The 100,881-nt window shown below is 63.8% G+C and carries 97 protein-coding genes (1 of these 97 running past the window's edge); 61 read left to right on the top strand and 36 right to left on the bottom strand.

The window, feature by feature from the left end; genetic code table 11:
* The 5 genes from CSQ95_RS19880 to CSQ95_RS19900 form a co-directional block, all read left to right on the top strand.
* Positions 1–1,025, top strand: partial view of a PepSY domain-containing protein gene (locus CSQ95_RS19880; protein WP_180279112.1) — the 3' portion only. Its footprint begins 679 nt before the window's first position; only the last 1,025 of its 1,704 coding nucleotides appear in the window; its start codon lies beyond the left edge, outside the window; its stop codon occupies positions 1,023–1,025.
* Positions 1,022–1,363: a DUF3325 domain-containing protein gene (locus tag CSQ95_RS19885; RefSeq protein ID WP_070218591.1), complete on the top strand. Its 342-nt coding sequence runs from the start codon at positions 1,022–1,024 to the stop codon at positions 1,361–1,363. Before CSQ95_RS19880 ends, CSQ95_RS19885 begins: the two co-directional genes overlap by 4 nt.
* Before the next feature lie 91 nt (positions 1,364–1,454).
* A complete protein-coding gene (locus CSQ95_RS19890) occupies positions 1,455–2,642 on the top strand; it encodes an efflux RND transporter periplasmic adaptor subunit (protein WP_099410762.1) in 1,188 nt (395 codons plus the stop codon).
* Between the two features lie 5 nt (positions 2,643–2,647).
* Positions 2,648–4,642, top strand: coding sequence for a MacB family efflux pump subunit (locus CSQ95_RS19895; protein WP_099410763.1), 1,995 nt, complete (start codon positions 2,648–2,650; stop codon positions 4,640–4,642).
* Positions 4,643–4,795: 153 nt separating this feature from the next.
* The gene (locus CSQ95_RS19900; protein ID WP_373632506.1) at positions 4,796–5,785 is read left to right on the top strand and encodes an ABC transporter substrate-binding protein; all 990 of its coding nucleotides are present in this window, start codon (positions 4,796–4,798) and stop codon (positions 5,783–5,785) included.
* A gap of 69 nt (positions 5,786–5,854) precedes the next feature.
* Here the strand turns inward: CSQ95_RS19900 and CSQ95_RS19905 are convergent, their stop codons facing one another.
* Complete coding sequence (locus CSQ95_RS19905) at positions 5,855–6,394, bottom strand: hypothetical protein (RefSeq protein WP_099410764.1); 540 nt, start codon at positions 6,392–6,394, stop codon at positions 5,855–5,857.
* A gap of 330 nt (positions 6,395–6,724) precedes the next feature.
* Between CSQ95_RS19905 and CSQ95_RS19910 the strand changes: the two genes are divergently transcribed.
* The 6 genes from CSQ95_RS19910 to CSQ95_RS19935 all read left to right on the top strand — a co-directional run bounded on the left by CSQ95_RS19910 (position 6,725) and on the right by CSQ95_RS19935 (position 14,180).
* Positions 6,725–7,528 carry an inner membrane protein YpjD gene (locus CSQ95_RS19910; RefSeq protein ID WP_070218587.1) on the top strand — a complete coding sequence of 268 codons (804 nt, stop codon included), beginning with the start codon at positions 6,725–6,727 and terminating at the stop codon, positions 7,526–7,528.
* The gene (locus tag CSQ95_RS19915) at positions 7,525–7,779 is read left to right on the top strand and encodes a PP0621 family protein (RefSeq protein ID WP_070310132.1); all 255 of its coding nucleotides are present in this window, start codon (positions 7,525–7,527) and stop codon (positions 7,777–7,779) included. The genes CSQ95_RS19910 and CSQ95_RS19915 overlap by 4 nt, the downstream gene beginning before the upstream one ends.
* Before the next feature lie 119 nt (positions 7,780–7,898).
* On the top strand, positions 7,899–8,978 hold the full coding sequence (locus CSQ95_RS19920) for a sigma 54-interacting transcriptional regulator (protein ID WP_099410765.1): 1,080 nt from the start codon (positions 7,899–7,901) through the stop codon (positions 8,976–8,978).
* Positions 8,956–9,567 carry a 1,6-anhydro-N-acetylmuramyl-L-alanine amidase AmpD gene (ampD, locus tag CSQ95_RS19925; protein ID WP_099410766.1) on the top strand — a complete coding sequence of 204 codons (612 nt, stop codon included), beginning with the start codon at positions 8,956–8,958 and terminating at the stop codon, positions 9,565–9,567. The genes CSQ95_RS19920 and ampD overlap by 23 nt, the downstream gene beginning before the upstream one ends.
* A 391-nt stretch (positions 9,568–9,958) precedes the next feature.
* A complete protein-coding gene (locus CSQ95_RS19930; RefSeq protein WP_070218583.1) occupies positions 9,959–12,910 on the top strand; it encodes a ribonucleoside-diphosphate reductase subunit alpha in 2,952 nt (983 codons plus the stop codon).
* A gap of 118 nt (positions 12,911–13,028) precedes the next feature.
* Positions 13,029–14,180: a ribonucleotide-diphosphate reductase subunit beta gene (locus CSQ95_RS19935; protein ID WP_070218582.1), complete on the top strand. Its 1,152-nt coding sequence runs from the start codon at positions 13,029–13,031 to the stop codon at positions 14,178–14,180.
* Between the two features lie 719 nt (positions 14,181–14,899).
* On the opposite strand, the gene CSQ95_RS29705 is transcribed toward CSQ95_RS19935, so the two are convergent.
* Both CSQ95_RS29705 and CSQ95_RS29710 read right to left on the bottom strand, forming a co-directional pair.
* Positions 14,900–15,610 (bottom strand): hypothetical protein, encoded by a 711-nt coding sequence (locus CSQ95_RS29705; RefSeq protein ID WP_180279113.1) that lies wholly within the window; start codon positions 15,608–15,610, stop codon positions 14,900–14,902.
* 44 nt (positions 15,611–15,654) lie between these two features.
* The gene (locus tag CSQ95_RS29710) at positions 15,655–16,023 is read right to left on the bottom strand and encodes a hypothetical protein (protein ID WP_180279114.1); all 369 of its coding nucleotides are present in this window, start codon (positions 16,021–16,023) and stop codon (positions 15,655–15,657) included.
* A gap of 254 nt (positions 16,024–16,277) precedes the next feature.
* Between CSQ95_RS29710 and CSQ95_RS19945 the strand changes: the two genes are divergently transcribed.
* Complete coding sequence (locus CSQ95_RS19945; RefSeq protein ID WP_227742044.1) at positions 16,278–16,811, top strand: YggT family protein; 534 nt, start codon at positions 16,278–16,280, stop codon at positions 16,809–16,811.
* A 114-nt stretch (positions 16,812–16,925) separates the two neighbouring features.
* On the opposite strand, the gene CSQ95_RS19950 is transcribed toward CSQ95_RS19945, so the two are convergent.
* From CSQ95_RS19950 to CSQ95_RS19985, 8 genes are all read right to left on the bottom strand, one after another.
* A complete protein-coding gene (locus tag CSQ95_RS19950; protein ID WP_034780255.1) occupies positions 16,926–17,864 on the bottom strand; it encodes a carbohydrate kinase family protein in 939 nt (312 codons plus the stop codon).
* Positions 17,865–17,875: 11 nt separating this feature from the next.
* Positions 17,876–19,135 (bottom strand): DUF3426 domain-containing protein, encoded by a 1,260-nt coding sequence (locus CSQ95_RS19955; RefSeq protein ID WP_099410768.1) that lies wholly within the window; start codon positions 19,133–19,135, stop codon positions 17,876–17,878.
* Between the two features lie 8 nt (positions 19,136–19,143).
* Positions 19,144–20,088, bottom strand: a complete 945-nt coding sequence (prmA, locus tag CSQ95_RS19960) for a 50S ribosomal protein L11 methyltransferase (protein WP_070310144.1) — start codon at positions 20,086–20,088, stop codon at positions 19,144–19,146.
* Positions 20,085–21,500 carry an acetyl-CoA carboxylase biotin carboxylase subunit gene (accC, locus tag CSQ95_RS19965; RefSeq protein WP_070222157.1) on the bottom strand — a complete coding sequence of 472 codons (1,416 nt, stop codon included), beginning with the start codon at positions 21,498–21,500 and terminating at the stop codon, positions 20,085–20,087. The genes prmA and accC overlap by 4 nt, the downstream gene beginning before the upstream one ends.
* A gap of 101 nt (positions 21,501–21,601) precedes the next feature.
* Positions 21,602–22,066 (bottom strand): acetyl-CoA carboxylase biotin carboxyl carrier protein, encoded by a 465-nt coding sequence (accB, locus tag CSQ95_RS19970; protein WP_070222155.1) that lies wholly within the window; start codon positions 22,064–22,066, stop codon positions 21,602–21,604.
* Positions 22,067–22,157: 91 nt separating this feature from the next.
* Positions 22,158–22,595: a type II 3-dehydroquinate dehydratase gene (aroQ, locus tag CSQ95_RS19975; RefSeq protein WP_099410769.1), complete on the bottom strand. Its 438-nt coding sequence runs from the start codon at positions 22,593–22,595 to the stop codon at positions 22,158–22,160.
* A gap of 82 nt (positions 22,596–22,677) precedes the next feature.
* On the bottom strand, positions 22,678–23,232 hold the full coding sequence (locus CSQ95_RS19980) for a TlpA disulfide reductase family protein (RefSeq protein WP_099410770.1): 555 nt from the start codon (positions 23,230–23,232) through the stop codon (positions 22,678–22,680).
* A 19-nt stretch (positions 23,233–23,251) separates the two neighbouring features.
* On the bottom strand, positions 23,252–23,890 hold the full coding sequence (locus CSQ95_RS19985) for a hypothetical protein (RefSeq protein WP_070222151.1): 639 nt from the start codon (positions 23,888–23,890) through the stop codon (positions 23,252–23,254).
* Between the two features lie 115 nt (positions 23,891–24,005).
* Here CSQ95_RS19985 and mpl point away from each other — a divergent pair, with 115 nt between their 5' ends.
* The 9 genes from mpl (at position 24,006) to CSQ95_RS20030 (ending at position 33,402) form a co-directional block, all read left to right on the top strand.
* Positions 24,006–25,382, top strand: coding sequence for a UDP-N-acetylmuramate:L-alanyl-gamma-D-glutamyl-meso-diaminopimelate ligase (gene mpl / locus CSQ95_RS19990; protein WP_099410771.1), 1,377 nt, complete (start codon positions 24,006–24,008; stop codon positions 25,380–25,382).
* The gene (locus CSQ95_RS19995; RefSeq protein WP_099410772.1) at positions 25,379–25,963 is read left to right on the top strand and encodes a YqiA/YcfP family alpha/beta fold hydrolase; all 585 of its coding nucleotides are present in this window, start codon (positions 25,379–25,381) and stop codon (positions 25,961–25,963) included. Before mpl ends, CSQ95_RS19995 begins: the two co-directional genes overlap by 4 nt.
* Complete coding sequence (locus CSQ95_RS20000) at positions 25,960–26,574, top strand: chorismate lyase (RefSeq protein WP_099410773.1); 615 nt, start codon at positions 25,960–25,962, stop codon at positions 26,572–26,574. Before CSQ95_RS19995 ends, CSQ95_RS20000 begins: the two co-directional genes overlap by 4 nt.
* Before the next feature lie 2 nt (positions 26,575–26,576).
* Positions 26,577–28,664, top strand: coding sequence for a ribonuclease catalytic domain-containing protein (locus CSQ95_RS20005; protein WP_099410774.1), 2,088 nt, complete (start codon positions 26,577–26,579; stop codon positions 28,662–28,664).
* 137 nt (positions 28,665–28,801) lie between these two features.
* Positions 28,802–29,659 (top strand): energy transducer TonB, encoded by an 858-nt coding sequence (locus tag CSQ95_RS20010; protein WP_099410775.1) that lies wholly within the window; start codon positions 28,802–28,804, stop codon positions 29,657–29,659.
* Between the two features lie 11 nt (positions 29,660–29,670).
* Complete coding sequence (gene aroE / locus CSQ95_RS20015) at positions 29,671–30,498, top strand: shikimate dehydrogenase (RefSeq protein WP_099410812.1); 828 nt, start codon at positions 29,671–29,673, stop codon at positions 30,496–30,498.
* Positions 30,480–31,220, top strand: a complete 741-nt coding sequence (gene mtgA, locus CSQ95_RS20020; protein ID WP_373632552.1) for a monofunctional biosynthetic peptidoglycan transglycosylase — start codon at positions 30,480–30,482, stop codon at positions 31,218–31,220. The genes aroE and mtgA overlap by 19 nt, the downstream gene beginning before the upstream one ends.
* Before the next feature lie 221 nt (positions 31,221–31,441).
* Positions 31,442–32,407 (top strand): magnesium/cobalt transporter CorA, encoded by a 966-nt coding sequence (gene corA / locus CSQ95_RS20025; protein ID WP_034746658.1) that lies wholly within the window; start codon positions 31,442–31,444, stop codon positions 32,405–32,407.
* Between the two features lie 278 nt (positions 32,408–32,685).
* Entirely contained in the window at positions 32,686–33,402 is a 717-nt protein-coding gene (locus tag CSQ95_RS20030) for an HAD family phosphatase (RefSeq protein WP_099410776.1), read from the top strand.
* 2 nt (positions 33,403–33,404) lie between these two features.
* On the opposite strand, the gene hemL is transcribed toward CSQ95_RS20030, so the two are convergent.
* Together hemL and CSQ95_RS20040 are read right to left on the bottom strand one after the other, a co-directional pair.
* Positions 33,405–34,694, bottom strand: coding sequence for a glutamate-1-semialdehyde 2,1-aminomutase (gene hemL / locus CSQ95_RS20035; RefSeq protein ID WP_070222138.1), 1,290 nt, complete (start codon positions 34,692–34,694; stop codon positions 33,405–33,407).
* Between the two features lie 59 nt (positions 34,695–34,753).
* Positions 34,754–35,611 (bottom strand): hydroxymethylpyrimidine/phosphomethylpyrimidine kinase, encoded by an 858-nt coding sequence (locus CSQ95_RS20040; protein ID WP_070290487.1) that lies wholly within the window; start codon positions 35,609–35,611, stop codon positions 34,754–34,756.
* Positions 35,612–35,707: 96 nt separating this feature from the next.
* Between CSQ95_RS20040 and CSQ95_RS20045 the strand changes: the two genes are divergently transcribed.
* The 6 genes from CSQ95_RS20045 to CSQ95_RS20070 all read left to right on the top strand — a co-directional run bounded on the left by CSQ95_RS20045 (position 35,708) and on the right by CSQ95_RS20070 (position 44,884).
* Positions 35,708–35,860 carry a rubredoxin gene (locus CSQ95_RS20045; protein WP_010401308.1) on the top strand — a complete coding sequence of 51 codons (153 nt, stop codon included), beginning with the start codon at positions 35,708–35,710 and terminating at the stop codon, positions 35,858–35,860.
* Positions 35,861–35,944: 84 nt separating this feature from the next.
* The gene (locus CSQ95_RS20050; protein ID WP_099410777.1) at positions 35,945–36,367 is read left to right on the top strand and encodes a response regulator; all 423 of its coding nucleotides are present in this window, start codon (positions 35,945–35,947) and stop codon (positions 36,365–36,367) included.
* Positions 36,368–36,403: 36 nt separating this feature from the next.
* Complete coding sequence (locus CSQ95_RS20055) at positions 36,404–36,769, top strand: response regulator transcription factor (protein ID WP_070222135.1); 366 nt, start codon at positions 36,404–36,406, stop codon at positions 36,767–36,769.
* A 26-nt stretch (positions 36,770–36,795) separates the two neighbouring features.
* Positions 36,796–37,401 (top strand): chemotaxis protein CheW, encoded by a 606-nt coding sequence (locus CSQ95_RS20060; protein WP_306532634.1) that lies wholly within the window; start codon positions 36,796–36,798, stop codon positions 37,399–37,401.
* Positions 37,401–39,638: a methyl-accepting chemotaxis protein gene (locus CSQ95_RS20065; RefSeq protein WP_099410778.1), complete on the top strand. Its 2,238-nt coding sequence runs from the start codon at positions 37,401–37,403 to the stop codon at positions 39,636–39,638. The genes CSQ95_RS20060 and CSQ95_RS20065 overlap by 1 nt, the downstream gene beginning before the upstream one ends.
* A gap of 41 nt (positions 39,639–39,679) precedes the next feature.
* The gene (locus CSQ95_RS20070; RefSeq protein ID WP_099410779.1) at positions 39,680–44,884 is read left to right on the top strand and encodes an Hpt domain-containing protein; all 5,205 of its coding nucleotides are present in this window, start codon (positions 39,680–39,682) and stop codon (positions 44,882–44,884) included.
* Positions 44,885–45,041: 157 nt separating this feature from the next.
* On the opposite strand, the gene CSQ95_RS20075 is transcribed toward CSQ95_RS20070, so the two are convergent.
* Positions 45,042–46,505 (bottom strand): deoxyribodipyrimidine photo-lyase, encoded by a 1,464-nt coding sequence (locus CSQ95_RS20075; RefSeq protein ID WP_099410780.1) that lies wholly within the window; start codon positions 46,503–46,505, stop codon positions 45,042–45,044.
* 386 nt (positions 46,506–46,891) lie between these two features.
* Here CSQ95_RS20075 and CSQ95_RS20080 point away from each other — a divergent pair, with 386 nt between their 5' ends.
* The 6 genes from CSQ95_RS20080 (at position 46,892) to CSQ95_RS20105 (ending at position 51,631) form a co-directional block, all read left to right on the top strand.
* Positions 46,892–47,494, top strand: coding sequence for a YqgE/AlgH family protein (locus CSQ95_RS20080; RefSeq protein WP_070222127.1), 603 nt, complete (start codon positions 46,892–46,894; stop codon positions 47,492–47,494).
* Positions 47,491–47,889 (top strand): Holliday junction resolvase RuvX, encoded by a 399-nt coding sequence (ruvX, locus tag CSQ95_RS20085; protein WP_257218116.1) that lies wholly within the window; start codon positions 47,491–47,493, stop codon positions 47,887–47,889. Before CSQ95_RS20080 ends, ruvX begins: the two co-directional genes overlap by 4 nt.
* Positions 47,890–47,928: 39 nt before the next feature.
* Positions 47,929–48,453: a bifunctional pyr operon transcriptional regulator/uracil phosphoribosyltransferase PyrR gene (gene pyrR / locus CSQ95_RS20090; RefSeq protein ID WP_070222125.1), complete on the top strand. Its 525-nt coding sequence runs from the start codon at positions 47,929–47,931 to the stop codon at positions 48,451–48,453.
* Positions 48,446–49,411 (top strand): aspartate carbamoyltransferase catalytic subunit, encoded by a 966-nt coding sequence (locus tag CSQ95_RS20095; RefSeq protein ID WP_034746695.1) that lies wholly within the window; start codon positions 48,446–48,448, stop codon positions 49,409–49,411. The genes pyrR and CSQ95_RS20095 overlap by 8 nt, the downstream gene beginning before the upstream one ends.
* Positions 49,412–49,435: 24 nt before the next feature.
* Positions 49,436–50,737 carry a dihydroorotase gene (locus tag CSQ95_RS20100; RefSeq protein WP_099410781.1) on the top strand — a complete coding sequence of 434 codons (1,302 nt, stop codon included), beginning with the start codon at positions 49,436–49,438 and terminating at the stop codon, positions 50,735–50,737.
* Between the two features lie 147 nt (positions 50,738–50,884).
* Positions 50,885–51,631: a 1-acyl-sn-glycerol-3-phosphate acyltransferase gene (locus CSQ95_RS20105; protein WP_099410782.1), complete on the top strand. Its 747-nt coding sequence runs from the start codon at positions 50,885–50,887 to the stop codon at positions 51,629–51,631.
* Here the strand turns inward: CSQ95_RS20105 and CSQ95_RS20110 are convergent.
* The 7 genes from CSQ95_RS20110 to CSQ95_RS20140 all read right to left on the bottom strand — a co-directional run bounded on the left by CSQ95_RS20110 (position 51,628) and on the right by CSQ95_RS20140 (position 58,063).
* Positions 51,628–52,392, bottom strand: a complete 765-nt coding sequence (locus CSQ95_RS20110) for an ABC transporter permease (protein WP_099410783.1) — start codon at positions 52,390–52,392, stop codon at positions 51,628–51,630. The genes CSQ95_RS20105 and CSQ95_RS20110 overlap by 4 nt on opposite strands.
* 2 nt (positions 52,393–52,394) lie before the next feature.
* On the bottom strand, positions 52,395–53,639 hold the full coding sequence (locus CSQ95_RS20115) for an ABC transporter substrate-binding protein (RefSeq protein WP_070290474.1): 1,245 nt from the start codon (positions 53,637–53,639) through the stop codon (positions 52,395–52,397).
* Between the two features lie 20 nt (positions 53,640–53,659).
* The gene (locus tag CSQ95_RS20120) at positions 53,660–54,448 is read right to left on the bottom strand and encodes an ABC transporter ATP-binding protein (RefSeq protein ID WP_070310174.1); all 789 of its coding nucleotides are present in this window, start codon (positions 54,446–54,448) and stop codon (positions 53,660–53,662) included.
* Positions 54,445–55,524, bottom strand: a complete 1,080-nt coding sequence (locus CSQ95_RS20125; RefSeq protein ID WP_070290472.1) for an acyl-CoA dehydrogenase family protein — start codon at positions 55,522–55,524, stop codon at positions 54,445–54,447. Before CSQ95_RS20125 ends, CSQ95_RS20120 begins: the two co-directional genes overlap by 4 nt.
* A gap of 1 nt (position 55,525) precedes the next feature.
* Positions 55,526–56,080 carry a carboxymuconolactone decarboxylase family protein gene (locus CSQ95_RS20130; protein ID WP_070222110.1) on the bottom strand — a complete coding sequence of 185 codons (555 nt, stop codon included), beginning with the start codon at positions 56,078–56,080 and terminating at the stop codon, positions 55,526–55,528.
* A gap of 129 nt (positions 56,081–56,209) precedes the next feature.
* A complete protein-coding gene (locus CSQ95_RS20135) occupies positions 56,210–57,130 on the bottom strand; it encodes an AraC family transcriptional regulator (protein WP_099410784.1) in 921 nt (306 codons plus the stop codon).
* 93 nt (positions 57,131–57,223) lie between these two features.
* Positions 57,224–58,063: a symmetrical bis(5'-nucleosyl)-tetraphosphatase gene (locus CSQ95_RS20140; RefSeq protein WP_099410785.1), complete on the bottom strand. Its 840-nt coding sequence runs from the start codon at positions 58,061–58,063 to the stop codon at positions 57,224–57,226.
* Between the two features lie 423 nt (positions 58,064–58,486).
* Between CSQ95_RS20140 and CSQ95_RS20145 the strand changes: the two genes are divergently transcribed.
* The 4 genes from CSQ95_RS20145 to waaA all read left to right on the top strand — a co-directional run bounded on the left by CSQ95_RS20145 (position 58,487) and on the right by waaA (position 62,602).
* Complete coding sequence (locus tag CSQ95_RS20145) at positions 58,487–58,795, top strand: H-NS family nucleoid-associated regulatory protein (protein ID WP_070221029.1); 309 nt, start codon at positions 58,487–58,489, stop codon at positions 58,793–58,795.
* A gap of 90 nt (positions 58,796–58,885) precedes the next feature.
* Positions 58,886–60,268, top strand: coding sequence for a phosphomannomutase/phosphoglucomutase (locus tag CSQ95_RS20150; RefSeq protein WP_070310179.1), 1,383 nt, complete (start codon positions 58,886–58,888; stop codon positions 60,266–60,268).
* Between the two features lie 4 nt (positions 60,269–60,272).
* The gene (waaC, locus tag CSQ95_RS20155) at positions 60,273–61,295 is read left to right on the top strand and encodes a lipopolysaccharide heptosyltransferase I (protein WP_070221024.1); all 1,023 of its coding nucleotides are present in this window, start codon (positions 60,273–60,275) and stop codon (positions 61,293–61,295) included.
* A gap of 32 nt (positions 61,296–61,327) precedes the next feature.
* Complete coding sequence (gene waaA, locus CSQ95_RS20160; RefSeq protein ID WP_099410786.1) at positions 61,328–62,602, top strand: lipid IV(A) 3-deoxy-D-manno-octulosonic acid transferase; 1,275 nt, start codon at positions 61,328–61,330, stop codon at positions 62,600–62,602.
* 131 nt (positions 62,603–62,733) lie between these two features.
* On the opposite strand, the gene CSQ95_RS20165 is transcribed toward waaA, so the two are convergent.
* From CSQ95_RS20165 to miaB, 11 genes are all read right to left on the bottom strand, one after another.
* Positions 62,734–63,384: a M48 family metallopeptidase gene (locus CSQ95_RS20165; RefSeq protein WP_373632528.1), complete on the bottom strand. Its 651-nt coding sequence runs from the start codon at positions 63,382–63,384 to the stop codon at positions 62,734–62,736.
* Between the two features lie 225 nt (positions 63,385–63,609).
* Positions 63,610–64,350 carry a 1-acyl-sn-glycerol-3-phosphate acyltransferase gene (locus CSQ95_RS20170; RefSeq protein WP_034746739.1) on the bottom strand — a complete coding sequence of 247 codons (741 nt, stop codon included), beginning with the start codon at positions 64,348–64,350 and terminating at the stop codon, positions 63,610–63,612.
* Positions 64,351–64,366: 16 nt separating this feature from the next.
* Positions 64,367–64,954, bottom strand: coding sequence for a D-glycero-beta-D-manno-heptose 1,7-bisphosphate 7-phosphatase (gene gmhB, locus CSQ95_RS20175; protein ID WP_083287342.1), 588 nt, complete (start codon positions 64,952–64,954; stop codon positions 64,367–64,369).
* Positions 64,954–67,056 (bottom strand): glycine--tRNA ligase subunit beta, encoded by a 2,103-nt coding sequence (glyS, locus tag CSQ95_RS20180; RefSeq protein ID WP_099410787.1) that lies wholly within the window; start codon positions 67,054–67,056, stop codon positions 64,954–64,956. Before glyS ends, gmhB begins: the two co-directional genes overlap by 1 nt.
* Before the next feature lie 37 nt (positions 67,057–67,093).
* Positions 67,094–68,008 (bottom strand): glycine--tRNA ligase subunit alpha, encoded by a 915-nt coding sequence (glyQ, locus tag CSQ95_RS20185; protein ID WP_070290459.1) that lies wholly within the window; start codon positions 68,006–68,008, stop codon positions 67,094–67,096.
* 146 nt (positions 68,009–68,154) lie between these two features.
* A complete protein-coding gene (lnt, locus tag CSQ95_RS20190; RefSeq protein WP_373632532.1) occupies positions 68,155–69,744 on the bottom strand; it encodes an apolipoprotein N-acyltransferase in 1,590 nt (529 codons plus the stop codon).
* 16 nt (positions 69,745–69,760) lie between these two features.
* The gene (locus CSQ95_RS20195; RefSeq protein WP_034746750.1) at positions 69,761–70,639 is read right to left on the bottom strand and encodes an HlyC/CorC family transporter; all 879 of its coding nucleotides are present in this window, start codon (positions 70,637–70,639) and stop codon (positions 69,761–69,763) included.
* Positions 70,640–70,756: 117 nt separating this feature from the next.
* Positions 70,757–71,182, bottom strand: coding sequence for a DUF4259 domain-containing protein (locus CSQ95_RS20200; protein WP_257218117.1), 426 nt, complete (start codon positions 71,180–71,182; stop codon positions 70,757–70,759).
* 171 nt (positions 71,183–71,353) lie between these two features.
* Positions 71,354–71,824, bottom strand: coding sequence for an rRNA maturation RNase YbeY (gene ybeY, locus CSQ95_RS20205; protein WP_099410789.1), 471 nt, complete (start codon positions 71,822–71,824; stop codon positions 71,354–71,356).
* Positions 71,808–72,872 (bottom strand): PhoH family protein, encoded by a 1,065-nt coding sequence (locus CSQ95_RS20210; protein WP_099410790.1) that lies wholly within the window; start codon positions 72,870–72,872, stop codon positions 71,808–71,810. Before CSQ95_RS20210 ends, ybeY begins: the two co-directional genes overlap by 17 nt.
* On the bottom strand, positions 72,869–74,236 hold the full coding sequence (gene miaB / locus CSQ95_RS20215; protein ID WP_099410791.1) for a tRNA (N6-isopentenyl adenosine(37)-C2)-methylthiotransferase MiaB: 1,368 nt from the start codon (positions 74,234–74,236) through the stop codon (positions 72,869–72,871). Before miaB ends, CSQ95_RS20210 begins: the two co-directional genes overlap by 4 nt.
* Positions 74,237–74,886: 650 nt before the next feature.
* Between miaB and CSQ95_RS20220 the strand changes: the two genes are divergently transcribed.
* Positions 74,887–75,213 carry a hypothetical protein gene (locus tag CSQ95_RS20220; protein WP_034746769.1) on the top strand — a complete coding sequence of 109 codons (327 nt, stop codon included), beginning with the start codon at positions 74,887–74,889 and terminating at the stop codon, positions 75,211–75,213.
* A 166-nt stretch (positions 75,214–75,379) separates the two neighbouring features.
* Here CSQ95_RS20220 and CSQ95_RS20225 read toward each other — a convergent pair whose 3' ends face one another.
* Positions 75,380–76,225: an HDOD domain-containing protein gene (locus tag CSQ95_RS20225; protein WP_070221006.1), complete on the bottom strand. Its 846-nt coding sequence runs from the start codon at positions 76,223–76,225 to the stop codon at positions 75,380–75,382.
* Complete coding sequence (locus CSQ95_RS20230; protein WP_070221004.1) at positions 76,222–76,560, bottom strand: hypothetical protein; 339 nt, start codon at positions 76,558–76,560, stop codon at positions 76,222–76,224. Before CSQ95_RS20230 ends, CSQ95_RS20225 begins: the two co-directional genes overlap by 4 nt.
* Positions 76,561–76,767: 207 nt before the next feature.
* Between CSQ95_RS20230 and CSQ95_RS20235 the strand changes: the two genes are divergently transcribed.
* The 4 genes from CSQ95_RS20235 to CSQ95_RS20250 are packed head-to-tail and all read left to right on the top strand — an operon-like array spanning position 76,768 to position 79,511.
* Complete coding sequence (locus CSQ95_RS20235) at positions 76,768–78,333, top strand: sensor histidine kinase (RefSeq protein WP_099410792.1); 1,566 nt, start codon at positions 76,768–76,770, stop codon at positions 78,331–78,333.
* A gap of 13 nt (positions 78,334–78,346) precedes the next feature.
* Positions 78,347–78,934, top strand: coding sequence for a DUF1697 domain-containing protein (locus CSQ95_RS20240; protein ID WP_070221000.1), 588 nt, complete (start codon positions 78,347–78,349; stop codon positions 78,932–78,934).
* Positions 78,934–79,335 (top strand): DUF3224 domain-containing protein, encoded by a 402-nt coding sequence (locus CSQ95_RS20245; RefSeq protein ID WP_099410793.1) that lies wholly within the window; start codon positions 78,934–78,936, stop codon positions 79,333–79,335. The genes CSQ95_RS20240 and CSQ95_RS20245 overlap by 1 nt, the downstream gene beginning before the upstream one ends.
* A complete protein-coding gene (locus tag CSQ95_RS20250; RefSeq protein ID WP_099410794.1) occupies positions 79,332–79,511 on the top strand; it encodes a hypothetical protein in 180 nt (59 codons plus the stop codon). The genes CSQ95_RS20245 and CSQ95_RS20250 overlap by 4 nt, the downstream gene beginning before the upstream one ends.
* A 71-nt stretch (positions 79,512–79,582) precedes the next feature.
* Here CSQ95_RS20250 and CSQ95_RS20255 read toward each other — a convergent pair whose 3' ends face one another.
* Positions 79,583–79,987, bottom strand: a complete 405-nt coding sequence (locus tag CSQ95_RS20255; RefSeq protein WP_139143763.1) for a PEP-CTERM sorting domain-containing protein — start codon at positions 79,985–79,987, stop codon at positions 79,583–79,585.
* A 333-nt stretch (positions 79,988–80,320) separates the two neighbouring features.
* Between CSQ95_RS20255 and CSQ95_RS20260 the strand changes: the two genes are divergently transcribed.
* Genes CSQ95_RS20260 through CSQ95_RS20275 form a run of 4 tightly spaced genes read left to right on the top strand, consistent with a single transcriptional unit; the run spans position 80,321 to position 82,435 of the window.
* Entirely contained in the window at positions 80,321–80,674 is a 354-nt protein-coding gene (locus tag CSQ95_RS20260; protein ID WP_034746789.1) for a helix-turn-helix transcriptional regulator, read from the top strand.
* A 7-nt stretch (positions 80,675–80,681) separates the two neighbouring features.
* Positions 80,682–81,107: a YeeE/YedE family protein gene (locus tag CSQ95_RS20265; RefSeq protein ID WP_070290436.1), complete on the top strand. Its 426-nt coding sequence runs from the start codon at positions 80,682–80,684 to the stop codon at positions 81,105–81,107.
* Entirely contained in the window at positions 81,104–81,535 is a 432-nt protein-coding gene (locus tag CSQ95_RS20270) for a YeeE/YedE family protein (RefSeq protein ID WP_099410795.1), read from the top strand. Before CSQ95_RS20265 ends, CSQ95_RS20270 begins: the two co-directional genes overlap by 4 nt.
* Before the next feature lie 42 nt (positions 81,536–81,577).
* Entirely contained in the window at positions 81,578–82,435 is an 858-nt protein-coding gene (locus CSQ95_RS20275) for a ChaN family lipoprotein (RefSeq protein ID WP_099410796.1), read from the top strand.
* On the opposite strand, the gene CSQ95_RS20280 is transcribed toward CSQ95_RS20275, so the two are convergent.
* Positions 82,436–83,263, bottom strand: coding sequence for an IclR family transcriptional regulator C-terminal domain-containing protein (locus tag CSQ95_RS20280; RefSeq protein ID WP_099410797.1), 828 nt, complete (start codon positions 83,261–83,263; stop codon positions 82,436–82,438). It abuts the gene before it with no gap.
* A 165-nt stretch (positions 83,264–83,428) separates the two neighbouring features.
* On the opposite strand from CSQ95_RS20280, the gene CSQ95_RS20285 reads away from it, so the two are divergent.
* From CSQ95_RS20285 to CSQ95_RS20355, 15 genes are all read left to right on the top strand, one after another.
* On the top strand, positions 83,429–84,127 hold the full coding sequence (locus tag CSQ95_RS20285) for a 3-oxoacid CoA-transferase subunit A (protein WP_099410798.1): 699 nt from the start codon (positions 83,429–83,431) through the stop codon (positions 84,125–84,127).
* Positions 84,128–84,138: 11 nt separating this feature from the next.
* Positions 84,139–84,780, top strand: a complete 642-nt coding sequence (locus CSQ95_RS20290; protein ID WP_099410799.1) for a 3-oxoacid CoA-transferase subunit B — start codon at positions 84,139–84,141, stop codon at positions 84,778–84,780.
* Positions 84,781–84,847: 67 nt separating this feature from the next.
* Positions 84,848–86,050, top strand: coding sequence for a 3-oxoadipyl-CoA thiolase (gene pcaF, locus CSQ95_RS20295; RefSeq protein ID WP_070220981.1), 1,203 nt, complete (start codon positions 84,848–84,850; stop codon positions 86,048–86,050).
* 153 nt (positions 86,051–86,203) lie between these two features.
* Complete coding sequence (locus tag CSQ95_RS20300) at positions 86,204–87,499, top strand: MFS family transporter (protein ID WP_070221044.1); 1,296 nt, start codon at positions 86,204–86,206, stop codon at positions 87,497–87,499.
* 75 nt (positions 87,500–87,574) lie between these two features.
* Positions 87,575–88,270 (top strand): fumarylacetoacetate hydrolase family protein, encoded by a 696-nt coding sequence (locus CSQ95_RS20305; RefSeq protein WP_099410800.1) that lies wholly within the window; start codon positions 87,575–87,577, stop codon positions 88,268–88,270.
* An 18-nt stretch (positions 88,271–88,288) separates the two neighbouring features.
* Positions 88,289–88,612, top strand: coding sequence for a thioredoxin family protein (locus tag CSQ95_RS20310; RefSeq protein ID WP_099410801.1), 324 nt, complete (start codon positions 88,289–88,291; stop codon positions 88,610–88,612).
* A gap of 588 nt (positions 88,613–89,200) precedes the next feature.
* Complete coding sequence (locus CSQ95_RS20315; RefSeq protein ID WP_070290424.1) at positions 89,201–90,487, top strand: MFS transporter; 1,287 nt, start codon at positions 89,201–89,203, stop codon at positions 90,485–90,487.
* A gap of 247 nt (positions 90,488–90,734) precedes the next feature.
* Positions 90,735–91,754, top strand: coding sequence for an ABC transporter substrate-binding protein (locus tag CSQ95_RS20320; RefSeq protein ID WP_099410802.1), 1,020 nt, complete (start codon positions 90,735–90,737; stop codon positions 91,752–91,754).
* A gap of 202 nt (positions 91,755–91,956) precedes the next feature.
* Positions 91,957–94,131, top strand: coding sequence for an iron ABC transporter permease (locus tag CSQ95_RS20325; protein ID WP_257218118.1), 2,175 nt, complete (start codon positions 91,957–91,959; stop codon positions 94,129–94,131).
* Complete coding sequence (locus tag CSQ95_RS20330) at positions 94,128–95,213, top strand: ABC transporter ATP-binding protein (protein ID WP_099410804.1); 1,086 nt, start codon at positions 94,128–94,130, stop codon at positions 95,211–95,213. The genes CSQ95_RS20325 and CSQ95_RS20330 overlap by 4 nt, the downstream gene beginning before the upstream one ends.
* A complete protein-coding gene (locus CSQ95_RS20335) occupies positions 95,210–96,043 on the top strand; it encodes an inositol monophosphatase family protein (RefSeq protein WP_076573113.1) in 834 nt (277 codons plus the stop codon). The genes CSQ95_RS20330 and CSQ95_RS20335 overlap by 4 nt, the downstream gene beginning before the upstream one ends.
* 111 nt (positions 96,044–96,154) lie before the next feature.
* On the top strand, positions 96,155–97,255 hold the full coding sequence (locus CSQ95_RS20340) for a porin (protein WP_083287339.1): 1,101 nt from the start codon (positions 96,155–96,157) through the stop codon (positions 97,253–97,255).
* Between the two features lie 70 nt (positions 97,256–97,325).
* The gene (iolG, locus tag CSQ95_RS20345; RefSeq protein WP_099410815.1) at positions 97,326–98,315 is read left to right on the top strand and encodes an inositol 2-dehydrogenase; all 990 of its coding nucleotides are present in this window, start codon (positions 97,326–97,328) and stop codon (positions 98,313–98,315) included.
* A 12-nt stretch (positions 98,316–98,327) separates the two neighbouring features.
* Entirely contained in the window at positions 98,328–100,274 is a 1,947-nt protein-coding gene (iolC, locus tag CSQ95_RS20350; protein ID WP_099410805.1) for a 5-dehydro-2-deoxygluconokinase, read from the top strand.
* Positions 100,271–100,881 (top strand): thiamine pyrophosphate-binding protein (locus CSQ95_RS20355; protein ID WP_257218119.1); only part of this gene is annotated, 611 nt, incomplete at its 3' end. The genes iolC and CSQ95_RS20355, both read left to right, overlap by 4 nt.

The raw sequence follows: 100,881 nt of genomic DNA on the forward strand, positions 1-100,881 counted from the left end.
CCTACACGGGCCTGGCATTTTTCAGCGATGACTATGTGCCGGCCCCCGTGGCCGCGCAATACGGCATGAACAATCCCAAGAAAGCCTTTTTGAGCGACTGGAACGACGCGGGAAAACCTGTGAAGACGGGCCAGCCGCTGGCCATTCCCGCGCTGGAATCGTTCGCGCAGCGCGCCGAACAGTCCATCGGCCAGGAAATCCGCGCCGTGGTACTGGACAATCCGAACGACGCCTCCATGCGCGTGTGCATGTACGGCTGGAATGAAGAGACGGATACGATGGAACGCATCAGCGCCAACACGGGCAGGGCTTGCTATGCGCTGGCCACGGGCGAGCAGACCGCCTTGCGCCTGCCCGGCGCGTCCGACACGGGCGGCGCGGGCCTGACGCGCTCCGTCATGTCGAATCTGCACATGGTGGGTTTTGGCGGCACGCCCATGCGCTGGCTGTACTTCTTCTGCGGCCTGGCCGGCACGGCCATGATGGGCACGGGTGCGATCATGTTCATGGTCAAGCGCCGCCAGAAGTCGGGCGGCGAGTTCGGCGCTTACACGCAGCGCGTCTACCGCGTCATCGAATGCCTGAACGTGGCGGCGATTGCCGGCCTGTCCATCGCCTGCGTGGGCTTCCTGTGGGCGAACCGTTTGATCCCCGTCGGCCTCGAGCACCGCGCCGGCTGGGAAGTGCGCGCCTTCTTCGGCGTGTGGTTTTTGATGCTCGTGCACGCCTGCGTGCGCGCGGAAAAGCGCGCGTGGATCGAGCAACTGGGCTTGCTGGCCGCCCTGTGCCTGCTGCTGCCTGTGCTCAATGTCCTGAGCACGGGCGACAACCTGGCGGCGCAAATCGCGCGCGGCGACTGGGAAAGCGCCGGCGTGGAGCTGGGCAGCATGGCCTTCGGCCTGCTGGCCGCCTGGGGCGCGTGGAAAGTCCACCAGCGCAAGGAAAAACCGGTAAAAAAGGCTGCTGCCAAGGAAAGCGCTACGCCCTCGGTCAGCCTGCACGTCACTACGGAAGGACAGTCATGATTAACACCATCCTGTGCGCGCTGGGCCTGTCGTATGCGGGCATGGCCAGCCTCTCCCTGGCGATGGACCGCCACCATGGCCAGGTCTGGGGCAGGGACGCGGCGCCGAACGTGCGGCGCGCGCTGCAGCTGGCGGGTGCCGTCCTGCTGGCGCTGGCCATCTGGCCTTGCGTGGCCGGCTGGAGCGCCACCGTCGGCGTCGTCGCCTGGCTGGGTTTCATTTCGGCCGGCGCGCTGCTGGTGGCCCTGCTGCTGCCGTATGCGCCCCGATTGCTGTTGCGTAGTTCCCTGCTGGCAGCCGTCGCCGCGCTGGCAGGTCTTGTGACGTTCCTGCGGTGATGTCCACCGCTATTTTCAAGGATAGACCGATGTATTTTTCACGTTTGGCGACACCGATTTACTGTATCTGCAACCGCAAGGCGGCTTCCTGATGGCGGCCCGCCTGCCTTCGCGCCGCGCCCGCATCCTCGGCGGCGTGGTCTTGCTGGCGCTGTTTGGCGCCGGCGCACTGTGGGCCACGCGCGGCCCGGCCACCGTGTTCGACACGGCACCCGTCAAGCGCGGCAATATCGAGGCCAGCGTCACGGCCATCGGCACCCTGCAGCCGCAAACCTATGTCGACGTGGGTGCGCAGGTGTCGGGCCAGATCACGCGCCTGCACGTGCAGCCCGGCAGCGCCGTGGAAAAAGGCCAGTTGCTGGCCGAGATCGACCCCAGCGTGCAGCAAGCCACGGTCGATGCGGGCCGCGCCGCCCTGGCGGGCTTGCGCGCGCAGCTGGCCGACCAGCAGGCGCAGCACCGCCTGGCGGGCCAGCAGCACGTGCGCCAGAAGCAGATGGCCAAGTTCGATTCGACGCCGCTGGCCGACCTGGAGACGGCCGAAGCCACCCTGGCGTCGGCCGGCGCCAAGATCGACCACCTGAAGGCGCAGATAGACCAGACCCAGGCCAGCCTGAAGGCGGACGAGGCGCGCCTCGGCTATACGCGCATCTACGCGCCCATGGCCGGCAAGGTGGTGGGCCTGGACGCGAAGGAAGGGCAAACCCTGAACGCCACCTACCAGACGCCGAACATCCTGCGCATCGCCGACCTGTCGGCCATGACCGTATGGACGGAAGTGTCGGAAGCGGACGTGCGCCGCGTGCGCCCGGACATGCCCGTGTACTTCACCACCCTGGGCGGCGACCAGCGGCGCTGGAGCGGCAAGGTGCGGCAAGTGCTGCCGGCGCCGCCGGTGCCCGGTGGTTCCGCCGCCGGCACGGCCCTGGCGCCGTCGACCAGCAAGGTGATCTTGTATACCGTGCTGTTCGACGTCGATAACGCCGATGGCGAATTGATGCCGCAGATGACGGCGCAAGTGGTGTTTGTCACGGCAGCGGCGAACAATGTGCTGGCCGTGCCCTTGCCGGCCCTGAAACCATCGACGGAAGAAGGCGCCAAGCCGGGGCAGTTCACGGCCCGCGTGATGGATGCGGACGGCAAGGTCGATACGCGCGCCGTCACCGTGGGCGTGCGCAACCGCCTCAGCGCGGAAGTGCTGCAAGGCTTGCGCGAAGGCGAATTGCTGGTCACGGGCGAGCAGCCGGCCGGCAGCGGCAGCAGCAGGTTCCAGCTGTGAGCGCGATGAGCGAGGCCGCTTCTCTGGGACAAAGCGGAGAAGGCGGCCAGGCGGCGCCCCTGATCGAGCTTGCCGGCATCCGCAAGCGCTACGGCGGCCACGATGGCGCGCCGGCCGTGGAAGTGTTGCGCGGCTTGACCCTGGCTATCGGCGCCGGCGAATTCGTCGCCATCGTCGGCGCGTCCGGTTCCGGCAAGTCGACCCTGATGCATTTGCTCGGGTGCCTGGACCGGCCCAGCGACGGCACTTACTGTTTCGCCGGCCAGGACGTGGCCAGCCTGAATCCCGATGAACTGGCGTGGCTGCGGCGCGAGGCGTTCGGCTTCGTCTTCCAGGGCTACCACCTGATCGCCACCGAATCGGCGCGCGAAAACGTGGAAGTGCCGGCCCTGTACGCGGGCATGCCGGCCGCGGCCCGCCACGCCCGCTCGGAAGCGCTGCTCAAGCGCCTGGGCCTGGGCGAGCGGCTCGACCACCGGCCGAATCAATTGTCGGGCGGGCAGCAGCAGCGCGTGTCGATCGCACGTGCCCTGATGAATGGGGGGCGCATCATCCTCGCCGATGAACCGACGGGGGCGTTAGATAGCAGCAGCGGCGCCGAAGTCATGGCCCTCTTGGGCGAACTGGCCGACGCGGGCCATACCATCATCCTCATCACGCATGACCGCAAGGTGGCGGCCCAGGCGCGCCGCGTGATCGAGATCAGCGACGGCGAAATCATCGCGGACTCGGGCGCCATCGCCATTCCCGCCACATCGACGGCCCTGCCGCCGCTGGACATGTCGCGCGCCGCGCACGACACGGGCGCGTCGCTGGGCACGGAATTGCTCGATGCGGCGCGCGCCGCCTGGCGCGTGCTGTGGATCAACCGCTTCCGCACGGGCTTGACCCTGCTCGGCATCGTCATCGGCGTCGCTTCCGTGATCGTCATGCTGGCCATCGGCCTGGGCACGCGCCAGCAAGTGATGGCGCAACTGGGCGCCTTCGGCTCGAACTTGCTGTACATGGCGTCGCGCGGCGAAAGCTCGCGCATCCCCGGGCGCAGCATCACCCTGGCCGACCTCGATGCGCTCAAGGACGTGCCGGGCATTTCCCACGTGCTGCCGAATGTCACGGGCAACAAGGTGATACGCCACGGTAACCTCGACGTGCAGACCTATGTGCGCGGCACGGGGCCGGCCCTGCCGCAGATCCAGACCTGGCCCGTGGCCAAGGGCGGTTTCTTTACCGAGGAAGACGAGCGCGAAATGGCCACCGTGGCCGTGCTGGGCGCGCACCTGGCCGAAAAGCTGATGCCCGACGTGCCCAATCCCGTGGGGCAGAGCATCCTGATCGGCAATGTGCCGTTCCAGGTGATCGGCGTGATGAGCGCGAAAGGCGCGCTGACGGGCGAGAAGGATGAAGACGACGTGCTGCTGCTGCCGTTTTCCACGGCCGGCATCCGCGTCTTCGGCCAGCGCGAGCCGACGTACACGGTGATGGCAGTGGACGACGTCAAGCGCGTGACGGAGGTCGAGGCAGCGGTCGACGCCACCATGTTCGAGCGCCACCGCATCCGCGACTATGGCATCAGCAACGCGGCCGCGTCGATCGCCGCCGAAGCCAAGACGCAGGACAACATGACCATGATGCTCAGCCTGATCGCCGCCGTCTCGCTGGTGGTGGGCGGCATCGGCGTCATGAACGTGATGCTGATGACGGTGCGCGAGCGCACGCGTGAAATCGGCATCCGCATGGCGACGGGCGCGCGCCGGCGCGACATCCTGCGCCAGTTCCTCACCGAAGCCGTGCTGGTGTCGGTGGTGGGCGGCGTGGCCGGCATCGTGGTCGGCGTGACGGTGGCCGGCCTGCTGCTGGTATGGGACGTGCCCGTGATCTTTTCGCTGAGCGCCATCGCCGGGGCATTTGCCTGCGCCGTGGTGACGGGGCTGGTGTTTGGCTTCATGCCGGCGCGCAAGGCATCGGGACTCGATCCGGTGGTGGCGCTGGCGGGACAGTAGTAACAAGCAGTAGCAACAACGCCGGCAGCGTGGCTGCCGGCAAAAAAATGTTGCCCTGGCTCTAACACGCGGTACTATCTCCCCATAATAAGAAGCCGTGTTTCGCATAGCTGTGCCCTGACGGGCACACGTCAACCACCACAGGAGAACCCGATGCAGAAAAAATCAACCTTGAAGACCGGTATTGCCGCCGCCCTCATGCTGGCGTTCGGCATGGGCGCCGTGCAGGCACAGGCGCAGGAAGTCGTGCGCCTGGGTAACTTGAAATTCGCCCACTACGGCGCCGTGTCGTACATCAAGGAAATCGCGCCCAAGTGCGGCATCAAGGTCGAAGAGCATGTCTTCGCCAAGGGCCTCGACGTGATGCAGGCAATTATCGCGGGCGAGCTGGACGTGGGCGCGACGGCGTCCGAAGCGGCCATTTCCGGCCGCGCCGGCGGCGCGCCGATCTATGTGGTGGCCGGTTTTGCCAAGGGCGGCGCGCGCCTGGTGGCGGGCGCCGGGCAAAAGATCGCCAGCGTCAAGGAACTCAAGGGCAAGCGCGTGGGCGTGACGCGCGGCGGCATCCAGGAAGTGCTGCTGCTGGCCGAGCTGTCGCAGGCGGGTCTGACGTATTCGGAAACCAAGGGCAAGGACGTGCAGCTGGTGTTCCTCGCCTACGCCGACTTGAACCAGGCGCTGATGGGCAAGAATATCGACGCCATGATGCAGTCGGAACCGCAATCGTCGCAGGCGATCAACAAGGGTTTTGGCACCGAAGTCATCAAACCGTACGACACGCCGATCGGCGAGCCTGTGCGGACCATGGTGATGACGGAAAAGTTCTACAAGGAACGCCGTCCTGTGGCGGAAAAATTCATGCGCTGCTTCGTCGAAGCGACGAAAACCTTTATCGACAACAAGGCGACGGCGGAAAAGTATGTGCGCGAAGTCGTGTTCCGCGGCCAGATCACGAAGGATGACTTCGACGACGCGATCAGCAATTCGCCGTATTCGTACGACATCTCGCCCGAGCATATCCAGGTCACCACGGACGTGATGGTGAAAACGGGCGTGGGCCGCATGACGAAGCCGCCTGTGGCCAAGGACTGGGTCAAGACGGACTTGCTGGAGCAGGCGAAAAAGAGCCTGAACGTGAAGTAAATCAGGCAACCATTAAAAAAACCTCCGTGCCAGCGATGGCGCGGAGGTTTTTTTTGTGGAGGCGTGGCCTTAGCGGGCGTTAAAACCCATCCAGCCTTTTTCCGTTTGCCGGAAGCTCAAGGTGTAGATGCGCGTCAGTTCATCGCCTTTCTTCAACTGGCGGCTGATGATGGCGCCGTAATTGTCTTGCACGAGCTGGTCCGACCATTGCAGCAGGTTCTCGAAACGCTCGGCCGTCATCGCCGCCTGGCGCGCCAGCAGCGGTGCGGGAATCGCCTTCTTTTCCTGCTGCTGCGTCCAGAATTCGCGGAACACCTTGTTTTCGCCGCCCATGCCGCGCGCCATCAGGCCCAAACCCATGGTCATGCCCACGGAGCCGTCCGTCTTGGCCTGCGCTTCGAGCTTGTCGGCCACGTCGGCCAGCAATTCCAGGTAGCCCACCTTGGCGCGCAGCACGGCCGAGCCCTTGATTTCATATTGCTCGTTCTCTTTCCAGCCATTGAGCTTTTCCAGCTTCGCGATGTCGAAGTAATCCTTGTACAGGTCATAGTCCTGGATCGAGGTACGGAAATACTCTTCGTACGTGGATTGTGACGGCGCATCTTTCATGCAGCCGCTTAATATAGTGCAGGCGGCCAGCAGCAGACAGGTCCAGGAAATTTTTTTGAAAGAAAACATGGCGATGGGGGCAGGTGGCGAAAGGTCGATGATTATTGCTCTGTGGACATAATTATAGGACTGGCTAATCAGGATGGCAACGTGGCCGCGACGCGGCGACCGTACATGGAAGGAAAGATTGCCGAAATCTTGAGGGTGCGCCACCCCGTCGCGCCCGAGGCACGATATCATGGCAGGCTTGCGGTATCGGCTGGCGCCAATTGCCTACAGCCCATACTGTCGCTTGAATCGCGCTTGCCGGCTATGGTGTAAACTTAAACTATGCAGATCTATTTCTTTTTCATCGCCGCCCTGTTGTACGCGGCGTGCGCGGTGCTTCCCTCGTCCCGTGCCCGGCTCATTGCCGGCCTGACCGGCGTCGCCTGGCTGGCGCACGCCGCCACCCTGTGGTTCGACCTGATGGCGCCGGGCACCTTGCGCTTCGGTTTTTCCGCCATGCTGTCGGCCGCGCTATGGGTCTCGGTGGGCGCCTACTGGATAGAGAACCGCAATTTCAGCCTGGATGGACTGCGCCGCATGGTCATGCCCAGCGCCGTCATCGCCATCGGCCTGGCCTGGGCCTTTCCCGGCAGCCAGGTCAGCATGGAAGGCAAGTCGGCCGTCTTCGGCTGGCATATCGCCGTGGCCGTGCTCGCCTACAGCACCTTGACGATTGCCGCCTTTCACGCCGTGCTGATGGCGCTGCAGGAATCGCGGCTGCATACGCGCAGCGAAAGCCGCGGCTTCATCGGCAGCGCGCTGGACCAGCTGCCAGCCCTGCTGACGATGGAAAAGCTGCTGTTCCGCATGATCGGCCTCGGTTTTATTTTGCTCAGCTTGACCGTGCTGTCGGGCATCGTGTTTTCCGAGCAATTATTTGGCAAGGCGCTCAACTGGGATCACAAATCGGTGTTTACCATGCTGTCGTGGCTATTGTTTGCCGCCCTGCTGGCGGGGCGCCGCTTTCGCGGCTGGCGCGGCAAGACGGCGCTGAGCTTCACCCTGGCCGGTTTCGCCACCTTGTTGCTGGCCTATGTCGGCAGCCGTTTTGTACTGGAAGTGGTTTTACACCGAGGATTCGCATGACACGTGTTTTATTCTGGCTGGCGCTGGTGTTCCTGGTGCTGTTTGCTATCCGCAGCAAGATCCGGGGCATGCAGCAGCGCGCCCGCGCGCAGCAGCAGCCGAATCCGTTTGCGCCGCCGGGCCGGCCGCAGGAGTTGCCCGATGCCGAGCTGATGCTGTGCTGCGCCCATTGCGGCGTGTACTATCCGGCCTCGGAAAACGTGCAGGCCAAGGGTCACGATTACTGCAGCCACGCGCACGCCACCGTGTAAGGGCAAGCGCGCAGCTTCGCGCGCGTTGCTCATCCGTATCGTAACGACCTCCGGCATTCGTCCGGCGTAGCATCTGCAGCAGGCGGTTCGTCACCGCCATTGCAGAAAGGCGCGCTCCCATGTCCAGTCCCCGCACCAGCCAGCAGACCGTGACCACCGTCGGCATGGCGCCGGCGCCGCAACTGAGCGGTAATTCCTTGCCCATGCAGGCGCTGCGCGCGCAGATAAGCCGCATCGCCCGCTGCGGCGCGCCGGTGGCCATCCGCGGCGAATCAGGCACGGGCAAGGAACTGGCGGCGCGCGCCATCCATGCGCAGGGCGCGCGCGCCGGCTTCCCGTTTATCGCCGTCAACTGCGGCGCCATACCCGAAGCGCTGATGGAAGCGGAATTCTTCGGCTGCCGCCCGGGCGCCTACACGGGCGCGCTGCACGAGCGCCAGGGCTTGTTCCAGGCGGCCCATGGCGGCAGCCTGCTGCTCGACGAAGTCGACGACCTGCCGCTGGCCATGCAGGTGAAACTGTTGCGCGTGCTGCAGGAGCGCCGCGTGCGCAAGCTGGGCGGCAGTGCCGACGAAGCCGTCGACGTGCGCATCCTGTGCGCCAGCCAGCATGGCCTGGCGCGCGGCGTGGCCGCCGGCACCTTTCGCCAGGATCTGTTTTACCGCCTCAATGTGATCGAACTGGCGCTGCCGCCGCTGCGCGAACGGCGCGGCGATCTGCAGGTATTATGTGAGGTGATCCTGGCGCGCCTGTCGCCACGCCGGGCCGTGAGCCTGGCGCCGCCCGTGCTGGCGGCCCTGGCCGCGTACGCGTTTCCCGGCAATGTGCGCGAACTGGAAAACGTGCTGGAGCGGGCACTGGCCTTTGCCGACGGCGGCGTGATCGCGCTCGAGGGGCTGGCCTTGCCATTCGCGCCGGACAGCATGCCGTTGCGGGCGGCGCCGGCATTGCCGGACTTGCCGGAGCGGCAACTGTGCCTGCCCGGCATGGCGGCATATGGCGTGAGCCCGGCCCTGCCGCTGGACGTGTATTTGCGTCAGGCCGAGCGCGACATGATCATGCAGGCGCTGGTCCAGGCGCGTTATCACCGCGCGCGGGCGGCGCGTCAGCTGGGCCTGAGCGTGCGCCAGTTGCGTTACCGCATGCAGAAATTGACGATACAGGAAGCATTACTTGATGAGCGGATGGACGATAGATGAAGATGGCTGGTGCGACGGCGCGCTGCGCTATGACTCGCCGTACTGCGATGCGCGCCCGTACGGTGCGCAAGTCGACTTGCTGGTGATTCATAACATCAGCTTGCCGGGTGGCCGCTTTGGCGGGCCGCATGTGTCGGACTTGTTTACGGGCCGGGTAGATTATAATGCCGATCCTTCCTTCGCCGACCTGCGTGGCTTGCAGGTGTCGGCGCACTTTTTTGTGCGGCGCGATGGTGCGTTGTTGCAATATGTTTCTACTGATCAACGTGCCTGGCATGCGGGCGCGTCCGTGTTCGAAGGACGCCCGCAGTGCAATGGCTATTCCATCGGTATCGAAATGGAGGGCGCGGACGATGTGCCTTTCCAGCGGCGGCAATACCATGTGCTGGCGGCGCTGACGGCGGCGCTGGTGGCGCGCCACGGGCTGTCCCATGTGCGCGGCCACGAGCATATCGCACCGGGAAGGAAGACGGATCCGGGGCCGTTTTTTGACTGGCATTTTTATCAAGAGTGCTGGCTGGAAACCCTGCGCGGGCAGCCTGCGTTAGCGCTTACTTCGCGGGGATTGGGCTTTCCATCCATGCCCTGAAAAGTCAACCGAAATCGTATATGAAAATACAAAAAATTACGCCGGCGGATGCTGGAAAACTATTGCATCGCCCTTCGATGGGCACTACAATTAGTGCAGAAGTTGGATGTAAAGACTATATCTAGTGCCATCACAGACGTTTTCAGAATTATTGTCAAAGCTATCCGGATTGCTGATAAAGCACTGGAACTGGCGGTTTATCACCCTTGATCGTGTTTCGCGCCAGCCGGGCAGTACGGTGTGGCGCTATGGATACTGACCTGTTTTATGCATTATAAATTTACTATTTAGCAACAAATACCTGAAGAAACCCTGACCATCGGGCGTTCTATTCAACAACACACGCGGCAGCAAAACTGCAGGCTGACTTTAGCTGACAACGGGAGCTTCAATGCAATCACCACAAGATATTTCCATCCATCCAACGCCAGTATCGCCAGCGCCAGGCGCGGCCAACAGCGTGGCGAGCACGGGCGCGGCACTGGGCGACTATCGCATCATCCGCCGCAACGGCGCGGTGGTGGCATTTGAGCCTTCGAAGATCGCCATCGCCATGACCAAGGCGTTTTTGGCCGTTAACGGCGGCCAGGGCGCAGCCTCGGCACGCATCCGCGAACTGGTGGAGCAACTGACGGACGGCGTCGTCGCCGCGCTGGTGCGCCGCCATCCGGGCGGCGGCACCTTCCATATCGAAGACGTGCAAGACCAGGTGGAACTGTCGCTGATGCGTTCGGGCGAGCACGATGTGGCGCGTGCCTACGTGCTGTACCGCGCCAAGCACATGGAAGAGCGCCGCCTGCAGAAGGAAGCGCAAGGCGCGTCCGCACAAGTTTCCGCACCACAATTAAATGTCACCGACAACGGCGTGCGCCGCCTGCTGGACATGCAGGAAGTGCGCGACCTGATTAACGCCGCCTGCGCCGGCCTGGAAAAGCACGTCGATGCCGACGCCATCCTGGCTGAAACGGTGAAGAACCTGTACGACGGCGTGCCCGTCGAAGAGCTGCACAAGTCGGCCATCCTGGCGGCGCGCGCGCTGATGGAAAAAGACCCGGCCTACAGCCAGGTCACGGCCCGCATCCTGCTGCACACGGTGCGCAAGGAAGTGTTCGGCAAGGAAGTGCCGCAAGCGGCCGCCGCCGCCGAATATCTGACGTATTTCCCGCAATATATCGCCAAGGGCATCGCCGCCGAGCTGCTGAACCCGGTACTCGCCAGTTTCGACCTGGAGCGCCTGGCCAAAGCCATCGTCGCCGACCGCGACTTGCAATTCGGCTACATCGGCCTGCAAACCCTGTACGACCGCTACTTCCTGCACATCCAGGACGTGCGCATCGAAATGCCGCAAGCGTTCTACATGCGCGTGGCCATGGGCCTGGCGCTGAACGAGGCGGACCGCGAAGCGCGCGCCATCGAGTTCTACAGCCTGCTGTCCTCGTTCGACTTCATGAGCTCGACCCCGACCCTGTTCAATTCGGGCACCCTGCGCTCGCAGCTGTCGTCGTGCTACCTGAGCACCGTCTCCGATGACCTGGAAGGCATCTACGACGCCATCAAGGACAACGCGCTGCTGGCCAAGTTTGCCGGCGGCCTGGGTAACGACTGGACGCCAGTGCGCGCCCTGGGCGCCCACATCAAGGGCACCAACGGCAAGTCGCAAGGCGTGGTGCCGTTCCTGAAAGTGGTCAACGACACGGCCGTGGCAGTCAACCAGGGCGGCAAGCGCAAGGGCGCCGTCTGCGCCTACCTGGAAACCTGGCACATGGACATCGAGGAATTCCTCGACCTGCGCAAGAACACGGGCGACGACCGCCGCCGCACGCACGACATGAACACGGCGAACTGGATTCCCGACATGTTCATGAAGCGCGTCATGGAAAAAGGCGATTGGACGCTGTTCTCGCCGTCGGACACGCCAGACCTGCACGACAAGGTCGGCAAGGCTTTTGAACAGGCTTACCTGGGCTACGAAGCCAAGGCCGCCGCCGGCGAAATCCGCGTCTTCAAGAAGATCGCGGCGCTGGACCTGTGGCGCAAGATGCTGTCGATGCTGTTTGAAACGGGCCACCCATGGATCACGTTCAAGGATCCGTGCAACATCCGCAGCCCGCAGTCGCACGTCGGCGTCGTCCACAGCTCGAACCTGTGCACGGAAATCACGCTGAACACGGGCCCTGACGAAATCGCCGTCTGCAACCTCGGTTCCGTCAACATGCCGGCGCACATGAAGGAAGGCAAGCTCGATCACGTCAAGCTGGCCAAGACCATCCGCACCGCCATGCGCATGCTCGACAACGTCATCGACATCAATTACTACGCCGTCGACAAGGCGCGCAACTCGAACATGCGCCACCGTCCGGTCGGCATGGGCATCATGGGCTTCCAGGACTGCCTGCACATGATGCGCGTGCCGTTCGCCTCGGACGCGGCTGTCAGCTTCGCCGACACCTCGATGGAAGCCGTCTGCTACTACGCCTACCTGGCGTCGACGGAACTGGCCGAAGAGCGCGGCCGCTATGAATCGTACGCCGGTTCGCTGTGGGACCGCGGCATCCTGCCGCAAGACTCGGTCAAATTGCTGGCCGAAGAGCGCGGCGGTTACCTGGAAGTCGATTCCTCGTCGGCCATGGACTGGACGCCGGTGCGCGAGCGCATCGCCAAGTTCGGCATGCGCAACTCGAACTGCGTGGCGATCGCCCCGACGGCGACGATTTCGAACATCATCGGCGTCTCGGCCTGTATCGAGCCGACGTTCCAGAACCTGTACGTGAAATCGAACCTGTCGGGCGAATTCACCGAGATCAACGGCTACCTGGTGCGCGACCTGAAGGCGCGCGACCTGTGGGATGAAGTCATGATCTCCGACCTGAAATACTTCGACGGCTCGCTGGTGAAGATCGACCGCATCCCGCAAGACCTGCGCGATATCTACGCCACCGCCTTTGAAGTGTCGCCAAGCTGGCTGGTGGAAGCGGCTTCGCGTCGCCAGAAGTGGATCGACCAGGCCCAGTCGCTGAACATCTACATGGCTGGCGCTTCGGGCAAGAAACTGGACGAGACCTACAAGCTGGCATGGCTGCGTGGCCTGAAAACCACCTACTACCTGCGCACCATCGCCGCCACCCACATGGAGAAATCGACCTCCAAGACGGGCGCGCTGAACGCCGTGGCAGTCGATGGCGGCATGTCGGCCAGCGCACAGAGCGCCCAGGCAGCCGTCGTGGCGGCAGCAGCAGTGGCCGTGGCGCCGGTAGTGGCAGCGGCGGCGGACGACGCCGATGGCGAAGCCTGCTACCTGCGTCCGGGTGATGACGGCTTTGAAGAGTGCGAAGCCTGCCAGTAAGATTTTAGTTGTCAGCCCGGCACGGTCGGGCTGATTCAATGTTGTCAATGTCCGTATTGTCCGATTCAACGGGCCTGTTGCGGATCGCCGGCTCGCCGGCATGGAAAGGAAGAAGAATATGTCGTTGTCTTGGGATGATGAAACCACGTCGGCAGCTGTGCCGCGTCCGGCGCAGCAAGCGCCGTTGGGAAATACCGATTTGAACCTGCCGGCCGGCGCCGAGCCGTCCGAAGCGAACGCCGAGCAAGTGGCGCGCCGCGTGAATGCCGACGACAAGCGCATCATCAACGGCAAGACGGACGTCAACCAGCTGGTGCCGTTCAAGTACAAGTGGGCGTGGGACAAATACCTGGCCGGCTGCGCCAACCACTGGATGCCGCAGGAAGTGAACATGCAGCGCGACATCGAGCTGTGGAAAAACCCGAACGGCCTGACGGACGACGAGCGCCGCCTGGTCAAGCGCAACCTGGGCTTCTTCGTGACGGCCGACTCGTTGGCCGCCAACAACATCGTGCTGGGTACCTACCGCCACATCACGGCGCCCGAGTGCCGCCAGTACCTGCTGCGTCAGGCGTTCGAGGAAGCGATCCACACGCACGCCTACCAGTACATCGTCGAATCGCTGGGTCTGGACGAAGGCGAGATCTTCAACGCCTACAACGAAGTCAAGTCGATCCGCGACAAGGATGAATTCCTGATCCCGTTCATCAACACCCTGACCGACCCGGCCTTCGTTACCGGCACGGTGGAAAACGACCAGAAGCTGCTGAAATCCCTGATCGTGTTTGCCTGCCTGATGGAAGGCCTGTTCTTCTATGTCGGCTTCACGCAGATCCTGGCGCTGGGCCGCCAGAACAAGATGATGGGCGCGGCCGAGCAGTACCAGTACATCCTGCGCGACGAATCGATGCACTGCAACTTCGGCATCGACTTGATCAACACGATCAAGATGGAAAACCCGCAGCTGTGGACGGCCGCCTTCCGCGAAGAGATCAAGGATCTGTTCATGAAGGCCGTGGAACTGGAATACGCGTACGCGGAAGACACCATGCCGCGCGGCGTGCTGGGTCTGAACGCGCCGATGTTCAAGGGCTATCTGCGCTTCATCGCCAACCGCCGTGCGCAGCAGATCGGCATCGAGCCGCTGTTCGCCCAGGAAGAAAACCCATTCCCGTGGATGAGCGAAATGATCGACATGAAGAAGGAACGCAACTTCTTCGAAACCCGCGTGACCGAGTATCAAACGGGTGGTGCGCTGAACTGGGAGTAATCCTTTTTCAGGCTACGCCAACAAGCGCCGTCATCGTGACGGCGCTTTTTTTTTGCGTGCGTGGCGGCGGAAAAATGCGTGCACCATCGGTGCATGCGACGAGGCCTGCGCCAGGATTTCCGGATGCCGCGCATGGCCGCATCGCACACCCGAAAAAGCATTTCCGGAGACGCTGGCGGCGGCATTTGCCGCGCGATTGTGCGATAGCACGCGTATCGTGCAAAAAAGCGGGCGAAAACGTGTCGTGCCGGTTGCGCATTGACAAGGTTTTCGTGTACTTTATGAGATTGCAAATGCGAGCGTTAGAATGCGGGGTTTTTTAACCAGCGCGGTAGCGAAAAAACCTCGCAAAACAGGGATACAGATTTACACGGATATGCACAAAACCACACCGTTTTCGTCTGCCGCCGTGCCCGAATTTTTTCAGGCATGGCGGTTTTTTATTTGACGCATCGGTGTTGTGGCGAGCGCGATGCGAGGAGCGAAAAAACGCACGGCATCGAAAACGAATGACCGAATTCAGACTTTGCCACCAGCTGCGAGATAAAGCAGGGTGGCACCGACGATGGCTGAAGTGCTGCAAACGTGAGGAGTTGCAGCAGTTCAGCTGGTGCCGAATTCATTAGCGCAAACGACCGTTTGTGCCGATGAATAATTCGCCTGGCCTATCCCTGTGGTGGGTCGGACGGGTTTAAATCTTGTAGCTTAAATTTCTCATCTCAGATGAAGGAGAGACAAATGGCAACAGCCGCTAAGAAATCAGAAGTAAAGAAACCAGCCGCCAAGGCTGCTCCTGCCGCGAAGAAGCCGGCAGCCGCAGCGAAGACGGTTGCCGCTAAACCAGCTGCCAAAGCCGCAGCGAAACCAGCAGCAAAACCGGCCGCCAAAGCCGCAGCCAAGCCTGCAGCAAAAGTGGCTGCCAAGCCAGTAGCGAAAGCCGCAGCCAAACCAGCGGCCAAGCCGGCAGCGAAAGCCGCAGCAAAACCTGCAGCCAAGGCAGCAGCCAAGCCTGTAGCGAAAAAAGCCGCAGCCAAACCAGCGGCCAAGCCAGCAGCAAAAGCCGCGGCAAAACCAGCCGCCAAAGCAGCGGCCAAGCCAACAGTGAAAAAAGCCGCAGCGAAACCTGTAGCCAAGGCAGCATCCAAGCCGGCCGCCAAGGCAGCAGTCAAGCCAGCAGCGAAAAAAGCCGCAGCAAAACCTGCAGCCAAGCCGGCCGCCAAAGCCGCAGCGAAGCCAGCAGCAAAAGCTGTCGCCAAGCCAGCAGTGAAAAAAGCCGCAGCGAAACCTGCAGCCAAGGCAGCAGCGAAGCCGGCCGCCAAAGCGGCCGCCAAGCCAGCAGCGAAAAAAGTCGTCGCCAAGCCAGCAGCCAAGGCAGCGACCAAGCCAGCAGCAAAAGCAGCAGCGAAGCCAGCGGCAAAAGCGGCAGCCAAGCCAGCGGCCAAGGTCGCAGCGAAGCCGGCAGCCAAGCCAGCAACTAAGGCAGCAGCCAAGCCAGCGGCCAAGGCAGCGGCGAAGCCAGCAGCCAAGGCAGCAACGAAGGCCGCAGCCAAGCCAGCAGCCAAGGTGGCAGCGAAGCCGGCAGCAAAAGCGGCAGCCAAGCCAGCGGCCAAGGTCGCAGCGAAGCCAGCCGCCAAAGCAGCAGCGAAACCTGCCGCCAAGGTAGCAGCAAAACCTGCAGCCAAGCCAGCGGCCAAGGTAGCAGCGAAGCCGGCAGCAAAAGTTGCAGCCAAGCCAGCGGCCAAGCCGGCAGCAAAAGCAGCAGCGAAACCTGCCGCCAAGCCAGCCGCAGCACCAGTCGTGGCAGCCGCACCAGCAGCAGCGCCGGCAGCAGCTCCAGCGGCACCAGCCGCCGTGGCCGCCAAGCCAGCCGCCAAGAAGGCCGCGCCTAAAAAGGCCGCACCGAAGAAGGCAGCTCCTGTCGCCAAGCCATCGGCACCTATCGCACCTGTAGCAAAAACCGTGTTGGCACCGGCTGCAGCCTGGCCATTCCCAACCAGCACCCGCCCATCGTAATTCCAACGATACGGGTGCCTGGATGAGGCAACACGCCGCTGTGTGACTCAATCACACAGCGGTTTTTTTTTTGGAGAATTAGTCGTGCTGATCGTTATCCTTACATTGATCGTTGATACCATCGCCACCTTGCTGGGCGGCGTGCTGCTGCTGCGCTTCTGGATGCAGGCGGTGCGCGTGCGGCCGCCCTCGTCGGTGGCGCAATTCACGTTTCAATTGTCCGACTGGCTGGTGCGCCCCCTGCGCCGCGTGGTGCCGGGCGTGGGCGGGTATGACTGGGCCAGCCTGATCGGCGCCTTCCTGATCGTGCTGCTGGCCAGCTCGGTGCTGTTTATTTCCGGCGCTCCCGTCGAAGTGGTGCTGCTCAAGTCGCTGCAACGCTTCCTGCAATGGATACTCTACGGTTTCATGGCCTTGCTGATCATCGAAGCCATCTTCAGCTGGGTCAACCCGCATGCGCCGCTGGCGCCGTTCGTACGGGCCCTGAACGAGCCGCTGCTGCGTCCGATCCGCAAGGTGGTGCCGCTGGTGGGCAGTCTGGATTTGTCGCTGCTGGTGGCGCTGATCCTGCTGCAGATTGCGCAAGTGCTGGTGGGGATGATTATTGTGCTGCGATGATGGTGATGTGAGGCGTAGGTCGGCTTAGCGTAGCGTAAGCCGACATCCCCACTTGCCATGCCAGCGATGTTGTCGGATGACGCGCGGTTTTACCGCGCTAACCCGACCTACATATTAATAGCGGTAACCGAACGCCGCTTCGAACTGCTCGGCGATGCTCTCTGGCGTAAACACGTGGTTTTGCGCACCCTGGGTGGCGATCTTGATGGCGCCCAGCAGGCTGGCCAGGCGGCCGCTGGTTTCCCAGCCCAGGTCGTTGGTGATGCCGAACAGCAAGCCGGCACGGTAGGCGTCGCCACAACCGGTCGGGTCCAGCACTTCCTTGGCGGTCACGACAGGAATGTCGATGCGCTTGCCGTCCGTATAGATCTCCGAACCTTTTTCGCCACGCGTGACGATCAGCGCTTCCAGGCGGCTGGCGATGTCCGGCAGGGTCAAGCCCGTGCGTTCCATCAACATTTCCATCTCATAATCGTTGGCCGATACATACGTGGCCTTGTTGATGAAGTCGATCAACTGTTCGCCATTGAAGCGTGGCAACTGCTGGCCCGGGTCGAACATGAAGGGAATGCCCAGCTCGGCCAGGTCGGCGGCGTGCTTGAGCATGCCCTGGTCACCGTCCGGCGAAATGATGGCGACCTTGGCCGGGCCCGCATTGGCGATCGGGTTTTCATGCGCGAACGACATGGCGCCCGGGTGGAAGGCGTTGATCTGGTTGTTGTCCGCATCGGCCGTGACGAAGCACTGCGCGTTGTAGCTGTCGGCCTTGATCAGGATGTTGGCGGTGGAAATGCCCAGCTTTTGCAGGCGCTCCAGGTAGGCGGCACTGTCTTGGCCCATCACGCCGACGATGCGCGGGTCGCCGCCCAGCATTTTCAGGCTGTAGGCGATGTTGCCCGAGCAACCGCCGAACTCCGTGCGCATGGTGGGCACGAGGAAGGAGACGTTCACCTTGTGCAACTGGTCGGCCAGCAGGGATTCGCCGAAGCGGCCAGGGAATTGCATGATGGTGTCGGTGGCAAGCGAGCCGCAGATCAGCGATGTTTTGGTCATGATAGTGCCTGTTAAGGGTAAAAGATGGCGATATGGTAGCCAGACGCCGTGAGCTGGTCTAATGCAAAATACAGTTTGATGGTTTGTTCCGAGCGCGGCGCAAACCCCGTGTTCACGTCGATAGTGGCCGGCAGATAGTCGCGCGGCGCGATCACGCGGCGCAAGAGGGGCTTGTCGTTCGCGTCGTTGAGAATCAGTTCGATGCTGGGCCAGGCTTGCACGCTGCGGCTCTGGTTGCGCAGCAGCGAGACGTAGGAAAACGTCTGTTCCTTCAGGGTCTGCAGCTCGCCCTGCTCGATGGCCAGCGCCTCGATCTGCGCCGGCAGGTCGACCTGGCAGCCGCTGAGCCTGCACAGCGTGACCAGGGTCGGCTTCCACTGCGGAAATTGCGCCGCCAGCGGATTGCGGAAGGTGGTCATTACCTGCAGGAATAATAAAAGCAGCAGTACCACCGAGCCGGCGGCCATGGCCACGCGCAGGGCCTTGCTGCTCTGTTCGCGGCGCCGGCCCTGGGTGACGAAAGCCGGTTCGTCGTCGGCTGGCGGCAGGACCGGTTCTTCCTGCTCATCGGCTGGCGCCGGCGCAACGGCGGCGGGCAGCGGCGTGAAGGCATGGTCGGCCAGCGTGGGTTCGCGGCGCGCGGGGCTGGCTGCGGCAGGCGCAGGCGGCACGGGCTTGTCCAGGCTGACTTTTTCGGTCGCGGGCGCCGCCGCTGCGGCGCCAGTTTCCAGATTCGGTTCGCGGCGGCTATCGCGCAAATACGTGGCAAAGGCGGGCGCGTCATCGACCTGGCGGCGCTTGAAGGGCGTCATTGGCTGGGGCAACGGTGGTTCGGGCAGCTCGGCCGGTGTTTCTGCCGGTGTTTCTTCGGGGAGTTCGGGTGGTGCGTCGGCTGCTGCCTCTTCAGGCAGGCTGACGTCGAGGTCCAGCTCGATGTGCTCGCCATCGTCCGCGTCGTCCTTGAGCTTCGCCGTTTCCGGCAGGATGCCAAACGGGTCGAACGAGGTGTCGAAGTCGAGGGAGTAGATGGGTTCGTCGTCCGTGGCGGACGGCAGGCTGTTGTCGGCCAGATAACTGCTTGACGACGGGGCGGCAGTACCGGGAGCGGATGTTAAAAACGGCGATGCCGCGGCTGGATCGACCAGCGCGGCATTGCCGTCAAACACTTCCCTGCACGTGCCACAGCGCACGATGCCCCCACGTAACTTCAACTGGTCAGCAGCGACCCGAAATATCGTGTTGCAATGGGGGCATTTGGTGGCGAGGGCCATTGCTGTGCTTATGCACCTTCCGCGCGGGGCGCAGGCGCTTGCGTTGCACCCAGGCGGCCATGCAGGGCCACCCAGCCGTCTTGCTCGGCCCATACACCCAGCTGGATGAACGGTGCGTAGGCAGCGGCCACTTCTTCCGCCTGGCGCGCCAGCACGCCGGACAGGATCAGCGCGCCGCCGTCGGCGACACGGCCCGAGAGCATCGGCGCCATCAACTTCAATGGACTCGACAGGATATTGGCGACGACGATGTCAAACTTGGCCGTGGCGTGTGCCGACGTGGCAAACGTGTCTGGCAAGAAATATTCGATCTCGCACTGGTTGCGCTCGGCATTGTCGCGCGCCGATTCGATCGCTTGCGGGTCGATATCGACGCCGGCCACCGTTTGCGCACCGAGTTTCTTGGCCACCATGGCCAGGATGCCGGAACCGCAACCGTAGTCGAGCACGGTCTTGCCTGGGGCAGGATGGGCTTCCAGCCATTCCATGCACAAACGCGTGGTCGGGTGGCTGCCCGTGCCGAAGGCCAGGCCCGGATCCAGTTCCAGGATCAGGCCGCTTGGGTCCGGTGCCTCGTGCCAGCTGGGCACGACCCAGATATTCTTGCCGATGTGAATCGGGGCGAATTGCGACTGGGTCAAACGCACCCAGTCCTGCTCTTCCACGGGGCGCATGCTAAAGGCGGGCACTTCCGTCATGCCGACCGCTTGCGCAGCGGCGGCCACGATGGCGGCCTGGTCTGCGTCGACGTCCGTCAGCGCCACCACGCGGCTGCGTTCCCACGCCGCTTCCTTCGGTTCCATGCCGGGCTCGCCAAACAGCGGCTGCTCGGCATCCGTGCCTTCATCGGCGTCTTCCACCGATACCGACAGGGCACCCGCTTCCATCAACGCGTCGGACATGGCCTCGGCGTTGTCACGGGCGATTTCGATGACGATTTCCGTCCAGCTCATGCGCCCGCCTTGATTTCGGACTTCTTGGCGATGCTGGGGCTGCCGCCATTCAGGTTCTTGCCCAGGTCCGGCATGTCGGCCAGTTTCTGTTCCAGATAGTGAATGTTGGTGCCGCCTTCGATGAAGCGCGCGTCGATCATCAGTTCGCGGTGCAGGGCGATATTCGTGTTGATGCCTTCGACCACCATTTCGGACAGGGCGATCTGCATGCGGCGGATCGCTTGTTCGCGCGTGGCGCCGTAAGCGATCACTTTGCCGATCATCGAGTCGTAATGCGGCGGCACATAGTAGCCGGCGTAGGCGTGCGAGTCGACGCGGATGCCAGGGCCGCCCGGCGCATGCCAGGACACGATCTTGCCTGGCGATGGCGTGAACTTGAACGGGTCTTCCGCATTGATGCGGCACTCGATGGCGTGACCCGACAGCAAGACGTCGCGCTGGCGGAAACGCAGTTTTTCGCCGGCGGCGATGCGGATCTGTTCCTGCACGATGTCGATGCCGGTGATCATCTCGGTGACGGGATGCTCCACTTGCACGCGGGTATTCATTTCAATGAAATAGAACTCGCCGTTTTCGTACAGGAATTCAAACGTGCCGGCGCCGCGGTAGCCGATCTTGCGGCATGCTTCGGCGCAACGGTCGCCAATTTTCTCGATCAGTTTGCGCGGGATGCCCGGCGCCGGTGCTTCTTCGATCACTTTCTGGTGGCGGCGCTGCATGGAGCAGTCGCGCTCGCCCAGCCAGACGGCGTTCTTGTGTTCGTCGGCGAGGATCTGGATTTCCACGTGGCGCGGATTTTCCAGGTACTTCTCCATATACACTTCAGGGTTGCCGAAAGCGGTGCCCGCTTCCGTCTTGGTCATCGCCACGGCGTTGATCAGGGCAGCTTCCGTGTGCACCACGCGCATGCCGCGTCCGCCACCGCCGCCGGCGGCCTTGATGATGACCGGGTAGCCGATCTTGCGGGCAATTTGAACGATCGCTTTCGGATCGTCCGGCAACGCGCCTTCGGAGCCGGGTACGCACGGTACGCCAGCCTTGATCATGGTTTGCTTGGCCGATACTTTATCGCCCATCAGGCGGATCGATTCGGAGCGGGGACCGATGAAGACGAAGCCCGATTTCTCGACGCGTTCGGCAAAGTCGGCATTTTCCGACAGGAAGCCATAGCCTGGGTGAATCGCTTGCGCATCCGTCACTTCAGCGGCGCTGATGATGGCGGGCATGTTCAGGTAGCTCAGGGTCGACTGTGCCGGGCCGATACAAACGGATTCGTCGGCCAGCTTGACGTATTTCGCGTCCTTGTCGGCTTCGGAGTGGACTACAACCGTTTTAATGCCCATTTCGCGGCAGGCGCGCTGAATACGGAGGGCAATTTCACCACGGTTGGCAATCAGGATTTTTTCAAACATGGTAGGTTCGCGTATGTCTGTGAGAGCCGGCGAGCCGGCGAAACAACAAGTGTGAGGGGCTAAAACTGCAAACGGCCGTTGCCGGCCGTGTGGACTGGGTTTTAGCCGATCACAAACAAGGGTTGACCGAATTCGACCGGTTGGCCGTTTTCGACCAGGATCTGGGTCACGACGCCGGCTTTATCGGAGTCGATTTCATTCAGGAGCTTCATCGCTTCGATGATGCACAGGGTATCACCTTCCTTGACGGTCGAGCCCACTTCAACATAGGCGGCGCTGCCAGGAGCGGAGGAACGGTAGAAGGTGCCGACCATCGGCGACTTGACCACATAGCCCGTTGGCTCTGCGGCGACCACGACGGCAGGTGCCGCAGCGGGAGCGGCGGCTGGCGCGGCTGGCTGGTATTGCGCTTGCATGCCTTGCGGCTGCATCATGACCATCTGGTTTTGCGGCATGGCCGACGATTTGACGATGCGAACCTTGCTTTCGCCTTCGGTAACTTCCAGCTCTGCGATATCCGATTCGGCGACCAGGTCGATCAAGGTCTTGAGTTTTCGTAGATCCATGTAAAACCCCTAGGAATGTAGTTTGTTTTATGAGTGATGCGGTGATGTCCAAGAACCTATCGCCGCGCTAAATGCGTGCAGATCGCGTAGATTAACGTTTTTTAAGCGCAAAGTCGATGGCAAACCGATATCCATCGATACCTAGCCCGCAGATCGTCCCCTGCGCGATCGCGCTGAGAAATGAGTGATGTCGAAACGTTTCGCGTTGATAAATATTCGAGATATGGACTTCCACGAACGGGATGGCGACCCCGGCCAGCGCATCGCGCAAGGCAACACTGGTATGGGTCAGGCCGCCCGGATTGATGACGATGGCATCGATCCCTTCCGCTCGCGCGGCATGGATGCGGTCGATCAGCGCGCCTTCGTGGTTGCTTTGAAAGCAGGCCAGGTCGGCACCGGCCGCCATGGCTTGCGCCATTGCTGCCTGTTCGATATCGGCCAAGGTGCTGGCGCCGTAGACCTCAGGCTCGCGCGTTCCCAGCAAATTCAGGTTGGGACCGTTGAGCAGAAGGAGGTTTTTTGCCATGTATGGAAGACCGTTTTAGCGAAAGTTCCGCATTTTGCCGCCAAAGATACGCATTGGCAAGAGAAAAAAGCACGCTCCGAATTTACAATTTATCCAGATCGGCGCGTAACTGATCAAATTTCAAGCGGCCCAGATAGGTCTTTTTGACTTCGCCATCGGCGCCGATCAGCACCGTAAAGGGCAAACCGCCCGTGGCATTGCCAAAATGGCGCGACAGGTCGGTGCCGCTCATGCCGGAGACATACACGGGATAGGCAATCTTGAACTTGCTGGCAAAAGTAGCAATATTGCTGGCCGAATCGATGCCGATGCCGATCACCTGCAGGTTTTTTGCCGCATAGTGGTCTTGCACTTCGGATAACTCCGGCATTTCTTCCACACAAGGCGGGCACCACGGCGCCCAGAAATTGACCAGCAAATTCTTGCCTTTCCATTGCGACAAGGCTTGCGTGGCGCCCGCCGCGTCCGGCAAGGACAGCGCATACAGCTCATTGACGGGGCCCGTCGCGCCTGGCGCGATCGTGGTCGTCAGCGGCCCCGCTGCTTTCGCTTTTTCCTTGCTTAAACCGACGTAGGCGCCCATGCCGCCAAACATCAGCGCGACGATGGCGCAGGCGATCCAATTCTTTTTTGTCATAACTTTATCTATATCAATGTTAGTCGGCAGCCGGCACGCCATCGGCGAGGCTGGCGGCCAGCAGGCTGCGCAGCCCGGCGATATCGGTGCGCAGCACCTTGCCGTCGGCCTTGGCTTTCAGCGCCCCGCGCATATCGTCGAGCTCATACATGGCCGCGTGCACGCCTTCATTTTTCCACAAGAAACTGGCTGTCTCGACCGCATCATAACGCGCTCCCTTGAAATGCGGGCTTTCCGACATGTCGAGCACGACATTTTTATTCAGCAGGAAGATGTGGATTTCCTTGGCGCTCTCGGCAAACAGCTGCAAATAGATCTCGTCATGGGGGCCGGCCGTGCCATTGAGCACGGGGCCGCTGAGCAGGGGATGAAATTGTTGCAACGCTTCCATGACCTGCAGCGCAATCGTGCGCAGCTGGAACAGGCGCGCCGGCTGGCTGTCGGCCAGGAACAGGGCATTGTATTGCCGCACCTGTTCTTCGATCATGTCGTTGTCAGGCAGTACATTGGTCAGGTTCGGCGCGTCACCGAGGACTTGCCGCGCCGCCTTGCGCTTGGCGCTGCCATAGTCGGCGCCATCCTGCGCCACGAGGCGCGCGGCAGCGGCGGCGATTTCCAGGCGCAACTGCGCGCTATCGTCAAATGCATCGTTCGTCATGAGCGAGATGATACTCCGAAGCGGAAAAAGTCATGGCGTCAGGTAAAATCCTGCACTTGCTGTTTTTTATCTCACCGTCTTACTTACTTAAGCGTGCACCTTTCGCACTGATCACATGCATATTCATATTCTCGGTATTTGCGGTACCTTCATGGGCGGCCTGGCCGTCCTGGCCAAGGAAGCCGGCCATAAAGTCACCGGTTGCGATGCCAACGTCTATCCGCCGATGAGCACTCAGCTGGAATCGCAGGGAATCGAACTGATCCAGGGGTTCGATCCGGAACAGACCAAGCTGAACCCGGATTTGTATGTGATTGGCAATGTCGTCTCGCGCGGCAACCCGCTGGTGGAAGAAATCCTCAACCGCAGCCTGCCCTATGTATCTGGCCCGCAATGGATCGGCGAACACATCCTGCGCAATCGGTGGGTGCTGGCGGTGGCCGGCACGCATGGCAAGACGACAACATCAGCCATGCTGGCCTGGATACTCGAAGACGCGGGCTACGCGCCGGGCTTTTTGATCGGCGGCGTGCCGATGAACTTTGGCATTTCCGCCCGCCTCAGCGGCAAGATCGACGGCAAGAGCGCCGAGTCGGACTTCTTCGTCATCGAAGCCGACGAATACGATACGGCCTTCTTCGACAAGCGCAGCAAGTTCGTGCATTACCACGCGAAGACGGCCGTCATGAATAACCTGGAATACGATCACGCCGACATCTTCCCCGATCTGCACGCGATCGAGACGCAATTCCACCATCTGGTGCGCACCGTGCCCGGCATCGGCCGCCTCGTGTACAACGGCGACGAAGCGTCGCTGCAGCGCGTGCTGGCGCGCGGCTGCTGGAGCGAACAGGAAAGTTTTGGTCAAGATGCCCACTGGCAACTGCAAGAGCAGGCCGATGGTAGCTTCGACGTGTATTTCAATGGCCAGCAGGAAGGCCATGTGGCCTGGGTGCTCACGGGCAAGCACAACCGCAGCAATGCGCTGGCGGCCATCGCCGCCGCGCGCCACGTGGGCGTGCCCATTGCCCAGGCGTGCGCTTCGCTGGCCACGTTCGAGAGCGTCAAGCGCCGCATGGAGGTGCGCGGCGTTGTCAACGGCATTACCGTGTACGACGATTTCGCGCACCATCCGACGGCCATTGCCACCACCGTGGGCGGCTTGCGCCAAAAAATTGGCAGCAGCGGCCGCATCCTGGCCGTGCTGGAACCGCGCTCGAACACCATGAAGCTGGGCGCCATGAAAGATGCGTTGCCGGGCAGCCTCAAGGATGCCGATCTGGTCTTCGGTTTTGGCAGCCATGCCGCGCTGGGCTGGAGCCTGGGCGACGCACTGGCGCCGCTGGGCAAGATTGCCAGCGCCTATGAAGACATCGATACCCTCGTGGCCGCCGTGGCCGCCAGCGCCCGTCCCGGCGACCAGATCGTGGTCATGAGCAACGGCGGCTTTGGCGGCGTGCACCAGAAATTGCTGGAGGCGCTGGGCCGATGATTCTGTACCTGCATGGATTTCGCTCGTCGCCGCTGTCGATGAAGTCGCGCCTGCTGGCCGCGCAGATGCAGGCGCTGGGCCGCGAAGCACAGTGGCTGTGCCCGCAGTTGCCGGCCTCGCCCAAGCTGGCCATTGAATTGGCCTTGTCATTAGTGAAAGACGTGGCGCCGGCCGACCTGACGATTATCGGCTCCTCGCTGGGCGGCTATTACGCCACCTGGCTGGCCGAGCGGCTCGGTTGCCGCGCCGTGCTGCTCAATCCTGCCATCGTGCCCCTGATCGACCTGGAGCAGCATGTGGGCGTGACGACGGAGTTCCATTCGGACAAGCCATTCGAGTTCAAGCGCGAATACATCGCCGAACTTGGAACCTTTGCTGTAGAGAAAATTACTGAGCCGCAACGCTATTTCCTGATTGCCGCCACCGGCGATGAAGTGCTCGACTACCGCGACATGGTGGCGCATTATCAGGGTGCGCGGCAGTGCGTCATCGACGGCAGCGACCATGGCATCAGCGAATTTGCCGCATACGTGGCGCCCGTGCTGGCCTTTTGCGGCATCGACGCGGACTCTGCCCAGTGAGGCCGGGTTCGCTGCGGCAGGCGCAATGGCATGCGCACGTCAATGCCGTCAATGCGCCGCCGGCCCTGCGCCACTGGCTCACGGGCGGCGGTTCGCTGACGGCCAAGCTGAAAGCGCATAGCCAGGCGTTCCGCGTGCAATGTTTGCATCAGGAAACGGCACGCTGCTTGAGCGACGAGGCCGTCATCATTGGTTTGCACCGCGCGGGCCGGGTATGGGAGCGCGAAGTGCTGTTGCGTTGTGATAACAGACCGGCCGTGTTTGGCCATACCGTCGTGCCCATGCAGGCGACGGCCACGGACTGGCCCCTGTTTTCGGCGCTGGGCGAGCGTTCGCTGGGCACGACGCTGTTTGGCGACCGCATGGTACGCCGCGGTGCACTGGAATTTGCCCGCTTGCGTGCCGGGCACCCGCTGGTGCAGCGGGCGCAGGCGGCGCTGGCATTGGAAGGGCGGCGCGCCAACGACAAGTCGCTGTTTTTTGCCCGCCGCTGCCTGTATCAGCGTCACCAGGGATTGCTGCTGGTAACAGAAGTATTTTTGCCGGCGGTGCTCGAGTTGACGTCCATCACTCGCACCGCTGCAACCGACACACTAATAAACAAAGCATAACAATGAATCTATTTTTTGAAGAATCCGGCGATTTCAAGGTCGGCACGGTCCTGTCGCAAGCGGGTGAAGCGTATCAGGTCGAGATGGCCAGCGGCAAGCGCACCAAGGTCAAGGTCAAGGACGTGCTGCTGCAGTATGAAAAGCCGGCCCCGGCCGAGCTGCTCGAGCAAGCCAAGGCCGTTGCTGCCGAGATCGACCTCGATTTCCTGTGGGAAGTGGCGGGCGAAGACGAGTTCGGCTTTGCCGAGCTGGGCGCCGAGTATTTCGGCCATGCCCCCTTGCCGCCGGAAGCGGCGGGCCTGATCCTCGCCCTGCATTCGGCGCCCGTGTATTTCTACAAGAAGGGCCGTGGCCGCTACAAGGCGGCACCGGAAGCGTCCTTGAAGGCGGCATTGGCCGGCATCGAAAAGAAAAAGCAGCAGGCCCTGGTGCAGGCAGGCTATGTGGAAGAGCTGAAACAGAACCGCTTGCCCGCCTCGATGCAGCCCATGGTGCTGCAATTGCTGTTCAAGCCGGACAAGAACACGATTGAATACAAGGCGCTGGAAGCGGCGTGCACGGAATTGCACACGACGCCGCCGCGCCTGATGCTTGCTGTCGGTGGTATCGCTTCGCCGAAAGACTTGCACCTGTCGAAGTTCCTCTTCGAAAATTTCCCCAAGGGCGCCGGTTTCCCGAGCGTGCCCGTGCCGTCCGTGACAGCCAAGCTGCCGCTGGCCGACGTGGCCGCCTTCTCGATCGACGACGTGACCACGACCGAGATCGACGATGCTTTCTCCGTGCAGCCGTTGCCGGATGGTACCGTGAAAGTGGGTATTCACATCGCCGCGCCGGGCCTGGGCATCCGTCCGGAAGACGTGATCGACAAGATGGCGCGCCAGCGCATGTCGACCGTCTACATGCCGGGCGACAAGATCACCATGCTGCCGGACGAAATCGTCAATGCGTTTACCCTGGCGGAAGGCACGACGTGCCCGGCCCTGTCGCTGTATGCGACCCTGGACCCGAAAGCCGACTGGGCCGTGGTTAGCACGCAGACGCGCGCCGAGCTGGTGCCGATTGCCAGCAACTTGCGCCACAACCAGCTCGACGACCTGGTCAACGAGGAAACCCTGGCCAGCGGCGAGGGCGACTATCCGCACAAGGCCGATTTCGCTGTGCTGTGGCAATGGGCGCAGCAGCTGGAACAGGGCCGCATGAAGAAGCGCGAAGCGTTTGGCCTGAAGCCGGAACAGAATAACCGCGTCGATTTCAACTTCTACGTGGAAAACGACATCGTCACCGTGGCGCGCCGCAAGCGTGGCGCACCGCTGGACAAGATCGTCGCCGAATTGATGATCTTTGCCAACAGTACCTGGGGCAAGATGCTGCACGACCATGGCGTACCGGGCATCTACCGCAGCCAGGGCGGCGGCAGCGGCAATAGCTGGGCGGCAAAGATGCAGGTGCGCATGGTCACCCATGCGGCGCCGCATCAGGGCCTGGGCGTGGATCAATACGCGTGGAGCACCTCGCCCTTGCGCCGCTACACGGACCTGGTGAACCAGTGGCAAATCATCGCCTGCGCCGAGCATGGCGTGACGGCGCCGCTGGTGGCCCCGTTCAAGCCGCGCGATGCGAATCTGTTCGCCATCGTCTCGGCCTTCGACGCCGCGTATGCCGCGTATGGCGATTTCCAGTCGAATATGGAACGCTACTGGTGCTTGCGCTGGCTGCACCAGGAAAACGCGCGCCAGGTCGATGCCGTCGTGCTGAAAGACGAGATTTTGCGCCTGGTCGACATTCCGCTGGTCATCAAGCTGCCGGGCATGCCATCGGTGGCGCGCGGTGCGCAGGTCAAGCTGGATCTCTTGCGCTGGGATGAAGTCGACCTGAGCATCGAAGCGCGCTTGCTGGAAATCGCCGCCGTGCCCGATGCGGCGGCCGATGCCGAGCTCGACTACGAAGAGGAATCGGGCGACGAGGGCGCGGAAGAGGGCGACGTGGCGGCGGAAGCTTCGCCGGAAGCGGCGAACCAGGTCAGCGACGCGGACGCGGAAGTGGCGGAACTGGCCAGCGAAGACGTGGTCAGCGAGCCCGAGGTCAAGTAAGGCTGCGGGGCGGCGTGAAAAACGGGACTAAAACTGTTTCCCGCGTCGCCCTTTGACGTAGAATTCAGCCATCTTGTATGGTGTGCTTGTTGCTAACTGGGTTGCGCGTGAAGTCTTTCCGAGAGAATCGTTTCCTGATGATCGCCGTGGCGGTATCGCTGCTGGCGCACGGCGCCTTGCTGGCGATGCATTTTGTCGCCCCGCCCCCGCAGCGGGCCGTCGCCACCGATCCCGGCCTGGAAGTAATACTTGTCAATGCGAAGCATGCGGACAAGCCGCTGAAGGCCGATGCCCTGGCACAAGCCAACCTCGACGGTGGTGGCCAGGCCGACAAGGGCCGCGCCAAGTCGCCCTTGCCCGATATGCGCAAGGTGGAAGAGGGCGACAGCGTCAAGGCCAGCGCGCGGCGCATCGCCGAGTTGGAGCAGAAGCAGCAGGAACTGCTGACGCAGGCGGCCAAGGCGACGCCCTACAGCGCCGCGCCCGTCACGGAAAAAGACAAGCCCAATCCCCTGGCCTCCGGTTCGGACTTGATGGAAAGCAGCAAGGCCATCGCCCGCATGGCAGCCGAGATCAGCCAGACCGTGGAAGACCAGAACAAGCGCCCGCGCAAGACCTTTATTACGCCCAGTACGCAGGAGGTCGGCTATGCCATGTATTACAAGACCTTGCAAAAGCGTATCGAGGAAATCGGCACCCTGAATTTCCCGCAAAACAATGGCCGCAAGATGTATGGCGAACTGGTCGTCTACATCCCCATCTTCCAGGATGGCACGATTTACCAGAAAGAGGGCGGCGTCCGCGTGGAAAAAAGCTCGGGTAATCCCGCGCTGGACGCGGCAGCCCTGGCCATCGTGCGCCGCGCGGCGCCGTTCGGCCGTTTCCCACCGAATATGTTGTCGAGTGATAAAGATGACCTGTGGGTCGTCATCACCCGTTTCAAATTTACCCGCGAAGAAAAAATGGAAGCTAACCTGACTGGCGGCAGCAATTGAACAAGCAAGAGATGAACCCCGATCAATATTGCGTCTTCGGCAATCCCATCGCCCACAGCAAGTCCCCCCTGATCCACGCCGCGTTTGCCCTGCAGACAGGACAAGCGTTGGTCTACGAGCGCCGCCTGGCTCCGCTCGACGGCTTCGCGCTGGCGGCCCGCACGTTTGCCGCCGAGGGCGGCAAGGGCGCGAACGTGACGGTGCCCTTCAAGCTCGACGCGTGCGCGCTGGCCACCGCGCTGACGCCGCGGGCCAGGGCCGCCGGCGCCGTCAATACCCTGCGTTTCGATGGCGACACCATTCTTGGCGACAATACCGATGGCGCGGGCCTGGTGGCCGACATCGTGCGCAACGCGGGCGTGAGCATTGCCGGCAAGCGCATCCTGCTGCTGGGCGCGGGCGGCGCGGCGCGCGGCGTCGTGCTGCCCTTGCTGGAACAGGGGCCGCAGGAAATGTTCATTGCCAACCGCACCGTGGCCACGGCCGAGGTTTTGGTGGCGCAGTTTGCCGACGCGCTGGCGCACCCCGGCCAGCTGCGCGCCGGTGCTTTCACGCAGCCCGAAGGCGTCTTCGATATCGTCATCAATGCCACCTCGGCCAGCCTGGCGGGCGACTTGCCGCCCGTGCCGCCCGGTATCTTCGGCAGCCGCACCCTGGCGCTGGACATGATGTACGGCGCCCGGCCCACCGTCTTCATGGATTTTGCCGCCCAGCATGGCGCGCAGGTGCGCGACGGCCTGGGCATGCTGGTGGAGCAGGCGGCCGAAGCGTTTTACGTGTGGCGCGGCGTGCGGCCGCAGACGCAGGACTTGCTGGCGCAATTGCGGGGCAGCCTGTGAGCGCCGGCAAGAAGGGCGCGCGCAAGAGCGGCCGTGGCTACGGCTGGATCAAGTGGCTGTTCATCGTGCCCGTGCTGGCCTTTATCGTCGTGCAACTGTATTTCTTCCTGCAAATCTGGTGGTGGGTCGACCATAACCCGTCCAGCACGGCTTTCATGCGCGAACAGTTGTCTGTCTTGCAGGACAAGAATCCGAATGCCACGATCCAGCAGACGTGGGTGCCGTACAACCGCATTTCGAACAATCTGAAACGGGCCATCATCGCCTCGGAAGACGCGAATTTTTCCGAGCACGAAGGCGTGGACTGGGAAGCCTTGCAAAAAGCATATGAAAAGAACAGCAAGAAGCAGAAAGTCGTGGCGGGCGGCTCCACCATCACGCAGCAGCTGGCGAAGAATCTGTTCCTGTCCGGTTCGCGCAGCTATGTGCGCAAGGGCCAGGAACTGATCATCACGTATATGCTGGAAAACCTGATGGAAAAGCAGCGCATTTTCGAGATTTATCTGAACGTGGTGGAATTTGGCACGGGCACCTTCGGCGCCGAGGCGGCCGCGCGCCACTATTACAAGGTCAGCGCGGCGGGCCTGAGCGCGGGACAGGCGGCGAAACTGGCCGTGATGCTGCCGAACCCCCGCTTTTACGACCGCCACCGCGATACCGGTTATCTGAACCGGCGCACGGGCGTGATTCTGCGCCGCATGGGGGCGGCGGAATTGCCTTGATGGCGGGGCGATTCCTTTGCATAAAGTTAAAGCTGCCTGATTGGCACTATTGCGGCGCAGCATCTTAATCGCCTCCCTTGGTGCAACGCCGCACTTTTTCCGTGAAAAAGCCGTGCCGGGGGTGGTCGTGAAAAGGCCTTTGCGGGTACACTTGCGCTGTTTTCATTTTTGGCGCCAGCGCCAGCACATCACGATAACCCCACATCCGGCTGAGAGCGCGCATGATCAATGTCTTTGTATTACAGAATGGCCGGCTCAACCAGGTGCCGATCGACAGCCGCGCAGACCTCGAAAATGCCGAACCGGTGTGGGTCGACCTGACCGACCCTACCGATGATGAACGGGCCTGGGTCAAGGCCATCTATAACGTCACCCTGCCGGGCGAAGACGAAGTCAAGGATATTGAGGCGTCGGCCCGCTATTACGAAGCGGAAAATGGCGACTTGCACCTGCGCACGGATTTCTTGCGCGAAGAGGACGACGGCCCGTCGCGCGTCATCACGGTGGCCTTCATCCTGGCCCGCAAGATCCTGTTTTCCATGCATACGGACGACTTGCCCGTGTTCCGCCTGGTGCGCATGCGCGCCCGTTCGCGGCCCGGCTCGATTGCCGACTACATGGACGTGCTGCTCGACCTGTACGCCACCGATGCCGAATATTCGGCCGACGTGCTCGAAGGCATCTACCAGAATCTGGAAGAAGTGAGCACGCGCGTGCTGCAAAAGGAATTTACCGATGCGCACGCGGCCGAAGCGCTGAATGCCATTGCCCACGAGGAAGATTTGAATGGCCGTATCCGCCGCAACATGATGGATACGCGCCGCGCCGTGAGCTTCCTGATGCGCGGCCGCTTGCTCAATTCCGAGCAGTTCGAGGAAGCGCGGCAGATTTTGCGCGACATCGAATCGCTCGATGGCCACACCTCGTTCCTGTTCGACAAGATCAACTTCCTGATGGACGCCACCGTCGGCTTCATCAACATCAACCAGAACAAGATCATCAAGATCTTCTCGGTGGCCAGCGTGGCCTTCCTGCCGCCTACCCTGATCGCCAGCGTGTACGGCATGAACTTCAAGCTGATGCCGGAGCTGGAATGGTCGTTCGGCTATCCATGGGCCTGGGGCTTGATGATCACCAGCGCCATCGCGCCCTTCCTGTACTTCCGCCACCGCGGCTGGCTGAAATAAGCCCTCTTGCCGGGACGCTCCCGCGTCCCGGTTTCAAGGCGAGCGCAGCAAATTCAAAAATCAGCGATAATCACTGGTATTACGTGGTATTGAATTGGTATCTACGTTGCCTGTGTTGAGCCAGTCTTTTCCCCGTAGTCTGCCTTTTGCAGAAAAGTATCGTCATTGAGCCGTTTTCTGCGTGGCAGCGTCCGCCTGTTCCACCTATGATCGTTGCGATGCCAGCCTTGGCCGGTTGGCCGCCGCATTTCCCGTCACCGTTGTCTTCTGGAGAGTCCATGCCTGATACCGCCATCACCCCACCGCGCTTTACCCATCTGATCAGCGACTGCGATGGCGTGCTGATCGACAGCGAAGCCGTGGCCCTGCAAGCGCTGCTGGAGTTGCTGGGGCCGCGTCTGCAGAACCTGCCCGAGGGCGTCACCCTGCAAGGCTTGATCGAGCCGCGCCTGGGCCAGCGCCTGGTGCCGCTGATGCAGGATATCTACAAGGAACTGGGCTTGCCGCAATTGTCGGCCGACGAGATCATGGCCATCGGCAACGCCGTCGATGCCGCTTGCGACGCGCAATTGCGCGCCGTGCCCGGCGTGGCGCAGGCGCTGGCCGCCATTGCGCTACCCAAGGCCGTGGCCTCGAACAGTGTCAGCGCGCGCGTGTTGTCGGCGCTGGAGCGGACCAGCATGGCGCCGTTGTTCGACAAGCGCGTGTTTACGCCGGACCTGGTGGGCCATGCCAAGCCGCATCCGGGCGTCTACCTGGCGGCTGCCGCCGCGTTTGGCGTGCCGCCAAGCCAGTGCCTGGTGCTGGAAGACAGCGTCACGGGCGTGACGGCCGCAGTGGCGGCGGGCATGACGGTATTGGGATTCATCGGCGGCGGGCATATCGCCGCCGGCCAGGAAGATAGGTTGAAAGCGGCTGGCGCGCATGTCGTGTTCAACGACATGGCCAGGCTGCCGGCGCTGGTGGCCGCGGTGATGGACACCGCGACCGTATAACCTTACGCCAGCTTGGCAAACACCTTGCGTGCGGCAGCGATGGTGGCGTCGATGACGGCGTCATCGTGCTGCGCCGAGACGAAGCCTGCCTCGAAGGCGGCGGGCGCGAAGTACACGCCTTCGTCCAGCATGGCGTGGAAGAAGGCGTTGAACTTGCTGCGGTCGCCCGCCATCATTTCCGCGTAGCTGGTCGGCGGCGTTTCGCTAAAATAAATGCCGAACATGCCGCCGATGTAGTCGGCGCAGAACACCACGCCTGCCTCCTTGGCGGCGGCGGTCAGGCCTTCGGCCAGGCGCTTGGCCGTGGCGCCCAGCTGCTCGTAGAAGCCCGGTTGCTGGATCAGTTTCAGGGTGGCCATGCCGGCCGCCACGGCGACCGGGTTGCCGGACAAGGTACCGGCCTGGTAGACGGCGCCCAGCGGCGCCATGTTGTGCATCAGTGCCGCGCTGCCGCCGAAGGCCGCCACCGGCATGCCGCCGCCGATCACCTTGCCCAGCGCGGTGAGGTCGGGCTGGATGCCGTACAGCGCCTGCGCGCCGCCCAAGGCCACGCGCAAGCCGCACATGACTTCATCGAAAATGAGCAGGGCGCCGTGCTGCGTGCACAGCTCGCGCATCGCCTGCAGGAATGCCGGCGTGGCTTTCACCAGGTTCATGTTGCCGGCCACCGGTTCGACGATGACGCAGGCGATCTCCGCGCCGAAGCTGTCGAAGGCGTCCTTCAGCTGTTCCACGTTGTTATAGTCGAGCACCAGGGTGTGCTTCACAAAATCTTCCGGCACGCCGGCCGATGTCGGGTTGCCGAAGGTGAGCAGGCCGCTGCCCGCCTTGACCAGCAGCGAATCGGCGTGGCCGTGGTAGCAGCCTTCGAACTTGACGATCTTGTCGCGTCCCGTGGCGCCGCGCGCCAGGCGCAGGGCGCTCATGGTCGCTTCCGTGCCCGACGACACCAGGCGCACCTGCTCGATCGACGGCACCAGACGCGTGATTTCCTCGGCCATCAGCACTTCGCCTTCGGTCGGCGCGCCGAACGACAGGCCCAGCGCAGCCGCATCCTGCACCGCCTTTACCACTTCCGGATGGGCGTGGCCGACGATGGCCGGGCCCCAGGAGCCGATGTAGTCGATATAGCGCTTGCCGTCCGCGTCCCAGAAGTACGGGCCTTCAGCGCGCGTGATGAAGCGCGGCGTGCCGCCCACGGAGCGGAAGGCGCGCACGGGCGAGTTGACGCCGCCTGGCGTGGTTTTTTGTGCGCGGGCAAACAGGATGTCGTTCTGTGAAGTCGTCGTCATGATAATCGTGCCTTGAGAGTGGATCGTTGTCTGTGTCGTCTGTGTTTGTCTGGACGGGATTATTGGGCGCCGCGCTGGCGCTGCTGCCGGAACAGCCGGTTTGGCACCAGCTTGCCCATGCCGTGGCGCTGCGCGTGGGCCAGCGCGCCGGCCGTGAATTCCTGCGCCGCCACGACCACCTGCGGCACATCGTCTTCGTTTTCGGCCAGGGCCAGCAGGGCGGTGGCCGCCGCCGACAGGGTGCTGCCGGCGCCGTTGAAGATGCCTGGCAAGTGCTGCCATTCGTCGTGGCGCACCACGCCGTCCTCGCCGAACAGGGTATTGGCGCGCAACTTGCCTTCGCCCGTGCCGGACTTGCTGGCGTCGGCCGGCATGCCGGTGACGAGCACGTACTCGCAGCCCAGCGCCACCAGGTAATCGACGTCGTTTTGCAGGGTGTCGTCCGGATCGGCGTCGCGCCAGGTCTCGGCCAGGCGCTCCAGTTCCACCGGCGAGAGCACCAGCAGGGTCGTTTGCGGGATCAGCAACTGGCGCACGGCGGTGAGGATGTCCTCGTCGTCCATGCCCTGTTCCGGCAGCGCCGAAATGAAGGGATCGAGGATCAGCGGCACGTTCGGATAGTCGGAGACGATTTCGGCGACGGCCGTGACGTTTTCCACGCTGCCCAGCGCGCCGATCTTGATGGCGGCCACGGACATGTCTTCCAGCAGCACGCGCGCCTGGTCGGAAACCCAGTCCGGGTCGACCGCCTGCACGTCTTCCACGCGCGCCGTATCGCTGATCAGCAGGCCCGTGGTGACCGACAGGCCATGGCAGCCGAAGGCTGAAAACGTGGCCAGATCGGCCTGGATACCGATCGCACCGACCGGATCGGACACGCCGAAGCTTAATATGAGGGGAGAAGTTTGGTTTTGCACGGCGGGTAGATTAAGATACCTAATTCAGCATTTTACTTGATTGAAGGGTGGCAGAACGTGAGTAGCAACGAAACAACGCAGCAATTCCAAACGTGGATGTGTCTTATTTGCGGCTGGGTTTATGATGAAGCGGCCGGCTTGCCCGACGAAGACATCGCTCCGGGCACGCGTTGGGCCGATGTTCCGATGAACTGGACCTGTCCTGAATGCGGTGCGCGCAAGGATGATTTCGAGATGGTAGCGCTGTAATCAATCAGGTCCACGGGATGCCGCTGCCGCACGCAGGTGTCGCGGCTGCCTGTGCTATGGTATGAAAAATTGTCGAATAATCACATGACGCGATCTTCCTTGCCAGAGGCGCCGTCCGATGCCGTGTGTGCCGGCGTCACGGTACTTGTCATCGACGACAGCGCGACGATACGCAGCGCTGCCGCGAAGATACTGGGCGAGGCCGGTTACCGCGTGGTGGTGGCGGAAAACGGCTTTGCGGCCCTGGCCAAGATCGCCGACTGCCAGCCAGCGCTGATCGTGTGCGACATTGTGATGCCGCGCTTGGACGGCTACCGCACCTGTGCGCTGATCAAGGCCAGCGCGGCGTATCACGCCACGCCGGTGCTGATGCTGTCGTCGAAGGAAGGCTTGTTCGACCGCGCGCGCGGCGCCATGGCGGGCGCCAGCGCCTGCCTGGCCAAGCCGCTGGCGCGCGAGGCGCTGCTGGAGGCCGTGCGGCTGCACCTGGCCGGGCATTTTGAGTAAGTGTTTTTATTGATTGACAACGCAGCAAGGAAGCAGATGGCCATACACACAATTCTGATCGTCGATGACTCGCCGACAGAACGCTACTACCTGAGCGAGATGCTGGTGCGTGCCGGTTATGCCGTCCTCACGGCGCAGGACGGCGCCGACGCGCTGGCGCAACTCAAAGAGGCCAGGCCCGACCTGATCCTGATGGACGTGGTGATGCCCGGTGCGAATGGCTTCCAGATCACGCGCGCCATCGCGCGCGATCCCGAACTGCAGGACGTGCCGGTGATTATCTGTTCCAGCAAGAGCCAGGAAACGGACCGCATCTGGGGCTTGCGCCAGGGCGCGCGCGATTACCTGGTCAAACCGGTGGTGGAAGCCGAGCTGCTGGCCAAGATCGCCGCGCTTTCCTGAGCATGCACACGATGCCAGGTCTCGGCGTGTCCACAACGGCCTTTCCGCCTGCCGCTGCCGCCGTGCCATCCTTCGAGGCGGGCGCGCGGCAGGGGCGCTTGCGCCAGTATCAGCTGCAATTGATCGAGCGGATACAGGCAGCGCGCAGCGGCGCGCTGGCAGCGCGCAAGGAACTGGGCGTGATGCTCGGTGGCCGGCACTGCCTGCTCGACCTGACGCAGCTTGGTGAGATCGTCATTGCCGCCGGCGTGCAGATCCAGAGCGTGCCGTTGGCGCAGGACTGGTACCTGGGCCTGGCGGCCATGCGCGGACGCCTGACGGGCGTCGTCGACCTGGCCCGCTATATGGGCGAACCGGCTTGCGCGCCCGGCAATCACTGCCGCATCATCACCTTTTCTCCGCGCCTGGGCCTCAATTGCGCACTGCTGGTCGAGCGCGTACTGGGCTTGCGCCAGCTGCGCACGATGCAGCCCGTCTCCTTGCCGGATGCACCTCCGTCGTGGGCGGCGCAGGCGCTGCGCGACAGCGAAGGGCAGCAGTGGCTGCGCCTAGACCTGGCGCAGCTGGCGCAGGCGGAACGCTTCCTCGATGCCGGCTTTGGCGGCCTCGCCGACTACAAGGATATTTGCTGATGGGCGCCCATTCCCCCATCCTGGCGGCCGCCATGCCCGAAGCGGAGCACGCGCCCGGCGAGCCGGGATCGGCGGGCGACCTGCCGCTGCGCCTGCGCGACGCGCTGGGACGGCGCAAGTCGCTGGCCAGCGCGCCGGTGCGCGACTTGAAACTGCCGCTGATCGGCCATTTCCCGCTGCAAAAGCAGCTGAGCATCCTGTCGACGGTGATGGCCCTGAGCCTGGCCGCCAGCCTGCTGTTCGTGGGACTGAACACGCGCAGCGGCAATATCGCCTCGGCGCAGACGCAGCTGGCCAGCGATGCGCTGATGCATTCGCAGCGCATCGGCAAGGCCGCGCCGAACGCCGTGCAAGGCAATCCGGAAGCGTTCCGCCAGCTCGAGGAAAGCCGCAATGAACTGAACCAGGATTTCCGCCTGATGCTGCGCGGCGGGACGTATCACGGCCGCGATATCGGCGAGTCGCGTTCCGCCCTGCTGGCGGCCGTGGCCGACGCGCGCAAGAAGTGGGCCAGCAGCGACCGCGCGGCCAGCACCATCCTGCGCCTGAAACCTGAGCTGGGCGAATTCGACAAGACCTTGCAGCAATTGAACGCACTGTCGCCGGCGTTGCTGGCGCAGACCGAGGAAGTCGCGGCCCTGAAGGTGCAGCGCGGCGGCAATGCGCGCGACTTGGCCGTCATCGGCCGCCTGATGATGCTGAGCCAGCGCATGAGCCGTAGCGCCAGCGAGTTCCTGTCGTCGGGCAGCATCAGCTCGGAAACGGCGTTTTCGCTGGGGCGCGACACGACGTATTTCCGCACCGCCGTCGAAGGGCTGTTGAATGGCAGCGTGCCGCTGCAACTGGCGCCCACGCGCGACGCCGAACTGCGCGACCGGCTGGTGGCGCTGAAAGCCAGTTTCGACACTTACCAGAAGCTGGTGTCGTCGATACTCGACCGGCTCGATAAATTCAGTTCGGCGAAAAGCGCCGAACAGCTGATCTTCAACGAGAACGAAGACCTGCGCCAGCGTTTGACCCTGCTGCAGCAGATGTACCACGTGAACCAGGAAACCCTGGGCATGGCCTTCTGGATGATGGTCGGCGGCGTGTTGCTGACCCTGATCGCGGCGGCCGGCATCGGCAGAGTGCTGCTGCAGGACTCCGTCAACCGCACGCGCGACGCCGAGCGGCGGCGCCAGGAGGCGGAAATCCTGCGGCTCCAGTCGCAGGGAAAAGAGGAAGCGGCGAAGGCCAGGAATGACCAGAACCAGGCGGCCATCCTGCGCCTGATGAACGAATTGCAGAAGGTCGCCGATGGTGATCTGACGGTGCAGGCCACCGTGTCGGAAGACATCACGGGCGCCATCGCCGATTCCGTCAACTACACGGTCGAGGAATTGCGCGGTCTGGTGGGACGGGTGACGGCGACGGCCGAACAGGTCAACCGCGCCTCGACGCAGGCGCAAAGCATCTCCAGCAAGCTGCTGATCGCGTCGCAGCAGCAGTCGCGCGAAATCCAGGGCGTCAGCGCCACCGTGGTCAAGATGGCCAATGCGATTACCGACGTGTCGAAGTCGGCCAGCGTCTCGGCCGACGTGGCGCGCCAGTCGGTGGCGGCGGCGCAGCAGGGGGCGACGGCGGTGGAAAACGCCATCAAGGGCATGCATGAAATCCGCGAGCAGATCCAGGATACGTCCAAGCGCATCAAGCGCCTGGGCGAATCGTCGCAGGAAATCGGCGAAATCACCGAGCTCATTTCCGACATCACCGAGCAGACCAATGTGCTGGCGCTGAACGCCGCCATCCAGGCCGCATCGGCCGGCGAGGCGGGGCGCGGCTTTTCCGTCGTCGCCGAGGAAGTGCAGCGCCTGGCCGAACGCTCGGCTGCGGCCGCCAAGCAGATCGGCGCGCTGGTGCGCACCATCCAGGCCGATACCCAGGATGCGACGCGGGCGATGGAAACGTCCACGCAGGGCGTGGTCGAGGGCGCGCGCCTGTCCGACGCGGCCGGCGCGGCCTTGAACGACATCAGCCAGGTGTCGAAACACCTGGCCGAACTGATACAGGGCATCTCGTTCGCCACTGGTACGCAGGCCGGTTCGGCCAGCGGCGTGGCCTTGAATATCCAGCATATCCTGAGCGTGACGGAGCAGACGCAGGACGGCACGCAGCAAACGGCGCAATCGATCCATAAACTGTCGATGCTGGCGCAGGAACTGAAAAACTCGGTGTCGCGCTTCCGCGTCGCCGCCTGAACGTCGCGCCAAGCCAGGGCGATTTCTTTACCGAGGCATGCATGAGCACACCAGATAGTCCACAGCAGTCCAAGCCGTTCGACAGCGAACCTTTGTCCTGGGTGATGGTGGAAATCCGCGAAGCGTTGGGCCGCTCGAAAACGGCCCTGTTCGAGGCGGGCGGCCGCGAGCGTGAGGAACGCGCCACGGCCCTGCAGCATGCGCGCTCGCACCTGCACCAGGCGCATGGCGCGCTGGTGATGGTGGACGTGGCCGGCGCCAGCCTGCTGACGGACGGCGCGGAACAGGCGCTGGCGCGCTTTCGCGACGGCAGCCTCGAATACACGCTGGACCATGCGCAGATCATCGCCGCACTGTATCAGGCCCTGACCGAATATCTGGAGGACCTGGTGGCCGGCGCGCCGCCGCAGCCGGCGCGTTTGTTCCCCTACTACCGAGACCTGCAAACCCTGCTGGGCACCGAGCGCATCCACCCGGCCGACCTGTTTTTTCCGCCGTCCGCCATGCTGGAAGGGCAGGCCATCGCGCTGGCCGACACGCCGCCCGTGGCGGACTATCCTGCCTGGCGCGGGCGCTTTGAAAAGTCCCTGCTGCCCTTCCTGAAGGCGCAGGATGATGGGGCGCGGCGCCAGCACGCGGGCGAGCTGCACGCCACCTTGACCCTGGTGGCCGACGCGCAGCAGGAAGCGCCGGCGCGCACCTTCTGGTTCGCCATGCAGGCGTTCGCGGGGCTGGCGGCCAGCGGCGAGGGCATGGGCACGCTCAACGTCAAGCAGCTGTTCGGCCTGATCAACCTGCAGTTGCGCCGTCTGGCGCAGGGCACGGCCAGCCTGCCCGAAGCGATGCTGCGCGACGCCCTGTTCTTCATCGCCGCGGCGCCCGAGCCGACGCCGGAGGCACGCCAGCTGCGCGCCGCTTTCGCCCTGGACGGCATGCTGCCCGCCGACGTGGAAACGCGGCGCTACGGCCAGGTCGACCAGGATGCCTTGCAAGGCGCGCGTACGTCACTGGCGCAGGCGCGCGCCAGCTGGAGCCGCCTGGCGCAAGCCGACCTCGATCCTGCCTTGGGCCCGGATTTTGAAGCGTCGCTGCAACAGGTGGCGGCACATGTGGAGACCTTGAAGCAGCCCGCCCTGGCCAGCCTGCTGCGCGAATGCGCGGCCGTGGCGCGGCAAGCCGTGGCCAGCGGGCGCAGCGCGGCCCTGGAGAATGAAATCGGCATGGCGCTGCTGTTTGCCGACACGGGACTGGAGCAGCTGCGCCGCCTGCCCGACGATTTCGCCGGCAATGCGGAAACCATCGCCGCGCGCCTGCAGGCGCTGCTGGCTGGCGAAGCGCCGCCGCCCGTCACGGCGGGCGAGCTGTCGCGCCAGATCGAGCAGGGCCAGACCGTGGCCGCGCTGGCCGAAGACATGAAGACGGGGCTGCGCCAGGTGGAAAAGGTGCTCAACGCCTACTACGCGGATGCAGCGGGTGCGGGGACGGCGGGGCCACTCGATGGCGTCGCGCCCGTGCTGGAGCAGTTGCAGCGGCAGCTGGCCGGGCTGGGACAGGACGACGCGCGCGTCGCCGTGCTGCAGGTCGATGCGGCCGTGCGGCAGCTGGCCGGTGGCGACGCCAAGGCTGCGACCAGGGCGGACGCGCACGCCGAGGCGCTCGACGAGATCGCGCAAAATGTCAGCGCGCTGGGTTTTTTTGTTGATATGCTGGGCCGCAACGCGCAGGCGGCCAGCGGGCGTTTCCATTTCGATGCCGCCGCCGGCACCTTCCGCGCGCTGCCATTTGAAAAAGTCGCCGCCGCCGGCGCCGTACCCGTGCCCTTGCTCGACCAGGCGCTGGCGCCCGCCGCGCCCGCGGGCATGCATGCCGCACCGGCCGTGACCGATGTCGACACGGAGATGCTCGACATTTTCATCGCCGAAGCGCGCGAAGTGCTGGCCTTCATCGACACCACCCTGGCCTTGCCGCGCGAGCTGGCCGCCAGCGGCGACCACCTGGCCATGCTGCGCCGCTCGTTCCATACCCTGAAAGGCAGCAGCCGCATGATCGGCCTGGCGCAGTTTGCCGAAGCGGCGGGCGCCATCGAGCGCGTCATGAATACCTGGCTGGCCGAAGCGCGTCCTGCCAGCGACGACTTGTTTACCTTGCTCAATTACGGCTGGTACCAGCTCAGCGAATGGGTGGCCGAACTGGAAGGCGGCGCGGGGCGCGAGCGCGAGGCCGGCATGCTGCTGGCGGCGGCCGAGCGCGTGCGCGAAGGGGGACCGTTCGAACTGCGCAAGCCGCGCCCGGCCGCGCCGTTGGCCGGCAATGGCAATGTGATCGGACTTCCTTTGGCCACGGCGCCCGCGCTCCACGAAGCGCCGGACGATCACCTCAAGCACGTGGGCGAACTGCGCATCAGCCTGCCTTTGTACAACATCTACCTGGCCGAGACGGATGAATTGCTGCGCGTGCTCACGCGCGATTTCGGCGAGTGGCGCCATGAACCGCGCGCCGTCAGCGCGGAGGCGCTGCAAGCCGTGCATACGCTGGCGGGGACGTCCGGCACGGTGGGCTTCCAGTCCCTGCGCGACCTGGCGCACGCGCTGGAAACGGTGATCGAAACGGTGGTGCCGCCACTGGCCGGCCTGCGCGCCGAACAGCACGACGTGCTGGAGCAGGCCACGCATCGCATCGGGCAAATGCTGCAGGCGTTCGCGCTGGGCGACCTGGCGCCAACGCAGCCGGACATGATCGAAGCACTCAACACTCTGTGGCGCGCCTTGACGGCGCCGCCTGGCGAAAGCAAGGAAGACCGCCTCGACGCCCTGTTTGCGGACGCTTACGCCAGCATCGTCGGTACGCCGGCGCAGCCTGCCGAGCCGCTGGCCGAAGTGCCGGCACCGGCGCCGGCGCAGGAGAGCGGCGCCAGCGACGACCTGTTCGACGCCGGTTTCGAACACGCACCGCCATTGGAGCATGCGGCGCCGGAAGCGCCGGCACCGGCCATCATGCCGACCGATGCGGCCGCGCTGCTGGCGGCAAGCGCCGGCATCAGCGATGAACTCGACCTCGATTTATTGTCCGTCTTCCTGGAAGAGGGCGCCGACCTGCTGCCGCAGATCGGCGAGGCGCTGCGCAGCTGGCAGCAGCAGCAGCACGACAGCGGCCAGGCGCAGATGCTGCTGCGCACCCTGCACACCGTCAAGGGCAGCGCGCGCATGGCCGGCGCCATGCGTCTGGGCCAGCATGCGCATGAAATCGAGACGCATATCGAAAACATGCTGCACGCGGGCACCGCCACGCCGCAAGCTTTCGACGAATTGCTGGCCCATTACGACCATGCGCTGCACCTGTTCGAGCAGCTGCAGCAACCGCTGCTGCCCTTGCCGGGCATGGAAGACACCCCGGTGGCCGAACCGAAGGCGGCGCTGGTGCGCGTGCGCGCCGATATCCTCGACCGCCTGGTGAACCAGGCCGGCGAAGTGTCGATCACGCGCTCAAAGATGGAAAATGAAGTGGGCGTGCTGGGCGCTTCGCTGTCCGAATTTTCCGACAACCTGGCGCGCCTGCGGCGCCAGTTGCGCGAAGTGGAAATGCAGGCCGAATCGCAGATCGCTTCGCGCATGGCCGTCGGCAGCGAGCGCGAATTCGACCCGCTCGAATTCGACCGCTTTACGCGCCTGCAGGAACTCACGCGCATGATGGCCGAAAGCGTCAACGACGTGGCTTCGTTCCATGAAAACCTCAGCCACAGCGTCGATGCGGTGACGGACGACCTGGTGCTGCAGGCGCGGCTGACGCGCGAGCTGCAGCGCGACCTGATGCAGATCCGCATGGTGCCGTTTGCCAGCATCGCCGAACGCCTGTTCCGCGTGGCGCGGCAAAGCGCCAAGGAAGTCGACAAGCGCGTCAACCTCGACATCCGCGGCGGCGGCGTGGAAATCGACCGCAGCGTGCTCGAACGCATGGCCGCGCCCTTCGAACACCTGCTGCGCAACGCCATCGTGCACGGCGTCGAGCCGCGCGATGCGCGCCTGCTTGCTGGCAAGAGCGAGACGGGCGAGCTGCTGGTGCAGGTCAGCCAGCAGGGCAATGAAGTGGCGATCGCTTTTTCCGACGACGGTGCGGGGCTGGATCTGGAACGCATCCGCGCCAAGGCGCACGGCGCCGGCCTGGTGCCGACGGATGCGCCTTTGAGCGACGCGCAGGCGGCCGAGCTGATTTTCACGCCTGGATTTTCCACCGCCGACAGCCTGACGGAACTGGCAGGACGCGGTTTTGGCATGGACATCGTGCGCTCCGAAGCGCTGGCCCTGGGCGGGCGCGTGGAAACGCAGACGCAGGCGGGCCTGGGCATGCGCTTCACCATCCACCTGCCGCTGACCCTGGCCGTCACCCAGGTGGTGCTGCTGGCGGCGAACGGCAAGACGTATGCCTTGCCGTCGGTGCTGGTCGAGCAGGTGCTGCACCTGAAAGGCGAACAGCTGGAGCAGGTGCGGGCGGCCGGGCGCATCGAGTCGCACGGGCAGTCGCTGGCGCTGCATCACCTGTCGGCCATGCTGGGCGAGACGCCGGCGGAGCAGGCCACGCAGCGCCATGCGCCGGTGCTGTTGCTCCGGAATGGCAATGACAGGCTGGCCTTGCAGGTCGATGACGTGGTGGGCAACCGCGAGGTCGTGGTCAAGCACGTGGGGCCGCAACTGGCGCGCATGCCGGGCATCGCCGGCGCCACGGTGCTGGGCACGGGAGACATCGTGCTGATCCTCAACCCGGTGGCGCTGGCGCAGCACCTCGAGCACCATCCGGAACTGCTGTCGCAATATGCGCTGGCCAGCCGCGAGCAGCACGCCGCTTCCAGCGTGCTGGCCGTGCCAGCCGTGCGCGTGATGGTGGTTGACGATTCGCTGACGGTGCGCCGCGTGATGCAGCGCCTGTTCGAGCGCGAAGGCTACCAGGTGCTGCTGGCCAAGGATGGCCTCGATGCGCTGGAGCAGTTGCATGCGCTGGAACCGGCCGCCATGCCGGCGCTGCTGCTGGTCGACGTGGAAATGCCGCGCATGGACGGTTTTGATTTGACGCGCAATGTGCGCAGCGACGACAAGACGCGCGCCATCCCCGTTATCATGATCACCTCGCGCAGCGCCGACAAGCACCGCGCGCATGCATTCGAACTGGGCGTGAATGCGTATTTCGGCAAGCCTTTTCAGGAAGAGGAATTGCTGGCCGAGGTGGGACGCTTGCTGGCCGACGGCGTGGCATAACCCGATGCCGTCACAAGCGCCAACGATGTTGTCGGATTACGCGGGGCCTTGCCCCGCTAATCCGACCTACGCTCTTGCACGATGGCGCACGTCGGGTAGGTCGGGTTAGCGCGCAGCGCGTAACCCGACATCACCGCAATGCCAATCAATTACCTGCTTACCCCACCACCTTCACTACGGCATAGCGCTCCAGGGTCTCCTTGCGCGCCTCGTCGTGCTGCACGATGGGTTCCGGATAGTCGCGTCCCAGCACGATGTTTTTTTGCTCGAGCAGCATGCGCGGCACCAGCCAGGGCGCGTGGATTTCCTTGTCGCCCAGCGCCTTCAGCTGCGGCAGGTAGCGGCGGATGAAGCGCCCGCCGGCGTCGAATTTTTCCGATTGCGTGATGGGGTTGAAGATGCGGAAGTAGGGCTGCGCATCGCAGCCGGACGACGACGCCCATTGCCAGCCGCCGTTGTTCGAGGCCAGGTCGAAATCGTTCAGATGCAGCGCGAAATACGCTTCGCCGCGGCGCCAGTCGATGCCCAGATCCTTGATCAGAAAGCAGGCCGTGACCATGCGCAGGCGGTTGTGCATATAGCCCGTCTGGTTCAGCTGCGCCATGGCCGCGTCGACCAGAGGATAGCCGGTGCGCCCCTCGCACCAGGCGGCAAAGGCGGCATCGGCCTCGGCTCCGGTTTCCCAGGCGATGGCGTCGTAGGCCGGTTTAAAGGCGCCGCCTTCGACGTGCGGGTTCTGGTACAAAATCATGGCGTAGAAATCGCGCCAGATCAGTTCGGCCAGCCACACGGGCGCCCCATCGCCGCCGCCGCCGCGGTCCATCAGGTCGACCACGGTGCGCACCAGATAGCGCAGCGACACGGTGCCGAAGCGCAGATGCATGGACAGGTAGGACGGTCCCTTCAGGGCGGGAAAATCGCGCGCCACGTCATAGCGGGCCACGCGCGGCAAAAAATCCTCGAACAGCGCGCTGGCGCCCGACATGCCGGTGGGGATGGCCAGTTCGGCCAGGTTGCTGGCCTCGAACCCCAATTCGCCCAAGCTGGGCAGGGGCGACGGCGTGCCGGCGCGGGGCGGCGCCAGGCTGGCCGCATGCGGCTCGATAGCGAATGGCGCCAGGCAGGCGGGTTCGGCGCGCATTTTCTTCAGCCAGGCATTTTTATACGGCGTGTAGACGGTGTAGGGTTTGGCCGAGAGCGTCAGCACCTCGTCCTTTTCAAAGATGACCTGGTCCTTGAAGCTGAACCACAGGCGCGCGTCGTGCGTGAGCGCGGCGGCCACCGTGGCGTCGCGGGCGATCGCCTGCGGTTCGTAGTCGTGGTTGGCAAAGACGGCGTCGGCGTTCAATTCGGCGGCCAGGCGCGGAATCGCCTCGGCCGCGGCCGCGTGCAGCACGATCAGGTCGCCGCCCAGCTGGCGCAGCTCGGCGGCCAGCTCGGCCACGCTGGCATGGATGAAGTCGATCCGCCGGTCGCGGCGCGGCAGGGCTGCCAGGATGGCGGTGTCGTATACGAAGACGCAATGCACGGCCTGGCTTTGACGCAGGGCGTGATGCAGTGCAGCATGGTCAAACGCGCGCAGATCGCGGCGGAACCACACCAGGGAAGTCTTAATTGTCATTATTTCGCGTGTTTAAGGTCAAAGATAGGCGATTTTTTGCCGTCAACAGGGCTTTATGGCCGCTCGCGTCGCGCCTTCGGCGTCGCTGCGGCGGCAATTCAGTGTAAACTAGCAGGTATGTTCGCGGCACTTTATGTGCGACAGCGATTTTGCAATCAATTTTACAATTGGCATTGAAATGCGCCTGCAGGCATAGCGAATTGATCATTAATTTATAACATAACAAGAATAACGCCTGGCACCACGGTGCGCGCCGCCCAAAATGTGCGGCCGCTTGCGCCGGGCGTACGATAGCGGGGTAAGCGAGACTTGCCAGCAAGCCCACAGAGAGAGCATCGCGTATGAAAAAGAGTAAAATCGACCAGACTCTACCAGGACATCGTCTGATGCAGGGTGTGGGAGAGCCGGCCGCGACCGGTTCCTCCACCCTGAATCTGGCGAACCATTTCCTGATTGCGATGCCGGCCATGCAAGATCCGATCTTCGGCGGCACGGTCGTGTACGTGTGTGAACACAATGAAAACGGCGTGCTGGGCGTCGTCATCAACAAACCCACCGACATGACCATGGAAGTGCTGTTCGACCGCATCGACCTGAAACTCGAGGCTGGCAGCGACACGCCCATCATCAACGAGCCGATCATGTTCGGCGGCCCCGTGCAGGATGACCGCGGCTTCGTGCTGCACACGCCGGGCGCGCGCTATTCCTCGTCGCTGACGGTGACCGATGAAGTGGCGTTTACCACCTCGATCGACGTGCTCGAAGCCGTCGCCAAGGGCGATGGCCCCGAGCGCATGCTCGTCTCGATCGGCTACTCGGGCTGGAGCCCGGGCCAGCTGGAAGACGAGATCGGCCGCAACGGCTGGCTGACGGTAGGCGCCTCGGCCGATATTCTGTTCGATTTCCCCATCGAACAGCGCTACGTGGCGGCCATCAAATTGCTCGGTATCGATCCCCTCATGCTGGCGAGCGAGGCTGGCCACGCATGAGCGGTAACGCCATCGACACCATCCTTGCCTTCGATTTCGGCTTGAAACGCATTGGCGTGGCCATCGGCAATAGCATGATTTGCCAGGCCAAGCCGCTCAGCGTGATCACGGCCACGGCGAACGAGCCGAAGTTCGCCGCCATCGATAGCCTGATCAGGGAGTGGGGCGCCAGCCGCATCGTGGTGGGCTTGCCCAGCCACCCCGATGGCACGGAACACGAGATGAGCGCGCGCTGCCGCCGTTTCGCCAACCAGGTGCATGGCCGCTTCAACCTGCCCGTGGAACTGGTCGACGAGCGCTATTCCTCGGCCGTGATCGCCGCCAAGCGCGGCGAAGTCATCGATGACCGCGCCGCCGCCATCATCCTGCAACAGTATTTCGACGCGAATTATTAATCTGACCCTAGACTCCCTCCCTGAATGATTAAGAACTCTATGCCGCATCCTGCGAATCCTTCCCAACTCGACGCCGAGGCCCTGTATGCAGATTTGCTGCAGCAGGTGCGAAGCGGCCTGGCGGGCATCCCCAACGTGGCCATCGTCGGCATCCATTCGGGCGGCGCCTGGCTGGCTGAACGCCTGGCGCGCGATCTGAATCTGCTCGACCGCCTGGGCGTGCTCGACGTGTCCTTCTACCGCGACGACTTTGCCCAGAAGGGCTTGCATGCGGACGTCAAGCCGACGCAAATCAGCTTCGACGTGGCCGGCGCCACCATCCTGCTGGTCGACGACGTGCTGTACACGGGCCGCACCACGCGCGCGGCCATCAACGAATTGTTCGACTATGGCCGCCCGGCCAAGATCATGCTGGCCGCCCTGGTCGACCGCGGCGAACGCCAGCTGCCGGTGGCCGCCGATTTCGTGGCCGCCTTCACTGCCGTGCCGCCGGGCCAGGCCCTGGTCCTGAAGCAAGCCGACGATGGAAAATTCACGCTCACCATAGATAACAACCATGCTTAATCCGCAACTGAATAAACACGGCGAACTGCAACATCTGCTGACGATCGAAGGCTTGCCGAAGTCTATCGTCAACCACATCCTCGACACCGCTTCCTCGTTCGTCGGCATTTCCGACCGCGACGTGAAAAAGGTGCCGCTGATGCGCGGCAAGAGCGTTTTCAACCTGTTCTTTGAAAACTCCACGCGTACCCGCACCACCTTCGAAATCGCCTCGAAGCGCCTGTCGGCCGACGTCATCAACCTGAACATCCAGGCCTCGTCGGCCAGCAAGGGCGAGTCGCTGCTCGACACCATCGACAACCTGTCGGCCATGCATGCCGACATGTTCGTCGTGCGCCACGCGCAGTCGGGCGCGCCCTACCTGATCGCCAAGCACCTGATCGACACCAAGCAGCCGCACGTCCATGTGGTCAACGCGGGCGACGGACGCCACGCGCACCCGACCCAGGGCTTGCTCGACATGTACACGATCCGCCATTACAAGAAGGATTTCACGAACCTGACGGTGGCCATCGTGGGCGACATTTTGCACAGCCGCGTGGCCCGTTCCGACATCCATGCGCTGACCACCCTGGGCGTGCCGGAAGTGCGCGCCATCGGCCCGCATACCCTGCTGCCGGGCGGCCTGGAACAGATGGGCGTGCGCACCTTCACCAACATGGATGAAGGCCTCAAGGGCGTGGACGTGATCATCATGCTGCGCCTGCAGAATGAGCGCATGAGCGGCGCGCTGCTGCCGTCGGCGCAGGAATACTTCAAGAGCTATGGCCTCACGCCCGAACGCCTGGCGCTGGCGAAGCCGGACGCCATCGTCATGCATCCGGGGCCGATGAACCGCGGCGTGGAAATCGATTCGGCCGTGGCCGACGGTCCGCAGGCAGTGATCCTGCCGCAGGTGACCTTCGGTATCGCCGTGCGCATGGCGGTAATGAGTATTTTGGCTGGTAATCAGGGCTGATAGCCCAAGGACGAGTAAGCGAGCATGACGACACTACATATCAAGAACGGCCACCTGATCGACCCTGCCAACGGCATCGATGGCTTGCAAGACCTGTTTATCGCCGACGGCAAAGTGCTGGCCGTGGGCAGCGCCCCGGCCGGCTTCAAGGCCGACACCACCTTTGACGCGGCCGGCCTGGTGGTTTCCCCCGGCCTGGTCGACCTGTCCGCGCGCCTGCGCGAGCCGGGCTACGAATACAAGGCGACCCTGGAATCGGAACTGCAGGCTGCCCTGCAGGGCGGCGTCACGAGCCTGGTCTGCCCGCCCGACACCGACCCCGTGCTCGATGAGCCGGGCCTGGTGGAAATGCTGAAATACCGCGCCAAGACGCAAAACAAGGCCCACGTGCACCCGCTGGGCGCGCTGACCATGGGCTTGAAGGGCAAGTCGCTGACGGAAATGGCGGAATTGACGGAAGCGGGCTGCATCGGCTTCGCGCAGGCGGAAGAGCCGATCGAGGACACCACCGTGCTGCTGCGCGCCATGCAGTATGCGAACACCTTTGGCTACACGGTCTGGCTGCGTCCGCAAGACCCGCACATCGGCCGTGGCGGCATCGCCCACAGCGGCCCGCTGGCGTCGCGCCTTGGCTTGTCCGGCGTGCCCGTGATGTCCGAAACCATCGCCCTGCACACGATTTTCGAATTGATGCGCGCCAGCCGCGCGCGCGTGCACCTGTGCCGCATCTCGTCGGCGGCGGGCCTGGAACTGATCCGCGCCGCCAAGGCCGAAGGCTTGCCCGTCACCTGCGACGTGGGCGTGCACCATGTGCACCTGACGGATGCCGACATCGGTTTCTTCGATCCGAACGCGCGCGTCACGCCGCCGTTCCGCAGCCAGCGCGACCGCGATGCGATCCGCGCCGGCCTGCTCGACGGCACGGTCGACGCCATGTGCTCGGACCACACGCCCGTCGATGACGATGAAAAACTGCTGCCGTTCGGCGAAGCGTCGCCCGGCGCCACGGGCCTGGAACTGCTGCTGTCGCTGGCCCTGAAATGGGCCGACGACTACGCGCTGGGCCAGCCGCAAGCGGGCGAGCGTCCGCTGGCGCGCGCCGTGGCCAAGGTCACGTCCGATGCGGCGCGTGTCGCCGGCATCCCGGCCGGCAGCCTGGCCGTGGGCGAAGCGGCCGACATCTGCGTCTTCGATCCCGCCGCGCGCTGGACCGTGTCGTCGGCGTCGCTGGCCAGCCAGGGCAAGCACACGCCTTTCCTCGGCTATGAGCTGAGCGGCATCGTCAAGGCGACCATCGTTGCCGGACGCGTGGCGTTTCAGCGCTAATTTTTTGTATCGGAGCCGTAGGTCGGATTAGCGGTACGCGTAATCCGACAAGTCCATGGCGGCTCCTGTCGGCTTACGCAGCGCCTCGCGGGCGCTGCCAAGCCGACCTACGCGGCTGCATGGCTTTGCTTCCAACCTTGGTGTCATTTGAAACTTCTGCTTACCTACCGCCTCGCGCGCATCGCCATTCACCTGAGCTGCGGCATGGCCAAGAGCGCCGTGCTTTTTCCCTGGCTGGACCTGGAAGGGCGCAACCGGCGTATCCGCCGCTGGTCGACGCAGCTGCTCGACATCTGCGGCGTGCATGTGGCGCAGCCGGCAGACAGCGTGCCGGCCCTTGACCATGCGATGGTGGTGGCGAACCACGTCTCGTGGCTCGACATCTTCGTCATCAATGCCGTCCACCCCTGCCGTTTCGTCGCCAAGGCGGAAATCCGTGCCTGGCCGATCCTGGGCTGGCTGGCGGGACGCGCCGGCACCATCTTCATTTCGCGCGGCAGCAAGCGCGACCTGCGCCTGATCTTCCAGGGCCTGGTGGACAAATTGACGGCGGGCGAGCGCATCGCGTTCTTCCCCGAAGGCACGACCGCCGCGCAAGGGCAGATCCTGCCGTTTCACGCCAACCTGTTCGAGGCGGCCATCGACGCGCAAGTGCCGGTGCAGCCGTTCGCGCTCGTGTATGTGGATGACAAGGGGGCGCTGCACCACGCCGTCGACTTCATCGGCGACATGAGCTTTGCGCAAAGCATGGTGGCGATCCTGAGCGGCCCGCCGATCACGGCGCGCCTGACCTGCCTGGCGCCAGTGGCGACGCAGGACGCGCATCGGCGCGACCTGGCGGCGGCAACGCAGGCGGCCGTGGCCGCTGCGCTGCCGCTGGAAAAGGCGGCCTAGTTTTTGACGTGCAGCCAGCGCGCATGCGCGGCGCGGGCCAGGTAGTCGAGGATGAAACCTAACATCCCGATCAGCACGATGGCGGCCATCAGCTCCGAATACGCGAGGCGGTCGCGCGTGTCGAGGATGAAGTAGCCGAGGCCGGCCGATACGCCCAGCATTTCCGCAGGCACCAGCACGATCCAGATGATGCCGATGGCCAGCCGCACGCCCGTCAGGATATCGGCCGTGATGCCCGGCAAAATCACCTTGAAGACGATCTCGCTGCGCGTGGCCGACAGGCTGCGCGCCAGCAGCAGCCAGTTCGGGTCGAGCCGCGCCACGCCGGCCGCCGTATTGAGCAAAATCGGCCAGACGGCCGCAAACGCCAGCAGGAAGTATACGGGCGCGTCGCCGACGCCGAGCACCATCACGGCGATCGGCATCCATGACAGCGGCGAAATCATGCGCAGCAGCTGGAACAGCGGCATGGCCGCGCCGGAAAAGCTCTTCGACATGGCCACCAGCACGCCCAGCGGCACGCCGATGACGATCGCCAGCCCCAGGCCCACGGCCACCCTTTGCAGACTCAATACCACGTGCAGCCAGATATCCGGACCACCGAGCATTTCCCTGAACGCCAGCGCTGTGGGCAAGGGCGCGAAGGCGGTGGCGATCGGCGTGGATTTCTCCAGCGCCGTCACGCCCACGGACCACAACAGCAAGGCACAGGCCAGCCCCACCAGGGGCAGGCCGAACTTCGTGAACAACTTGCTTGCCATCGTCAGACCGCCACGGTTTCGCTGCGCAGCAGGTTGGCCGGCAAGCCGAAGGCGGCCGGGCCGCCGACTGCCGTGATGGCCTTGCGCACGAAACGGTCATCGACCAGGTCGCGCGCGGCGAACTTCGGATCGAGGTTGGCCAGGAAGCGCGTATCGCCCTCGACCTTGGTGCGGCCGATGGCGCGCACCAGTTCTTCCGTGTACGAGGCGAATGGATACGGCTGGAAGTCGATGCGGCGCTGCTGCCAGTTCTTGTGCACGATCAGGCCCTGCTTTTCATAGGCGGCGTAATCGGTGGTGGCCAGCACCTTCGTCAGCACCTGCAGCGGATGGGGCGTGTAGCGGTGCTCGCCCACGTTCGACAGCAGCTTGGCCGTATCGACCTGGTTCGAACGCGTCCACAACTGCGCCTTGACGATGGCGTTGGTGACCTTTTGCGCCCATTCTGGGCGCGTGTTGATGTCGCGCTCGGACAGGAAGGTGACGCAGCACGCATGGTTTTTCCACACGTCGCCCGAGAAGCGCAGGATCTTGCCGATGCCGGCGTTTTCCGCCGCCGCGTTGAACGGCTCGGCCACGATGTAGCCGGCAATCGACTTGCTGGCCAGGGCCGAGACCATTTCGGCCGGCGCCAGCACGATCAGATTGACTTCATTCGGCTTGATGGCCGCGTTGCGCGCGCGCGTGACCGGCGTCAGGCCATTCGAGGACAGGATCTGCTGCAGCAGGATGTTGTGGATCGAGTACCAGAATGGGATGGCGACCGTGCGTCCGCCCAGGTCGGAGACCTTGTTGATCTCGTTGGCCACCGTCAGCGCGGAGCCGTTGACGTGGTTCCAGGCGACGACTTTCGCGGGGAACTTGGCGCCGTAGCGCACCCACAGGGTGGCCGGCGACAGCAGGTGGATGACGTTGACCTGGCCGGCGACGAACGCTTCGATGATCTGCGCCCAGCTGCGGAACAGGCGCGGCGTTTCCGCCTGCAAGCCTTCCGCTTCGAACAGCTTGCGGGCGTGGGCCACGAGCAGCGGGGTGGCGTCGGTGATCGGCAGGTAGCCGATTTTTACGGGCTGGTCATCGCCTTTCGGGCCTTGCTGGGCCATGGCGTCGCCTGCGAACAGCAGGGGCGAGGCGACGCTGGCCGTGGCCAGGGCCGACATGCGCAGGAAGTCGCGCCGCGTCAGGCCGCAGTCGCAATCGGAGGAGGCGCAGATATGCAGGGGTTTGTTATCGTGTGGGAGGGACATGAAGGTTCCAGTAAAGTGCATTAGTGGGCGGCGTGGGCCTGATCTTGCTGTTGCAGCGCCTGCAGGGCGTCGAGGATGTCCATCTTGAGGGCGATCACGTCGGCGCTGTGGCCGATGCGCGGCTGGTCGATGGCGACGGGCCATTCGCGCACGATGTTGCCCGGCTTGCCGCCCATGAGCAGGATGCGGTCGGCGACGAGGATGGCTTCGTCGATGTCGTGCGTGACCAGCAGCACGGCCGTGTGCCAGCGGTGCACCACGTCGACCAGCAGCGACTGCATCTCGGCGCGGGTGATGGCGTCGAGGGCGGAAAACGGTTCGTCGGCGAACAGCAGTTCCGGTTCGCGCGCCAGCGCGCGGGCCAGCGCCACGCGCTGCGCCATGCCGCCCGACAGCGCGGACGGATACAGTTTTTCGCGCCCCTTTAAACCGACGGCTTCGATGGCTTGCGCCACGCGCGCCTCGTGCGCTGCGCGCGTGAGCTGCGGCTGGTGCTTGAAGTCCAGGCCGAAGCCCGCGTTGCCCGTGACGTTCAGCCAGGGCAAAAGGCTCGCCTGCTGGAACACGAGGGCGCTGCGCGGGTCCGGTTCGCGCATGGGCGCATCGAGGAATTGAATGGCGCCCGTCGATGGCGGCTGCAGGCCGGCCAGCACGCGCAGCAGGCTCGATTTGCCGCAGCCGCTGCCGCCCAGCAGGCAGACGATCTCGCGCTTGCGCACACCCAGCGAGACGTGCTGGAACACGGGCGTGCTGCCCGCATAGGAAAAGCTCAGGTCCTGCGCCTGCAAGGCCCAATCAGCAACGCTCATGCCGGGGCTCCCGCTGCCGCCTGCTGGCTGTCGAACAGCTGCAAGGCCGATTGCAACTGCGTCAGGCTGGGGGTGACGATGGGGATGAACGACGATTCGCGCCAGCGGCGGGCAAAGCCCTGCTGTTCGGCGTTCAGGTAGGCGCGCCCGCCCATGGCTTGCAGCTCCAGCATCAGCGCCTGCTGCAGCACGTCGGCCAGCTGTATGCGCAGGCGGAACATGGCCGGCGCCTGCGTCTTGAAGCGGCCGTCGTGCACGCCGGCCAGCAAGGTGGCGACGGCGCTTTCCAGTGTCGCTTGCAGCGCTTCGATGCGTGGCGTGAGCTGGTTGCGCGAGCCGGCCGAGATTTGCGCCGCCTTTGCCAGGCTGGCGCGCGCCAGGCCGATCGACAGGCCGCACTGCATGCCGAGGAACGATGGGCGCACCTGCGGCAGCCAGGCCGGCGCGTTGTCGCTGATGATGTCCGCGGCGGGGATGTGCACCTGCGCCAGCTTGACGGAAGCCGTATTGCTGCCGCGCAGGGCAATCAGGTCCAGGTCATCGCTGCGCTTGACGCCCGCCGTGCCGCTGTCGAAGGCGACGATGACGGGCGGCGCGCCGTCGTCGGGCGCCACGGCGGCTGCCGCGACAAAGCCGGCCTTGCGCAAGTTGGTCACCCAGGCCAGGCCGCCGTTGACGAGCAAGCCGTCATCGTGGCGCGCGCCCGTGATTTGCAGCTGCTCGATGCCGGACAAGAATTTCATCGCGTTCGACAGACCGCTGGCGCCTGCCTGCGTGCCGGCCAGCAGGCCGGGCAAACGGCGCTCGGCCAGTGCGCGGTTCTCGCTTTGCAGCAGGAATTCGATAAAGCAGCGCTGGCCCCAGAAGACAAAGGCTGCCGTCACCGATTGCCCGGCCACCTTGGCGATGGCGTCGATGGCGTCGCGCACGTCGCCGCCCGCGCCGCCGTGTTCCTGCGGTACGCCGATGGCCAGCAGCTTGTCGCCGGCCAATGCCGGCAATACGGTTTCAGCCAGCTCCGGCGATTGGTCGAGCTGGTCGGCATGCATGTGCAGCCAGTGAGTGAGGTTCGCCATGTCAGACGGCGCCAGGCAGGTAGGGCGTCAATTGCGGATTGACGGGCGTGCCGGCCAGGCTGTTGGAGAAATTGCACAGGGTGGCCAGGCTGATGCCCAGCACGACTTCGAGCGCCTGCTGTTCGTTGTAGCCGGCGGCCAGGAAGGCTTGATATTCGGCGTCGCTGACGGCGCCGCGCGTGGCGATGACGGCCGTGGCGAAGGCGGCGACGGCGTCGAGCTTCGTATCGCCCGTCGGCTGGCCGTGCTGCAGGGCGCGCACCGTGTCCGGTGTCTGGCCCGCTTTTTTCAGCGAGATGGCGCTATGGCCGGCGATGCAGAAATCGCAGCCATGGATGCGCGCGGCCGTGATCTGCACCACTTCGCGCTCCATCAGGGTCAGGCTGGCGCGCGCATTGATGCCGGAGACGGTCAGATAGGTTTCCAGTGCCAGCGGGGCATTGGCCAGCACGCCGATCAGATTGGGCAGGAAGCCATTGTTGGCGATGGCCTTTTCCACGAAGGGGCGGCTGTCGGCCGGGGCGGTATCGAGAGTGTGCAGCGTCAGACGGGACATGGGGTACCTTGCTAAGTTAGTAAGTCACCCGGTCATTATATCGGCCATGCCGTGCACGCAACAGACGTCAGCGTCGTCCTTTTGTGCTCGTTCGTCTGCGATTGTGTGATCCTTGATTCCGGCAGGCTCTTAGCTGGCCAGCTGGCGCAATCGCTGGTCGCGCCGGTAGGCGCCCGGCTGCTCGCCCGTGACCCGCTTGAAGGCGCGCGTAAAGGCGGCGTGCGAGCGGTAGCCCACCAGTTCGGCGGCGCGTTCGACGGAGACGCCGTCGTGCAGACGCCGCGCGGCGATCTTCATGCGCAGCAGGAGCAGGAACTGGGCCGGCGAGTGGCCGCTGGCGCTGGCGAAATGCTTGCAGAAGCTGGCGCGCGACATGCACGCTGCCTTGGCCATGTTCTCGATCGACCAGTCGTCGGCAGGGGCGTCGAGCATGCGTTCGAGCAATGGCGAAAATGCGGGCTGGTGCAGCAGCGACAGCAGGCCGGCCGCCACCTGCTCGCCCTGCGCCACATGGCGGATCAGGTAAAAGAACAGCAGCTCGACCAGGCGCGCGATGAGCGGCGACGGTTGCTCCGGATCGCCGCCTGCTTCGGCGAGGATCAGGTCGAACAGCGCGGCGGCGGCGCTGAAGGCGGGCGCGTCGCCGCGTATCAGCAGATACGGCGGGAACGAGTCGACGATCAGCGCGGAGAGGGCGCCGCGAAATTGAAAGAAGCCGCAGGCCAGCGCCGTCGCCGGCTGCTGCGTGGGCGTTTGCAGCGGCAGCATCGCTTGCGCGCTCACCGCCTGCAGCGGATCGCTGTGGGGACTGAGGAAGTGCGGCAAGTCGCGCAGCAGGAAGACGCCGTCGCGCGGGCCGAGCGCAATGGGCGCCGCGCCGTCGAGGTGCAAGTAGCAATGGCCATCGAGCACCAGGTGAAAGCTGCCCAGTTCCCGCCCCGCCGTGGAAGCGCGCCAGCGGCCGCAGTACTGGCCCACATGCAGGACGGCGGTGTCGAGTTCCAGGCTGCCGAGCAGCCAGCGCGCCAGTCTGTCGGTATCAGGATGCATGGGATCGCAAAGGCAAAAGCGCCATCATACGGGCCAGACGCGGCAAGGCCAACGACCGATTTCGACTAAGCATATGCGCGCCAAGCTTGGTGATTACTGCTTGCCGCTATGCTGCTGGAACGCGGGGCAGTCGACTTGCAGCAGCGAGCGGTCCTCCAGGCACACGGCCGACAGTTTCCCGCCCCACACGCAGCCGCTATCGAGTCCGATCAGGTGCGGCCTTAGTAGCAGTCCCAGCGCCGACCAGTGGCCGAAGACGATGGTGTCGCCGGCGCTGCGCCGGCCCGGCACGTCGAACCAGGGCAGCAGGCCGGAGCCTGGCGGCGGGCTGCCGCTTTCCTTCATCTTGAAATCCATTACACCGTCCGGCGTGCAAAAGCGCAGCCGCGTCATGGCGTTGACGATGCAGCGCAGCCGGTCGGCGCCCTGCAGGTCGTCGCGCCAGGCGGCCGGCTCGTTGCCGTACATGGTGCGCAGGAACGCCACCCAATCGTCGCTGCGCAGCATGGCGGACACCTCCTCGCTCAGGGACAGGGCCTGGGCCGCGCTCCATTGCGGCAGCAAGCCTGCATGCACGAGCACATGGCCATCGTGTTCCAGTGCCAGTGGCCGCTGGCGCAGCCAGTCGATCAACTCCTCGCGGTCGGGTGCATCGAGGATGTCGGCGAGGGTGTCGGACGCATGCTCGGGCCGGATGCCGTTGGCCACGGCCAGCAAGTGCAAGTCATGGTTGCCCAGGACGCTGTCGGCCAGGCCTTGCTGCGCCAGGGCGTGCACGTGGCGCAGGGTGGCCAGCGAGGCCGGGCCGCGATTGATCAAGTCGCCCGCGAACAGCAGGCGGTACGGACCGCCCGCTGCCGCCTGGATCCGTTCGATCAATTCGACGGTTTGTGCATGACAGCCTTGCAGATCGCCGATAAAGTAAGTTTTCATATGTGCCGGGGTGAAGTGAACTACGCGCCTGCATTATAAGCATGCCCGCCCTTTGGCGTTGGGGCATTTCTGGCAGGTGCGCGATTGCGCGCATGGCCGGCGGGAAGAAAAACGCGGGCGCCGATTATGCCGCATGGGAATTTGATTCAGCGGTATGTCACGCTGCCGTATCACGCTGCCGTATAGGAATAATAATCCGCTGGCATGCCGTTCAGGCACGCGGGAATGCCATTTAATTCATGGTTATTCATTTTTCATGCGGGCTTCCGGTATATTCTTCATTTAATCTTAATGTTGGCCCGCCAAATAAATCGAGGGCCGTGATTCAATTGATGATGGATTATGCGTTGGTGCACAGATATTTATGCAATGTAGTATATTCCACGTGATTTTATTATTTAAATGAATATAAAGGATGTACCAATGGATCTGTCTACGATGACGATGCTGGAATTGCGCAAACTGGAAGATAATGTCAAGCAGGAGTTGAACAGCCGCGAGCGCGAAGACTTGAACAAGGCGCGCGAACAGATCATGGCCATCGCGCAGCAAGCCGGCATTCCGCTGAAACAGCTGATACTCGATGGCTTGCACCCGCGCACGGGCAAAGTCGCGGTGCGTTACCGCCATCCTGAGAATGCGACCGAGCAATGGACAGGCCGTGGCCGTCAGCCGCTGTGGGTCAGGCAGTGGGTGGAATCGGGCAAGTCGATCGATCTGCTGCGCGTATAATTCGGTATACTCTTGGCGTAGTGGCAAGCCGCCAGCCGCGCGCTGCACCTTGCCAGGCACCTTATTGACCCTACTTATACCGGCCACACCATGCTCCCATTGTCCAGAACGATCTTCAAGGCCTACGATATTCGCGGCATCATCGCTAAAACCCTCGATGCCGGCGTGGCCCACAAGATCGGTCAGGCATTTGGCCAGGCCGCCCTGGCCAAGGGCGAGCAGCGGGTCGTGATCGGCCGCGATGGCCGTCTGTCGGGACCGGAATTGACGGCGGCGCTGGCGCAGGGCTTGCAAGCGGCGGGCGTCGACGTGATCGACCTGGGCGTGGTGGCCACGCCGATGGTCTACTTCGGCACGAATGTGCTCGACACGCGCTCCGGCATCATGGTCACGGGCAGCCACAATCCGCCCGACTACAACGGCTTCAAGATGGTGCTGGCCGGTGAAGCGATCCACGGCGAAGCGATCCAGGCGCTGTACCACAGCATCGTCGCGCACGACGGCAGCGCCAGTGCCAAGCCGGGCTCCTATGCCACGCACGATATCCGCACGGCCTACCTGGCGCGCATCCTGGGCGACGTCAAGCTGGCGCGCCCGATCAAGATCGCCGTCGACTGCGGCAATGGCGTGGCCGGCGCATTCGCGGGCGACCTGTTCCGCGGCATGGGCTGCGAAGTCATCGAACTATTCTGCGAAGTCGATGGCAACTTCCCGAACCACCATCCGGATCCGGCGCATCCGGAAAACCTGCAAGACCTGATCCGCTGCCTGGCCGAGACGGATGCCGAAATCGGCATCGCCTTCGACGGCGACGGCGACCGCCTGGGCGTGGTCACCAAGGATGGCCAGATCATCTACCCTGACCGCCAGATGATGCTGTTCGCCGCCGACGTGCTGACGCGCCATCCGGGCGCGCAGATCCTGTACGACGTGAAATGCACGCGCCACCTGGCGCCGTGGATCAGCAAGCATGGCGGCGTGCCGCTGATGTACAAGACGGGCCACTCGCTGGTGAAAGCCAAGCTGCGCGAGACGGGTGCGCCGCTGGGCGGCGAAATGAGCGGCCATATCTTCTTCAAGGACCGCTGGTACGGTTTCGACGACGGCCTGTATTCGGCCGCGCGCCTGCTGGAAATCCTCACGCGCGAAGCGGATCCGTCGGCTTTGCTGAATTCCCTGCCGCAGTCCGACAGCACGCCGGAACTGCACCTGGAACTGAAGGAGGGCGAGAACGTCGCGCTGATGGACGTGCTGCGCCGCGACGCCGTCTTCCCCGGCAATGAACAGATCATCACCATCGACGGCTTGCGCGTGGAATACGCGGACGGCTTCGGCCTGGCCCGCTCGTCGAACACCACGCCAGTGATCGTCATGCGCTTCGAAGCGGAAACGCCGGCAGCTCTGGCGCGCATCCAGGGACAGTTCAAGAGCGTGATCCTGGCCGCCAAGCCTGACGCCGTGCTGCCGTTCTGACAGCATGGCCGCTCAACCTGGCGCACAGGCGCCCTTGAAAATCCTGCTGGTGCGCGTGTCCTCGCTGGGCGACGTGCTGCATAACCTGCCGATGGTGGCAGACATCGCCCGCCATTTCCCGAATGCGACCATCGACTGGGTGGTTGAAGAGGGCTACACCAGCCTGGTGCGCCTGAACGCGCGTGTCAATACCATTTTCCCGTTCGCGCTGCGGCGCTGGCGCAAGAGCCTGGGCAAGAAAGAGACGCGTGCGGAAATCGCCGCCTTCTTTCGCAGCCTGCGCCAGACGCGCTACGATTATGTGTTCGATACCCAGGGCTTGCTCAAGACGGGCATCATCATGGGCGCCGCGCGCCTGGCGCCGGGCGGACAGAAGGTCGGCCTGGCCAACGGCAGCGAAGGCTCCGGCTACGAAGGCATCTCGCGCCTGTTCCACACCAAAAGCATTCCGCTCGACCCGCGCACGCATGCGGTAGCGCGCGGCCGCCTGGTCGCTGCCGCCGCACTCGGCTACACGGTCGACACGCCGGCCGATTTCGGCTTGCCGGAAGTCTCGCGCAACGAGCCGCGCCCGGACTGGATGGGCGAAGCTCCCTACTGCGTGTATTTCCACGGTACGGCGCGCGACGCCAAGAAATGGGCGCCGGAAAACTGGATCGCCCTGGGCCGTGCCTTGGCACCGATGCCGATTTTGCTGCCCTGGGGTTCGCCCAGGGAAAAGGCGGAAGCCGAACAACTGGCGGCCGGTCTGCCGAACGCGCGCGTGCTGCCCAAGCTGTCGATGGACGACGCCACCCTGCTGGCGCGCCACGCGGCGCTGGTGATCGGCGTCGACACGGGCCTGACTCATATCGCGGCCGCCTTCGTGCGCCCGACGGTGGAAATCTATGCTGATTCTCCGCTGTGGAAAACGGAAGGCAACTGGTCGCCGAACATCATCAACCTGGGCGACAAGGGTGCGCCGCCCGGCGTGCCGGAAGTGCTGGCCGCAGCACAACGCCTGCTGACCGAACATCCTCCCGCCTGACTTCAACCGCCTGACTTCAACATCAAACAACCATGCGACTTCTTTATACCCTTGCCTGGTGGCTGGCCTTGCCCCTGGTGCTGGCGCGGCTGTGGCTGCGCGGACGCCAGGAACCCGGCTACCGCCAGCACTGGGGCGAGCGCCTGGGCTTTTACGGCCGCCAGCCGACAACGGCTACAGACACCATCTGGCTGCACGCCGTCTCCGTCGGCGAGACGCGCGCTGCCGAGCCGCTGATCGATGCGCTGCTGGCCGCCTGGCCCAGGTGCCGCATCGTCCTCACGCACATGACGCCGACGGGGCGCGCGACGGGCAAGGCGCTGTTCGCCAAACACGGCGCGCGCCTCGTGCAAAGCTATCTGCCCTACGACACGGGCGCCATGCCGGCCCGTTTCATCCGCCATTTCGCCCCGCGCATCTGCATCCTGATGGAGACGGAAGTGTGGCCGAATCTGATCCACCAATGCACTCGCTACAAAGTGCCCGTGGTGCTGGCCAACGCGCGCTTGTCGCAGCGTTCGCTGGGCAAGGCGCAGCGTCTGGGCAAGCTGATTGCAGATGCGGCGCACGGCATCACCCTGGTGGCGGCGCAGACGCAGGACGACGCCGATCGCGTGCGCCAGCTGGGCGTGCAGGACGTGGTGGTCACGGGCAGCATCAAGTTCGACGTCGTCGTGCCCGGGGCGGCCCTGGCGACGGGGGCTTGGCTGCGCGGCGCCATCGGTGCGCGCCCCGTGCTGCTGTGCGCCAGCACGCGCGAAGGCGAAGAGCAGCTGATCCTCGATGCGTATATCCGCGCCAGCTTGCCGGCGCATGCGCTGCTGCTGATCGTGCCGCGTCATCCGCAGCGCTTCGACGAGGTGGAAAAATTGATCGCGGCGCACGGCCTGGCCGTGCAGCGCAGGTCCGGCCTGGCGCAGGACGATGTGGTGGGGGCGGGCACGCAGGTGCTGCTGGGCGACTCGATGGGCGAGATGTTTGCGTACTACGCGGCCTGCGATTGCGCATTCGTCGGCGGCAGCCTGCTGCCGCTGGGCGGACAAAACCTGATCGAGCCGGCGGCCCTGGGCAAGCCCGTGCTGATCGGCCCGCACACCTTCAATTTCGCGCTGGTCACCGAGCAGGCGATTGCCGCCGGCGGCGCCGCGCTGGTGGCGGATGCCGATGCGCTGATGGCGCAGGCATCTGCCTTGCTGCAGGATACCGCGCGTTTATCGTCGATGGGTCAAAAGGCGCTGGCCTTTGCCAACCAGCACCGGGGCGCCACGCCACGCACCATCGCGGCGATTCAACCGCTGCTGCGGTGACGGCGGCGCGGCCAAGAATGTTGTCGGATTACGCGCTAGCGCTAATCCGACCTACGCGACTGCTGCCATGATGAAGGTAGGTCGGATTAGCGCAGGGCGCGTAATCCGACAGTCGTGGCCAACAATATCGTTTACGCGAACAGCACCGGCAACTCCTGCGAGCGTTTTCTGAGCGCCTGCTTGGCCCCATCGTAATCGGGATAGATCGATTCCACGGTGGCCCAGAAGCGGGGGCTGTGGTTCATTTCCAGCAGGTGCGACAGTTCGTGCGCCACGACGTAATCGATCAGCGGCAGGGCGAAGTGGATCAGGCGCCAGTTCAGGCGGATCTTGCGCTCGATGGTGCAGCTGCCCCAGCGCGTGCCGGCCGACGACAGCGACAGCGAATCGTAGCGCACGCCCAGCTTGTCCGCATATAGGTCCAGCCGTACTTCGAACAGCTGGCGCGCCTCGTGCTGGAACCAGCCTTTCACTTTTTCCTTCAATTGCTGCTCGCTGCCCGTGGGCGTGACCCACACGTGCAGCTCATTGGTGTCGCGCTGAAAGCTGGCGCGGTGGCGCGGCGCCTGGTGCAATCGCAAGGTGATCTCGCCACCGAGGTAGGGCAGCACGGCGCCATCGACCCATGCCACGGGCGGGCGCTGCTGGCGCTGCACCTTGCGCTCTCCCCGTTCCAGCAGCTTCGAGACGATCCAGCCTTGCTTGGCGCGGATGGCGTTGTCGATTTCGGCCAAGGTGACGCGCTTGGGTGCCGTGACGCGCAAGCCGTTATCGTCGATCATGAAGCCGATGGAACGGCGCGTGGAGCGGCGCAGGGCGAACGATGGGCGGCGCTGGCGCCACTACCGGTGGGGCCACGGGCGGCGCTGGCGGTGCCGTGGGGCGCACCGCCGGGGGCGTGCTGGTCGAGACGTCATGCGCGAACAAATCCAGTTGCTGGTCGCCGACCTTGATGGTCTTCATCTGCTGGCGCAGTGTCGGCTCCTGGATGACCGCGCTGATGCCGTCTAGCCAGCGTTGTAGGCGTGAGGCGAAATGACGCGCATTTCTGATTCTATCCAATTTTCCACCTGTTGCATCATGCTGTCCGGGGTTTGCCCTTCCGGCGAAATCGGTTTGCCTATCGAGACGGTGATCAGCCCCGGGCGTTTGAGGAATGACTGCTTGGGCCAGCACTCGCCTGAATTGTGCGCAATCGGCACCACCACGGCGCCCGTGGCGATGGCCAGACGCGTGCCGCCGCTCTTGTACTTGCCCGCCTGGCCCACGGGAATGCGGGTACCTTCAGGGAACATGATAATCCATTGGCCATCGGCCAGCCGGCGCTTGCCATGTGCGACCACGCTCTTGAACGCATGCTTGCCCTGCTTGCGGTCGATGGGGATCATGCGCAGCAGCGCCATGGCCCAGCCGAAGAAGGGGATGTACAGGATCTCCTTCTTGAACACATACACGAGCGGACGGGGCAGGCTTGGCAGCAAGAAGATGGTTTCCCATGCCGACTGGTGCTTCGACAGCACGATGGCCGGCGCGTCCGGGAAGTTCTCGGCGCCCTTGACTTCATAGCGGATGCCGCAAATGACCTTGGCGCACCACAGGATAAACACATTCCAGCGCGAGGTGACCCAATAGCGCTTGTTGTAGCTCAATGGCGCGGCAAAAAAGCACACGCAGGCCCAGACGATGGTGGCCACGATCATGATGATCATGAACAGCAGTGATCGCAGGAACAGGGAAATATTACGCAATGCGGTTCTCCGAAGATTAGATACTGAATGCCACGGTGGGCGCCGGTGCGGCGGGCGCCTTGAGCAGGTGGTTCACGACGGCGGCCAGGTCGGGGAAGACCTGGGTGCCGGGCGGCAGGCCACCCGTCTCGTTGGTTTTTTCGCCCTTGCCCGTCAAGACCAGGTAGGGCACGCAGCCGCTGATGAAGCCGGCCTGCAGGTCGCGCAGCGAATCGCCGACGGTGGGCACGCCTCGCAGGCTGGTGTTGTAGCGCTGCGAGATTTCATGGAACATGCCCGGTTTCGGCTTGCGGCAGTCGCAATTGTCCGCGCCCGCATGCGGGCAAAAGAAGATGGCGTCGATATCGGCGCCCACCTGCTGCGCCAGGGTGTGCATCTTCTGGTGGATCGCGTTGAGCACCGTCATGTCGAAGTATTCGCGCGCGATGCCGGACTGGTTCGAGGCGACGACGACGCGATAGCCGGCCTGGTTCAGGCGGGCTATCGCTTCGAGCGAACCGGGGATGGGCAGCCATTCGGCCGGCGACTTGATGAAGTCCGGCGAGTCATGATTAATGACGCCGTCGCGGTCGAGAATAATCAGTTTCAGCGCCGGAGTGCCCATTATGCCGCCAGCTTGGAAATGTCGGCCACGCGGTTCATCATGCCGTGCAAGGACGACAGCAAGGCCAGGCGGTTGTTGCGCAGGGCGACATCCTCGGCCATCACCATCACGTCGTTGAAGAAGCCATCGACGTCATCGCGCAGCTGCGCCAGGGTTTGCAGGGTGCTGGTGAAGTCGCCCTTGGCAAAGGCCGCGTCGACTTCCGGCTGCACGCGCGAGACGGCGGCGGCCAGTTTTTTCTCCGCCTCGTCCTGCAGCAGCGCCACGTTGACGCCGCCGGCGGCGACCTGGCTCACGGCTTCCTCGTTCTTTTTCAGGATGTTCGTGATGCGCTTGTTGGCCGCTGCCAGCGAGGCGCTTTCCGGCAGCGCGGCAAACGCCTGCACGGCTTCCAGGCGCTGCACGATATCGTCCAGGCGGTCCGGGTTCTGCGCCACGACGGCTTCGATTTCATTCGGCGAGAAACCGCGCTCGCGCAGGATACCGCGCAGGCGGTCCAGCATGAAGGTGGTCACATCCGCTACCGGGTCTTTGAAGCCGGGAACCGATGCGAACTGCGCGGCGGCGTCAAACAGCAAGCCCTGGATCGACAGCGGCAAGCGTTTTTCCAGCAGCATGCGCAGCACGCCCAGGGCGTGGCGGCGCAGCGCGAACGGGTCCTTGTCGCCCGTGGGCGCCAGGCCGATGGCCCAGATGCCGACCAGGGTTTCGAGCTTGTCGGCCAGGGCCACGGCGGTGCCGGTGGCGGTCGATGGCAGGCTGTCGCCGGCAAAGCGCGGCTGGTAGTGTTCGGAGGCGGCCAGCGCCACTTCTTCCGGTTCGCCGTCATGGCGCGCGTAGTACGTGCCCATGATGCCTTGCAGTTCCGGGAATTCGCCCACCATGTCGGTCAGCAGATCGGCCTTGGCCAGCAGGGCGCCCCGTTCGGCCAGCGCCACGTCGTAGCCCAGCTTGGCGGCGATGGCGCCGGCCAGCGACTTGACGCGCTCTGTGCGGGCCGCTTGCGTGCCCAGCTTGTTGTGGTAGACGACGTTGGCCAGCAGCGGCAGGCGCGATGCCAGGGTCTTCTTCTTGTCCTGTTCGAAGAAGAACTTGGCGTCGGACAGGCGCGGGCGCACGACGCGCTCGTTGCCGCCGATGATGTGCTCGGGCGTGTCCGTCTCGATGTTCGAGACGATCAAAAAGCGCGAGCGCAGCTTGCCTTCGCTGTCGGTCAGCGCAAAATATTTCTGGTTCGTCTGCATGGTGAGGATCAGGCATTCCTGCGGCACGGCCAGGAATTCTTCCTCGAAGTGGCACTCATACACGACCGGCCATTCGACCAGGGCCGTGACTTCATCGAGCAGCGCTTCGGGCATCAGCACCTGGTCGGCGCCGGCCTTGTCCAGCAGCTGGGCGCGGATGCGCTCCTTGCGTTCCTCGTTGCTGGCGATGACGCTGGCGTTGAGAATCAGCGACGGCGCATAGTTTTCCGCGTGCGCGATGGTGATCGGTTCGCCGTCGGTGAGGAAGCGGTGGCCCAGGGTGGTGCGGCCGGCGCTCAAACCCAGCAGGGTCAATGGCAGGATATTGATGCCATGCAGAGCGATCAGGCTGTGGGCCGGGCGCACGAACTGCACGGTGGTGCCGTCCGGACGCTGATAGCTCATCAGTTTTGGAATCGGCAGCTTGGCGGCCGATTCCGTCAATGCGGCCTGCGCGCCGGTGGCGAGCTGGCTGCCCGGCGCCGTGTAGGTGTAGAAGAAGCTTTCCGCCTTGCCGTCGGCGGCGCGTTCCAGCTCGGCCACCGTCAGATCGGGGAAGCCCAGCGCGGCCAGTTTCTTGGCCAGCGGCGGCGTGCCATTGCCGTTCGCGTCCAGCGCCACGGAGACGGGCAGGACTTTTTCGCGGATCGATTTATCGGGCGAGACTTCGCGCACGTTGGTGATGGAGACGGCCAGACGGCGCGGCGAGGCGTAGCTGGTGGCGACGCTGTCGGCTTCCAGGAAGTCGCGCGTTTTCAGGCCGTTGACGATGCCGGCAGTGAAGGCGGCGCCCAGTTTGGCCAGCGCTTTCGGCGGCAGTTCTTCGGTCAGCAGTTCGATGAGCAGTGTTTGGTTCATGGTGTTCTTGTCAGGTACGGCGGTGTAGAGGCTCGAATTAGGCGGCGGCTTGGTCTGCGGCGGGCAGCATCGGGAAACCGAGGCGCTCGCGCGAGTCGTAGTACGCTTGGGCCACCAGGCGCGACAGTGTGCGCACGCGGCCGATGTAGGCGGCGCGTTCCGTCACCGAGATGGCGCCGCGCGCGTCGAGCATATTGAAGCTGTGCGAGGCCTTCATGATCTTCTCGTAGGCGGGCAGGGTCAGTTGCAGTTCGATCAGGCGCTTCGCTTCCGCTTCGTAGTTGCCGAACTGTTCGAACAGCAGGTCCGTATTCGCGTGCTCGAAGTTGTAGGTCGATTGCTCCACCTCGTTCTGGTGGAAGACGTCGCCGTAGGTCAGTTTTTTCGTAATACCGTTTTCTTCCCACTCGGTCCACACCAGGTCGTACACGTTTTCCACGCCCTGCAGATACATGGCAAGGCGTTCGATGCCGTAGGTGATCTCGCCCAGCACTGGCTTGCAATCGAGGCCGCCCACTTGCTGGAAGTAGGTAAATTGGGTCACTTCCATGCCGTTCAGCCAGACTTCCCAGCCCAGGCCCCAGGCGCCCAGGGTCGGGCTTTCCCAGTCGTCTTCGACGAAGCGCACGTCATTCTGCTTCAAGTCCAGGCCCAGCGCGGCCAGCGAACCCAGATACAGGTCGAGGATGTTTTCCGGCGCCGGCTTCAACACGACCTGGTACTGGTAGTAGTGCTGCATGCGGTTCGGGTTTTCGCCATAGCGGCCATCTTTCGGGCGGCGCGACGGCTGCACATACGCGGCGCGCCACGGTTCCGGGCCGATCGCGCGCAGGAAGGTGCCGGTGTGGAAGGTGCCGGCGCCGACTTCCATGTCGTAAGGCTGGAGCAGGGCGCAACCTTGCTTGTCCCAATAGGTTTGCAAGGTCAGGATAATTTGTTGAAATGTGAGCATCGTATGAGTTCGCCGCGCGGGAGGCTGCGCTTTGTTAAGGTTTGCTTGAAGCCCGCACGCTGCTAACAAGCGCGTCCGGGCCGGGGTTTTGCTAATTTTAGCGGTTTTTACGGGCCCACTGTGACTCTTCGGGCAATATCGGCCGCTTATTGCTGCGCGACGCGGGCACGGCGCGCGGCGCGCGACAGCAGGAAGGCCGTCAGCAGGGCCAGCGCGGCCAGGGCCAGCACCAGTTTGTTTCCATACAGAATGTATGGCGTCATGCCGCCCATGCCCTGCACCTTGGCCGCCAGCGTGGCTTGCTGTTCCGGCGGCAGCAGGCTTTGCACGACGCCCTTGCCGTCGATGACGGCGGTGGCGCCCGTGTTCGTCGAGCGCAGCATGGGGCGGCCCGTTTCCAGGCTGCGCATCTGCGAAATCTGCAGATGCTGGGGGATGGCGATCGAGTCGCCAAACCAGGCCAGGTTAGAGATATTGAGCAGCACGGACGCCGATTGCTTGCCGTGGCGGTGGGCGCTGGCCAGCTGGCCGGCGATTTCCTCGCCAAACAAGTCTTCGTAGCAGATATTCGGCAGCACCAGCTGGTCGCGCACCTGCAGCGGCGCCTGCACCCCGGCGCCGCGGCCCATGTCGCCCAGCGGGATGGCCATCATGGCGACGAACCAGTGCAGGCCGGGCGGCACGAATTCGCCGAACGGCACCAGATGGTGCTTGCGGTACTGGTAGTAGGGACCGCCCGTGCCGTTGGGGGAAATCCCCAGGGCCGCATTGTAGAAGCGCTGCTGCTCGTCGAGCACGGGCATGCCGACCAAAATCGTGCTGCCCGTCTGCTGCGCATACGTCGCCAGGCTATCGAGATAGCCGGGCGGCAGCTGGTGCGGCAGCACGGTGACGGCCGTTTCCGGCGTGGCGATCAGGTCGGCTGGCGCGCTGGTGATGGCGCTCTGGTACATCTGCAGGGCGCCCAGCACGAAGCCGGGGTCGAATTTCTGCTGCTGCGGCACATTGCCCTGCAACAGGCGCACGGTGATGGGGCGCCCGACCGGGTGGGTCCAGTTCACGTATTGCAAGCCAACGCCGACCGCGTACAGAGCGATGACGCCGCCCAGCGCGCTCCAGCGCGTGCGGTGCAGGGGGTGGACTAGCAGCAGCAGGGCGCCGGCGGACAGCGCCGCCAGCCAGCCCAGGCCGTACGATCCGACGATGGGGGCAAAGCCGCCCAGCGGGCTGGCATTGTGGGCGTAGCCGGTGGCCAGCCACGGAAAACCCGTAAACAGCCAGCCGCGCGTCCATTCGAATAAGGTCCACGTGGCGGGCAGCACCAGCAAGGTCATGGCGGGCAGGGACAGCACCCAGCGCTGGCGCAGCCAGGCGGCCGCGCCCATGGCCAAGGCCACGTAGATGGCCATCAAGAGTGCCAGCAAGGCCACGGCGATGGCGGCGATCGGCGCGGCCATGTCGCCATAGCGGTGCATCGAGATATACAGCCAGTGCGTGCCGGCCGCGCACCAGCCGAAGCCGTAGGCCCAGCCGATCAGCGCGCCGGCCTTGACGTTCGCCGCGCGCAGCACCTGGTAGAACAGCACGCCCAGGCTGAGGATTTGCAGCGGCCAGTAGCCGAAAGGGGCGAACGCCAGCACGGCGACGGCGCCGGCGACGGCGGCAGTCAGCATGCGCGCCCAGGTGCTGCGGGGCGGTTTGGCGGGGGCGTTGGGGGCGGCGCGTCTGAAACGCATTTACAGCACGCGCATGTCAGAGTTCCAGTTCCGGCACATTGGGCAGGCGCTCGACGAGCAGCACGTGCACCTGGCGCGCATCGGCGCGCAGCACCTCGAAGCGCAAATTGCCCAGGTCGAAGATGTCGCCCTTGTGCGCCATGCGGCCCAGGTACTTCGACACGAGGCCGCCGATGGTGTCGACGTCGTCGTCCACCAGGTGGCTGCCCACTTCTTCGTTGAACTGTTCGATCTCGGTCAGCGCCTTGACGCGCCAGCGGGGGCCGAACTGGCCTTCCTTGAGCGAGAGGATATTGTCTTCGGCTTCGTCGAAGTCGTATTCGTCCTCGATATCGCCGACGATCTGTTCCAGCACGTCTTCGATGGTGATCAGGCCGGCGACGCCGCTGTATTCATCGACGACGATGGCCATGTGATTGTGGTTGGCGCGGAAATCGCGCAGCAGCACATTCAGGCGTTTCGATTCGGGGATGAAGATGGCGGGGCGCAGCATGTCGCGCACGTCGAAAGTTTCTTCTGCGTAATAGCGCAGCAAGTCTTTCGCCAGCAGGATGCCGATGACCTTGTCGCGCTCGCCTTCGATCGCGGGGAAGCGCGAGTGGGCGGTGGACAGGACTTCCGGCATCCATTCCTCGATCGGCTTGCTGATGTCGATGACATCCATTTGCGAACGGGGAATCATGATGTCGCGCGCACAGAGATCCGACACCTGGAACACGCCTTCGATCATCGACAGGGCGTCGGCGTCGATCAGCTTGCGTTCATGCGCATCGTGTAGAACTTCGAGCAATTCTGCACGGTTCTCTGGCTCGGGGGAAATGAGTGCGGTCAGGCGTTCAAACAGTGACCGGTGGGGCTTGACGTCAGTTCTGACGCCACTAGGGTGCTCGGGCATAGGAGGCGTGAGCCGTTGTTGCGAAGGGATATAGGATACACCAAAAGTGGGGGAATACCGGATTTCCCCGCTTTTGATGCAAATTTAATACGTTGAAGTGCGCCGTTGCGCGATCTTTTACGCCGCTTCCGGGCCCAGCACGCGCATGCGCAAGTGCGCCACGTCGGCCTGCCAGTCGGCGAAATGCTCGCTGTCCTGCCACAGCTGGCGCAGTTCCGAGGTCTCGGCGGCGATCTTGTCGAAGGCCAGGCGCGCCTTTTCCAGCAGCGGCGGCGTGACTTTCTTCCTGCAGGCGGCCACCCATTCGTCAACCTCGGCCGTGGCCGGGTCGTCCTCGCCCGGCTTGCCGAGCAGGCGCGCGATGACTTCCAGCGCGGCCAGCGCCTCGGCGGCGAACGGCGCTTCCAGTTCCGCTTCCTGGCTGTCGATGACGTTGTCGAGCGTTGTCTCGACCAGTTCCAGGGTTTTATATTCGTGCAAATCCTGCGCCCAATCCATGGCGTAGTCGTTGCCGAAGGCGTCAGTGGCCCAAGTGCCCATCATGTGTCCTTGTGTGTGCGTTGGCGCTATTTGTACGCAGGTCAGACGTAGGTCAGATTAGCGCAGCGTAATCTGACACTGTGGTGCTCCGGTTACGTTGACGGATGTTGTCGGCTTACGCCCTGCGGGCTAACCCGACCTACCTGACCTACCGACCGCCCCAATCTGCGCGGTCTATTTTGGGTCCGCGTACGGATCGGCAATGCCGAGTTTGGCCAGGATCTCCGTCTCCAGCCCTTCCATCTCGGCCGCTTCCTCGTCATCCATGTGGTCGTAGCCCTGCGCATGCAGCACGCCGTGCACGATCAGATGGGCCGTGTGTTCTTCCACGCTCTTCTTTTGCTCGGCCGCTTCCTTTTCCAGCACGTCCGTGCACAGGATGATGTCGGCGCGCGTCGGCTCGTCGTCATTCAACTCTTCGCCTTCGTTGTAGGCGAATGTCAGCACGTTGGTGGCGTAGTCCTTTTCGCGGTAGTCGCGGTTCAGGCTGCGGCCTTCCTCGGCGTCGACGAAGCGGATGGTGAATTCGGCCGGGGCGAACAGGGCCGCCTTGACCCAGCGGCGCACTTTCGGGCGCGTGATCAGGGTTTCCAGACGGGCATCCGGGTATTGCACGGACAAGGACAGTTTATTTTTTTCGGACATTTTTGGCGGCAGCTGGTTTCAATAAGGAGGGCAGGTGGGCGGCGTCGGCATTGGCGGCCTGCGCCGTTTCATAGGCATCGACGATGCGCGCGACGAGCGGATGGCGCACCACGTCGGTGCTGTTAAATTGCGTGAAGCCGATGCCGCGCACATCCTTGAGCACGTGCACGGCGTCGATCAGGCCGCTCGCCTGGCTCTTGTGCAGGTCGACTTGCGTCACGTCGCCCGTCACCACGGCCTTGCTGCCAAAGCCGATGCGCGTCAAAAACATCTTCATCTGTTCGACGGTGGTGTTTTGCGCCTCGTCGAGGATGACAAACGCGTGGTTCAGGGTGCGCCCGCGCATGTAGGCCAGCGGGGCGATCTCGATCACCTGTTTTTCAAACAGCTTCTGCGTGCGGTCAAAGCCCAGCAAATCGTACAGCGCGTCGTACAGGGGGCGCAGGTAGGGATCGACCTTTTGCGCCAGGTCGCCCGGCAAAAAGCCCAGGCGTTCGCCCGCTTCGACGGCGGGGCGCGTCAGGATGATGCGCTTGACGGCGTCGCGCTCGAGCGCGTCGACGGCGCAGGCGACGGCCAGATAGGTCTTGCCCGTGCCGGCCGGACCCACGCCGAAACTGATGTCGTGTTCGAGGATGTCGCGCAGGTAGGCGATCTGGTGCGGCGTGCGTCCGCGCAGGTCGGAGCGCCGCGTTTTCAGCACGGGGCTGGCGATGTCCGGCTCGACGAAGGTGCTGATGGGCGCGTTGGCGTGGTGTTCCGAGGCGGCGGACAGGCCCGCGCGCTGTTCCACCAGGGCCAGCTGGACTTCTTCCAGCGGCACGACCTTGTTGGCGATGGCGTAGAACTGTTCGAGGATTTCCACGGCGCGCTCGGCGTTGCTGCCGCCGACGATGAATTTCTCGCCGCGGCGGAAAATCGTCACGTCGAGGGCGGCGGAAATCTGGCGCAGGTTTTCATCGAGCGGTCCGCACAGATGCGCCAGGCGCGTGTTGTCGAGCGGCTCGGGGATAAAGTAATGCGGCTGTATCGGGGCTTTGGTTTTCAACTGGCTCTTTTCAATGCGGGGGCGCTGGCGACGAGTTCGCCGCGCAGGGTGTAGGAATGGCTTTCGGTGATGCGCACGTCGACCAGCTGGCCGATCAATTGCAAACCGTCCGGGCCGGCGTCGAAATTGACCACGCGGTTGTTTTCCGTGCGGCCCTGCAGTTCGCTATCGTCTGTATCCTTTTTGGAGCGGCCTTCGACGAGGATGGTTTGCACCGTGCCCACCATGGCCAGGCTGTATTTGCGCGTATTGGCGTCGATGGCCGCCTGCAGCTGCTGCAGCCGGGCCAGTTTCACGTCGTGCGGCGTGTCGTCTTCCAGGCTGGCGGCCGGCGTGCCGGGGCGCTTGCTGAAGATGAAGCTGTAGCTGTTGTCGAAGCCCACGTCCGCGATCAGCTTCATCATGGCGTCGAAATCGGCCTGGGTCTCGCCAGGAAAGCCCACGATGAAGTCGGACGAAATGGCCATGTTCGGGCGCACGGCGCGGATGCGGCGGATGATGGACTTGTATTCGAGGCCCGTGTAGCCGCGCTTCATGGCGCCGAGGATCTTGTCGGAACCGTGCTGCGCCGGCAGGTACAGATGGTCGACCAGCTGCGGGATCTTCGCGTAGGCGTCGATCAGGCGCTGCGTGAATTCCTTCGGGTGGCTGGTGACGAAGCGCATGCGTTCGATGCCGGGAATGTCGGCCACGTATTCGAGCAGCAGGGCGAAGTCGGCGATCTCGCCGCCTTCCATCGCACCCCGGTAGGCATTCACATTTTGCCCCAGCAGGGTGATTTCCTTGACGCCCTGGGCGGCCAGGCCCGCCACCTCCGTCAGCACGTCCTCGAAGCGGCGCGACACTTCCTCGCCGCGCGTGTAGGGCACGACGCAGTAGCTGCAATATTTGCTGCAGCCTTCCATGATGGAGACGAACGCCGAAGCGCCTTCCACCTTGGCCGGCGGCATGTGGTCGAACTTTTCGATTTCCGGGAAGCTGATGTCCACTTGCGCATCGCCGCTGGCGCGGCGCAGTTCGATCATCTGCGGCAGGCGGTGCAGGGTTTGCGGGCCGAACACCATGTCGACATACGGCGCGCGCTTGACGATGGCGTCGCCTTCCTGCGAGGCCACGCAGCCGCCCACGCCGATCAGGAGGTGCGGCTTGGCCAGTTTCAGCTCGCGCAGACGGCCCAGGTCGGAAAACACTTTTTCCTGCGCCTTTTCGCGCACGGAGCAGGTGTTGAGCAGGATGACGTCGGCGTCTTCCGGCGTGTCGGTGCGCACCAGGCCATCGGAGGCACCCAGCACGTCGGCCATCTTGTCCGAGTCATACTCGTTCATCTGGCAGCCGAAGGTTTTAATGAATACTTTTTTCTGCATGGAGTCGGGCGCTTATCGGTAAATGTGGCGGCAAACAAGATGGGTGGGCAGGATGCTGCGGCGCAGGTGGCCGCTCAGGGTTGGGCGCGGTGGGTGACCGGCCGGGCGCCTCTGGCTGCCCGGTGGCAGGCTCGCTGCAAGTTCAGGCCATAGTTTAGCGTAAATCGCCGGCACGGGCCATGTCGTGCTGATCTTGCCGGCAAGGTTGCGGTGTGAACAAGGCGCCCGGAACGGCGATGCTGAAAAGCATTTATTGCTGTACAGCACCATTGATTTGTAACAAGTTGCTGCAAAGCCTTGTGTGCGCCCGCTGGCATCCTAATGTGTTGAAATAGCATCGTTGCCAAGCCAACCAGCAGCTTGATTGATATTTAACAATCAGGAAGTTTGCGCGAGGCGCAGATGCTGCGTGTTTGGACTAGTATATTGTCTTATATGCAATTCATTTTGGTGGGTTGCAGTGCTTTTACTCACGCGGCAAGTTGCGTACGTTGGCCGGGCGTGGCTGTGCGAGTCCTGTGCGGGCAGTGCGATAAGGAAAAAGGCGGGGGACGGCTGAATCAGTTGAAAAGACGTTTATTTAAACACTCTAAGCCAGCCTTAAGTTCGTATCGGCATTATTTTCTACATTCACCAGACGAGGAAAAATCATGGCACATCATGCATTAGCATCGCAAGAGAGTTACAACCCGAACCACCTGCTGGATATTCTGCTGAGCAAGATGCAGCTGAAGAACGATGCAGCCCTGTCGCGCCTGCTTGAAGTGGCGCCACCGGTCATCAGCAAGATCCGCCACCACCGCTTGCCGGTCGGCGCCTCGCTGCTGATCCGCATGCACGAAGTGACGGGCATGAGCATCCGCGACCTGCGCGACTTGATGGGCGACCGCCGCACCAAGTATCGTCTGTCCGACGCCCAGGGCCGTCCAAAAGCGGAAGACCGCGGCGATGCGCAAGAATCGAATTACGCGCACTGATGTGGCGGTTGCGCGCTGACTGTGCCGCTTGCGTAGCTGCTGGCGGCAACAGGCTGGCGTGGACCGGGCAGCATGGACCGGGTAACATGGAGGTATTGCAGTACCGATAACGGCTTTCGCTTCGCAGCGAGAGCCGTTTGCGTTTGCGGCCTTGTGAGGATCTTGATTAGCTCAGCAGTGCCGAGGTGATTTCGTCGTAGCGCAGTTCCGTTTCGCGGAACAGTTGCAGATACGCGTCTTCGCCCAGGCCCAGCGCATCCCAGGCCACCGGCGAGACGCGCGGCACCATGTCGTCGCCTGCCTGCGCCAGGTCGAGCGCGCAGACAATCGCATGGGCCACGTGGATCAGCGACGCGAGAAAGCCTGCCCCCGGCGCTTCCGGCTGCAGGTAGTTGCCCAGCGCCAGGCGCATGGTGTCGGAAAAATTCCAGTGTTCGGCCAGGGCCACGGCCGCCTGCACGTGGTCCACGCCCAGCACGGCCTGCTCCGCTTCGAGCAGGCTGCAATCGTGCGCGGCCTGGTGTGCGATGACTTGCGCGTAGTGCGCGGGAAAGCTGCTGACCAGCACCAGCCGTCCGATGTTGTGCAGCAAGCCGGCCGTGAATGCGTAATCCTGGTTGAAACGGATCTGCCGCGCCAGCACCTTGGCGCAGGCGGCCGTCGCTACCGAATGGCGCCAGAAGGCCTTGTCGTCGAAACCGGGGCAGCGGCCTTCCGGGAAGCAGCCCGTGATGGCGGCCGAGGTGATCAGGCTGCGCGTGGTCTGGAAGCCCAGGTAAGTGATCGCCTGCTGGATGGTGGTGGCCTTCACTTGCAGGCCATAGTGCGATGAGTTGGCCAGGCGCAGGGTTTTTGCCGTCAGCGCCTGGTCATACGACACTTTTTTGGCCAGCACGGAAATATCGACGTCCTCCTGGTCTATGCTGTTGAGCAGTTCCATGACGACGGCGGGCAGCGAAGGCAGGTCATCGAGGTGGGCGACGATATCGTCGAGCGTCAGCTGGGTGCTCATGCGGCCTCTCCCGTGCCCAGGCGGTAAGCCGTGACATAGTTGCGCAGCAAGGTGGTGGCCGCATCGAGGGGATCGTCCGGGTCATGCTTGCGGAACAGGTAGGCCAGCCGTTCGCTGTCGGCCGCCTGCTGCGCGGCGATTTCTTCCGGCGACGGGGGCGGCGCCTGGATCGGCAGCATGTCGATGTTGTGGCGGGGCATCAGAGCCAGCATGTTTTCCGTCAATACCGCGCCTTGCGGCAACAGCACTTGTCCATGCGCATCGAGCAAGACATCCGACAAGATCATGCCGGGACGAACTTGTTCCAGGGGTAGATGTTGATGCGTGACCGCCATGACGACTCCTTAGATGATTGCGGGATATTACCATTGCCATGACGCAATGTCTCGACCTGCATCAAAGTCTCTATCGAAACTGGGAATGCTGTAAATCTTGCCAATAAGCATGTCATACCGTACATTTGAATCAGGCCCTTGCATTGCTGACGTATCTGCGCCCGCGCCGCGGGCTGGCGGCTGGCCTGGCCCGGGGAGTGTTGATTGATGGTGAGTATCCAAGTCCGGCTGACCCTGCTTTTTGTCGTGATCGTCACCTTGGTGCTGGGCATTTCCGGCAGCTATACCCAATATACCTTGAGCAAGGAACTCGAATCAGGCAGCGCGCGCCTGCGCAGCGGCGTGCTCACGCGCTTGCAGACCAGCTTGCCGTCCGCCCTGTGGGACCTCGACAAATCCAAGGTCGACAGCATCGTGGCGGCCGAAATGCTGCCGCCGGAACTGGTCGGCATCCGCGTCTATGACGCCTCGGTCGGTTTGTTTGCCGGCGAGGTGCGCGACGCGGCCGGCACGCTGGTGCCGCTTGAGGCGGACGTGGCCATGGGCGGCACGCCCGTCGAGGCGCCGCTGGTGTTCCGCGACGCTGTGGCGGCGGCCTCGGGCGGCAAGCCGGTGATTGTCGGCAAGGTCATCGTCAATTTCAGCCGCGCGCAGATCGATGCGGCCTTGCGCAGCGAAGTGCGGCGCAAGGTACTGGAAGTGTTGCTGCTTGACATCATCCTCGTGGGCGCCCTGGCGCTGAGTCTGCGCATCGTCTTCGGGCCCCTGAAACAGTTGCGCGACGGCTTGTTCGACCTGGCCACGCGCGGCAGCGACGAGGTCGAAGAGCTGCCGGAAAACCGGCGCGACGAACTGGGCGATGTGATCCGCGGCTTCAATGCCGTGCAGCGCAAGCTCAAGTCCATCATCGAGGGCAGCCGGGAGGCGGAAGACATGGCGCGCCGTTCGCAGCAGGCAACGGCGCAGGCCATGGACGAGCTGCGCCGCGCGCAGGAATCGTTGCTGCAGTCGGAACGCCTGGCCTCGCTGGGCAGCCTGGTGGCCGGCGTGGCGCATGAAATCAACACCCCGGTCGGCATCGCCCTGACCAGCGCCTCGGTGCTGAAGGAAGCCACCGATGACATCAGCGCGGCGGTGGCTGGCGGAAGCGTGAAGAAGACCGATATCGTGCGCTACCTGGAAACGGCCGGCGAAAGCGCGCGGCTGATCATGAACAATGCCTACCGGGCCGCACACCTGATCCACAGCTTCAAGCAGATCGCCGTCGACCAGGTCAGCGAGGCGCGCCGTTTGTTCGAATTGCGCGACTATATCGGCGAGGTGATCTCGAGCCTGCAGCCGACCCTGAAAAAGACGCGCATCAGCATCGATATCGATTGCCCGCCTGACATCATGCTCGACAGCTATCCGGGTGCGCTGGCGCAGGTGCTGACCAACCTGGTCTTGAACTGTGTCGAGCACGCCTTCGATGCGGACACGGCGGGCAATATCCATATCGGCGTGCGCCGCGACGGCGACGCGATCGCCATGCAGGTGCGCGACAACGGCCGCGGCATCGCGCCCGACATGCTCGACCGCGTGTTCGATCCGTTTGTCACCACGCGGCGCGGGCAGGGCGGCACGGGGCTGGGCTTGAATATCGTGTTCAACTTGATTGCCAAGCAGTTTGGCGGCACCATCACGGTCAGCAGCACCTTGGGACAGGGCGCGACGTTCCTGCTGCGCCTGCCCACGGTGACGCCGTTGCCGGAAAGCACCAGCAGCCAGGCATAGTCAAGGAGATGACATGGCACAGATAGAAAACAGTCAGCAAGTGGCGCTTTTGCGCGGGATCAATGTGGGGCGCGCCAAGCGCGTGGCCATGGCCGACCTGCGCAAGCTGCTGGGCGACCTCGGTTTTGCGCAGGTGCGTACGGTACTCAACAGCGGCAACGTCGTGTATGACGGGGGGGCGGTGGCGCCGGCCGAGGCCGCTGCCCGCATCGAGGAAGCGCTGGTGCTGAAACTGGGCGTGGCGGCCAGGGTGACGGTGCTGTCGGCCAGCCAGTTTGCCGAACTGGTCGAACAAAACACCCTGGCGCCGGCGACCGATGCGGCACGCCTGCTGACCTTGGTGCTGAACAATCCGGCCGACGTGCAGCGCCTGACGCCGCTCCTGCAGCAGTCGTGGCAGCCCGAAGCGCTGGCGCTGGGCCGCTGGGCCGCGTATGCCTGGTGTCCCGATGGCGTGCTGGCCAGCAAGGTGGTGGCGGCGCTGGGCGTGCTGCTGGGCGACGGTGTCACCTCGCGCAACTGGGCCACCATGCAGAAATTGCATGCGCTGCTGAACGGAGCGGATGCGGCAGCCATATCCTCATTTACCAAGGAGCACTGATGCCTTCCATTTCAGGGACATTCGACGTCATCATCCGTCCGGAAGCCTTGTCTGACACGGCCACGCAGTCGGGGCTGGGACGCTTGTCGCTAGCCAAGCGCTACCACGGCGCCCTCGACGCCAGCGCGCAGGGCGAGATGCTCAGCGCGCGTGCCAGCGTGACCGGTTCGGCAGGCTATGTGGCGCTGGAACGGGTGGAAGGCACTTTGGACGGGCGCCACGGCAGTTTTTATTTGCAGCACAGCGGCAGCATGACGCGCGGCGCGCCCGCCTTGTCCGTGACGGTGGTGCCCGATACGGGCACGGGCCAGTTGCAAGGACTCACCGGCAGCCTGGCCATCCGCATCGAGGAGGGCAAGCATTATTATGATTTTACGTATGACATTGTTGAGACGCCATGAACTGGGATATCGTCAAGGGCGTCTTGATCGTGCTCGTCGCCGTCAGCGCGGTGGTGACGGCCTTCGTGCTCATGTCCGCCTCGGGCCCGGACAAGGCGGGCTGCATCGCGCGCGCCCTGAAGTCGGGCATTCCGGTGGGGAATATCGAACGGGTCTGCCGCCTGCTCGATAAATGAGGATGCCATCAAAAAACATTCCGCACCAGGCGGAATGTTTTGCAGCAGCGCACTTGCCAGCGCAGGCGCCGTCAGTTGTCGAATTTTTCCTGTTTTTCGCCGTGCAGGCTCAAGGCCACCAGGCCCAATCCCACCAGCAGCATCGAGTACATGCTCGCTTCCGGCACGGCGGCCGGTACGCTGGTTTGCTGTGCGGTCGCGGCCGTCGTGGGCCTGGGCGGCGCCAGGGCCGCATGGCGCGCGCCACTGCTGCTCCAGTGCGGTGTCGCCGTCGCGGTGCTGCTGGCCAGCAGGCGTGCATACGGCAAGTCCGGCGTTTCCCAGCCAGGATTGTTATTCAAGCTGATGCTTTCATCGATCGTCACGCGTTCGCCGGCTTCCTGCTTGCCGGCCGTCGTGTCGCTGACTGCCGCCATGCTCCCCGTGCTGGCCGACAGCGCCAGCAAGGCCACGCATAACGGCTGATAGATTCTCATCGTGCTCTCCCTGTTGTTCACCGCGCGGCGCAGCCGAAACCGGCTAGCGCATGGACGGACAATTCGCCTGTACGGGGGCGTATCATGATTTTTCTGCTGTTCTCCCATTACAGCATAGATCGTGACATTTTTGATACGCTTATTTCCTCTTTATTACGAATATTTGTCATTTTGATAGCGTAAGCATGATCGCTGCCGCACACTTTGCATAAGCACGCTATCGCCGAAAAACACTGTTGTTTTTTTGTGCGAATCGCCAGCAGGAAAACAATATATTGATTAGTATATTGTTTATCGCACGCTATTCAATATGACCGCCTGTGGGAGGGCACGATGGAGACAGTCGCAACACAACACGCCGAATACAACCTCGACGCCATGCGGGGTTCGGCCTACAAGGCCAGCTCGCTGCTCAAGGCCATGGGCAATGCCGACCGGTTGATGCTGCTGTGCCAGCTATCGCAGGGCGAGCATTGCGTCAGCGACCTCGAGCAAAAAGTGGGCATCGGCCAGCCGACCCTGTCGCAGCAGCTGGGCGTGCTGCGCGAAGAGATGCTGGTGGCCACGCGGCGCGACGGCAAGCAGATCTATTACCGCGTCGCCAGCGCGCCCGTGCTGGCCGTGCTGCAAGTGCTGTACGCGCAATTTTGCGCGCCGCGCGCCCCGTTCAACGACGAAGCCGACTGATCCTGCCATGACTATCGACTGGCCGCACTTCACGCCATGGGCCGCGCTGGCCGGCGGCATGCTGATCGGTCTGGCGGCGGCACTATTGATCTTGTTCAATGGCCGCATCGCCGGCATCAGCGGCATCGTCGGCGGCTTGCTGCGCCCGCGCAGTGGCGACCTGGGCTGGCGCATCGCCTTTCTCGCCGGCCTGATCGGCACGCCCCTGCTGTGGCAGTTGTGGCGAGCCTTGCCGCCCGTGCAGATCGACGGCGGTACGCCGGCCCTGATCGCGGCGGGCTTGCTGGTGGGCGTGGGCGTGCGCTACGGCGCCGGCTGCACCAGCGGCCACGGCGTGTGCGGCCTGTCGCGTCTGTCACCGCGTTCATTGGCGGCCACGTGTGCCTTCATGGCGGCCGGTTTCCTCACCGTGTATCTGTTGCGTCACCTATGAGCAAGCTCATCCTTTCCCTGTTGAGCGGCCTCGTCTTTGGACTGGGCCTGATCGTCTCCGGCATGGCCAACCCGGCCAAGGTGCTCGGTTTCCTCGACCTGGCCGGCGCCTGGGACCCATCGCTGGCGCTGGTGATGGGCGGCGCCATCGGCGTGGCCCTGCCCGCCTTCTGGCTGGCGCGGCGGCGCAGCACGGCGCTGCTGGGCGAGCCCATGCAATTGCCCGCGGCGCGCCGCATCGACCGGCGTTTGCTGCTGGGCAGCCTGGCCTTTGGCGCGGGCTGGGGCATCGCCGGTTTCTGTCCCGGTCCCGCCCTCGTGTCGCTGCTGGCGGGCCAGCCGAAGGCGTGGTTGTTTGTCGGCGCCATGCTGGCCGGCATGCTTCTCTTTGAAGTGCTGGAGCGCCGCAAGGCACCCGCGCCGGCCTGAGACGGTACAATCTGGCGCATCGCCACTCTGGATACTGCTTACATGAAGACCGTGATTTTCCGCGCCGGCGCGCGCGCCGCCCTGCTGTGCAGCGTGCTGGCGCTGGCCGCCTGCGGCGGCTTGCTGAAGAAGGAAGCGCCGCCCCCTCCCGCGCCCGTGGCCGACACCTTGCCCAATCCGCAAGTGCTGCTGCTCGGCGAAGTGCATGACAATGCGCAAGGCCATCGCCTGAGGGTCGCGGAATTGCAGCGCCGGCTGGCGGCCGGCTGGCGTCCCGTGATCGTCATGGAGCAGTTTGATCGCGAAAACCAGGCCTTGCTGACGCGCGCCGCGCGCGATTGCGCCGACCCCGATTGCATCATCCGCGTGATGGAACAGCCGCGCTGGGACTGGAGCTTGTACCGGCCCGTGCTGGACCTGGTCATCAGCTACCAGCTGACCCTGGTCGCCGGCAACCTGTCGCCGGCCGATGCCTCGCGCATCGTGCGCGACGGTATCCAGTGGTCCATGCCACCCGCCATGGTGGCCACCTACCTGGCCGCGCCCGTGCCGGCCGATATTCTGGAAGGGCAAAAGAAGGAAGCCCAGGCGGCCCGCTGCAATATGCTGCCCGACATGATGATCAACGGTGTCGTCAACGCCCAGGTGGCGCGCGATATCTGGATGGCCAAGCTGATCCGCGACCAGGCGCCGCGCGACGTGGTGCTGATCGCCGGCAATGCGCATGTGCGCAAGGATCTTGGCGTGCCCCGCTGGCTGAAGCTGGCCGACCCGCAACTGAACCTGCGCAGCATCGGCTACCTGGAACAGGGCGTCGCCGGCTACCAGGGCACGTTCGACTTGACGCAAACGATGCCGGCGCAGCCGCGCCCGGACTTGTGCGCCAAATTCAGGAAATAATCACTGCTGCACCCGCACCAGGGCGCTGACCCGGCTGGCCGTGTCGAGCAGTTTCGGCAGGCTGTGTTCCAGCAGATGCGCCACGGACGGCCCCGCCGTCTGGCCGCTGACGTTGATCGCCGCCACCACCTTGCCGGCCCGGTCGAACACGGGCGCGGCCAGGGCGATCAAGCCCTGTTCCAGCTCTTCCTGCACCAGGCACCAGCCCTGGCGCCGCACTTGCGCAATCTCTTCCATCAAGACCTCGATATCGACCTTGGTCGCCGGCGTGATCTTCAGCAGCGCCATTTTCGACAGCCGTTCGCGCAGCGCGTCGGGCGCCAGGCCCGACAGCAGCACCCTGCCCATCGAGGTGCAGTAGGCGGGCAGGCGGCTGCCGATGCCCAGGTTGATCGACATGGTGCGGTGCGCGGACAGGCGCACGACATACACGATGTCGTCGCCGTCGAGCACGGTGGCCGAGCACGACTGGCGCAAGGTCTGCATCAATTCTTCCAGCAGCGGCTGCGCCTGCGTCCACACGGGCAAGGATGACAGGTAGGCGTAACCGAGGTCGAGCACCTTGGGCGTCAAACGGAACAGCCGTCCATCCGCTTCCACGTAACCGAGGTGCAGCAAGGTGTGCAGGATGCGCCGCGCGCCCGCGCGCGTCAGCTGCGCCCGTTCCGCCACTTCGCTCAAGGTCTGCTGCGGCGCGTCCGCGCCAAAGCTGCGCAAGACGGCCAGGCCCCGCGCGAACGATTGCACATAGCTGTCGCCGGGACGCGGCGCGCCGTCGGCATCGGCGGTGTCGTCGGTGGAAAGAGAGGTACGGCTGCGTGCGGTCATGGCATTTCCAATGGGGCAAGGTGGCAATTATAGCCATGGCGCTGGCGAAAACGGCAAATTGACAAGCGCCCCGATCAGGCATATTCTCACGAATAAGTTCTAAATACGAATATTTGTTCGTTATGCGAACAAATGACTAATGAGTTTGATTGGGAGGAGACAGCAATGATCGACAAACTGCGTTCCAGCGTGCTTGATGCGCTGGCCGATATCCACGATGGCGCCACCGTCATGATTGGCGGCTTCGGCGGCGCGGGCCAGCCGGCCGAGCTGATCGACGGCCTGATCGCCCAAGGCGCGCGCGACCTCGTCATCGTCAACAACAATGCGGGCAATGGCGACACGGGTCTGGCCGCCCTGCTGAAAAACGGGCAGGTGCGCAAGATCATCTGCTCGTTCCCGCGTCAGGCCGATTCCCACGTCTTCGATGGGCTGTACCGCGCGGGCAAGCTGGAGCTGGAGCTGGTGCCGCAGGGCAACCTGGCCGAGCGCATTCGCGCCGCCGGCGCCGGCGTCGGCGGCTTTTTCACGCCCACGGGCTACGGCACGGACTTGGCCAAGGGCAAGGAAACGCGCGAGATCGACGGGCGCATGTATGTGTTCGAGTCGCCCATCCACGCCGACTTCGCGCTGATCAAGGCGGAGCAGGGCGACCGCTGGGGCAACCTCACCTACCGCAAGACGGCACGCAACTTCGGTCCCATCATGGCCATGGCCGCCAAGGTCAGCATTGCCTCCGTGCACGAGGTGCTTGACTTGGGCAGCATCGACCCCGAACACGTCATCACGCCGGGCCTGTTCGTGCAGCGCATCGTGCAAGTGCCGCGCACGGCCACCGGCCCCGCCGGCTTCAAAGCAGCCTGAGGAAAATCAACATGAACAAATGGAATCGAGACCAGATGGCGGCCCGCGTGGCGGCCGACATCCATGAAGGTGCCGTCGTGAACCTGGGCATCGGCTTGCCGACCCTGGTGGCGAATCACTTGCCGGCCGGCGCGGAGATCATCCTGCACAGCGAAAACGGCGTGATCGGCATGGGCCCCGCGCCCGCGCCGGGCGAGGAGGATTACGACCTGATCAACGCGGGCAAGCAGCCCGTCACCTTGCTGGCCGGCGGCAGCTATTTCCACCACGCCGACAGCTTCGCCATGATGCGCGGCGGCCACCTGGACATCTGCGTGCTGGGCGCTTTCCAGGTGTCCGCCACGGGCGACCTTGCCAACTGGCACACGGGCGCGCCCGACGCCATCCCCGCCGTGGGCGGGGCCATGGACCTGGCCATCGGCGCGAAAAAAACCTGGGTCATGATGGAATTGCTGACCAAGGGCGGTGAAAGCAAGCTGGTGCAGGCCTGCAGCTATCCGCTGACGGGCATCGGGTGCGTGAGCCGCATCTACAGCGACCTGGCCGTGTTCGACCTGGGACCCGCCGGCGCCACCGTCGTCGAACTGGCCGATGGCCTGCGTTTTGAGCAGCTGCAAGCGTTGACGCCGGTTTCACTGCTGGACGGACGTTAGCAAGCCAGCAATGTCGGCTTACGCGCTTGCGCACTAACCCGACCTACATTTCTTGGAGGAAAAAAATATGACTGCAGCGTTTATCTGCGATGCCCAGCGCACCCCATTCGGCCGCTACGGCGGCGGCCTGTCCGGCGTGCGCACCGACGACTTGGGCGCCGTGCCCATCCGCGCCTTGATGGCGCGCAACCCGAACGTGGACTGGACGGCCGTCACGGACGTGCTGTACGGCTGCGCCAACCAGGCGGGCGAGGACAATCGCAACGTGGCGCGTATGGCCGCCTTGCTGGCGGGATTGCCCGACAGCGTACCGGGCGCCACCCTGAACCGCCTGTGCGGCTCGGGCCTGGATGCCATCGGCAGCGCCGCCCGTTTCATCAAGAGCGGCGAAGCGGGCTTGCTGGTCGCCGGCGGCGTGGAAAGCATGAGCCGCGCGCCGTTCGTCATGGGCAAGGCGGACAGCGCCTTTTCGCGCGGCATGAAAATGGAAGACACGACCATCGGCTGGCGCTTCATCAACCCCTTGATGAAGGCGCAGTACGGCGTCGATTCGATGCCGGAGACGGCGGAAAACGTGGCGTCCGACTTCGGCATCAGCCGCGCTGACCAGGATGCGTTTGCCCTGGCCAGCCAGGTAAAAGCCCTGGCGGCGCAGCAGGCGGGCATGTTCGACAGCGAAATCTGTCCCGTCAGCATCGCGCAGAAGAAGGGCGAACCCGTCGTCGTCGCCCGCGACGAGCATCCGCGCGCCACCACCCTCGATACCTTGGCCAAGCTGAAACCCGTCGTGCGCGCGGACGGCACGATCACGGCCGGCAACGCGTCGGGCGTCAACGATGGCGCGGCGGCCCTGCTGCTGGCCGACGAGGCGAACGCGGCCCGCTTTGGCCTGACGCCGCGCGCCCGCGTGGTGGCCATGGCGACGGCCGGCGTGGCGCCCCGTATCATGGGCATCGGCCCCGCGCCCGCCACCCTGAAAGTGCTGGCCATGACGGGCTTGAGCCTGGCCGATTTCGACGTCATCGAATTGAACGAAGCATTTGCCGCCCAGGGCCTGGCCGTGCTGCGCCAGCTGGGTCTGCGCGACGACGATCCGCGCGTCAACCCGAACGGCGGCGCCATCGCCCTCGGTCACCCGCTGGGCGCGTCCGGTGCGCGCCTGGCCATGACGGCCGTCAACCAGCTGCACCGCACGGGCGGGCGCTATGCGCTCTGTACGATGTGCATCGGCGTGGGCCAGGGCATCGCGCTGGTGCTGGAACGGGTCTGATTCCATGCGGCCGCAGGCGAAAAATAGTTACCGGCGATACGTATTAACCCGTATGCCGGACGGCTTTTTGACCCTGATCAAGGGCGTATGATGCAAAACCAGCCCGGGCAACCCGGCTGGCGTTGGCTTTTTCACACGAACAAGAAGATTGATATGACATCCCACGATACTCCGCATGACGTTGCGCAGCTGACTTCCCAGCAGCGCATCAAGGCCATCATTGGCGCTTCTTCCGGTAACCTGGTCGAATGGTTCGACTTCTACATTTACTCGTTCTGCGCGCTGTATTTCTCGCACGCCTTCTTCCCTTCCGGTAACTCGACCACGCAGCTGCTGCAGACGGCCGGCATCTTTGCCGCCGGCTTCCTGATGCGCCCCGTGGGCGGCTGGCTGTTCGGCCGCATCGCCGACAAGTACGGCCGCCGCCAGTCGATGATGATTTCCGTGCTGATGATGTGCGGCGGCTCCTTGATGATCGCCGTCATGCCCACGTATGACACCATCGGCGCCTTCGCGCCGTTCCTGCTGCTCGTGGCGCGCCTGTTCCAGGGCCTGTCCGTGGGCGGCGAATACGGCACCAGCGCCACCTACATGAGCGAAGTGTCGGAATCGGGCAAGCGCGGCTTCTTCGCCTCGTTCCAGTACGTGACCCTGATCGGCGGCCAATTGCTGGCCTTGCTGGTGCTGGTGGTCTTGCAGCAACTCCTGACCCTGGAAGAATTGCGCGCCTGGGGCTGGCGCATCCCGTTCGTGTTTGGCGCCCTGGCGGCCCTCGTCTCGCTGAACCTGCGTAAATCCCTGACGGAAACGACCACCGCCAGCGAGCGCAAGGACAAGGACGCGGGCAGCCTGCGCGGTTTGCTCAAGCATAAGCGCGCCTTCATCACGGTACTCGGCTTTACGGCCGGCGGCTCGCTCGTGTTCTACACGTTTACCACCTACATGCAGAAATACCTGGTCAACACGGCCGGCATGGATACCAAGACGGCCAGCGCCGTCATGACCTGCGCGCTGTTGGTGTACATGATTCTGCAACCGGTGTTCGGCGCCTTGTCCGACCGCATCGGCCGCCGCACCTCGATGCTGTTCTTCGGCGGCCTGGCCACCCTGTGCGTGTTGCCGATCATGCATGCCTTGAAGGATATTTCCAGCCCGTACGCGGCGTTTGGCCTGATCATCATCGCGCTGGCCATCATCAGCTTCTACACGTCGATCAGCGGCCTGATCAAGGCGGAAATGTTCCCCGTCGAAGTGCGCGCGCTGGGCGTGGGCCTGTCGTATGCGGTCGCCAACGCGATGTTCGGCGGCTCGGCTGAATACGTGGCGCTGCAGTTCAAGGCCTGGCACGTGGAAGAGTATTTCTATTGGTACGTGACCGTCATGTGCCTGATTTCCTTCATCGTCGCCATCCGTATGCCGGACCCGAGCCGCTCGGGACTGCTGAAGTAACGTTGTCGTAAAATGGGGGACACTGCGGTGTCCCTTTTTCATTGCCGCCTTTTATCGTGCCGATCAGGAGTTTTCATGTCGTATGTCATTCCCGCACCGATCCAGCCCAGCGTTCCCGTCACGGGCAGCGTTGATACTTTCCCCGTCCACCGCATCTATTGCGTGGGCCGCAACTATGTCGAGCACGCCAAGGAAATGGGCCACACGGGCCGCGAGGCGCCGTTTTTCTTCATGAAGCCAAGCGACGCCGTGCTGCCTGTGCCTGCCGGCACGACGGGCGAGCTGCCGTATCCGGCGCAGACGCAGGATTTCCAGCACGAGATGGAACTGGTGGTGGCCATCGGCAAGGGCGGCAGCGATATCGGCGCGGCCGATGCGCTGAGCCACGTGTGGGGTTATGCGATCGGCCTCGACATGACGCGTCGCGACGTGCAGGGCGCAGCAAAAAAACTGGGCCGTCCGTGGGAGACGGGCAAGGCCTTCGAACACTCGGCGCCCATCAGCCCCATCACGCCGGCCGCGCAGGCGGGTGACGTCCAGCATGCCGCCATCACCCTGCACGTGAATGGCGAGCCGCGTCAAAGCAGCAGCATCGACATGCTGATCTGGAACGTGGCCGAAACCATCGCCGACCTGTCGACCTATTTCACCTTGCAACCGGGCGACCTGATCTACACGGGTACGCCGGCCGGCGTGGCGGCCGTGCAGCGCGGCGATGAGCTGGTGGGCGCCATCGATGGCCTGGGCGAACTGCGCGTGAAAGTGGTCTGAGCGGACAAGGAGGGCGGCATGATGAGCGACACATATTCCGTAGCACAACCGACGCGCGCCGAGATCGACGCGCTGGCGGGTCCGGCCCTGCTGGAATTCGGCACGGGCTGGTGCGGCCACTGCCGCGCCACCGAGGCGCCGCTGGCCGCCGCGTTGGCGCAGCGCCCCGGGGTAGCGCATATTCGCGTGGAAGACGGCCCCGGCCGCGCGCTGGGGCGCTCATTCCGCGTGAAACTGTGGCCGACCCTGATTTTCTTGAAAGATGGCCAGGAAGTGGCGCGCCTCGTGCGTCCGCTCGACAGCCGCGAGATCGAGCAGACTTTTGCATTGATCGATGCGTAGGTCAGCATAGGTGGGCGTAGGTCGGCGTAGGTCGGCTTAGCGCAGCGTAAGCCGACACCGCCGCAAGGCATGCTCCATCACAACTTCTTGCCGCACCGCAGCACTGCGCGTATGATAAGCCGCTTACAGCAAGATCAACCGCATCCTTCGTGATGCAGCGCGATCATCGCCGGCCCGCTCCACCCGGAGGGGCCGCAGGCAAGGATTCACCACAAATGACCGATGCCGCGATGCCGACGCGCGGGTCTGGTACGGAATGCCTGGCGATACGCCGGGCCTGATACACGTCGCCCATCCCCTGACGCCTTTCCTGCCGTGCCCCGGGTAACCGGATGGCGCACGACCGTTGTTTCTCTAAATCAGCACTGATCACGGCGCGTTAGCGCGCGTTGGTACACCGTTGTCTGCCGTTAACAACGGCGTGTTGCGGAGTGGAATCTGTTTGCGAATTTAATAGCAATTTCGCAGCAAATACGCCCGCGCACAGCTATGATATGTGAACCGCGCGCCTAGACAACGTGCTGTGCTGCTGCCTGAAAAAACATCCAGAGAATGGCCTTTAGACACCCTCCCCAAGGAGCGCAGTAAATGAGCACCCCCCCTAAGAAAAATTCCCCCGGCACGGTGCTGTTCGCCAGCCTGATCGGCACCACCATCGAGTTCTTTGACTTTTATATCTACGCCACCGCCGCCGTGCTGGTGTTCCCGAAACTGTTCTTCCCCGCCGGCGACCCGTCGGCCGCCGTGCTGCAATCGCTGGCCACGTTCGCCATCGCCTTCTTCGCCCGCCCCATCGGTTCGGCCGTGTTCGGCCACTTCGGCGACCGCATCGGCCGCAAGGCGACCCTCGTGGCGGCCTTGCTGACCATGGGTATCTCCACCGTCATCATCGGCTTGCTGCCGACGTATGCCGCCATCGGCACCCTGGCGCCGCTGCTGCTGGCGCTGTGCCGTTTCGGCCAGGGCCTGGGCCTGGGCGGCGAGTGGGGCGGCGCGGTGCTGCTGGCGACGGAAAACGCGCCACCGGGCAAACGCGCCTGGTACGGCATGTTCCCGCAGCTGGGCGCGCCGATCGGCTTCTTCCTGTCGGGCGGCATCTTCCTGCTGCTGAGCGAAACCATGACCGATGAACAGTTCTTCAGCTACGGCTGGCGCATCCCGTTCCTGGCCAGTGCGCTGCTGGTCATCGTCGGCCTGTACGTGCGCCTGAAGATCACGGAAACGCCGGACTTCCAGAAAGTCATCGACAAGAACGAAGTCGTCAAGCTGCCCGTGGCCACCGTGTTCCGCCAGCATGGCCGCATGCTGTTCCTGGGCACCATCATCGCCCTGGCCACCTTCGTGCTGTTCTACCTGATGACGGTGTTCGCGCTGAGCTGGGGCACGACCAAGCTGGGCTTCACGCGCAAGGAATTCCTCGTCGTGCAACTGTTTGCCGTGCTGTTCTTTGCCCTGACGATACCGTTTTCGGCCGTGCTGGCCGACCGCCGCGGCCGCCGCGCCACCCTGATCTGGGTTTCCGTCGCCATCGCCATCTTCGGCCTGGTGCTCGCGCCGATGTTCGGCTCGGGCGTGACGTGGGAAGTGACCGTCTTCATGGCCGTCGGCCTGGGCCTGATGGGCATGACCTACGGACCGCTGGGCACGATGTTGTCCGAGCTGTTCCCGCCCGAAGTGCGCTACACGGGCGCTTCGCTCACGTTCAACCTGGCCGGCATCCTCGGTGCCTCGCTGGCGCCGTACATCGCCACCTGGCTGGCCACCAACTATGGTCTGCAATACGTGGGTTATTACCTGTCGCTGGCGGCCGTGCTGACCCTGGGCGCGCTGCTGATGGTGGGCAAGCCGCGCGCGGGCAAGGAAGCCTGGCAGTAACACGCCTCTGATCCCGGAGCACCCGAAAGCCGCCAGCTGCAACCAGCTGGCGGCTTTTTTTGTCGGTAAAACGCCACGCCGCACGCCTGCCGAGATTCTTGTTGACAGTCAAAATCGGCTGGTGGTAAGGTGTGCACACGTGTGCAATACAGTGCAAGGCCTTAAAAAGCACATCCCGGGACAGTGACACCGCAAGATAGCGGTGCGGTCTGAAGTACCACAACGATAACGAACTTGGAGTGAGACGATGAAGATGCGCAATGTTGCGATTGCTATAAGCCTGGCCCTGCCGATGACGGCCATGGCCGCCGAGGAACGCCTGTCCGTGCTGTGCTCGGCCGACATGGAATGGTGCCAGCTGATGAAGAACCGCTTCGAGGCGGAAAGCAAGATCAAGGTATCGATGATCAGGAAGAGCGCCGGGGAAGCCTACGCGAAGATCCGCGCCGAAGCGTCGAACCCGAAATCGGACATCTGGTGGGGCGGCACGGGCGACCCGCACCTGCAGGCCGCCGCCGAAGGCTATACGGAAGAATACAAGTCGCCCACCCTGCCCAAGCTGCAGCCGTGGGCGCTCAAGCAGGCCGAGACGGCCAAGTACCGCACCGTCGGCATCTACATCGGCATCCTGGGCCTGGCCTACAACGAAAACGTGCTGAAGAAGAAAAACCTGCCGCCGCCCCAGTGCTGGAAAGACCTCGTCAAGCCCGCCTACAAGGGCGAGATCGAGATGGCCAACCCGAACTCCTCGGGCGCCGCCTACAACGCGCTGGCCACCGTGGTGCAGCTGTTCGGCGAAGAGGAAGCCTTCGATTTCCTGGCGAAAATGGGCCAGAACGTCAGCAAGTATCCGAACGCGGGCGTGGCGCCGGGCGAGGACGTGGGCCGCGGCGAAGCTGGCGTGGCCATCGGCTTCATGCATGACCTGATGAAACTGACCGTGGCCGGCTTCCCCGTGAAGGTCTTGCCGCCCTGCGAAGGCACGGGCTACGAGATCGGCTCGATGAGCATCGTCAAGGGCGCGAAAAACATGGAACAGGCAAAGAAATTCTATGAATTCGCCCTGCGTCCCGACGTGCAGAGCGAAGCCGTCAAGGCGCTGGCTTTCCAGATTCCGTCCAACGCGGCCGCCACCATTCCCGCCGCCTCGCCGCGCCTGGAAAACATCAAGACCATCAACTACGACTTCGCCAAGTATGGCGCGTCGGACACGCGCAAGCGCTTATTACAACGCTGGACTACACAGATTTATTCTGCCGGCAATTAACGCGCGCCAAAACTTACTGCGCGTCGCGATTTGCAGCCTGCGATGCTCACTGTGCTAGCGCACAGCTGCGCGTCTCGGCCGCAACTCACTGCCGCTCGCTACAGTTTTGGCAGGCGTTAAACCTATATCAATTGTTCAAAACGTCTGGAAACAGAGCGCACCGCGCAACAGAATTTCAGACGTTCATAGTTGGATGAAACTCATGAAAAAGATATTTTACGGCTGGCTGCTGGCCGCTTTGGCAGCGTTGTGCCTGTTGCCCTGGCAGCAGCAGGAAGCGGGACTGTTCGCCGGCGAATGGCTGCGCGACGGCCAGTTCTTCAGTGAACGTGGCGCACCGGCCGTGTTGCACGTGCTGTCGTTCGGCGCCTGGCCGCTGGGCGTGTTCTTTGCCCTGATCGCCGCCAGCGCCGCGCTGGTGGCTGGCAATCCCCACCGCAAGACCCTGGGCCTGGGCCAGATCGCCCTCGGCGGCGCCGGCCTGCTGTGGCTGGCATGGCTGGGCTGGGGGCCGTTGGCCGCCGGCACCGGCCTTGGTTTCGGCGCGCTGCTGCTGGCGCTGTGCCTGCTGTTCCTGCTCACGTCGGGCGCCGCCGCCTGCGGCGTGTGCCGCGGCGACGCCTTCGTGGCCGGCGCCATCGGCCTCATCATCTGCCTCATTTCCCTGTTCGTGCTGTTCCCCGTCGCGCTGATCCTGGTGAGCGCCGGCCAGCCCATGGATGATGGCGGCACGGGCGCCGCCGCCCTGGCGCGCCGCCTGGCGGACCCCGGCATCTGGAGCCTCAATTGCGTGGCCGGTCCCGGCCGCTGCGGCGTGGCCTGGAACACCCTGGCGCTGGCCTTGCTGACGGGCGTGTCGGCCACCTTCCTCGGTCTCGTCTTTGCCCTGCTGGTGACGCGCACGAATGGCCGCTGGGTACGCCCCATGCGCGCCATCACCATCTTGCCAATCGTCACGCCGCCGTTCGTGCTGGGCCTGGCCCTGATCTTGCTGTTCGGCCGCAACGGCGCCATCACGGGCCTCGTCGGCGACCTGTTTGGCATCGAACAAAGCCGCTGGCTGTACGGCATGACGGGCGTGTGGCTGTCGCAGATGCTGGCCTTTGCGCCGATCGCCTTCATGACGTTGATCGGCGTGGTCGAGGGCGTCAGCCCCTCGCTGGAGGAAGCGTCGGGTACCCTGGGCGCGAGCAGCTGGCAAACCTTCGTCAAGGTCTCCTTGCCGCTGATGCGTCCCGGCATCGCCAATGCCTTCCTGTTGTGCTTTATCGAAAGCATGGCCGACTTCGGCAACCCGATGGTCTTGGGCGGCAACTTCCACGTGCTGTCGACGGAAATCTTCTTTTCCGTGGTGGGCGCCTCGAACGACCAGGGCCGCGCGGCGACTTTGGCCATCGTGCTGCTGACGTTTGCCGTGGGCGCTTTCTTCATCCAGAACCTGTGGCTGGGCAAGAAATCGTATGTGACGGTGACGGGCAAGGCCGACCACGGCGGCCACGCCTCGCTCAACGCGCGCCTGAAAACCACCCTGTGGACCATCGCCCTGCCATGGTTCGCCTTCACGGCCCTGATCTACGGCACCGTGGTGGCGGGCGGCTTCGTGAACAACTGGGGCCAGGACAATGCCTTCACCTTGCGCCATTACATCGACGCCTTCGGCATCACGGCGGGCGCTTCCGGCTGGCACTGGACGGGCCAGGCCTGGCCGTCGCTGTTCACCACCTTGACGATTTCGGCCATCGCCGCGCCCTTGACGGCCTTTGTCGGCATCCTGTCGGCCTGGCTGCTGGTGCGCCAGCAATTCGCCCTGAAGAGCGCGTTCGAGTTCGGCACCATGCTCAGCTTTGCCATTCCCGGCACCGTCATCGGCATCAGCTACATCCTGGCGTTCAACTCGGCGCCGATCGAATTGACGGGCACGGCGACGATTCTGATCCTGTGCTTTGTCTTCCGCAACATGCCGATGGGATTGCGCACGGGCATCGCCGCCATGCGCCAGCTCGACGGCAGCCTGGACGAGGCGTCGATCACCCTGGGCGCCAGCAGCTGGACCACCATGCGCAAGGTCATCCTGCCGCTGCTGCGCCCGGCCATCGCCTCGGCCCTCGTGTATGGCTTCGTGCGTTCGATCACGTCGATCTCGGCCGTCGTCTTTCTCGTCAGCGCCGATTACGACATGGCCACGTCCTACATCATCGGCCTGGTGTCGAACGGTAACTACGGCACGGCGATCGCCTATGCCACGGTGCTGATCGTCATCATCCTGCTGTGCATCCAATTGATCCATTTGCTGGTCGGCAAGCGCCGCCTTCGCCGCGTCAGCGCCGAAAAAACGCTGCCGGCCGCCGTTCCCAACCTGGAAAAGAGCTACGCATGAACCACTTTACTACCCAAGCAACAGAGCTTGCAGCGCTGGAATTCGACGGTGTTACCAAGCGCTACGGCAAGGCCCTGGCCGTGAACGATGTGTCGTTCACGATCGCGCCGCGCACCATGGTCACCCTGCTGGGTCCCAGCGGCTGCGGCAAGACGTCCACCCTGCGCCTGATCGCGGGCCTGGAACGCGTCAGCGCCGGGCGCATCCTGCTGGCCGGCGAGGACGTCACCTTGACTTCCGCCGCCGAGCGCGACGTCAGCATGGTGTTCCAGTCGTATGCGCTGTTCCCCCACATGACGGTGCTCGACAACGTGTGCTACGGCTTGACCGTCTCGGGCGAGACCAAGCCGCGCGCCATCGAACGGGCGCAGGAAAGCCTGCGCCTGGTGGGCCTGGCCGACTTTGCCGCGCGTTTCCCGAATGAGTTGTCGGGCGGCCAGCAGCAGAGGGTGGCCGTGGCCCGTTCGCTGGTGCTGCAGCCCAAGGTCTTGCTGCTGGACGAGCCGCTGTCGAACCTCGACACGAAACTGCGCCGCCGCGTGCGCGACGAGATCCGCGACATCCAGGTCAAGCTGGGCTTGACGGCTGTGTACGTCACGCATGACCAGGAAGAGGCGCTGGCCATTTCCGACCAGATCATCGTCATGAACCGCCAGGTGATTGCGCAAAAGGGCACGCCGCACGAGCTGTTCGAGTCGCCGGCCGACAAGTTCGTCGCCGACTTCATCTGCAACGCGAACATCGTCGATGGCGTGATCGAATCGGTGGCCGACGGCAAGGCCGTCTGCGTCATGGGCAAGCTGCGGCTGCGCCTGCCATGCCGCAGCCAGCGCAGCGGCGAAGCGAGTTTCGCCGTGCGTCCGGAAGCGATCCTGCTGTCGCCCGCGCAGCCCGACAGCGCCATGGTGGTGCGCGTGGCGCGCGCCACTTACCTGGGACGCGAAATGCAATACACGCTCGACACGCCCGTCGGCGAACTGTTTGCCGTCTCGCACGACTTGAGCCAGGTTTTCACGCAAGGCACATCGGTCGCCATGACCGTACACGAACATGGCGCAGCCATCATTGGAGGACAAGCATGACAGATATGACACAGGCAGCGGTACTGGCCGACGCGGCGACCCTGGAACGCTATGCCTACGCCCGGCACATCATCGGCCAGGCGGGCGAGATCGCGCTGGGCATGTTCCAGCGCCGCACGGAACTGGTGATCGAGGAAAAGGGCTTGCAGGACATGGTCAGCATCGCCGACCGCATGGTCGAGGATTTCCTGCGCGCGCAGATCGCCGAGCGCTTCCCGGAAGACGCCGTGGTGGGCGAGGAGCGGGGCGGCGGCGCGTCCGACGCGCGCTGCGTATGGGTCATCGATCCCATCGACGGCACGGCCTGTTTCGTCAACGGCATGCTGGCCTGGTGCGTGTCGATCGGCGTGCTGGTCGACGGCCAGCCCGCCATCGGCGCCGTATACGACCCGAATGCGGACGAGCTGTTCCACGCCTGCCTGGGGCAAGGCGCGCATGTGACGGCGAAGGCGGGCGAAACGCGGCTGCGCATCAACGACGTGGCCAGCCTGCAGGGCGGCGTGCTGGGCGTGGGCTTTTCGCACCGCGTGGGCACCGATACCTTTTTGCCCTTCCTGCTCGACGTGCTGGAAGAGGGCGGCATGTTCATCCGCAACGGTTCCGGCGCGCTGATGATCGCCTACGTGGCGGCCGGGCGCCTGATCGGCTATTTCGAGCCGCACATCAATTCCTGGGATTGCCTGGCGGGCATCGTGCTCGTCAACGAAGCGGGCGGGCGCTGCAATGATTTCCTGGCCGATAACGGTCTGGAAAAGGGCAACCCCATCCTGGTGGGCGGCCCCCGCTTGTATCCGCAACTGGCGGCGCTGGCCTTGCCGCGCTGTACCTGAACACATTGACTGGAAAGGGAGGGCAGGCGTCCGGCGAGGGACGCATGTAGTGGCAACACGCTGTTGAGCATCATGAGTAATCCACCACCATAAAAACAAGCAGGAGACAAAATGAAAAACGGGATGAAAAAGAGCACCATGCAGTTGAACAAGATCGCCGCCGTATTGTTGCTGGTCGCACCAGGTTGCGTGCTGGCCGAATCGAGCGTCGTCGTGTACGGCCGCATCCACGCGGGCTTCGACCGTATCGAAACGTCGAGCTCGGCCACGGCGCCGAATGGCGAGTCGGTATCGCGCGTATCGGACAATTCCTCGAAGATCGGCTTCCGTGGACGCGAAGACTTGGGCAATGGCAACACGGCCTTCTTCCAGATCGAGGGCAATGCCAAGCTCGACGATGGCACGGGCGCCATCAATAGCAAGGATACCTTTGTCGGGCTGGAAAACCCCGCCTATGGCCGCATCGCGCTGGGCCGCTTCGCCACGCCGATCCGCCAGATCAACGGCTACACCAACCGTTTCGTGGGCGAAGGCATCCAGGATGACGCCAACATTTCGCAGCTGGGCGGCGAAGGCTTCAACCGCCGCAGTTCGAACGCCGTCAGCTATCGCACGCCCGTGGTACAGGGATTCAGCGCCACGATTTACCGCGCCAGCGAAAACGAGGCATCGAACGGCGACCGCATCTATTCGGGCATCGTGCAATACGCAAACGGTCCCGTGAAGGGCGCCGTCGGCTATGAAAAGCACAAGGACTTGCGTCCCGGCTTCAGCGAAAAGATGTTCCGCGCCGTGGGCAATTACAACTTCGGCGGCGGCGACGTGGGCGTGGCCTGGAACCGCATGGTGTATGACGTGGCCGGCGGCGACTTGCAGCGCGACTACTTCACCATCACGGGCGCCTACAAGGCGGGCGGCGGTGCCTTCATCGGCCGTTTCGGCGTGGCAGGTGACGTGTCGGGCAGCGCGCCCAACGGCAGCAGCGTGACCATCAAGGCCACCACTCTGGTGCGCGGCGACGACAGCGGCGCCAAGCAGGCGACTTTGGGCTACGAGTATTACTTGTCCAAGCGCAGCACCGTGTATGCCTACTACACGCAAACGAATAACGACAAGAACGCCAACTACACGTTTGGCGGCAATGCCTTCGCCGCCACCAAGAAGGGTGCCAAGCTCAGCGGCGTAATGCTGGGCGTCATCCACCTGTTTTAACTTTTTTAGCCCGGATTTGCACACGTGTGCATTTCCGGGTCAAGCGATACCGACTATCAAGGAGATGGAAATGATTCAAGTGGCATTGTTCGGCGCCGGGCGCATCGGCCGCATTCACGCCGGCAATCTGGTACGCCAGCCCGGCGTGCGCCTGAAATACGTGGTCGACGTGCATGCGGGCGCGGCGGCGGAAGTGGCGGCCCTGCATGGCGCCAGCGTCGCCAGCGTGGAGGCGGTACTGGCCGATTCCGAAGTCAAAGCCGTGCTGATCGCGTCGAGCACGGATACGCATGCGGACCTGATCGTGCGCGCGGCCGCCGCAGGCAAGGCCATCTTTTGCGAAAAACCCGTCGACCTGACCCTGGAACGCGCGCGCGCCGCCGCCGCTGCCGTCAAGGACGCGGGCGTGCTGTGCATGATCGGCTTCCAGCGCCGCTACGACCCCACGTTTGCCGCTGTGAAAAGTCGCATCGCGGCAGGCGAAATCGGCACGCCGGAGTTGCTCATCGTCACCAGCCGCGATCCGGGTCCGCCGCCCGTCAGCTATATTCAGGTCTCCGGCGGCATCTTCAAGGATATGCTGATCCACGATTTCGACATCTTCCGCTGGATACTCGACGATGAAGCCGTCAGCGTGCACGCCACGGGCAGTTGCCTCGTCGATCCGGCCATTGGCGCGGCGGGCGATCTCGACTGCACGGCCGTCACCATTCGCACGGCGAAGGGACGCTTGTGCCAGATCAACACGACGCGCCGCGCCGCCTACGGCTACGACCAGCGTTTCGAAGTGCTGGGCAGCGCCGGCATGCTGCAGGCAGGCAACCACAAGCCGACGGAAGTGACGGCCTATGGTGCCGTCAACGTCAGCGTGGACAAGCCGGAAGACTTTTTCCTGGAACGCTACCGCGCCGCCTACGCCAGCGAAATGGCGCACTTTTTCGACGCCTTTGCCCATGGCGCAGCGCTGCGCACCACCGTCCACGATGGCTTGAAAGCCCTGGAACTGGCCGAAGCGGCCACCGTGTCGTGGCGCGAGCAGCGCATCGTGCAACTGTCATAAGGAAACAATGCCATGAAGAATACGACTGAATTTGCCCAGGGCCGCGCGCTCGACGTGATCTGCCTGGGCCGCCTGGCGGTGGACCTGTACGCGCAGCAGATCGGCAGCACGCTGGAAGACGCGACGAGCTTTGCCAAATACCTGGGCGGCTCGTCGGCGAATATCGCCTTCGGCACGGCCCGGCTGGGCTTGAAATCGGCCATGCTGTCGAAAGTGGGCGACGATCACATGGGCCGTTTCCTCACCGACACCTTGGCGCAGGAGGGCTGCGACGTCAGCCATGTCGGCATCGACCGCGAACGGCTCACCGCCCTGGTGATGCTGGGCATCAAGGACAAGAACACCTTCCCGCTGATCTTTTATCGCGAAAATTGCGCCGACATGGCCATCGACGCATCGTCGGTGGATGCGGCTTTCATTGCATCGAGTAAAGCGCTGTTGATCACCGGCACGCATTTCTCGACTAGCGCCATGCACGCCGTCAGCACGCAGGCATTGCAACTGGCCCGCGCCAATAACGTGCGCACCGTGCTCGACATCGATTACCGGCCCGTGCTGTGGGGCTTGTCGGGCAAGGCGGACGGCGAAACGCGTTTCGTCTCGAACGACGGCGTGACCCGCCACTTGCAGGCCATCCTGCCGCAGTTCGACCTGATCGTCGGCACGGAAGAGGAATTCATGATCGCCGGCGGCGGCTTTGATATCATGGCGTCCCTGCGTGCCGTGCGCAAGGTGAGCAGTGCAACCCTGGTGGTCAAGCGCGGGCCGCTGGGCTGCGCCGTCATCGAGGCGGCCATTCCTGCCGGTCTCGATGAGGCATTCAACTATCAGGGCGTGCGCGTGGAAGTCTTGAACGTGCTTGGCGCGGGCGACGCTTTTCTTTCCGGTTTCCTGAAGGGCTGGCTGCGCGGCGAAGATTACGAGGCGTGCTGCCGCTATGCGAATGGCTGCGGCGCCCTGGTCGTGTCGCGCCACGGCTGCGCGCCGGCCATGCCGTCGCCCGTCGAGCTCGACTATTTCCTGGCCAATGCGGCGAAACTGACCCGTCCTGACCAGGATGCCACCCTGGCGCGCCTGCACCGCACGACGGTCGTGCGCAAGGAGTGGAACGAATTGTGCGTGTTTGCCTTCGATCACCGCACGCAATTCTTTGAGCTGGCCCAGCAGGGCGTGAGCGACGAAGCGCGGATTTCAAAGCTCAAGCAACTGTTCGTGCAAGCCGTGGGTCAGACGGAGGCGGCGCGCGGCTTGCAGGGTGGCACGGGCGTGCTGATCGATGACCGCTATGGCGTCGACGCGCTCAACGATGCCACGGGGCGCGGCTGGTGGATAGGCCGTCCCGTCGAGATGCCTGGTTCGAATCCCTTGCAGTTCGACTGGGGCCGTTCGCTGGCGTCGCGGTTGACGCAGTGGCCGAAGGAGCACGTGATCAAGTGCCTGGTGCAGCTGCATCCCGACGATACGCCGGAAAACCGGCTGGAGCAGGAAGCGCAAATCAAGGGCTTGTACGACGCGGCGCAAATCACGGGCCATGAATTGCTGCTGGAAATTATTCCTGCCAAGTCACTGCCCCAGCACGACGATACCGTGTATCGCGCGGTGAAACGCCTGTACAACCTCGGCATCTACCCCGAATGGTGGAAGCTGGAAAGCATGACAGCTGCGCAATGGCAAGCCATCGATGCCCTCGTGCACGAGCGCGATCCGTATTGCCGTGGCGTCGTCTTGCTGGGCTTGAACGCGCCCATCGCCGCCCTGGCCGCCAGTTTCGAGCAGGCCAGTGCCAGCAGCACGTGCAGGGGCTTCATGGTGGGCCGCACCATCTTCCAGGAACCGAGCCGCCGCTGGCTGGCCGGCGAACTCGATGATGCGGGCCTGATCGCCGCCGTGCGCGCCAATTTCGAACAGCTGATCAGCTTGTGGCAGCGCACGCGCAACCGCCTGGAGCGTGCGGCATGAAGACCACCACGATCCGCCTGACCATGGCGCAGGCGCTGGTGCGCTATCTGTCCGTGCTGCGCACCGAGGACGGCCAGCCTTTGTTCGGCGGCGCCTTCGCCATCTTTGGCCACGGCAACGTGGCGGGCCTGGGCGAGGCGCTGTACCAGTACCGCGAGCAATTTCCCACCTACCGCGCCCACAATGAGCAGGCGATGGCGCACTCTGCCATCGCCTATGCGAAAGCCCACATGCGCCGGCGCATGCTGGCCGTCACCAGTTCCATCGGCCCCGGCGCCACCAACCTGCTCACGGCGGCTGCCCTGGCGCACGTCAACCGCCTGCCCGTCCTGCTCCTGCCCGGCGACGTCTTCGTCTCGCGCGCGCCGGATCCCGTCTTGCAGCAGCTGGAAGATGGCACGGACGGCAGCGTCTCGGTCAACGATGCCTTCAAACCTTTATCGCGCTACTTTGACCGCATCGTCTATCCGGAGCAATTGTTGACGGCCTTGCCGCGCGCGATTGCCGCCTTGACGGACCCGGCCGCCTGCGGCCCCGTCACCTTATCGTTGCCGCAAGACGTGCAGACGATGGCGTATGACTACCCGGAAGCATTCTTTGCGCCGAG

This window comes from Janthinobacterium sp. BJB304, assembly GCF_002735765.1.
In the GTDB taxonomy this organism is placed as follows: Bacteria; Pseudomonadota; Gammaproteobacteria; order Burkholderiales; family Burkholderiaceae_D; genus Janthinobacterium.

Bases quoted from the DNA above. Each gene is read 5' to 3' on its own strand.
- CSQ95_RS20120 (WP_070310174.1), bottom strand. From the start codon at position 54,448: ATGAGCGTTGCTGATTGGGCCTTGCAGGCGCAGGACCTGAGCTTTTCC.
- CSQ95_RS20055 (WP_070222135.1), top strand. From the start codon at position 36,404: ATGGCCATACACACAATTCTGATCGTCGATGACTCGCCGACAGAACGC.
- corA (WP_034746658.1), top strand. From the start codon at position 31,442: ATGATCAATGTCTTTGTATTACAGAATGGCCGGCTCAACCAGGTGCCG.
- CSQ95_RS19930 (WP_070218583.1), top strand. From the start codon at position 9,959: ATGCAATCACCACAAGATATTTCCATCCATCCAACGCCAGTATCGCCA.
- glyS (WP_099410787.1), bottom strand. From the start codon at position 67,056: ATGAACCAAACACTGCTCATCGAACTGCTGACCGAAGAACTGCCGCCG.
- CSQ95_RS20195 (WP_034746750.1), bottom strand. From the start codon at position 70,639: ATGCCCGAGCACCCTAGTGGCGTCAGAACTGACGTCAAGCCCCACCGG.
- CSQ95_RS20225 (WP_070221006.1), bottom strand. From the start codon at position 76,225: ATGAGCACCCAGCTGACGCTCGACGATATCGTCGCCCACCTCGATGAC.
- ampD (WP_099410766.1), top strand. From the start codon at position 8,956: ATGAGCGGATGGACGATAGATGAAGATGGCTGGTGCGACGGCGCGCTG.
- mpl (WP_099410771.1), top strand. From the start codon at position 24,006: ATGCATATTCATATTCTCGGTATTTGCGGTACCTTCATGGGCGGCCTG.
- ruvX (WP_257218116.1), top strand. From the start codon at position 47,491: ATGAGCGGTAACGCCATCGACACCATCCTTGCCTTCGATTTCGGCTTG.
- ybeY (WP_099410789.1), bottom strand. From the start codon at position 71,824: ATGTCCGAAAAAAATAAACTGTCCTTGTCCGTGCAATACCCGGATGCC.
- CSQ95_RS19995 (WP_099410772.1), top strand. From the start codon at position 25,379: ATGATTCTGTACCTGCATGGATTTCGCTCGTCGCCGCTGTCGATGAAG.
- CSQ95_RS20125 (WP_070290472.1), bottom strand. From the start codon at position 55,524: ATGGCGAACCTCACTCACTGGCTGCACATGCATGCCGACCAGCTCGAC.
- CSQ95_RS20220 (WP_034746769.1), top strand. From the start codon at position 74,887: ATGGCACATCATGCATTAGCATCGCAAGAGAGTTACAACCCGAACCAC.
- CSQ95_RS20320 (WP_099410802.1), top strand. From the start codon at position 90,735: ATGAAGATGCGCAATGTTGCGATTGCTATAAGCCTGGCCCTGCCGATG.
- CSQ95_RS20070 (WP_099410779.1), top strand. From the start codon at position 39,680: ATGAGCACACCAGATAGTCCACAGCAGTCCAAGCCGTTCGACAGCGAA.
- CSQ95_RS20340 (WP_083287339.1), top strand. From the start codon at position 96,155: ATGAAAAACGGGATGAAAAAGAGCACCATGCAGTTGAACAAGATCGCC.
- CSQ95_RS20050 (WP_099410777.1), top strand. From the start codon at position 35,945: ATGACGCGATCTTCCTTGCCAGAGGCGCCGTCCGATGCCGTGTGTGCC.
- CSQ95_RS19955 (WP_099410768.1), bottom strand. From the start codon at position 19,135: ATGGCCCTCGCCACCAAATGCCCCCATTGCAACACGATATTTCGGGTC.
- CSQ95_RS20135 (WP_099410784.1), bottom strand. From the start codon at position 57,130: ATGCATCCTGATACCGACAGACTGGCGCGCTGGCTGCTCGGCAGCCTG.
- CSQ95_RS20290 (WP_099410799.1), top strand. From the start codon at position 84,139: ATGAACAAATGGAATCGAGACCAGATGGCGGCCCGCGTGGCGGCCGAC.
- CSQ95_RS20260 (WP_034746789.1), top strand. From the start codon at position 80,321: ATGGAGACAGTCGCAACACAACACGCCGAATACAACCTCGACGCCATG.
- CSQ95_RS19985 (WP_070222151.1), bottom strand. From the start codon at position 23,890: ATGACGAACGATGCATTTGACGATAGCGCGCAGTTGCGCCTGGAAATC.
- CSQ95_RS20285 (WP_099410798.1), top strand. From the start codon at position 83,429: ATGATCGACAAACTGCGTTCCAGCGTGCTTGATGCGCTGGCCGATATC.
- CSQ95_RS20270 (WP_099410795.1), top strand. From the start codon at position 81,104: ATGAGCAAGCTCATCCTTTCCCTGTTGAGCGGCCTCGTCTTTGGACTG.
- hemL (WP_070222138.1), bottom strand. From the start codon at position 34,694: ATGACGACGACTTCACAGAACGACATCCTGTTTGCCCGCGCACAAAAA.
- pyrR (WP_070222125.1), top strand. From the start codon at position 47,929: ATGCCGCATCCTGCGAATCCTTCCCAACTCGACGCCGAGGCCCTGTAT.
- CSQ95_RS20310 (WP_099410801.1), top strand. From the start codon at position 88,289: ATGATGAGCGACACATATTCCGTAGCACAACCGACGCGCGCCGAGATC.
- aroQ (WP_099410769.1), bottom strand. From the start codon at position 22,595: ATGGCAAAAAACCTCCTTCTGCTCAACGGTCCCAACCTGAATTTGCTG.
- prmA (WP_070310144.1), bottom strand. From the start codon at position 20,088: ATGAGCTGGACGGAAATCGTCATCGAAATCGCCCGTGACAACGCCGAG.
- CSQ95_RS20280 (WP_099410797.1), bottom strand. From the start codon at position 83,263: ATGACCGCACGCAGCCGTACCTCTCTTTCCACCGACGACACCGCCGAT.
- CSQ95_RS20200 (WP_257218117.1), bottom strand. From the start codon at position 71,182: ATGATGGGCACTTGGGCCACTGACGCCTTCGGCAACGACTACGCCATG.
- CSQ95_RS20100 (WP_099410781.1), top strand. From the start codon at position 49,436: ATGACGACACTACATATCAAGAACGGCCACCTGATCGACCCTGCCAAC.
- pcaF (WP_070220981.1), top strand. From the start codon at position 84,848: ATGACTGCAGCGTTTATCTGCGATGCCCAGCGCACCCCATTCGGCCGC.
- CSQ95_RS19910 (WP_070218587.1), top strand. From the start codon at position 6,725: ATGCAGATCTATTTCTTTTTCATCGCCGCCCTGTTGTACGCGGCGTGC.
- CSQ95_RS19935 (WP_070218582.1), top strand. From the start codon at position 13,029: ATGTCGTTGTCTTGGGATGATGAAACCACGTCGGCAGCTGTGCCGCGT.
- CSQ95_RS20265 (WP_070290436.1), top strand. From the start codon at position 80,682: ATGACTATCGACTGGCCGCACTTCACGCCATGGGCCGCGCTGGCCGGC.
- gmhB (WP_083287342.1), bottom strand. From the start codon at position 64,954: ATGGGCACTCCGGCGCTGAAACTGATTATTCTCGACCGCGACGGCGTC.
- CSQ95_RS20115 (WP_070290474.1), bottom strand. From the start codon at position 53,639: ATGTCCCTCCCACACGATAACAAACCCCTGCATATCTGCGCCTCCTCC.
- iolG (WP_099410815.1), top strand. From the start codon at position 97,326: ATGATTCAAGTGGCATTGTTCGGCGCCGGGCGCATCGGCCGCATTCAC.
- CSQ95_RS20250 (WP_099410794.1), top strand. From the start codon at position 79,332: ATGAACTGGGATATCGTCAAGGGCGTCTTGATCGTGCTCGTCGCCGTC.
- miaB (WP_099410791.1), bottom strand. From the start codon at position 74,236: ATGCAGAAAAAAGTATTCATTAAAACCTTCGGCTGCCAGATGAACGAG.
- CSQ95_RS19895 (WP_099410763.1), top strand. From the start codon at position 2,648: ATGAGCGAGGCCGCTTCTCTGGGACAAAGCGGAGAAGGCGGCCAGGCG.
- CSQ95_RS20110 (WP_099410783.1), bottom strand. From the start codon at position 52,392: ATGGCAAGCAAGTTGTTCACGAAGTTCGGCCTGCCCCTGGTGGGGCTG.
- CSQ95_RS20030 (WP_099410776.1), top strand. From the start codon at position 32,686: ATGCCTGATACCGCCATCACCCCACCGCGCTTTACCCATCTGATCAGC.
- lnt (WP_373632532.1), bottom strand. From the start codon at position 69,744: ATGCGTTTCAGACGCGCCGCCCCCAACGCCCCCGCCAAACCGCCCCGC.
- CSQ95_RS20330 (WP_099410804.1), top strand. From the start codon at position 94,128: ATGAACCACTTTACTACCCAAGCAACAGAGCTTGCAGCGCTGGAATTC.
- CSQ95_RS20300 (WP_070221044.1), top strand. From the start codon at position 86,204: ATGACATCCCACGATACTCCGCATGACGTTGCGCAGCTGACTTCCCAG.
- CSQ95_RS20230 (WP_070221004.1), bottom strand. From the start codon at position 76,560: ATGGCGGTCACGCATCAACATCTACCCCTGGAACAAGTTCGTCCCGGC.
- aroE (WP_099410812.1), top strand. From the start codon at position 29,671: ATGAACCCCGATCAATATTGCGTCTTCGGCAATCCCATCGCCCACAGC.
- CSQ95_RS20065 (WP_099410778.1), top strand. From the start codon at position 37,401: ATGGGCGCCCATTCCCCCATCCTGGCGGCCGCCATGCCCGAAGCGGAG.
- CSQ95_RS20075 (WP_099410780.1), bottom strand. From the start codon at position 46,505: ATGACAATTAAGACTTCCCTGGTGTGGTTCCGCCGCGATCTGCGCGCG.
- CSQ95_RS19890 (WP_099410762.1), top strand. From the start codon at position 1,455: ATGGCGGCCCGCCTGCCTTCGCGCCGCGCCCGCATCCTCGGCGGCGTG.
- CSQ95_RS19900 (WP_373632506.1), top strand. From the start codon at position 4,796: ATGCAGAAAAAATCAACCTTGAAGACCGGTATTGCCGCCGCCCTCATG.
- CSQ95_RS19885 (WP_070218591.1), top strand. From the start codon at position 1,022: ATGATTAACACCATCCTGTGCGCGCTGGGCCTGTCGTATGCGGGCATG.
- waaA (WP_099410786.1), top strand. From the start codon at position 61,328: ATGCGACTTCTTTATACCCTTGCCTGGTGGCTGGCCTTGCCCCTGGTG.
- accC (WP_070222157.1), bottom strand. From the start codon at position 21,500: ATGTTTGAAAAAATCCTGATTGCCAACCGTGGTGAAATTGCCCTCCGT.
- CSQ95_RS20080 (WP_070222127.1), top strand. From the start codon at position 46,892: ATGCAGGGTGTGGGAGAGCCGGCCGCGACCGGTTCCTCCACCCTGAAT.
- CSQ95_RS20145 (WP_070221029.1), top strand. From the start codon at position 58,487: ATGGATCTGTCTACGATGACGATGCTGGAATTGCGCAAACTGGAAGAT.
- CSQ95_RS20010 (WP_099410775.1), top strand. From the start codon at position 28,802: ATGATCGCCGTGGCGGTATCGCTGCTGGCGCACGGCGCCTTGCTGGCG.
- CSQ95_RS20165 (WP_373632528.1), bottom strand. From the start codon at position 63,384: ATGATCGACGATAACGGCTTGCGCGTCACGGCACCCAAGCGCGTCACC.
- CSQ95_RS20150 (WP_070310179.1), top strand. From the start codon at position 58,886: ATGCTCCCATTGTCCAGAACGATCTTCAAGGCCTACGATATTCGCGGC.
- CSQ95_RS19980 (WP_099410770.1), bottom strand. From the start codon at position 23,232: ATGACAAAAAAGAATTGGATCGCCTGCGCCATCGTCGCGCTGATGTTT.
- CSQ95_RS20275 (WP_099410796.1), top strand. From the start codon at position 81,578: ATGAAGACCGTGATTTTCCGCGCCGGCGCGCGCGCCGCCCTGCTGTGC.
- CSQ95_RS20095 (WP_034746695.1), top strand. From the start codon at position 48,446: ATGCTTAATCCGCAACTGAATAAACACGGCGAACTGCAACATCTGCTG.
- CSQ95_RS20130 (WP_070222110.1), bottom strand. From the start codon at position 56,080: ATGTCCCGTCTGACGCTGCACACTCTCGATACCGCCCCGGCCGACAGC.
- CSQ95_RS20045 (WP_010401308.1), top strand. From the start codon at position 35,708: ATGTGTCTTATTTGCGGCTGGGTTTATGATGAAGCGGCCGGCTTGCCC.
- CSQ95_RS20240 (WP_070221000.1), top strand. From the start codon at position 78,347: ATGGCACAGATAGAAAACAGTCAGCAAGTGGCGCTTTTGCGCGGGATC.
- waaC (WP_070221024.1), top strand. From the start codon at position 60,273: ATGGCCGCTCAACCTGGCGCACAGGCGCCCTTGAAAATCCTGCTGGTG.
- CSQ95_RS19915 (WP_070310132.1), top strand. From the start codon at position 7,525: ATGACACGTGTTTTATTCTGGCTGGCGCTGGTGTTCCTGGTGCTGTTT.
- CSQ95_RS20325 (WP_257218118.1), top strand. From the start codon at position 91,957: ATGAAAAAGATATTTTACGGCTGGCTGCTGGCCGCTTTGGCAGCGTTG.
- glyQ (WP_070290459.1), bottom strand. From the start codon at position 68,008: ATGCTCACATTTCAACAAATTATCCTGACCTTGCAAACCTATTGGGAC.
- CSQ95_RS20315 (WP_070290424.1), top strand. From the start codon at position 89,201: ATGAGCACCCCCCCTAAGAAAAATTCCCCCGGCACGGTGCTGTTCGCC.
- CSQ95_RS20305 (WP_099410800.1), top strand. From the start codon at position 87,575: ATGTCGTATGTCATTCCCGCACCGATCCAGCCCAGCGTTCCCGTCACG.
- CSQ95_RS20245 (WP_099410793.1), top strand. From the start codon at position 78,934: ATGCCTTCCATTTCAGGGACATTCGACGTCATCATCCGTCCGGAAGCC.
- CSQ95_RS20235 (WP_099410792.1), top strand. From the start codon at position 76,768: ATGGTGAGTATCCAAGTCCGGCTGACCCTGCTTTTTGTCGTGATCGTC.
- CSQ95_RS20335 (WP_076573113.1), top strand. From the start codon at position 95,210: ATGACAGATATGACACAGGCAGCGGTACTGGCCGACGCGGCGACCCTG.
- CSQ95_RS19920 (WP_099410765.1), top strand. From the start codon at position 7,899: ATGTCCAGTCCCCGCACCAGCCAGCAGACCGTGACCACCGTCGGCATG.
- CSQ95_RS19905 (WP_099410764.1), bottom strand. From the start codon at position 6,394: ATGAAAGATGCGCCGTCACAATCCACGTACGAAGAGTATTTCCGTACC.
- iolC (WP_099410805.1), top strand. From the start codon at position 98,328: ATGAAGAATACGACTGAATTTGCCCAGGGCCGCGCGCTCGACGTGATC.
- CSQ95_RS20140 (WP_099410785.1), bottom strand. From the start codon at position 58,063: ATGAAAACTTACTTTATCGGCGATCTGCAAGGCTGTCATGCACAAACC.
- accB (WP_070222155.1), bottom strand. From the start codon at position 22,066: ATGGATCTACGAAAACTCAAGACCTTGATCGACCTGGTCGCCGAATCG.
- CSQ95_RS20255 (WP_139143763.1), bottom strand. From the start codon at position 79,987: ATGAGAATCTATCAGCCGTTATGCGTGGCCTTGCTGGCGCTGTCGGCC.
- CSQ95_RS19950 (WP_034780255.1), bottom strand. From the start codon at position 17,864: ATGACCAAAACATCGCTGATCTGCGGCTCGCTTGCCACCGACACCATC.
- CSQ95_RS20005 (WP_099410774.1), top strand. From the start codon at position 26,577: ATGAATCTATTTTTTGAAGAATCCGGCGATTTCAAGGTCGGCACGGTC.